92 protein-coding genes and 1 tRNA gene (1 of these 93 running past the window's edge) are annotated in these 101193 nt (G+C 59.8%); 59 read left to right on the top strand and 34 right to left on the bottom strand.

Annotated elements, in window-relative coordinates:
* Window positions 1-238: 238 nt before the first annotated feature.
* Both FHS49_RS08600 and FHS49_RS08595 read right to left on the bottom strand, forming a co-directional pair.
* The gene (locus tag FHS49_RS08600) at window positions 239-1789 is read right to left on the bottom strand and encodes a cryptochrome/photolyase family protein (protein ID WP_184017290.1); all 1551 of its coding nucleotides are present in this window, start codon (window positions 1787-1789) and stop codon (window positions 239-241) included.
* A 63-nt stretch (window positions 1790-1852) separates the two neighbouring features.
* Entirely contained in the window at window positions 1853-2479 is a 627-nt protein-coding gene (locus FHS49_RS08595; protein ID WP_184017288.1) for a TetR/AcrR family transcriptional regulator, read from the bottom strand.
* Window positions 2480-2550: 71 nt separating this feature from the next.
* Here FHS49_RS08595 and FHS49_RS08590 point away from each other — a divergent pair, with 71 nt between their 5' ends.
* From FHS49_RS08590 to FHS49_RS08555, 8 genes are all read left to right on the top strand, one after another.
* Window positions 2551-3309 carry an SDR family oxidoreductase gene (locus FHS49_RS08590; protein ID WP_184017286.1) on the top strand — a complete coding sequence of 253 codons (759 nt, stop codon included), beginning with the start codon at window positions 2551-2553 and terminating at the stop codon, window positions 3307-3309.
* A 113-nt stretch (window positions 3310-3422) separates the two neighbouring features.
* Window positions 3423-4430: an MBL fold metallo-hydrolase gene (locus FHS49_RS08585; protein WP_184017284.1), complete on the top strand. Its 1008-nt coding sequence runs from the start codon at window positions 3423-3425 to the stop codon at window positions 4428-4430.
* 321 nt (window positions 4431-4751) lie between these two features.
* Entirely contained in the window at window positions 4752-5312 is a 561-nt protein-coding gene (locus FHS49_RS08580) for a DUF4394 domain-containing protein (RefSeq protein WP_184017282.1), read from the top strand.
* 93 nt (window positions 5313-5405) lie between these two features.
* On the top strand, window positions 5406-6314 hold the full coding sequence (locus tag FHS49_RS08575) for a LysR family transcriptional regulator (protein ID WP_184017280.1): 909 nt from the start codon (window positions 5406-5408) through the stop codon (window positions 6312-6314).
* 228 nt (window positions 6315-6542) lie between these two features.
* Window positions 6543-8147, top strand: a complete 1605-nt coding sequence (locus FHS49_RS08570) for a tannase/feruloyl esterase family alpha/beta hydrolase (protein WP_184017278.1) — start codon at window positions 6543-6545, stop codon at window positions 8145-8147.
* A gap of 132 nt (window positions 8148-8279) precedes the next feature.
* Window positions 8280-9131, top strand: a complete 852-nt coding sequence (locus FHS49_RS08565) for an aromatic ring-hydroxylating oxygenase subunit alpha (protein WP_184017276.1) — start codon at window positions 8280-8282, stop codon at window positions 9129-9131.
* A complete protein-coding gene (locus FHS49_RS08560; protein WP_184017266.1) occupies window positions 9128-9733 on the top strand; it encodes a Rieske (2Fe-2S) protein in 606 nt (201 codons plus the stop codon). The genes FHS49_RS08565 and FHS49_RS08560 overlap by 4 nt, the downstream gene beginning before the upstream one ends.
* A complete protein-coding gene (locus tag FHS49_RS08555) occupies window positions 9720-10421 on the top strand; it encodes a glutathione S-transferase N-terminal domain-containing protein (protein ID WP_221240422.1) in 702 nt (233 codons plus the stop codon). Before FHS49_RS08560 ends, FHS49_RS08555 begins: the two co-directional genes overlap by 14 nt.
* A 154-nt stretch (window positions 10422-10575) precedes the next feature.
* Here FHS49_RS08555 and FHS49_RS08550 read toward each other — a convergent pair whose 3' ends face one another.
* Window positions 10576-11571, bottom strand: coding sequence for an isopenicillin N synthase family dioxygenase (locus FHS49_RS08550; RefSeq protein ID WP_184017264.1), 996 nt, complete (start codon window positions 11569-11571; stop codon window positions 10576-10578).
* Window positions 11572-11875: 304 nt separating this feature from the next.
* Between FHS49_RS08550 and FHS49_RS08545 the strand changes: the two genes are divergently transcribed.
* From FHS49_RS08545 to FHS49_RS08475, 15 genes are all read left to right on the top strand, one after another.
* A complete protein-coding gene (locus FHS49_RS08545) occupies window positions 11876-12952 on the top strand; it encodes an adenosine deaminase family protein (RefSeq protein ID WP_184017262.1) in 1077 nt (358 codons plus the stop codon).
* A gap of 146 nt (window positions 12953-13098) precedes the next feature.
* On the top strand, window positions 13099-14532 hold the full coding sequence (xdhA, locus tag FHS49_RS08540; RefSeq protein WP_184017260.1) for a xanthine dehydrogenase small subunit: 1434 nt from the start codon (window positions 13099-13101) through the stop codon (window positions 14530-14532).
* Window positions 14525-16831 carry a xanthine dehydrogenase molybdopterin binding subunit gene (gene xdhB, locus FHS49_RS08535; RefSeq protein ID WP_184017258.1) on the top strand — a complete coding sequence of 769 codons (2307 nt, stop codon included), beginning with the start codon at window positions 14525-14527 and terminating at the stop codon, window positions 16829-16831. The genes xdhA and xdhB overlap by 8 nt, the downstream gene beginning before the upstream one ends.
* Entirely contained in the window at window positions 16831-17760 is a 930-nt protein-coding gene (xdhC, locus tag FHS49_RS08530; protein ID WP_184017257.1) for a xanthine dehydrogenase accessory protein XdhC, read from the top strand. Before xdhB ends, xdhC begins: the two co-directional genes overlap by 1 nt.
* Before the next feature lie 256 nt (window positions 17761-18016).
* Entirely contained in the window at window positions 18017-19597 is a 1581-nt protein-coding gene (locus tag FHS49_RS08525; protein WP_184017256.1) for a gamma-glutamyltransferase family protein, read from the top strand.
* On the top strand, window positions 19591-20847 hold the full coding sequence (locus FHS49_RS08520; RefSeq protein ID WP_184017254.1) for an allantoate amidohydrolase: 1257 nt from the start codon (window positions 19591-19593) through the stop codon (window positions 20845-20847). The genes FHS49_RS08525 and FHS49_RS08520 overlap by 7 nt, the downstream gene beginning before the upstream one ends.
* 34 nt (window positions 20848-20881) lie before the next feature.
* Complete coding sequence (locus FHS49_RS08515) at window positions 20882-22066, top strand: pyridoxal-phosphate-dependent aminotransferase family protein (RefSeq protein WP_221240451.1); 1185 nt, start codon at window positions 20882-20884, stop codon at window positions 22064-22066.
* Window positions 22063-22953, top strand: a complete 891-nt coding sequence (puuE, locus tag FHS49_RS08510) for an allantoinase PuuE (protein WP_184017250.1) — start codon at window positions 22063-22065, stop codon at window positions 22951-22953. Before FHS49_RS08515 ends, puuE begins: the two co-directional genes overlap by 4 nt.
* A complete protein-coding gene (gene uraD / locus FHS49_RS08505) occupies window positions 22946-23419 on the top strand; it encodes a 2-oxo-4-hydroxy-4-carboxy-5-ureidoimidazoline decarboxylase (RefSeq protein ID WP_343052935.1) in 474 nt (157 codons plus the stop codon). The genes puuE and uraD overlap by 8 nt, the downstream gene beginning before the upstream one ends.
* Window positions 23416-24831, top strand: coding sequence for an FAD/NAD(P)-binding protein (locus tag FHS49_RS08500; protein WP_184017245.1), 1416 nt, complete (start codon window positions 23416-23418; stop codon window positions 24829-24831). The genes uraD and FHS49_RS08500 overlap by 4 nt, the downstream gene beginning before the upstream one ends.
* The gene (gene uraH, locus FHS49_RS08495; RefSeq protein ID WP_184017243.1) at window positions 24828-25160 is read left to right on the top strand and encodes a hydroxyisourate hydrolase; all 333 of its coding nucleotides are present in this window, start codon (window positions 24828-24830) and stop codon (window positions 25158-25160) included. Before FHS49_RS08500 ends, uraH begins: the two co-directional genes overlap by 4 nt.
* A gap of 174 nt (window positions 25161-25334) precedes the next feature.
* Window positions 25335-25508, top strand: coding sequence for a hypothetical protein (locus tag FHS49_RS08490; protein WP_184017241.1), 174 nt, complete (start codon window positions 25335-25337; stop codon window positions 25506-25508).
* Window positions 25472-26860, top strand: a complete 1389-nt coding sequence (locus tag FHS49_RS08485; protein WP_184017239.1) for an AtzE family amidohydrolase — start codon at window positions 25472-25474, stop codon at window positions 26858-26860. Before FHS49_RS08490 ends, FHS49_RS08485 begins: the two co-directional genes overlap by 37 nt.
* On the top strand, window positions 26857-27237 hold the full coding sequence (hpxZ, locus tag FHS49_RS08480) for an oxalurate catabolism protein HpxZ (RefSeq protein WP_184017237.1): 381 nt from the start codon (window positions 26857-26859) through the stop codon (window positions 27235-27237). Before FHS49_RS08485 ends, hpxZ begins: the two co-directional genes overlap by 4 nt.
* A complete protein-coding gene (locus tag FHS49_RS08475; RefSeq protein ID WP_184017235.1) occupies window positions 27234-28220 on the top strand; it encodes a bile acid:sodium symporter family protein in 987 nt (328 codons plus the stop codon). The genes hpxZ and FHS49_RS08475 overlap by 4 nt, the downstream gene beginning before the upstream one ends.
* A gap of 30 nt (window positions 28221-28250) precedes the next feature.
* On the opposite strand, the gene FHS49_RS08470 is transcribed toward FHS49_RS08475, so the two are convergent.
* A complete protein-coding gene (locus FHS49_RS08470) occupies window positions 28251-29504 on the bottom strand; it encodes a D-arabinono-1,4-lactone oxidase (protein ID WP_184017233.1) in 1254 nt (417 codons plus the stop codon).
* 446 nt (window positions 29505-29950) lie between these two features.
* On the opposite strand from FHS49_RS08470, the gene FHS49_RS08465 reads away from it, so the two are divergent.
* Together FHS49_RS08465 and FHS49_RS08460 are read left to right on the top strand one after the other, a co-directional pair.
* Complete coding sequence (locus tag FHS49_RS08465; RefSeq protein ID WP_184017231.1) at window positions 29951-32140, top strand: TonB-dependent receptor; 2190 nt, start codon at window positions 29951-29953, stop codon at window positions 32138-32140.
* 33 nt (window positions 32141-32173) lie between these two features.
* Window positions 32174-33628 (top strand): APC family permease, encoded by a 1455-nt coding sequence (locus FHS49_RS08460; protein ID WP_184017229.1) that lies wholly within the window; start codon window positions 32174-32176, stop codon window positions 33626-33628.
* Window positions 33629-33650: 22 nt separating this feature from the next.
* Here FHS49_RS08460 and FHS49_RS08455 read toward each other — a convergent pair whose 3' ends face one another.
* Window positions 33651-34121 carry an Lrp/AsnC family transcriptional regulator gene (locus FHS49_RS08455; protein WP_246350448.1) on the bottom strand — a complete coding sequence of 157 codons (471 nt, stop codon included), beginning with the start codon at window positions 34119-34121 and terminating at the stop codon, window positions 33651-33653.
* A gap of 133 nt (window positions 34122-34254) precedes the next feature.
* Here FHS49_RS08455 and FHS49_RS08450 point away from each other — a divergent pair, with 133 nt between their 5' ends.
* On the top strand, window positions 34255-36594 hold the full coding sequence (locus tag FHS49_RS08450) for a transketolase (protein WP_184017225.1): 2340 nt from the start codon (window positions 34255-34257) through the stop codon (window positions 36592-36594).
* A gap of 1 nt (window position 36595) precedes the next feature.
* On the top strand, window positions 36596-37825 hold the full coding sequence (locus FHS49_RS08445; protein ID WP_184017223.1) for a dihydrolipoamide acetyltransferase family protein: 1230 nt from the start codon (window positions 36596-36598) through the stop codon (window positions 37823-37825).
* A gap of 123 nt (window positions 37826-37948) precedes the next feature.
* Here FHS49_RS08445 and FHS49_RS08440 read toward each other — a convergent pair whose 3' ends face one another.
* The 8 genes from FHS49_RS08440 to FHS49_RS08405 all read right to left on the bottom strand — a co-directional run bounded on the left by FHS49_RS08440 (window position 37949) and on the right by FHS49_RS08405 (window position 46959).
* Window positions 37949-38644, bottom strand: coding sequence for an RraA family protein (locus tag FHS49_RS08440; RefSeq protein WP_184017221.1), 696 nt, complete (start codon window positions 38642-38644; stop codon window positions 37949-37951).
* A gap of 57 nt (window positions 38645-38701) precedes the next feature.
* Window positions 38702-39466 carry an SDR family NAD(P)-dependent oxidoreductase gene (locus FHS49_RS08435; RefSeq protein WP_184017219.1) on the bottom strand — a complete coding sequence of 255 codons (765 nt, stop codon included), beginning with the start codon at window positions 39464-39466 and terminating at the stop codon, window positions 38702-38704.
* Window positions 39467-39544: 78 nt separating this feature from the next.
* On the bottom strand, window positions 39545-40933 hold the full coding sequence (locus FHS49_RS08430) for an NtaA/DmoA family FMN-dependent monooxygenase (protein WP_184017217.1): 1389 nt from the start codon (window positions 40931-40933) through the stop codon (window positions 39545-39547).
* The gene (locus tag FHS49_RS08425) at window positions 40930-42519 is read right to left on the bottom strand and encodes a fatty acyl-CoA synthetase (RefSeq protein WP_184017215.1); all 1590 of its coding nucleotides are present in this window, start codon (window positions 42517-42519) and stop codon (window positions 40930-40932) included. Before FHS49_RS08425 ends, FHS49_RS08430 begins: the two co-directional genes overlap by 4 nt.
* Window positions 42520-42646: 127 nt before the next feature.
* Window positions 42647-43597, bottom strand: coding sequence for an SMP-30/gluconolactonase/LRE family protein (locus FHS49_RS08420; RefSeq protein ID WP_184017213.1), 951 nt, complete (start codon window positions 43595-43597; stop codon window positions 42647-42649).
* 139 nt (window positions 43598-43736) lie between these two features.
* Entirely contained in the window at window positions 43737-44333 is a 597-nt protein-coding gene (locus FHS49_RS08415; protein WP_184017211.1) for a helix-turn-helix domain-containing protein, read from the bottom strand.
* A gap of 83 nt (window positions 44334-44416) precedes the next feature.
* Window positions 44417-45820, bottom strand: a complete 1404-nt coding sequence (locus FHS49_RS08410; RefSeq protein ID WP_184017209.1) for an aldehyde dehydrogenase family protein — start codon at window positions 45818-45820, stop codon at window positions 44417-44419.
* Window positions 45821-45822: 2 nt separating this feature from the next.
* Window positions 45823-46959: a YkvI family membrane protein gene (locus FHS49_RS08405; RefSeq protein ID WP_184017207.1), complete on the bottom strand. Its 1137-nt coding sequence runs from the start codon at window positions 46957-46959 to the stop codon at window positions 45823-45825.
* Window positions 46960-47082: 123 nt separating this feature from the next.
* Between FHS49_RS08405 and FHS49_RS08400 the strand changes: the two genes are divergently transcribed.
* Window positions 47083-47457 carry a RidA family protein gene (locus FHS49_RS08400; RefSeq protein ID WP_184017205.1) on the top strand — a complete coding sequence of 125 codons (375 nt, stop codon included), beginning with the start codon at window positions 47083-47085 and terminating at the stop codon, window positions 47455-47457.
* A gap of 32 nt (window positions 47458-47489) precedes the next feature.
* On the opposite strand, the gene FHS49_RS08395 is transcribed toward FHS49_RS08400, so the two are convergent.
* The 5 genes from FHS49_RS08395 to FHS49_RS08375 all read right to left on the bottom strand — a co-directional run bounded on the left by FHS49_RS08395 (window position 47490) and on the right by FHS49_RS08375 (window position 52927).
* Window positions 47490-48728, bottom strand: a complete 1239-nt coding sequence (locus FHS49_RS08395) for an NAD(P)/FAD-dependent oxidoreductase (RefSeq protein ID WP_184017203.1) — start codon at window positions 48726-48728, stop codon at window positions 47490-47492.
* Window positions 48729-48957: 229 nt separating this feature from the next.
* Complete coding sequence (locus FHS49_RS08390) at window positions 48958-49371, bottom strand: nuclear transport factor 2 family protein (RefSeq protein ID WP_184017201.1); 414 nt, start codon at window positions 49369-49371, stop codon at window positions 48958-48960.
* A gap of 161 nt (window positions 49372-49532) precedes the next feature.
* Entirely contained in the window at window positions 49533-51245 is a 1713-nt protein-coding gene (locus FHS49_RS08385) for a GMC oxidoreductase (RefSeq protein WP_184017199.1), read from the bottom strand.
* Window positions 51246-51257: 12 nt separating this feature from the next.
* Entirely contained in the window at window positions 51258-51818 is a 561-nt protein-coding gene (locus tag FHS49_RS08380) for a gluconate 2-dehydrogenase subunit 3 family protein (RefSeq protein WP_184017197.1), read from the bottom strand.
* 125 nt (window positions 51819-51943) lie between these two features.
* Window positions 51944-52927: a ThuA domain-containing protein gene (locus tag FHS49_RS08375; protein WP_246350446.1), complete on the bottom strand. Its 984-nt coding sequence runs from the start codon at window positions 52925-52927 to the stop codon at window positions 51944-51946.
* A 296-nt stretch (window positions 52928-53223) separates the two neighbouring features.
* On the opposite strand from FHS49_RS08375, the gene FHS49_RS08370 reads away from it, so the two are divergent.
* From FHS49_RS08370 to FHS49_RS08355, 4 genes are all read left to right on the top strand, one after another.
* On the top strand, window positions 53224-54852 hold the full coding sequence (locus tag FHS49_RS08370) for a carboxylesterase/lipase family protein (protein WP_184017195.1): 1629 nt from the start codon (window positions 53224-53226) through the stop codon (window positions 54850-54852).
* A 194-nt stretch (window positions 54853-55046) separates the two neighbouring features.
* A complete protein-coding gene (locus FHS49_RS08365; RefSeq protein ID WP_184017193.1) occupies window positions 55047-56126 on the top strand; it encodes an adenosine deaminase family protein in 1080 nt (359 codons plus the stop codon).
* A gap of 31 nt (window positions 56127-56157) precedes the next feature.
* Window positions 56158-57399, top strand: a complete 1242-nt coding sequence (locus tag FHS49_RS08360) for an MFS transporter (RefSeq protein ID WP_184017191.1) — start codon at window positions 56158-56160, stop codon at window positions 57397-57399.
* A gap of 95 nt (window positions 57400-57494) precedes the next feature.
* Entirely contained in the window at window positions 57495-58457 is a 963-nt protein-coding gene (locus tag FHS49_RS08355) for a zinc-binding dehydrogenase (protein ID WP_184017189.1), read from the top strand.
* Between the two features lie 77 nt (window positions 58458-58534).
* On the opposite strand, the gene FHS49_RS08350 is transcribed toward FHS49_RS08355, so the two are convergent.
* Both FHS49_RS08350 and FHS49_RS08345 read right to left on the bottom strand, forming a co-directional pair.
* The gene (locus tag FHS49_RS08350; RefSeq protein WP_184017187.1) at window positions 58535-59485 is read right to left on the bottom strand and encodes an isopenicillin N synthase family dioxygenase; all 951 of its coding nucleotides are present in this window, start codon (window positions 59483-59485) and stop codon (window positions 58535-58537) included.
* A 95-nt stretch (window positions 59486-59580) separates the two neighbouring features.
* Complete coding sequence (locus tag FHS49_RS08345) at window positions 59581-61881, bottom strand: TonB-dependent receptor (protein WP_184017185.1); 2301 nt, start codon at window positions 61879-61881, stop codon at window positions 59581-59583.
* A gap of 97 nt (window positions 61882-61978) precedes the next feature.
* Here FHS49_RS08345 and FHS49_RS08340 point away from each other — a divergent pair, with 97 nt between their 5' ends.
* From FHS49_RS08340 to FHS49_RS08325, 4 genes are all read left to right on the top strand, one after another.
* Window positions 61979-62623 (top strand): site-specific integrase, encoded by a 645-nt coding sequence (locus FHS49_RS08340; protein ID WP_343052940.1) that lies wholly within the window; start codon window positions 61979-61981, stop codon window positions 62621-62623.
* Between the two features lie 347 nt (window positions 62624-62970).
* A complete protein-coding gene (locus FHS49_RS19625) occupies window positions 62971-63477 on the top strand; it encodes a helix-turn-helix domain-containing protein (protein WP_246350444.1) in 507 nt (168 codons plus the stop codon).
* Window positions 63474-64805: a HipA domain-containing protein gene (locus tag FHS49_RS08330; RefSeq protein WP_184017181.1), complete on the top strand. Its 1332-nt coding sequence runs from the start codon at window positions 63474-63476 to the stop codon at window positions 64803-64805. Before FHS49_RS19625 ends, FHS49_RS08330 begins: the two co-directional genes overlap by 4 nt.
* A 303-nt stretch (window positions 64806-65108) precedes the next feature.
* The gene (locus FHS49_RS08325; protein ID WP_184017179.1) at window positions 65109-65756 is read left to right on the top strand and encodes a TetR/AcrR family transcriptional regulator; all 648 of its coding nucleotides are present in this window, start codon (window positions 65109-65111) and stop codon (window positions 65754-65756) included.
* A gap of 36 nt (window positions 65757-65792) precedes the next feature.
* Here the strand turns inward: FHS49_RS08325 and FHS49_RS08320 are convergent, their stop codons facing one another.
* On the bottom strand, window positions 65793-68111 hold the full coding sequence (locus FHS49_RS08320) for a TonB-dependent receptor (RefSeq protein ID WP_246350442.1): 2319 nt from the start codon (window positions 68109-68111) through the stop codon (window positions 65793-65795).
* Between the two features lie 317 nt (window positions 68112-68428).
* Here FHS49_RS08320 and FHS49_RS08315 point away from each other — a divergent pair, with 317 nt between their 5' ends.
* From FHS49_RS08315 to FHS49_RS08215, 22 genes are all read left to right on the top strand, one after another.
* Entirely contained in the window at window positions 68429-69601 is a 1173-nt protein-coding gene (locus FHS49_RS08315; RefSeq protein ID WP_184017177.1) for an acyl-CoA dehydrogenase family protein, read from the top strand.
* Window positions 69602-69676: 75 nt separating this feature from the next.
* A complete protein-coding gene (locus FHS49_RS08310; protein WP_184017175.1) occupies window positions 69677-71485 on the top strand; it encodes an AMP-binding protein in 1809 nt (602 codons plus the stop codon).
* A 10-nt stretch (window positions 71486-71495) separates the two neighbouring features.
* Entirely contained in the window at window positions 71496-72485 is a 990-nt protein-coding gene (locus FHS49_RS08305; protein ID WP_184017173.1) for a nitronate monooxygenase, read from the top strand.
* 931 nt (window positions 72486-73416) lie between these two features.
* Window positions 73417-75681, top strand: coding sequence for a TonB-dependent receptor (locus FHS49_RS08300; RefSeq protein WP_184017171.1), 2265 nt, complete (start codon window positions 73417-73419; stop codon window positions 75679-75681).
* 69 nt (window positions 75682-75750) lie between these two features.
* The gene (locus FHS49_RS08295; protein WP_184017169.1) at window positions 75751-76719 is read left to right on the top strand and encodes a sugar phosphate isomerase/epimerase family protein; all 969 of its coding nucleotides are present in this window, start codon (window positions 75751-75753) and stop codon (window positions 76717-76719) included.
* Window positions 76720-76731: 12 nt separating this feature from the next.
* The gene (locus FHS49_RS08290) at window positions 76732-77283 is read left to right on the top strand and encodes a gluconate 2-dehydrogenase subunit 3 family protein (RefSeq protein ID WP_184017167.1); all 552 of its coding nucleotides are present in this window, start codon (window positions 76732-76734) and stop codon (window positions 77281-77283) included.
* Between the two features lie 23 nt (window positions 77284-77306).
* A complete protein-coding gene (locus FHS49_RS08285; protein WP_184017165.1) occupies window positions 77307-79022 on the top strand; it encodes a GMC family oxidoreductase in 1716 nt (571 codons plus the stop codon).
* A 53-nt stretch (window positions 79023-79075) separates the two neighbouring features.
* Window positions 79076-80143, top strand: a complete 1068-nt coding sequence (locus FHS49_RS08280; protein ID WP_184017163.1) for an adenosine deaminase family protein — start codon at window positions 79076-79078, stop codon at window positions 80141-80143.
* Between the two features lie 232 nt (window positions 80144-80375).
* Entirely contained in the window at window positions 80376-81323 is a 948-nt protein-coding gene (locus FHS49_RS08275; RefSeq protein ID WP_184017161.1) for an isopenicillin N synthase family dioxygenase, read from the top strand.
* Between the two features lie 6 nt (window positions 81324-81329).
* On the top strand, window positions 81330-81752 hold the full coding sequence (locus FHS49_RS08270; protein WP_184017159.1) for a VOC family protein: 423 nt from the start codon (window positions 81330-81332) through the stop codon (window positions 81750-81752).
* Between the two features lie 531 nt (window positions 81753-82283).
* Entirely contained in the window at window positions 82284-83567 is a 1284-nt protein-coding gene (locus tag FHS49_RS08265; protein WP_184017157.1) for a tyrosine-type recombinase/integrase, read from the top strand.
* Between the two features lie 123 nt (window positions 83568-83690).
* On the top strand, window positions 83691-83891 hold the full coding sequence (locus tag FHS49_RS08260; protein ID WP_184017155.1) for a helix-turn-helix transcriptional regulator: 201 nt from the start codon (window positions 83691-83693) through the stop codon (window positions 83889-83891).
* A gap of 126 nt (window positions 83892-84017) precedes the next feature.
* Window positions 84018-84293, top strand: a complete 276-nt coding sequence (locus FHS49_RS08255; RefSeq protein ID WP_184017153.1) for a hypothetical protein — start codon at window positions 84018-84020, stop codon at window positions 84291-84293.
* Between the two features lie 35 nt (window positions 84294-84328).
* Complete coding sequence (locus tag FHS49_RS08250; protein WP_184017151.1) at window positions 84329-84493, top strand: hypothetical protein; 165 nt, start codon at window positions 84329-84331, stop codon at window positions 84491-84493.
* Complete coding sequence (locus tag FHS49_RS08245) at window positions 84490-84759, top strand: hypothetical protein (protein WP_184017149.1); 270 nt, start codon at window positions 84490-84492, stop codon at window positions 84757-84759. The genes FHS49_RS08250 and FHS49_RS08245 overlap by 4 nt, the downstream gene beginning before the upstream one ends.
* The gene (locus FHS49_RS08240) at window positions 84756-84956 is read left to right on the top strand and encodes a hypothetical protein (RefSeq protein ID WP_184017147.1); all 201 of its coding nucleotides are present in this window, start codon (window positions 84756-84758) and stop codon (window positions 84954-84956) included. The genes FHS49_RS08245 and FHS49_RS08240 overlap by 4 nt, the downstream gene beginning before the upstream one ends.
* Window positions 84953-85204, top strand: coding sequence for a hypothetical protein (locus tag FHS49_RS08235; protein ID WP_184017145.1), 252 nt, complete (start codon window positions 84953-84955; stop codon window positions 85202-85204). Before FHS49_RS08240 ends, FHS49_RS08235 begins: the two co-directional genes overlap by 4 nt.
* Window positions 85201-87234, top strand: coding sequence for an AAA family ATPase (locus tag FHS49_RS08230; RefSeq protein WP_184017143.1), 2034 nt, complete (start codon window positions 85201-85203; stop codon window positions 87232-87234). Before FHS49_RS08235 ends, FHS49_RS08230 begins: the two co-directional genes overlap by 4 nt.
* Before the next feature lie 12 nt (window positions 87235-87246).
* Window positions 87247-87525 carry an HGGxSTG domain-containing protein gene (locus tag FHS49_RS20005; RefSeq protein WP_425502677.1) on the top strand — a complete coding sequence of 93 codons (279 nt, stop codon included), beginning with the start codon at window positions 87247-87249 and terminating at the stop codon, window positions 87523-87525.
* Window positions 87526-87896: 371 nt separating this feature from the next.
* Window positions 87897-88271 carry a hypothetical protein gene (locus FHS49_RS08225; RefSeq protein WP_184017141.1) on the top strand — a complete coding sequence of 125 codons (375 nt, stop codon included), beginning with the start codon at window positions 87897-87899 and terminating at the stop codon, window positions 88269-88271.
* 167 nt (window positions 88272-88438) lie between these two features.
* Window positions 88439-88993 carry a virion core protein, T7 gp14 family gene (locus tag FHS49_RS08220; RefSeq protein ID WP_425502676.1) on the top strand — a complete coding sequence of 185 codons (555 nt, stop codon included), beginning with the start codon at window positions 88439-88441 and terminating at the stop codon, window positions 88991-88993.
* Window positions 88994-89070: 77 nt separating this feature from the next.
* Window positions 89071-91089, top strand: coding sequence for a transglycosylase SLT domain-containing protein (locus tag FHS49_RS08215; protein WP_184017137.1), 2019 nt, complete (start codon window positions 89071-89073; stop codon window positions 91087-91089).
* A 127-nt stretch (window positions 91090-91216) separates the two neighbouring features.
* Here the strand turns inward: FHS49_RS08215 and FHS49_RS08210 are convergent, their stop codons facing one another.
* From FHS49_RS08210 to FHS49_RS08195, 4 genes are all read right to left on the bottom strand, one after another.
* Entirely contained in the window at window positions 91217-92131 is a 915-nt protein-coding gene (locus FHS49_RS08210) for a hypothetical protein (protein ID WP_184017129.1), read from the bottom strand.
* A 131-nt stretch (window positions 92132-92262) separates the two neighbouring features.
* A complete protein-coding gene (locus FHS49_RS08205) occupies window positions 92263-92631 on the bottom strand; it encodes a hypothetical protein (RefSeq protein WP_184017127.1) in 369 nt (122 codons plus the stop codon).
* Window positions 92631-93191 carry a hypothetical protein gene (locus FHS49_RS19620; protein ID WP_246350440.1) on the bottom strand — a complete coding sequence of 187 codons (561 nt, stop codon included), beginning with the start codon at window positions 93189-93191 and terminating at the stop codon, window positions 92631-92633. The genes FHS49_RS08205 and FHS49_RS19620 overlap by 1 nt, the downstream gene beginning before the upstream one ends.
* Window positions 93192-93203: 12 nt before the next feature.
* On the bottom strand, window positions 93204-93752 hold the full coding sequence (locus FHS49_RS08195) for a hypothetical protein (RefSeq protein ID WP_184017125.1): 549 nt from the start codon (window positions 93750-93752) through the stop codon (window positions 93204-93206).
* A 459-nt stretch (window positions 93753-94211) separates the two neighbouring features.
* Between FHS49_RS08195 and FHS49_RS08190 the strand changes: the two genes are divergently transcribed.
* On the top strand, window positions 94212-94496 hold the full coding sequence (locus FHS49_RS08190; protein WP_184017123.1) for a hypothetical protein: 285 nt from the start codon (window positions 94212-94214) through the stop codon (window positions 94494-94496).
* Window positions 94497-94503: 7 nt separating this feature from the next.
* Here FHS49_RS08190 and FHS49_RS08185 read toward each other — a convergent pair whose 3' ends face one another.
* From FHS49_RS08185 to FHS49_RS08145, 9 genes are all read right to left on the bottom strand, one after another.
* Window positions 94504-94830, bottom strand: a complete 327-nt coding sequence (locus tag FHS49_RS08185; RefSeq protein ID WP_184017121.1) for a hypothetical protein — start codon at window positions 94828-94830, stop codon at window positions 94504-94506.
* Between the two features lie 340 nt (window positions 94831-95170).
* A complete protein-coding gene (locus FHS49_RS08180; protein ID WP_246350438.1) occupies window positions 95171-95416 on the bottom strand; it encodes an excalibur calcium-binding domain-containing protein in 246 nt (81 codons plus the stop codon).
* 461 nt (window positions 95417-95877) lie between these two features.
* A complete protein-coding gene (locus FHS49_RS08175; RefSeq protein WP_184017119.1) occupies window positions 95878-96519 on the bottom strand; it encodes a hypothetical protein in 642 nt (213 codons plus the stop codon).
* A 71-nt stretch (window positions 96520-96590) separates the two neighbouring features.
* Window positions 96591-96797 (bottom strand): hypothetical protein, encoded by a 207-nt coding sequence (locus FHS49_RS08170; protein ID WP_184017117.1) that lies wholly within the window; start codon window positions 96795-96797, stop codon window positions 96591-96593.
* 607 nt (window positions 96798-97404) lie between these two features.
* Window positions 97405-97480, bottom strand: a tRNA-Thr gene (locus tag FHS49_RS08165).
* Window positions 97481-97529: 49 nt separating this feature from the next.
* A complete protein-coding gene (locus FHS49_RS08160) occupies window positions 97530-97910 on the bottom strand; it encodes a MerC domain-containing protein (protein WP_184017115.1) in 381 nt (126 codons plus the stop codon).
* Window positions 97911-97952: 42 nt separating this feature from the next.
* Window positions 97953-98807: a hypothetical protein gene (locus FHS49_RS08155; RefSeq protein ID WP_184017113.1), complete on the bottom strand. Its 855-nt coding sequence runs from the start codon at window positions 98805-98807 to the stop codon at window positions 97953-97955.
* A complete protein-coding gene (locus FHS49_RS08150; RefSeq protein WP_246350436.1) occupies window positions 98804-100231 on the bottom strand; it encodes a serine hydrolase domain-containing protein in 1428 nt (475 codons plus the stop codon). The genes FHS49_RS08155 and FHS49_RS08150 overlap by 4 nt, the downstream gene beginning before the upstream one ends.
* A gap of 275 nt (window positions 100232-100506) precedes the next feature.
* On the bottom strand, window positions 100507-101193 hold the 3' portion of the coding sequence (locus tag FHS49_RS08145) for a replication-associated recombination protein A (RefSeq protein WP_184017111.1). Its footprint extends 627 nt past the window's final position; 687 of the gene's 1314 nt are visible here — the last part of the coding sequence; its start codon lies off the right edge, out of view; its stop codon occupies window positions 100507-100509.

Here is a 101193-nt window from a genome sequence, read left to right as displayed (position 1 = left end):
GCTGCGACCACCGCGCTGCGCAATACCCTGCGCACAGACCGCGGCACGATCGACGTGTTCGACTTCGGCCCCACCATGGAAAACCTCCGCGCCAATTGCGCCGAAGAAACCGGTCTCCCAGCCCCCATCCAGCCAAAATGGGCACACAATCTGAACGGGTGATGCGGGAGATGGCTTTCGCGGTCAGCCATCCCGGCCAAAGGGTGTGTCATCAGCGCATGACGTGTTTTCCGACACGTCAGCGCGCCCACCCTTTGGCAGCCGGCTTGAGCGTGGCCAGAAATGCGGCGGCGCTCGCGCGATAGGCTGCGCGCATTTCCGGGGCCATCCTGTCCCAGTTGGCGTACATCTGTACCATGCGGCGATTGCGGCGAAAGCGGCGCTCGTGGCGCGCCAGAAAATCCCAGTAAAGCGCGTTGAACGGGCAGGCGTCCGGCCCGGTCTTCTGTTTGACGTCATAGCGGCACCGGCCACAGTGATCCGACATGCGATTGATATAGGCTCCACCACCGGCATAGGGCTTGGTGGCAAGGCGGCCGCCATCGGCGTGCTGGCTCATGCCGATCACATTGGGCAATTCCACCCATTCATAGGCATCGGCATAGACGACCAGAAACCAGTCCGCCACGTCCCCGGGATCCACCCCGGCCAGCATCGCGAAATTGCCCAAGATCATGAGCCGCTGGATGTGATGCGCATAGGCATTATCTCGCGTGTTGCGCACGGCTTCCGCCATGCACAGCATATCGGTGTGTCCGGTCCAGTAGAATTCCGGCAGGGCGCGCGTCGCTTCCAGCACATTGGCGGTGGCGACTTCGGGCATTTCCATCCAATAATAGCCGCGCACATATTCGCGCCAGCCGATGATCTGCCGGATAAAGCCCTCGGCGGCGTTTAGCGGGATGTCGCCCGCCGCATAGGCATCCGCCGCCGCCTGCGCGACCGCCAGCGGGGTCAGCAGCCCGAGGTTGATGGCCGGGCTGAGCCAACTGTGATAAAGCCAGTCCTGACCCGTCACCATCGCATCCTGATAGGTGCCGAAGGCAGGCAGCGCCGTGCGGATGAAATGATGGAGCGCGCGCCGGGCCTCTGTCGCAGTCACGGGTAGGGCGAACCCGTCCAGCCGCCCGAAATGGCCGGGGAAGCGATCCGCGACAAGCGCCATGACATCGCGCGTCATGGCGTCGGGAACGATCGGCAGCGGTGCGGGATAATCAAGGCCGCGCCTGGGCGGGGCACGGTTGTCCTTGTCCAGATTCCATTGATCGCTCTCCGGCTTGCCATCGGCAGTCATCAGCAGGCCGGTCTTGCGCCGCATGTCGCGATAGAAGAATTCCATCACCAGATCGCCCCGCGCCTGCGCCCAGGTCTGAAATTCAAGGATGCTGCAGATGAACCGGTCATCGGGCAGGACATCGACCGGCAGACCGAAATGCTTCGCCCAATCCTTGATCATCTTCGCGACGCGCCACTCGCCAGGCTCGACGATGCGGATTGACTTTGGTTGATGGCGTTTGATCGCGCGGGCAATCTCTCCGGTAAAGCTCCCGCTGTTTTCGGGATCGTCGAGACGGATATAGTCGACCACCCAGCCATCGGCGCGCAGTTCATCGGCGAAGTGCCGCATGGCCGACAGGATCAACGCGATCTTGCGCTTGTGATGCCGCACATAAGTGGTTTCCTCGGCAACCTCCACCATCACAATGACCGCATCAGCCCGCGCGATATCGTGCAGGGAGGCCAGGCCGTGTGAAAGCTGGTCGCCCAGAATGGGGATGAGAATGGTCATGCGATCGCTATAACGTCCAAAATCATCCATAGGTGCCTGATTGCAGGCGATGACTTCCCCGCCTCAAGTGGCTGCCGCAAGATATGCCTGACAGACGCGGGGCAATTCTCTGCGCAGGCATGAAAGATGCTCTTGCGAGGCTTCAAGCTCCATCACCACGCGCACCGAACCGCCCAGCAATGTCGCCAGCATGAAGGCAATAGATCCGATATCGGTGAACCGCGCGTCGGGGGCGGCAGCCAGTAATCGGCCGATGACCTCGATCATCTGTTTCATGGCATTGCCCATCACCTCGCCCAGATCGAACTCGGCGGCAATGCCATAGATCGCGCGCGATGCGACCATGTCGGCGGTCTTGGCGTCGAGCCACGCGATTGCCAGACCCTCCGCAAGCGTTGCCAGGTCACTGCCCTCAAGACCCTCGGCTGCCGTCAGCATGGACGCAATAATCGCCTCAAGCTGCCGCTCGACGACCGCGAAGAGAAGCGCCTGCTTGTGCGGATAATATTGATACATCGTGCCGACCGAAACGCCCGCCCGTTCGGCGACCCGCGTCGTCGTAAGGCGTCCAACCCCGTCAGCCAGCAAAACCTGAATGGTCGCGGTGTAGATCGCCTCGATCGTCGCAGCCGAGCGGGCCTGTTGCGGCATTTTCCGCGGTTGAAGCAGCGATGGTGCGGGGCGGTTCATATGCGAATTCCAAACCTGAATGATCCTTCATATATTGGACCCATACCCAGACCGTTGCAAGGAACAATGCTATGAATACCGTTCTCATCACAGGCTGCTCGACCGGCTTTGGCCGTGAAACCGCACGCTATTTTCTCGATCAAGGCTGGTCGGTCATCGCGACGATGCGTGATCCTGCGGCCAGCGTCTTGCCGGTTTCCGACAGGTTGCGCGTTTTGCCGCTCGACGTCACCGATGCGGCCAGCATCGCAGCGGCGGTCGCCCAGGCCGGGCCGATCGATGTGCTGGTCAACAATGCGGGCATTGGTTGGCTCAATGCGGTCGAGGGCACGTCGATGCAAACGGTGCGCGACATATTCGAGACCAATCTGTTCGGCACGGTGGCGATGATGCAGGCGGTGCTCCCGGACATGCGCGAAAGGCGCTCGGGCGTGATCGTCAATGTCAGTTCGAGTTCGACGCTCAAGCCGCTGCCGCTGCTTTCGGTCTACCGTGCCAGCAAGGCGGCGATGACGGCGCTGACCGAGTCCGCCGCATTGGAGCTTGCCGACTTCGGTATCCGCGCCAGAGTGGTCTTGCCGGGCATGGCACCGTCGACCGATTTTGCGGTGTCCGCGCGGGCGCGCATCGCCGAAGGCGGCTGGTTCCCCTTGGCCTATGAGGGGTTTGCCAGCCAAACCATGGCGATGATGGAAACCGCGGCATCGGGCGATCTGACGACCGCGCAGGATGTGGCCGAGGCGGTGTTCCGCGCCGCGACCGATCCGGGCTGTCCGATGGTGCTGCCCGCCGGTGCCGATGCCATCGCCTGGTCGAAGGCCGCGGCCTGACGAAAATCCAGCGTGGCGGTGCTGATCCTCACAGTGTCGCTTGACGCCGGGAGACGCGCCGCCATCTTGGCCTTTGAGCCCACCTCCCGCTCCATCGACCGAGGCCATCCTGAATGTCTGCCCGCAACCGCTATTATGACGGCCCCATCTCCGCGCATTTCGACGGCCTCCGCTTCCTGAACCCGGCAGGCGAGCCGGAGACAGACCGTTCCTTGGGCGATGTGCTGCGCTGGCATCGCACCGCGCCGAAAACGGCGTGGCCGGTATCGGTTCCTGTGGCCCCCGTCGTCCCTGCCGCCAAGGTGAAAGGATTGCGCGTCACGATGATCGGGCACGCCACCCTGCTGATCCAGGTCGGCGGTCTGAATGTGCTCACTGATCCGGTCTGGTCCGGTCGCGCCAGTCCGCTGGCCTTTGCCGGGCCACGCCGGGTGACGCTGCCCGGCATCGCCATGGACGATCTTCCGCCCATCGATGCGATCCTGTTATCGCACAATCATTACGACCATCTCGACATCGCCACATTACGCGCTTTGCACGCCCGCCATGATCCGTTGATCGTCACGCCGCTCGGCAATGATCGCATCATTCATCGTCATATACCCAAAGCGCGGGTCGCGACGGGCGACTGGTTCGACCGGTTCGACATCGCACCCGGCGTCGAAGCGCATATCGTGCCGGCGCTCCATTGGTCCTCGCGCGGCATGCGGGACCGGCGCATGGCCCTGTGGGGCGGGTTCATGCTGCGGACGCAGGGTCAGCTCATCTATTTCGCCGGTGATACCGGCTATGGCACGGGCGCGATCTTTCGCGATCTGCGCGCACGCTTCGGCCCCACCGATCTCGCGCTCATCCCCATCGGTGCCTATGATCCGCGCTGGTTCATGGCCGCCCAGCATACCGATCCGGAAGAGGCCATTCAGATCATGCTGGATCTTGATGCCCGGGCCGCCATCGGCATTCATTGGGGCACATTCAAACTGACGGACGAACCCAGAGATGAACCTGCCTTGAGGTTGAGGGCGGGCCTTGCGGCGCGCGCCATCGCGCCGGATCGCTTCGTGGCCTTGCGCCCGGCGGAGACGGTGGCTTTCGACGCGGCACCGGATGAGGTCCAGTAAAAATCCAGGCCATGCCGATGCTCCGACTGCCATCACCCGGTGACTGGCTCGCCCTGTGGATCGGCACTCCTCGGCGGCGACATTATGAGTGGGCCGTGTGGTGTCGGTGAAAACGGGTGATCGTCCGTCCTTTTTACCGGCAGCGCGGCACCGAGATTGAACCGCTGTGGAACAAGGCGAAGACAGATGCCGCCTGCGCCAAAGGACATATCAAAACAAAATTTCGCCAATCCCAAATTTCTCGATGCCAAGCCGCGTCCAAAGACGTGTCGTCTGCGTATCTTTCGTCGGCTGGTTTTCGGCCGAACAGGGAGATGCCTCATGTCGAAGCCGTGGAAATTGCTCTTCGCCGCCGCGATTGTGCTCGCGCCAATATCGGTGGCGCGGGCCGAACAATTGATCGGGGTGACGCTCGATCAGCGGATTGTGACCTTCGACTCCGCCAGCCCAACACTGATCGGCAGTTCAGCGCTGATCAGCGGACTGGCTGCAGGCGATGTGCTGGGTGGGATCGATATGAGATCCTCAAATGGCGTCATTTACGGAATCGCCGCCAATAGTGGTCGCATCTATTCGCTGACGACCGCGGGAATCGCAACATTCGTGAGCGCCAGTTCCGTTGTCCCCACCAGCGGGATCTTGGGTGTTGATTTCAATCCCGTCCCCGATCGGCTGCGCGTCATCGGCGGCGATGATCAGAATCTACGCATCAATGTGGATAATGGAGCCGCGACTGTCGATACGGCCATTAGCAGAGCAGACGGGGGTGCGATTGATGTGATCGGATCGGCCTATACCGGCGGTTTCGCAGGCGGACAGTGCGAACAGGTCGATGTCATAGGCCACACCGGCCTCCGTAACGATGCCGACAGGCCAGCTTGACGTTGTCCCCCCCAATGAAGTGCCAGCTTGTAGTTGCTCTATATTTTGCTAGGTGTTATCCCTTAAAAATAGAAAAATAAGGTCGGCTCCTGTATGCTTCATTCTAGAGCGCTCATGTATTTCGACGAGGTGGCGCGGAGGGGTTCCATTCGTCGTGCATCGGATCATCTGAATATCGCGGCCTCCGCGGTCGATCGGCAGATATTGCAGCTCGAGCAATATATCGGCGCGCCTTTGTTCGAACGGACCACCAAAGGCCTCATCCTGACCGCGGCGGGCGAGATATTGGTCGAAACCGTGCGGCGCACCAAGCGGGAGCTTTCGAAAGCAAAGTCTCATATCGATGATTTGCAGGGACTCCGCCGCGGTGAAGTCTCCATCGTTACGGTTGAGGGCGCGCTCGCATTCATCGGCAAGGCGCTTGCGGCATTTCATCGGAATTACCCTGCCATCAGCCATCGCGTCCAGGTTGCGCCGGCCGCGACGGTCGCCGATCTGGTGCTGGCGAACCAATTCGATGTCGGTCTCACTTTCAATCCGCCCAACACCCACGCACTCCGGTTGGAAAAGACGGTGTTGTACAAGCTGGGCGTAGCCGTGATCCCGGGGCATCCGCTCACCCAAGTCGATGTGACGATCGATGAATGCAGCAAATATCCGCTCATCATCCCTGACGGCAGTCTTTCGCTTCGCGCCGGGATCGACGCTTTTTGGCAGCGGGGGATCGGCACCGTGCCGCTCGCGGCGTTCGAGACCAGCAGCTTCACCTTGGCCAAGCAACTCGCTTATCTGGGATGCGGTGCAGCGCTGGTCACGGCGATAGACGTGTTCGACGAGGTTGAATCGGGAGGGCTCATATTCCTGCCATTCGTCGAGGAAAAAGCGCCGCTATCCAATCTTTCTCTCATCGCGGCGAGCGGACGATCGTTGTCCATTCCATCGTCACTTTTTATCAAACATTTGTCCGAGGTCATGATGAACCAGAACGAACCCTCGGTTTAAGCGGCACGTTTGACGACGGTTTGAACGTGAATCTGGAATGCGTTCGGCCGGGTGCCGCAAATTTGCGATGCCACGCCCTAATAAAGTTGATGGAGAGGCGTCCGCCCCAACGCTATGTGAACGACCATATGATGGACGGTCCGGCGGCGTGAGGGAATATGGGAAATCTTGATTTCGGCTTTTTCACGCAAGACATCTATTGAAACCGGCACGAAAAGAGGTGTGTTCGTGATCAAAATCCTGTTGTCCGCCTTCTCGCTTATGCTGGCGTCGATGACGCTCCTGATCGGCCCTTCGGCCGCGGCTCAGACCGCGAGCGTGCCGCATAAGGCGCGTTGCGAAGCGCTCATGGGGACGGATTTCGGCCGGATCCAGGATGCGCCTGCGCAAATCATCACGGCGAAGGTGGTGAGCGGCGACGGCGAGCAGCCCGATTACTGTCTGGTCGAAGGCTATGTCACTTCGACCGTCGGTTTCGAGCTGCGACTGCCGGAAACATGGAACAGCCGCTTTCTCCAGGTGGGATGCGGCGGTTTTTGCGGGGGCACCCGCTTTTCTACGGAGACGGCGCAATGTGATGATGCCGTGCGTCGGGGCTATACCTGTGTCATTTCCGATCAGGGCCATAAGTCGCAGATGGATGATGGCACATGGGCGCTCGATAATCTGAAGGGAGAGGTGGATTATGGCTTTCGGGCGATCCACGTCACCGCGCTCGCGGCCAAGGGCATTGCCACGCGCTATTATGGCGCGGCACCGAAATGGTCCTATTTCACTGGCTGCTCCGGCGGCGGGCGACAGGCGCTGGCCGCCGCGCAGAAATTTCCGGAAGACTATGACGGGATCATGGCAAATGATCCGGCGTCGCGTCTGTGCGATTCCTTTGCGATTTTTCACTGGAATATGCTGGCCACACGCGGACAGGATGGTCAGTCGCTATTCGGTCCGACCGATATCGAGGCGCTGAAACAGGCTGTGATCGCGAAATGTGACATGAATGACAATGTTCGTGACGGTGTGATCGGTGATCCGCGCCAGTGCAATTTCGATCCGGTTGAGATTGCGTGCACGGCCAGCCGCACCAAGGCGTGCCTGTCGCCGCTGCAGGTGGAGGCCGCGCGCAAAATCTATTCCGGCCCGGTCGATTCAAAAGGACGCAAAATCTATCTTTCGCATTCCGTTCTGGGGTCGGAAGACGGCTATTTCTCTTTCACTTCGCCGGAGCGTTTCTCCTCCGACTTCATGAAATACATGGCCTTCGGGCAGGATCCCGGCCCGGATTGGGACGCGTCCACATTCGATTGGGATAAGGATCCCCAGCGGATGCGCCTGATGAGCGCCATTTACGAAGCCAGCAATCCCGATCTTCGGGCCTATCGCGATCGCGGCGGCAAGCTGCTGATCATGCAAGGCTGGCACGATGACGGCACGCCGTTTTCCCTCAACACGATCGACTATTACGAGATGGTGCAGAAGGCCATGGGCGGAGAGGCTGCGACCAAGGCCTTCGCCCGGCTGTTCATGATCCCTGGTCGTGCGCATTGCGGCGGCGGGCCTGGCGCAAATGCGATCGACCAGCTTTCCTATCTCGAAGCCTGGGTGGAAAGGGGTCAGGCGCCCGATGTGCTGATGGCGCGCCATGTGCCCTCCACCGATTGGGCCACGCAGGACGTCACGCAATATTTCCGCAATCCCACGCAGAAAACGACCTTCTCCCGGCCGATCTACGCCTATCCCCTGCAATATCGGTATAGCGGGCGCGGGGATCCGAATGACCCTTCGAGCTTCGTGTCCGTAAATCCCCTAAGAGCGTCCGCGAAGCCCAAGCCGTAAAGGGCCATAGGCGCAATGGTGCAGCCGATGGGCTAAGCCCATCAATAATCGAACGGTCAGCCCTAAAATCTGCTCTTTATTGTAGCGGCGCCGAGGCGGTATCATGCTTGGACAAGCCAAGAGGAAAAAGCGTTGGATCCGATACTCTGGAACGATTGGCATGTCGTTGGCGACACCGCCGCCTTGTTGCATGGCGAGACGTTCGCCACAGCCCTGCTCGGCGTCGCGCTTCAGATTGCGCGTGCGGAAGATGGCAGCGTTGGAATCGTGCAGTCCGATGGCGTGCCCGTTCTGTGCGACGTGCGCTACGGGTTCATATGGGCCTGCCTTGGGACACCGATGCAGCCGATCATCGACGTTCCGGAACTCGCAGTCGAGGATATGACGGCTGTCATCGGCGGCGCGGTCTCCGTCCATGCGTCCGCCGGCCGCGCGATCGAGAATTTTCTCGATCTCGGGCATCTGGGTTATGTCCACGCCGGATATCTCGGCGCAGAACCCGAAACGGCGGTGGCCAGCTATAACGTCGAAACTCTGCCGGGCGGGGGGGTGCTCGTGACGGGATGCGAAGTCTTTCAGCCCAATGCGCTGATGGACAATCAGGGCGTGATGATCGGATATAGCTATAAAGTGGAACGGCCGTTGACGGCCTGGTTCCAAAAAATACTTTTGGACAGCGGCACGCTTGTGACAACCGCATATCTGTTCGCGCAGCCCGTCGACGAGGATCATTGCGTCGCCCACACGCTTTTGCTGGTCCCCGGCAGCGCCTACAGCGCGGCGGACATACGCGGATATCAGCAACTCATATTTCTTCAGGACAAGCCGATCCTCGAAAATCAAAATCCCAAACGTCTGCCCATCGGCCCGCGCATGGAGATTCCGATCCTGGCCGACAAGACATCAATCGCCTATCGGCGCTGGCTCGCGCAATTGGGGGTGACCTATGGCGTGGTGCGTGAAGCAGCGGGCGTGCCGGCATGATTGCGTCAATCGGATGGCATCCCGTGGCCGCGTCCTCCGATTTGCCGACGGGGCATGTCTATCAAACCCAATTGGAAGGCCAGGCGCTCGCCGTCTGGCGATCTGCCGAAGGGGAGGTCAATGTGTGGGAGGATCGCTGCCCCCATCGCGGCGTGCGCTTCTCGATAGGCGTGGCTGTCGGCAATGAATTGCAGTGCCAGTATCACGCCTGGCGCTTCGCCAGTGGCAGCGGTGCCTGTACCCATATCCCTGCACATCCTACCCAAAAGCCGGCTGCGGTCATTCGCGCGACGATCTTTCCCGTGATCGAACGCGGCGGATTGGTGTGGACAAGAGTGGCCGAGGACCACAGCGAAGGCACTGTCCCCTTGGTGCGCGATGGTGTCGTGATGCGCGCGTTGCCCGTAAACCGGCCCGCCGCAACCGTGGAAGCGGCGCTCTTGGCGGCCGAATTGACGGGGGCCACCTTCTTTGTTCAGCCGCTGGCGGAGGGGCAAAGCGTTATCCGGGGGATTGCGCGCGATGAGGCTTCCCTGCGCACGCTTGACTCTGCGCTGGAACGACTGCGCCGCCAATTGGAGGCCGATCATGCTGTTATATGACAATGCCATGCTTCCCGAATGCTATGCCGTCCGATTGTTGAGCGGGTTGCTGGGGGTCGAACTGGATCTCAAGACGGTTGATTGCTATCCTGGCCGGCAACATCGGGAAGAGGCGTTTCTGGCGATCAACCCATTGGGAACATTGCCCGTGCTCGATACGGGCGACGCGTTTCTACGCGATTGGCTGGCGGCGCTCGTCTATCTTGCCGCGCGGTATGACAGCAGCGCGCGCTGGTTGCCGACCGCGGATGCCGGGCGTCTTGCCGCGGTTCAGGAATGGCTTTCGATCGCCCGTCTGCTTCAGTCCAGCGCGGGTGCCGCTCGCCTCCATGATTCCATCGGGATGGCTACCGATATCGAGCGCCGTCGCCGGGAGGCCCATGATCTTTTACGCATGACGGAAAAGCATCTCTGGTTCGGCGAACGCGGCGGCGATGACTGGCTGGTCGCCGGCGCGGAGCCCACGATCGCGGACATCGCATTGTTCGTCCATGTCATCCTCAGCGAGGAGGGCGGGATCGCGCGTATGCCCTATCCCGCCGTGCGCCGGTGGACGGAACGGCTCCGCCGCCTGCCAAATTTTGCGCTCATGGGAGGCGTATTTCCGATGCCTGCGCTTGATGCGAGCCGCACCCTGTTGTCCGAGACTGAATGTCAGGCCGCGTCAGCGCAGAGCGCAACACATTAGAGCGTCATGACATTACATGGCTCCGTCATTGCGAGGAGTGCAGCGACGCCGCAGTCCAAGGTGGCATAAACTGCTCTGGATTGCTTCGCTACGTTCGCAATGACAGGTTGGATCGACCTAAAGTCATCGCGCTCTAAGGGCGCAGCGCGATGACTTAAATGGCCAATTTGCGATGGCCGCCGACGCCTTCATATTCATCCGAGACCTTGTCGCTTTCGCGGCTCAGTCGTTGAGTCAGATATTCGCCTCCCTGCAAGGGAGCGAATTTCGGTTTCTCGCCCGGTGCCAGGCAGCTCGGAATACATTCGACCAAAGTGTCGAAGGACGGGCTGAAGAATGCGGGGATGGAGTAACGATCCTGGCCGGTGAGGCCGATCACGCGATGCGGCGTGGAGACGTAGAGATTGTTGGTCCAAAGTTCGAGCATATCGCCGACGTTGATCACGAATGTGTCTTCGACATAAGGCGCTTTCACCCATTCGCCGTCGCGTGTTTGAACCTCCAAACCCCCGTTCGGATCCTGCATAAGGATCGTCAACATACCGAAGTCGGTATGCTCGCCGACAGCCATGTGGTCTTTCTTCTCTTCTTCGGTCTGCGGCATATTGTGCATCAGGCGCAGATGAAAAGTTGGTTTTCTGCAAAGCTCCACGAAATAGTTTTCGTCGAGATCGAGGCTCAGAGCAAAAAGCCTTTCCAGCCTTTCGCCCAAAGCAAGCACCGCTTGGCGGTAAGGCTCAACCGCCTCATGCAACCAAGGCTTGTCCGCAGGCCATCGGTTGGGACCATGCAGGAAATGACCTGCCATCACGTCCGGATCATCCAGAGGCAGATCAAGCGAAAGCTCAAAACTCTCGAGCACTTCGCGCTGTCCATCGGACGACGGCATGAAGCCCCTGCGGAATCGCGGGTCGATCAGGTCTTTTATTCGTTCTTCTTCGGGCAGCGCGAAATACCGCCTCGATGCGGCGGCGGCGGCATCGCAGATTTCTTTGGGAACGCCATGGCCTTTGATGAGGAAGAAGCCAACTGACAAGCAAGCTGCGCGAATATTAGCGCTGATCGCGATGCGCGCGGTGGCGTCGTTGAAATCAGACAGATCGATTAACGGAATTACCTCAGCTTTCAGACCTTGCTCCGCATGATACATAAACCATCCTTCCAGCCGATTGAGTTATCCTAATTTTACTGGCCTGCTCCGCTCCAAACGCCGTTCTGCGCGATGAAGCAGCATCCCAAGTGGTCGGGCATCGCGCCAGCATAGAGTTTCGGTCGACCTGTGCTGAAAAATCGATCCGCCCCAAGCGGAACCGCTACGGTCGGTCAAAGCGCGGCGATCGTAGAATTTTGCGAACATCGCGCTCGAATCATACAGATGGCATCGAAAGGCGAGCGCCCTATGATGTTGTCTTCAAGGCGATCTTCGAAGATCGGCCCTCGAAGGCAAGGATTGCATGAGCTTGGAACTGACACGGGAATGGACGCAGGAAGAGGCTGAACGCGGATCGATCGCTGATTCTCTGGCGCTGAAGATGCTGGCGCGCAGGCTTCCCAAGGCCGAGTTGCACATGCACTTCCTCGGCTCGATCCGCAATTCCTTCCCTTTTACCGCACAGGCCTGGGACGGGGCCGCGAAGGACTATGTGAACGCCGACGGTTTCTTTTCGGGGCTGCGGGCGATGGCGGCGGCGCTGACCAGCGAAGACATGTACGAGGCGGCGACGCTGCACGTTCTGCAGGATGCGATAAAGTGCGGTTGTCGGCACATCGAAATGTTCGCCACGCCGGGCGAGCTTCGGTGCGGCCCGGTTCCGGTATCGGACGCCCTCAAGGCCATGGGGCGGGCATTCGATCAGATCAGGCGGTATCACGGCGTGACTGGCGGCCTCATTCTGGCGACAGACCGCGCGGACGATCCAGCGGCTGGCATGGGCGTCGTGGTCGACGCGATGACGGCGAGAGACGCCGGGGTGCCGGTGTTGGGCATTGGAAACGATGGTGATTTCGTCCATCCCGTGCGCCTGTTCGCCCCTGCTTTCGAATATGCAAAGCGCGAGGGGTTTCGCACCACCTGCCATCTCTGCACCCCGCAGGACGTGATCGAGGGGCTGGATCTGCCGCTGGACCGTGCCGACCACGCTTATGATCTCAAGGGAAGGCCGGATCTGATCGCGAAATATCGCGAGGCGGGGATCGGTGTGACGTCGTGCATATCCTGTCTATGCTTGATGGGGCCGGGTATTTTTCCGACACCCGCGGATCACCCGGTGAACGAGTTCCGGCTTGCCGGTCTGCAGACATGTCTGGGGACCGATGATGCGGCCTTCTTCTACACCGATCTTGCCCAGGAATATGTCATCGCGCAGCAGGCTTATAGCTGGAGCCGGGAAGAGCTGCTGGAGATGGCGATGGCGTCGCTGGAGATGTCGTGGATCGACGGACCGGATCGCGATGTTCGTCTGGTGCAGTGGCGGGCGGAGGCCGAGCGGAGCTTGGCTGATCCAAGGACGAGTAAAGTGCCTGGATCTTGACCCCCATCGCGCGGGCAGCGGGCGCAATGCTTTGGCCTTGCTGATATTGCAGGTCCGCCGTGTGATGCGATGTTCGCGCCGGGTCTGCCGGACTTTGGGCGTCGGAACGCCGCGCCGCATCCCCAGTACAAGCGGAAAATGTTAAAATGAGTGTTCGTTTCCTTCTTGATGGCGAGATCGTCGAAATTACGGATGTGGATCCGACTTCGACCATCCTGAACTATCTGAGATACCGCCTGAGGCGCACCGGCACGAAGGAGGGATGCGCCGAGGGCGATTGCGGTGCCTGCACGGTGCTTCTGGGCGAGCTGGATGAAGGCGCGGAGACCATGCGATGGCGCTCGGTCAACGCCTGCATCCTGTTTCTGCCCATGCTGGACGGCAAGGCCTTGCTGACGGTGGAGAGCCTTGCTGTGGACGGCAAGCTCAATCCGCTTCAAGCCTGCATGGCGGAGAATGGCAGTTCGCAATGCGGATTTTGCACGCCCGGTTTCGTCATGTCTCTTTATGGCCGCACGATCGGCGCCAGCGGCCATGACCTGCCCGTTGCGGACGTCGTTGCCGGCAACCTTTGCCGTTGCACGGGCTATGGCCCCATCCTTGCCGCGGGCGATGGCATCGGCAAGTTGAGCCGTGACGATCAACCGACGATGGTGGCGTTGCGCGAAATGGCCGAAACCGCTTGCGCCGGGGGCGTGTTTGAAGATCGCCGCTGGTTTGCGCCGCGCACACCCGAAGCGCTTGCCGGTCTTCTGGCTGCTCATCCCGATGCGCGCATCATCGCGGGGGCTACGGATGTCGGGCTTTGGGTGACCAAGGGCTTGAAGACCATCGAGACGATGGTGTTCATCGGAAATGTCGCGGGAATGAAGGCGATCGTGGAGGACGAGGCCGGCGTGACGCTGGGCGCCGGTGTCCCCTATGCGGACGCCCATGCGGCTTTCTCACGCCTGCACCCGGATCTGGGTGAGTTGGTGAGGCGGATCGGCGGATTGCAAGTGCGCAATGCCGGGACGATCGGAGGCAACATCGCCAACGGATCGCCGATCGGCGACGGGCCGCCGGCCCTGATTGCGCTGGGTGCCGAACTCACCCTTTGCAGCACGGCGGGTCGACGGACCATGCCGCTCGAAAATTTCTTCCTCGACTATGGCCGGCAGGATCGTCAGCCGGGCGAATATGTCGAAAGCCTATGGATACCAAGGCCTGCCCCTCAGGACATCATCCATATTTCCAAGCTCTCGCGTCGCTTCGACAGCGATATCTCTGCGGTATGCGGCGCGTTTGCGCTGACCGTGGAAAACGGGCTGATCGTTCGCGCGCGGATCGCATTTGGCGGGATGGCGGCGACGCCGTGCCGCGCGAGCGGATGCGAGGCGGCTCTGGTCGGAAAGCCGTTCGCCGCTGAGACGATCGCATCAGGAACCATCGCTTTGGCCGGCGATTTCTCTCCGATCACCGATGTGCGTGGGACGGCGACCTATCGTGCCGAGGTCGCCGCCAATCTTCTCTGGCGGCTCTGGTATCGGGCGCAGGGAGAAGACATCTCCGTATTGGCGCTGGAGAGCAGTCATGGCTGAGTGTGATCCTGCTTTGCGCATTGCTGCAAAACCCTCGAATGCGCATGACAGCGCGCGACTTCATGTCAGCGGTGCCGCGGGCTATGTCGATGACGGCGCCGAGCCGATCGACATGCTCCATCTAGCCTTCGGACAGAGCGAGGAGGCCCATGCCCGCATCGCGCACATGGATTTGTCCGCCGTGCGCGCTGCGCAAGGCGTGGTTGCGGTCTTTACGGCGGCGGATATTCCGGGTGCGAACGATGTCAGCCCGGTCGCAAAGGATGATCGTCTGCTGGCCGATGGCGAGGTAATGTGCGTCGGCCAGGCGCTCTTTCTCGTGGTTGCGACAAGCCAGCGCGCCGCGCGCCAGGCGGCCCGGCTCGCGCGGATCTCTTATGAGCCACGCGCTGCCTGCCTGACGATCGCTGAGGCCCGCGCGTCATCGTCCTTTATCGAACCCACCCAGCGCATGGCGCGGGGCGATGCGCGAGCCGCTCTGTCTGCAGCCGCGCACCGTGTCTCAGGGGGCTTCGATATCGGCGGACAGGATCATTTCTACCTGGAGGGCCAGATCGCCATCGCCACCCCCGGCGAGGATGGCCAGGTTCACATATTGAGTTCGACCCAACACCCGAGCGAGATCCAGCATCTTGTTGCGGCCATGCTCAATCTCAGTTCCGCCGACGTCACCGTCGAGGTGAGGCGGATGGGCGGTGCCTTCGGTGGCAAGGAGACGCAGGCGGCGCTTTTCGCCGCAGCGGCGGCACTGGCGGCTCATCTGACGGGCAGGCCTACCAAATTCCGCTGTGATCGCGATGATGACATGATCATCACCGGAAAGCGCCACGATTTCCGGATCGACTATGATGTCGGCTTCGATGATCAAGGCCATATCCTTGGCCTTCAATTGCGGCTGGCATCCCGCTGTGGTGCCACCGTGGACCTTTCGCCGGCGATCAATGATCGCGCGATGTTTCATGTCGACAATTGCTACTGGCTGCCTGACATCGAGATCGTTTCTGAGCGCTTGAAGACGCACACCGTATCCAACACCGCCTTTCGCGGTTTTGGCGGGCCGCAGGGCATGTTGGCGATCGAACGCATCATGGATGAGGTGGCTGCGTTTCTGGGACGGGATCCTCTGGATGTCCGTATATCCAATCTCTACGGACCCGGCCGCAACGTCACGCCTTATGATATGGTGGTTGCTGATAACATCGCGCCCGAAATCATTGCCCGTCTCCGGCGGGAGGGACGTTATGATGAGCGGGCCGCCAGCATCGAAGCCTTCAATGCCGGCAGCGCCATTCTCAAAAAAGCGATTGCGCTGACGCCGGTGAAATTCGGGATCAGCTTCACCACGACCCATTTGAACCAGGCGGGCGCGCTCGTGCATGTCTATGCAGATGGAAGCATCCAGATCAATCATGGCGGCACCGAGATGGGGCAGGGGCTCTATATCAAGGTGGCGCAGGTGGTTGCGGATGTTTTCGCGGTGCCGGTCTCTCAGGTGCGCATCACGGCGACCCGGACAGACAAGGTGCCGAACACGTCGGCAACGGCGGCATCATCTGGCGCGGATCTCAATGGCATGGCCGCGCATAACGCCGCGATGACCATCCGCGACCGGCTGACCGCATTTCTGGCGCAAACCTTTGCCTGTGCTGAAAGCGAAGTCGCTTTTGCGGCGGACGGCGTGGTTGCGGGCAAGGAAAAGCTTTCCTTCGCAGATCTGGCGCGCAGAGCGCATATGGGCCGGATATCGCTTTCGGCCACGGGCTATTATGCGACACCCGGCATCGCCTACGATCGATCCACGCATAAGGGGCGGCCGTTTTATTATTTCGCATATGGCGCCGCCCTGGCGGAAGTCGCGGTCGATATTTTGACGGGCGAGCACCGGGTGCTTGCGGTCGATATCGTCCACGATGTCGGGCGTTCGCTCAATCCGGCGATCGATCTCGGGCAGATCGAAGGGGCGTTCATCCAGGGGCAGGGATGGCTGACGACCGAAGAATTGATGTTCGACGCAAAGGGCCGGCTGCTCACACATTCGCCTGCGACGTATAAAATTCCAACAGCATCGGATCGCCCGCGTCATTTCCGCATCTCGCTATGGCAGGATGAGAATTTGGAGCCGACGATCCATCGTTCAAAGGCGGTCGGCGAGCCGCCATTCTCGCTCGCAAATTGCGTCTTTTCAGCGATCGGCCGCGCGATCGCTGCAATCTCGCCTGAAAAGCGGTCCCTGCCACCGCTCAACGCGCCCGCGACACCCGAGAATATTCTCCGCGCCGTCCGGGGCTATCGCGACTGATGTACGACTGGGTGACTTCGCTGCGCGACAGCGTCGATCGTGAACCGGCGGCGATGATCAGCATTCTTGCGAGCGAAGGGTCTGCCCCAAGGGGGGCGGGCACCCGAATGGTCGTAACCGCTGGCGGGACGCAGGGCACGATTGGCGGCGGTCAGCTCGAATTTCGTGCGGTGGAGCAGGCCTTGGCCATCCTGCGCCTTGCGCCGGGGAGCTGGCGGATTCAGGATTATCCTTTGGGGCCGTTGCTGGGCCAGTGCTGCGGCGGGCGGGTCCGGCTGTTGGTGGAGCATATCGATCCGGCAGGTCTCGCCTGGCTCACGGACGCGACTGACGGGCAACGAGTGGTCTCCAAGCTCATGGTGGACCGGGTGGAGCGGCGCATTTGCGCCGAGACATTGCCGACACTTCTCCCTGCGCGCGGCGACCTCCCGCAGGAGGGGGATAGCTTTTGCGAAACGATCGGACCGCGCCGCCGTCCGCTCTATCTGTTTGGGGCCGGTCATGTGGGACAGGCCATCGCGCGTCACGCGCAAGGCCTGCCGTTCCAACTGGCGTGGTTCGATACGCGGCCCGACTTCGAAGCGGTCGAAGGTGCGGTTATTGTGCCGGAATCGGAGATCGAACATTGCGTGTCGCAAGCCCCGGAAGAAGCGGCGATCATCATTCTCACGCATGATCACGGTCTGGACTTCAGGCTGACCTATGCGTCCCTGACGCGCGAGCCCGTTGCCTTTGTGGGCCTGATCGGCTCGGCGACCAAGAAAGCGCGATTTTTGTCCCGGCTCGAGCGCGAGGGGGTTGCGTCCGAGGCGCGGGCGCGCCTGACGTCGCCGATCGGAATCGGTGGCATATCGGGGAAGGAGCCAGACATCATCGCCATTGCGACGCTTGCCCAATTGCTCCAACTGGGCTTGCCTCATCAATTCTGAACGTCGATTGGTTCACGCGAAGATCGCGCCTGCATAATTGCGCCGCTGCGACCCTTCGCGCGCACTTTTTTCGGTTGGTTGCATCGAAATTCGCTTGTTGAGCCGCAACGGGGCGGGCTTCATGGTCGGACTCAAGAAGGTTTATGAAAAATGCCGCGGATCAAATCGAACATAGCAGCGGGCACGGCGATTCCGTGCGTGCGTGCGCCCGCGATGTTTCGAACCTTTGCGATGCACGCCATATTCGGACGCTGACATGATGCACTCTCTGCGCAGCTACAAAGGCGTGACCACGGCGCCGCATCATCTCGCCAGTCGCGCCGGTCTTGACGTGCTCAAAGATGGCGGGACCGCGGTCGAGGCCTGTGTCGCCATGGCGGCGGCGCTGGCGGCGGTCTATCCGCACATGACCGGCATTGGCGGCGACGGGTTCTGGCTCATTCATGAACCCGATGGGCGGGTTCATGCCATTGACGCCTGCGGTGCCGCGGCTGAGCGGGCGGATCTGGAATTATATGAGGGGCTGAGCGACATCCCGTGGCGCGGGCCGCTCGCGGCCAACACGGTGGCGGGTACGGTCTCGGGCTGGGCGCGCGCGCTGGCGGGCGACACGGGCAAATTGGGGCTTGGACGCCTGTTGCGCGATGCTATCGAGATGGCCGGTGATGGTGTTGCGGTCACCCGCGGTGCCGCCGAGATCGCAACTGCCAAACATGCCGAACTGACCGCCCAGCCGGGCGACTATCGCGCCGTCTTTACCGCGGACGGACGGCCGCTGGCGGAAAATGATCGTCTGCGGCAGCCCGCATTGGCCGCTACGCTGAGGGCGCTCGCGGACAATGGGCTTCGGGATTTTTACGACGGCAAACTGGCGCGCGCGATCGCCTCCGATCTCGCTACTCTGGGCAGTCCCGTTGCCGCGCGGGATCTGGCTGCTCATGATGCGACCGAACCAGCGCCCTTGTCGATCTCCGTGCGCAACGCGCGCCTGTTCAACACCGCGCCGCCGACGCAGGGGCTTGCCTCGCTGCTGATCCTGGCGCTTTTCGATGAATTGCGTGTTTCCCAAGGGGAGGGGTTCGCTCACCTCCATGGGCTGATCGAGGCGACCAAGCAGGCATTTCTGGTGCGGGATCGTCATGTCGGCGATCCCGCCTATATGGCAGTGAAGGCGCAGGAAATACTGGACGATCGCAGCATGTTGGCCGACATGGTCGGGCGGATCGATCCGGATAGGGCGCTCGCCTGGCCGCATCGCTCCGCTCTGGGGGATACGACCTGGTTTGGCGCGGCGGACGCGCGCGGCCAGGTGGTCAGTTGCATCCAATCCACCTATTTCGAATTTGGCTCTGGACTCGTTTTGCCCGAAACCGGGATCGTCTGGCAAAATCGCGGTGCGAGTTTCCGCCTTGCGCCGGATGGCTGGAATGCGCTCAAGCCGGGGCGCAAGCCTTTCCACACGCTCAATCCCGCGCTCGCGATATTCGATGACGGACGGGCGATGGCCTATGGCACGATGGGGGGCGAGGGGCAGCCCCAGACCCAAGCCGCGATCTTCAGCCGCTACGCCTGGTTCGATGTTCCGCTCCAGGACGCGATTTCCCGGCCGCGTTGGCTGCTGGGCCGGACATGGGGCGAAACCAGCACCACGCTGAAGCTGGAAGACAGGATCGATCCGGAGACGGTGGCCGCTTTGAAGGCCGCTGGGCATGACGTCGAAATGCTTGGACCGATGACGTCTGTGATGGGACATGCGGGCGCGGTGGTCCGGCATCCGACGGGTATGCTCGAAGGCGCGACCGATCCACGGTCAGACGGAGCGGTCGGCACATGGTGAACGGTAAGCGCGCGGTCAACCGCTGCGATCATCTGGGCGTCGCGCCTTACAGCGATACGCCGGGCGGCCTTTATCGCGCCTATCTGACGCCTGCCTATATCGCCGCGCAACGGACGGTCGCGCAGTGGATGGTCGAAGTGGGCATGACCACGCGGACGGACGCAGCGGGCAATTTGATCGGGCGTTATCCGGGGACGACGGATGGCCCGCCGCTGATTATCGGTAGCCATCTCGATAGCGTTCGCGATGCGGGGCGCTATGATGGGCCACTGGGAATCATGCTCGGGATCGAGTGTGTGGCGTCGCTGCACGCGGCGGGCGAGCGCATGAGTTTTCCCATCGAAGTCTATGCCTTTGGCGACGAGGAAGGATCCCGCTTTCCGCTCGCGATGTTGACAAGCCGCGCCGTCGCCGGTGTGCTCGATGTCGATGAGACCGAACCCGTGGACGCCATGGGGATCGGTTTGAACGCGGCGCTGGCCCGTTATGGCGCAGAGGCGGGCGCGCCGGTGGCGGACGATCTTTCTGGCTTCGCTGCGGCACGGCATCCCGGGGCGATCGCCTATCTGGAAGCGCATATTGAGCAGGGGCCGTTGCTGGAGGCGGAAGGGCTGGCACTTGGCACCGTCACCGCCATCGCGGCGCAAAAGCGTTTCCAGATTTCGTTGGCAGGGCGGGCAGGGCACGCCGGAACGACGTCCATGGCGCTCCGCCGCGACGCCCTGGCTACGGCTGCAGCGATGATCCTGGCGGTCGAGGAGATCGCGCGTGCCGCAGGCGGGCAGAATGTCGCGACGGTCGGCGTGCTGCACGCTGCGCCGGGCGCTGCCAATGTGATTCCCGGCAGCGCGCGCTTCACGCTCGATGTCAGGGCGGCCACGGATCTGGAATGCGCCAAATTGGCTGAAACGATAGTGACGCGCTTCGACGTCATCGCGGCGGAGCGGCAGATCGCATCGACCGTCGAACTCTTGCACGAATTGCCGGCAAGCCCCTGCCATCCCGCACTTATGGAAGCGCTGGACCAGGCGATCGCAGCCGAAGGCGTGCCTGTTCGTCGGCTGATGTCCGGCGCTGGCCATGATGCGATGATATTGTCGTCTTTATGTCCCACAGCGATGCTGTTCATCCGGTGTCGTGGAGGCGTCAGCCACAACCCCGCCGAAAGCGTCACGACCGATGACGCTGGCCTTGCGGGCAATGTCATGCTTCGCTTCATCAAACGTCTGGAGGATATGCAAGGTGCGTAATGTGGGTGAAATCGATCCGCCCCAGCGGCTTTTGATGGGGCCGGGTCCCATCAATGCGCATCCGCGTGTGTTGCGCGCGATGTCGGCCGATCTGCTCGGGCAGTTCGATCCCGAGATGACGACCTATATGAACGAAGTCATGGGCCTGTATCGGCCGATTTTCGGCACGGAAAACCCCTGGACCTTTCTTGTCGATGGCACGGCGCGCGCCGGGATCGAGGCTGCCCTCATCAGTCTCGCGTCGCCGGGCGACACCGTGTTGGTCGTGAATTTCGGACGCTTCGGACTGTTGTTGAGCGAGATATTCAAGCGGATCGGCGCGCACGTCGAAACGGTCGACGCGCCTTGGGGCGAAGTCGTGCCGCTCGACGCCATTGCCGCGGCGATCGAACGCGTCGGGCCGAAGGTCGTTGCAACGCCCCATGGTGACACGTCGACGACCATGGCGCAGCCGCTTGAAGGACTTGGCGTGCTGTGTCGGGAGGCGGGTGCCCTGCTTTATGTCGATACGACGGCGACGCTGGGCGGCATGGAAGTGGCGGCTGACCGTTGGGGGGCGGACATCGTGACGGCGGGCTTGCAGAAATGCCTCGCCGGCCCATCCGGTTCGGCACCCATCACCGTGTCGGCGCGCGCGGCGGATCATATCCAGCGGCGCAAGCATGTGGAGCAGGGTCTGAGAACCGGCGACCATGACGATGGGGACGGCATCATCATCGGGTCGAACTATTTCGATCTGGGCATGATCATGGACTATTGGTCCGACAAGCGCCTCAACCATCATACGGAGGCGACGACGATGCTTTACGGTGCGCGGGAGTGTGCGCGTATCGTTCTTGAAGAGGGACTTGCTACCCGTTTCGCGCGTCACACCGCTTCAGGACGGGCCATGTCGGCGGGGCTGCGTGCCATGGGGCTGCGGCTCTTTGGCGACGATCGCTATCGCATGACCAATGTGACGGCCGCTTATATTCCCGAAGGGGTGGATGGCGAAGCGGTGCGGCGCCGGATGCGCGAAGATTTCGAGATCGAGATCGGCACGGCCTTCGGTCCGCTTGCGGGCAAGGTCTGGCGGTTCGGCGCGATGGGTTACAATGCCCGCAAGCATAAGATTCTCATTACGCTGGGCGCGCTCGAGGCGGTTCTGCGCGCCGAAGGCCATCGCTCAAGCGCAGGCTGTGCGGTCGATGCCGCGCTTGACGCCTGGAATGGCATATGAGCACCACGCGCGATCTCGTCGGTTATGGCATGACGCCGCCGGACCCGCAGTGGCCGGATGGTGCCCGCATCGCCGTGCAATTCGTCATCAATTATGAAGAGGGTGCGGAGAGCAGCGTCCTCCATGGCGACAAGGGATCAGAGGCTTTTCTTTCCGAAATGGTGGGTGCCGCGGGGCACCCGATGCGCGCCATGGCGATGGAAAGCTTGTATGAATATGGCAGTCGCGCCGGTTTCTGGCGGCTGCACCGGCTTTTCGCCGCCCGGCAGGTGCCGGTCACCGTCTTCGGCGTCGCAACGGCGATGGAGATGAACCCGACAGTGGTCGAGGCGATGTTGAAAGCCGATTGGGAAATCGCGAGCCACGGCTATCGCTGGATCGACTATCAACATGTCGCAGAAGAGATGGAGCGCGAACATATTGCGCGCGCCATCGAAATCCACACACGGCTGACCGGCGCGCGGCCGCTTGGCTGGTATCAGGGGCGGACCTCGCCCAATACGGCCCGGCTCGTGGTGGAGGAGGGGGGCTTTACCTATGACGCGGACTCCTACGCCGACGACCTGCCTTATTACGACCGGCGGCACGGTCGCGCGCAACTCATCATGCCCTATTCGCTCGATGCCAACGACATGAAGATGGTCGCATTGAACGGGTTTACAGAAGGGGAGCAATTCTTCCGCTATCTGCGGGACACGTTCGATTACCTGCGCGCTGAGGGCGGACGCATGATGTCGATTGGCCTGCATGGCCGCATCGCGGGTCGGCCCGCCCGCGCTGCTGCGGTGGCGCGCTTCGTTGATCACATATTGGAAAGCGGTGATGCCTGGATCGCCACCCGGCTCGACATTGCGCGGCACTGGCAGGACACCCATCCCTGTGACTGACAATGACGCTGCTTTCGTGTCGCGCTATGCGGAATTGTTCGAACACTCGCCATGGGTGATCGAGCGCGCAGCCGCCCGCCGGCCCTTTGCCGATCTTCATGCGGGCCTGATGCAAGTGGTACATGACGCCACGCGCGACGAACAACTGGCCTTGATCCGGGCCCATCCGGAGTTGGCCGGAAAGGCGGCGCTGGACCGGAATTTGACCCGTGACTCCGCTGCCGAACAGGCATCCGCCGGCCTCGATCGACTGACCGCCGATGAATTCGCGCGCTTTCACGATCTGAACGGGCGCTATGCCGATAAGTTCGGTTTCCCTTTCATCATCTGCGTCCGCTTGACCGATAAGGCGGGCATATTGGCGGCGATGAGCGCCCGCCTGGACAATGATCGTTCGGCCGAAATCGACACGGCCATTGCGCAAATCGGCGAGATCGTAAGATTGCGACTGGAGGATTTGACATGACGCTGGCGCAGCACGCGGCGCGGGTCGCCCACGACCTCGAATGTCTGGGCTATGGCGCGCCATCCTGGACCCGTAGCCGGCCTTTGGGCGGCGATCACGTTCACGATGTCGTTATCGTCGGCGGAGGGCAAAGTGGTCTGGGCGCAGCCTTCGGATTGTTGCGCGAGCGGATTTCGAACATCCTCGTGCTGGACGAAAATCCAGAAGGCATGGAAGGGCCGTGGAAAACCTACGCCCGGATGATCACCCTTCGCACGCCAAAGCATCTGACCTCGATCGACTATGGCATCCCGTCGCTCACCTTTCGTGCCTATTGGGAGGCGATGCACGGGGCGGAGGGCTGGGCCGCGCTCGACAAAATTCCGCGTGGGGAATGGTTCGATTATCTTCGCTGGTATCGACGCGTGCTGGATATCCCCGTCAGGAACAACGCCAAGGTCATATCGATCGCGCCGGTGCACCCCGGTCTTTTTCGCTTGATGCTGGCGGATCGTTCCACCATTCTCGCGCGCAAGGTCGTGCTGGCGACGGGGATTCAGGGCGGGGGGCAATGGCATGTCCCGGCGATGATCTCGGCGAAGCTCCCGCGCTTGCGTTATGCTCACACATCCGAAGCGATCGACTTCGCCGCGCTGAAAGGCAAAAGGATCGCGATCCTCGGTGGCGGCGCTTCCGCGTTCGACAATGCGCAACATGCGTTGTCGGAGGCGGCAGGCGAGGTTCATGTCTTCGTGCGCCGCAAGGCGCTGCCCACGGTCAATCCGATCCGCTTCATGGAAGGTGCCGGATTGATCTCTCGTTTTCCGGCGCTGGACGACACCGTGAAATACCGGATGATGAAGAGCTTTTTCGCGCGCAATCAGCCCCCGACCAATGACACCTTCGCCCGCGCCGCCAGCTATCCCGGCTTTCGTCTGCATCTCGGGACGCCGTGGCTCGATGTCGAGGATGGTCCGACGGGGGCGATCGTCACCACACCAAAAGGCCGAGAAACATTTGATTTCCTCATTCTTTCGACCGGTCTGGTGACGGACCCCGCGCTGCGGCCTGAGTTGTCCCTGTTTGCGGAACGCATCGCATTGTGGCGAGACCGTCACAATGCGTCTGATGATGAAAGGGATTTGGTCGTCGATGCCCATCCCTATCTTGGCGCTGGATTCGAGTTCCTGCCCAAGACTCCCGCGGACGCCGAGGCGCTCTATGGGCTGTTCGCGTTCAACTATTCCGGCCTCATCAATTTCGGTCTCTCGGCGTCGGCCATCTCGGGTTTGAAACAGGCTTTGCCGCGCCTGGTGAGCGGCGTGGCGGATCAACTTTTCGTTGATGATCATGCCGAAATCGTGGCCGATTATCTCGCTTATGCAGAACCGGAATTCACGGGAATTTCAGCGAATGAGGCGGCTGCCGCATGAGTCTTTCCACCCACGTTCTGGATGTCGTCCATGGCCGGCCTGCCGATGGCATGAAGGTCACGCTGCTGCGTGACGGCGCGATTCTGTATGAGGGCGTCACGGATTCCGATGGCCGCTGCCCCCCCCTTCGGGAACTGGCTTTGCCACCCGGTTCGTATCGGCTCATTTTCGGCGTGGCCGATTATTTTCGGTCGAAGGGCGTGGCACTCTCCGATCCGCCCTTTCTCGACGCGGTTCCCATAGATTTCGCAATGGCTGCGGACGGCGGCCATTATCATGTGCCGCTGCTGACATCGCCCTTTTCCTACTCCACCTATCGCGGAAGCTGAGATGGGAAAGGATATCCGGGTCATGAATGCCGCCAAATTTGCTCGCGGACGGGGATCGTGAAAGCGCTGCGTCTAAGCCGATATGGCTGAGCATGGCGCAGTGCCGGCCGAAAGCGGGACAGCGGTGCTTTCGCTGAAACCAGCATCCTGAACACTCCATCGAGAAGCAAGACCATGGATAGAGAACACCCGATCTTCGTCGAATTGCGATCGACCGACGCGCAACTGGCCGCAGAAGTGGCCGATCGTCTTGGCGTCGTTTTGCCGCCGGCGTGCATTGCCGGGGTAGCGGCGAATGCTCGTCTGCTCCAATGGCATGTCGACGTTCTCCGGGGGCTGCCGCGGTGACGGGCAAGACGGTGATCTTGGGGGTGCTCGAAAGCGCCGCCGCCGTGAAATCCGGCCGCATTTCGGCCGTCGAACTGGTCAGCGCCGCGCTTGGGCGGATCGCTGAGCATAACCCGGCCATCAACGCTGTGACACGCACGCTGGATGAACGCGCCTTGCGGGATGCCGCGGCGGTAGACGCCGAGGTGGCAGCAGGCCGGGATCCCGGCCCTCTGGCGGGCGTGCCCTTTGGTGTGAAGGATCTGTTTGATGTGGAGGGGCTTTCGACCACGGCGGGTGCGGCCCGCTTGAAAGATGCGCCGCCGGCTTCGTCCGATGCGGAGGCCATCCAGCGCCTGCAGGCTTCTGGCGCAGTCCTGGTTGCGACTTTGAACATGGATGAATTCGCTTATGGCTTCGTCACGGACAATGCCCATTGGGGCATCACGCTAAATCCCCACGACGTCGATCGCTTTGCGGGCGGATCATCGGGTGGATCGGCGGCGGCGGTGGCCGCGGGCCTGGTGCCTTTCGCGCTGGGATCCGATACGAATGGATCGATCCGGATACCGGCATCGCTTTGCGGGATTTACGGGATCAAGCCGACCCATGCGTCGCTGCCGATGGAGGGCGTCTATCCGTTCGTGCACACGCTGGACGATATGGGCGCATTCGCCCGCTCGGCCAGCGACCTTGCCGCTGTGGACGAAGTGCTGCGGGGCAATGCCGCGTCGTCGTCCGTCCCCTTCCAGCGGCCGGCGCTGTTGGGAGGCTGGTTCCATGACAACCTCGCTTCGCAAATGACAGCGGCGCTTGAAGCGCTGTCCATCGGGCTTGGAGGTCTGCCGACCGTGCAACTCGCCGAGGTCGATCGTGCGCGCTCGGCTGCCTTTCTCATCACCGCATTTGAAGGCGGCGCATATCATCGTGACGCCCTTGGCACCGATCCCCTTTCCTATGATCCCATGACGCGCGATCGCCTTATCGCCGGGGCAGCGATCCCCGAAGCCATCTATCACGAGGCCATGCGATATCGGGACATTTTCGGGGCCGTCATGGCAGCGGCGCTGGAGACTCATGATGTGCTGATCGCGCCCGCCACGTTCGGGCCGGCCCCCTTGATCGCGGATCCTTTCATCGCGGTCGATGGAAAGCCGCAATCGGCGCGCGCCAATCTGGGCCTGTACACCCAGCCGATCAGCTATCTCGGCCTGCCCGTCATTGCTGCGCCGCTCCCGGTGGAAGGGCTGCCGATGGGCGTGCAATTGATCGCCGCGAAAGGGCGGGACACCGATTTGCTGCACTTCGCCAGAACCCTTGAAGCGCGCGGGCTCGCCGCCGCACATGCCGTCCCGCAGGAGGCCCACGCATGAAGATCAACGACCCTCACGTGATCGCAGAGGTCGAATTTCAGTTCGCACGGTATGAGCGCGCGCTTATGGCCGATGATCTCGCAGAGCTTGACGCCCTGTTCCACGACGCGCCGACCACGGTGCGGTTCGGGGTAGGGGAGGTGTTGTACGGCATCGATGAAATCCGCGGGTTTCGCAAAGGGCGCGGCGGTTCGCCCCAGCGGCGTCTGGGCCGCGTCGCCATCGCATCATTTGGCAACGATCTGGCGACGGCGAACGCCGAATTTTTTCGGGAAGGGAATGGCCCCCGCGGTCGGCAGAGCCAGACATGGGTGCGTTTCCCGGACGGATGGAAGATCGTGGCCGCCCATGTGTCCATCGAGGGGCAGGCATCATGAAGCGCCTGCTGACCCGCCTCAATATTGACACCTATATTATTCTGCTGGCCTCGATGGTGCTGCTTGCCTCGATCCTTCCGGCGCGGGGGATCGGCGCGACCGTTGCAGGGATTTGCGCGGACGCAGGCATTTTCGCGCTGTTTTTTCTGCATGGCGCGCGCCTTTCCCGGCAGGCCGTCGTCGATGGCGCGCGCCATTGGCGTCTGCACCTGACGGTCGCCGCCATGACGTTCGTGATATTTCCACTATGCGGCATCGCGATCCGCGCCATCCCGCATCTCGATCCGGCCATCGGAACGGGCATGTTGTTTCTCACGCTTCTGCCGTCAACGGTTCAGTCTTCCATCGCCTTCACGGCGATGGCGAGAGGTAATGTCGCCGCCGCCGTCTGTAGCGCGTCCTTCTCGAACCTTGCCGGAATCTTCATCACGCCGCTACTCGTTGCCCTCCTGATCACGGGAAAGCAGGGCGGTTTTTCCGTGGACGCGGTGATGACGATCGTCTTCCAACTTCTTTTGCCCTTCCTCGCAGGGCATTTTCTGCGCCCGTGGATTGCGGAATGGATCGCTCGCCGCAAGACGATGCTGATGGTCGTCGATCGCGGGTCCATCCTGCTGGTGGTCTATACCGCATTCAGCGCCGCGGTCGTCGAGGGCCTGTGGGCTCGGATATCGCTCGCTTATTTCGGAACCGTCGCGCTGCTGTCGGCGATCCTCCTTACGATCGTCTTGCTGTTGAGCCGGGAGGTCGGTCGCTGGTTCGGTTTCAGCCGCGAAGACAGCATCGTGCTGCAATTTTGCGGATCGAAGAAGAGCCTCGCTTCCGGCGTCCCGATGGCGGGGGTGTTATTCACGGCCCCGCAGATCGGCGTCGTGATCCTGCCGCTGATGTTTTTCCACCAGTTTCAGCTCATGATTTGCGCCGTGCTGGCGCGCCGCTACGCCGCCGCCATCGAGCGCGAGGAGATCGCGACTGCCGGATAAGTGGCCGATGTTAAGGGAAGTAGGAAATGGCTAACCGAAAATCTGCCTCAAATGCTCGTTCATGAACATGCGATCCGGATCGAGCCGCTCGCGAATGTCCATGAACTTGTTCCACTCGGGATAAAGCGCGCTGAGTTCGTTCGCCCGATGCGAATGCAGTTTCCCCCAATGCGGCCGCCCACGATGGTTTCGAAAGACGGCTTCGGCATCGGCGAACAGATCTTCCCATGGCAGCGCGATATCCTGATGCACTGAAATCGTTACGCTATCCCTGCCATAGGCCTGGCTTAAGGGAATATCATCCTGGGCAAGGGTGCGATATTCGACCGGCCATCCCAGCGCGGGATATTTGCTTCTTATCATCCGACAGATCTCGTCGAAGCAAGCGGGGCCGTTCACCGCCTCCACGGCAAATTCCATTTCACGCATCCTCGCTGTTCTGACCGAGGGAAAGATGCGCCAACTCCAGTCCACGCGTTCCGGCGCTTCGAAGAATGAGGCGATGGTGGGATCCTGGGGCGCATTGAGCGTGTCTTCGTCTAGATCCAATGCGCTGGCGAACGCTTCATTGCCATAGGGCATGGCCGATGTCGGATTGAGTGTCTTGAGCGCGCAAAGATCGTGCAGCGGCAACCAGAAGAATTCGAAGTGCCGATTGTTCGAGATGCGTTCGTCCAATCGCGCCATGCAGGTTTCCGTGGGCTCGATCCAATGGCGCTCGTGCAGGCGATAAGACGGTATGACACGGAGCACTATCCTTGTGATCACGCCAAGAGCGCCGACGCCGATTCGCGCGGCATGGAAGATTTCGGGCTCGCGCTCCGGCGAACAGTCGAGAACCGTCCCATTCCCAAGCACCAAGCGCAGACCAGCGACGCGCGAAGACAAATTCCCCAATGTCGGCCCTGTCCCGTGCGTTCCCGTCGAGATCGCGCCGGCCAGCGACTGAACGTCGATATCGCCCTGATTGGCGAGCGCCAGTCCGGCTGCGGCGAGCGGCGCGCCCAGATCGCTGATCCTGCTGCCGGCATAGACAGTCGCCGATGCGGTCTGAGGATCGGCATCCAGTACGCCCTGCAATCCGTCCAGGGACATCAGCACGCCATCAGTGGCGCAGACGGGGGAGAAAGAATGTGCCGCACCGACCATGCGGACACCACGCCCCTCGCTCCGGGCCTCGAAGAGGGTGTCGATCACCGCCGGCTCACTATCAGGTTTGCTGAACCGGGCTGGATGGGCGCTGACATTCCCGGCCCAATTCGTCCATTCTGCCGTCTTTTGCATGGCTGATGTCCTGTTCTGAGGTCGGCAGTCTTTTCACGGCTTTTTGGCACGTCCGAACATGAACTTTCTGCCTCGTGTCGAGAGTTATCCGAATGGATATCCATTGTGTCAACGGAAAATTGACGCCGAAATTCCGCATTTCCGCAAGGGCGTGGATTTGCCCAATGCCGGTCCTGATATAGGATTGGCATAATCAGGTGTTTTCAAAATCTGTCAAAAGGGCGCGCTTTATACGAGCAATGAAAAGGCAAGAGATACCTTGATTTCTCGCCTCATGCCTTGTGTCGAAACGCCCGCGGAGGCGCGATTGTGGGCGCTCAAAATGAAATATCCAAGCGGCAAATAAATTGCTTTACGATGCAACTAATATCCATATTTCGCACTATTGTCATATCCGATATTCAATGTTACCCATCTGTCATATTCGGCTGAAACGGGGGTGACAGATGATATCCAATCGCATTCGGGCATCGATTTTTCTTCTTCTTGCAGGGGCCGCTTCGCCGGCCTTCGCTCAGGAAGACAGCGGCGAAATCGTGGTGACGGCGCAACGGCGCGCCGAACGATTGCAGGATATCGGTGTATCGGTGACCGCATTGAGCGGCGACCAGCTTAAACAGCTTGGCGTGATGTCCAGCACTGATCTGGGGGCGCAGACATCCGGACTGCAGGTGGTGCCAGCCAATGGCGGCTCGACCATATATTTTTCCCTGCGCGGGGTTTCGCAGAGCGACTTTGGCGATCAGCAAGAGAGCCCGGTCGCGACCTATGTCGACGACGTCTATCTGGGCCAGCCGGCGGGTGCCGGCTTCCTGTTGTTCGACATGGAACGGGTCGAAGTATTGCGCGGTCCGCAGGGCACGCTGTTCGGCCGCAACGCCACGGGCGGGCTGGTCCATTTCATCTCCAAAAAGCCGACGTTCGAACCCGATGGTTATCTGACGGCGGGTGTCGGCTCTTATGGCGAATATCGCGGAGAGGGCGCGTTCGGCGCCGGGATTGGCGAGCAGGTGGCCTTTCGGCTCTCGCTCGCGGGCAAGCATCACGATGGCTATATCGAAAACCGGCTTGGCAAGGATCTCGGCAATGACAATGAACTCGGCGGTCGATTGCAATTGCTGATCAAGCCGTCGCCGGATCTCGACGTGCTTTTGAATGTCCGCGGCACGCGGCTCGAAGCGCGGGGCGGGGGATATGAGCATGTCACCTCGACGCTGGGCGCTGACGGCCTGGGCCGTTTCATCGGATTGGATGAAAACCCCTTCGGCACATGCAATGGCTGCGATCCCGTCGGTTATGTCGATACCGATGACGATCTCTATGCGGGTGATTATGACTATCTCGGCTACACGCGTGTCGATACCCGGGCTGCCACCGGCAAGTTGGAATGGTCCCTCGGTGATGTCACGCTGCATTCGATCACCGATTACAGTCATCTGACCAAGCGCTATTCGGAGGATTCGGACTCAGGCCCGGTCGATTACATCACGAGCACTACGCGCTCCAAAGTCCGTCAGTTCAGCCAGGAGTTCCGCTTGGATGGCACTGCGGGCCAGTTCCGCTGGAACGGCGGTCTCTACTATCTTTCGCTGGTAGGCGATTATGGGAGCCTGGCCAGGCTCGCGCCGTTCGACAGCCAGTTCTTGAGCGACTTCAAGCAGAAAACACGGTCTTTCGCCGCTTATGGTCAGGTCGAATATTCGTTCAATGATCAATTGACTGCGATTGGCGGCTTTCGCTGGACGGAAGAGAGGAAGTCGCTGGATTATGTGACCACTCTGTTCAACAATGCGGGCGATGATCTGGGGGAGCTTCTGGCTTTCAATCCCGATCTTTATCCCGAGGCACGCAACAATAAGGGGGATTGGTCGGCGCGCGCGCAGCTTAACTACAAGCCGAGTTCAGACTTGCTGCTCTATGCAAGTTGGAACAGGGGCTTGAAAAGCGGCGGGTTCAACGCGCCTCAGGTCTATTCCGGCATTGATGACATTTCCCAGCTTCGCTTCGACAGCGAGGTGCTGAATGCTTACGAAGGCGGGTCGAAATGGACACTGCCGAACCGTCTGGGCCATTTGAACGGTGCCCTATTCTATTACGATTACCAGAACTATCAGGCGTTTGATTTTCAGGGGCTCACGCAATTCCTGTTCAATGCGGATGCCTCCATAAAGGGCGGCGAAGCGGAGTTGTTTCTGACTCCCGTGGACGGCCTGACGGCTTCGGGCGGGGTGACCTTCCTTCAGGCGCGAGCGAAGAACATACCGTTGCCCAACGGCAGTTTCAGGACGCGGAAACTTCCCTTCGCGCCGCAATGGTCGTTTTCGGCGATGCTGCGCTATGAATGGAAACTCGGCGGAGCCACGGCTTCGGCGCAGGTCGACGCCAAATATATGTCCGGGCATTATTTCAGCATTGCGAACGCATCGACCACCTATCAGGGTAAATACGTCGTGCCGAATGCACGGATTGGTCTGGATTTTGCCGACGGAAGCTACAGCATCGCAGCCTTTGTGAAGAATTTTACCGGCACGAAATACTCAACGATCAATTATGATCTGTCCTCGCTGGGGCTGACCGAGCGGTTCATGGGGCGTCCGCGCTGGTTCGGCGTCGAGGTCAATTACAAGATCAAGTAACATCGGCTGCTCCTTTTCACGAAAGCACGATCAATGAGCGACAACGGTGAAAAGGGCATTGAGGCCGCAATTCAGGGCGACGGTCCCGAAGCGGGAAAGCTCTCCGGCGCGATCGGCGTGCGGACGCTGACCTTCATGGTCGTCGCCTTCGCCGCGCCGCTCACCGTGGCGGCGGCGAATGTGCCCCTTGGGGCGCTGGTGGGCAATGGCGCAGGGCTTCCTGCGATGTTCCTGGCGGGAATGGTCCTGCTGTCGTTGTTCACGGTCGGCTTCGTGGCGATGACGCCGCATGTGAAGCATCCCGGCGCATTTTATTCCTATATCAGGGAAGCGCTGGGACGGCCGATGGGCGTCGGGAGCGGTATGCTGGCTTTGACGGCCTATGCCGTCAACCTTGTCGGGGTGGTAGCTTTCGTCGGCGCATCGGTCGCCAATCTTCTGATTCAGTTCGGCGCGCCCGGTGGCCAATGGTGGATCTGGGCGCTTGTGGCGATCTCCCTGATCGGCATTCTGGGATATAAGCGCATCGACTTGTCCGGCCAGGTGCTTGGCGGCCTCCTGATCGCGGAAACCGCGATCATTCTGGTCATAGACGGTGCCGCGATCATCAATGTCGGCCCCGAAGGCTATTCGACCGGGATCATCGATCCAGCCGCCATCTTTTCCGGCTCGCCGGCGCTTGGTCTCATGTTCGCCATGCTGGCATTCGTCGGCATGGAAAGCACCGCCATCTTCCGCGACGAAGTGAAAGATCCGGCGCGGACGATACCGCGCGCAACCTATTGGGCGCTGGGGCTCATCGGCTTTCTCTACGCACTCACCTCCTGGTCGATGGTCACGGCCTGGGGGGACAGCCACTTCCTGAACCGCGTCACGGCGGACCCGGGGACGATGCTCGTGGACACCGCCTTCATCGTGGCTGGAAAGGTCGCAGCGGATATCACCAGCATCCTGATCGTCACCAGCGCCTTTGCCGCCTGCCTCAGTCTGCATAATGTGGTGGCGCGCTATCAATTCAGCCTGGCGAACAGCGGCGTGCTGCCGCGCGGCCTGGGACGCGTGCATCCCACGCATGGCTCACCCGCCATCGCATCCTATGTGACGACTCTATGGACCCTGGCCGGGATCCTCGCCGCGGTCGTGTTAGGTCTCGACCCGATCGTCGAGGTTGCAACTTGGTCCGGCGGGATCGCCGGCGTGGGCGTGGTGATCCTGATGATGCTCACATGCGTCGCCGTTGTGGTCTTTTTTCGCAAAAATCCGGTCGACACCCGGCCCTGGCATACGCTCGTGGCGCCGAGCCTGGGCGTGATCGGCCTCGCCATGGTGGTGTGCCTGGAGTTCAAGAACCTCCCGCTTCTGATGGGGGGATCGGTGCCGCTTGGCATCGTTGCCGGTGCCCTGATCGCGCTCGCCTTTTTCGGTGGGGCCGGATGGGCGCTTGCCCGTCCGAGCGCGGGCCTGTCGATCGCGCCGGTTGTGGGCTGAAATCGGGACTCAAAGCCCCCCGCTACGAGGCGCGCGCCGGCAGTTCGGTCCGGTAGACGATCGGGCGCAGTCCGAAACTGGTCGTCACCTGCGAAACACCTTTGATCCTGGTGAGTTTGTGCCGCAGGAAGTCTTCGAAATCGCCAAGTGATCCGACCACCACGCGCAGATGATAATCGGCGTCGCCCGTCATCAGATAACATTCCATGACTTCCGGAAAGCCGGCCACGGCCTGCTCGAAAATCGCGAGGTGCTTGTCGTCCTGACTGCCTAGTCGCACACGCACGAACGCCGTCACCGCCAGCCCCACGGCATCTGGATCGACCAGCGCGACATAACGCGAGATAACGCCTCGCTCTTCGAGTTGGCGCAGTCGACGTAAGCACGGGGAGGGCGAAAGACCGACTCTTTCAGATAATTCCTGATTGGACATGCGACCGTCGGCCTGAAGCTCCGCGAGGATTCTGCAGTCCATTGCATCCAACTTATTCATCGGCATAATCCACCTTATAATTGATTGATATAAGCATAATCTGCCAATTATGTTTGGCAAGTCGATAGACTTCGCAAGGACATGCCAGGCTATCCGTCGTAATGCGCATCTATCTCCAAAAAGAAAGCGGCTCATGGATTTGGTCAACTCTCGTTCCCGGCAGGATTTGGTGAGCGCGCTCGAGCATTTGGAAACGCGGCTGCTGTGGCTGTCATCCTGGATGATCCATAATGCCAACCACATCCGTCCCAAGCGCGATGGGCTCAAGGTCGGCGGGCATCAGGCGAGTTGCGCTTCGATGACCGCGATCATGGCAGCGCTCTATTTTTATGGGCTGCGACCGCAGGACAAGGTGGCGGTCAAGCCTCATGCCGGTCCCTTGCTGCACGCCATCCACTATCTGCTGGGTAACCAGACTCTCGATCACATGCAGCGCTTTCGCGGCCTTGGTGGGGTGCAATCCTATCCCAGCCGCACGAAGGATACGATCCCGGTCGACTTCTCGACCGGCTCGGTGGGGCTGGGCGTCGCCGTCACGGCATTTTCCAGTCTGGTTCAGGATTACCTGATCGCCCACGGCCGTGTGCGCGAGGAGGACGCCGGACGGATGATCGCGCTGATGGGTGATGCCGAACTGGACGAGGGCAATATATATGAGTGCCTGATCGAGGGCTATAAGCACGATCTGAGGAACTGCTGGTGGGTGGTCGATTATAACCGCCAGTCGCTGGACGCCACCACGGCCGATCGCATGTTCCGCCGCTTTGACGACATTTTCGAGACGTGCGGCTGGCGCGTCGTGACCTTGAAATATGGCAAGCGTCAGCGTGAGGCCTTCAAGCGCCCTGGCGGCAAGACCCTGGAGGCCTGGATCGACAATTGCCCGAATGCCGAATTCGCGGTGCTTACCTACCAGGGCGGGGCGGCCTGGCGTGCGCGGCTGTTGGCCGACATCGGGGACGATCGGGCCGCTGTTGAGTTGATCGACAGCTTCGACGACGAGGGCCTCGCACGGCTGATGACGAACCTTGGCGGCCATTGCATCGAGACTCTGATCGACGCGTTTGATGCGGCGCAGGACGACAAGCCGACATTGTTTATTGCCTATACCGTGAAGGGCCATAGCCTGCCACTCGCTGGCCATAAGGACAATCATTCCGGCATGATGAATCCGGCCCAGATGGACCAGTTTCGGACCGGACTGCGCATTGCCGAGGGTGAGGAATGGACCCCATGGGGTGGCCTGACCGACAACATCGCCGCTGATCTCAAGGCCTTTGTGGAGACCAGTCCGATCGCGCGGGGCAGGGTGGAGCCACACGTTCCCGCCGGTGCGATTCCGCGATTGCCCGCACCGGCAGGCGCCGAGCAATCGACTCAGGCGGCATTCGGACGAATCCTGCTCGATCTCGCGAAATCGGGCGAGGAACTTGCCGACCGGATCGTCACCACCGCGCCGGACGTGACCCAGACGACCAATCTCGGGGCTTTCGTGAACCAGCGTGGATTGTTCCGGCGCAGCGAACTGGCCGACGTCTTCCAGGCAGCGAGCATCCCGTCGACCCAAAAATGGTCCCAGCACGCGGCTGGACAACATATCGAGCTGGGTATCGCGGAGAACAATTTCTTCCTCTTGCTGACGTCGCTGGGCCTTGCCGCGCCGCATTTCGGTACGCGGTTGCTGCCGGTGGGCACGGTCTATGATCCGTTCATCGCGCGCGGGCTGGATGCCCTGAACTACGGCTGTTATTCGGATGCGCGCTTTTTGCTGGTGGGCACGCCGTCCGGCCTGACGCTGGCGGCCGAAGGCGGAGCGCACCAATCGATCAACACACCTCTGATCGGCATGGGCCAGCCCAATCTCACCTATTTCGAGCCGGCCTATGCCGATGAGGTGGCGGCCATGATGCGCTGGGCGTTCGAGCATATGCAGTCACCGAATGGCGGCTCTGCCTATTTGCGGCTGACCACCCGATCGATCCCGCAGGTCGAAAGGGCGGACGACGCCTGGGAGGCGGATGCGCTGAAGGGTGGATATTGGTTGCGCAAACCGACGCAAGGGGCCGAGGCGGCGATCGTCTTCACCGGCGCGGTTGCACCCGAGGCGCTGTTGGCCTGGGAACAATTGGCCGACGATCTGCCGGGCCTCGGCCTGCTCAATGTCACCTCTCCCGATCTGCTCCACCGCGGCTGGTCTGCGCAGCGCGCGGCGCGCTGGAACGGCTCCGAGCCAATGCCGTGTCATGCCCAGATGCTGCTGTCTCACCTTGCGCCGGGGGCCGGGCTGGTCACTGTACTCGATGGATCGCCTGGTGCCTTGTCATGGCTGGGCGGCGTCGCCGGCATGAGGGTGAGCCCGCTCGGCACCGACCGCTTTGGCCAGACCGGCGATTTGCCGGACCTTCACCGCGCCTATCGACTCGATAGCGAGGCGATCATCGACGCCGCCGCCGAACTTTTTCTGGGCCACTGACATGACCGTCGAATTGAAGATGCCCGCTTTGTCGCCAACCATGGAAAAGGGCTCCCTGGTCAAGTGGCTGGTTGCGGAGGGCGACATCATCCGCACCGGTGATCTCTTGGCAGAGATAGAGACTGACAAGGCGACCATGGAATTGGAGTCGATCGACAACGGCACAATCTTGCAAATCGTTGTCGGTGAGGGGCCGCAGGATGTTGCGGTGGGCACGGTCATAGCTTTGCTTGCGCAGGCGGGCGACATGGATGCCCAGCCGACGCGGGAGGCTGCCGTCCCTTTGACTTCCTCGTCGGCCAAGCCCGCGCCGGATGTGCCGGTCATCGCGCCTGAGCCGATCCTCGACGGCATCAAGGCCGGTCCCCTGGTTCAGCGGATCGCCAGGATCCAGGGAATTGATCTTTCGACCGTCACCGGAACCGGACCCAACGGCCGCATCGTGCGGGTCGATCTTGGCCTCGCGCAGCCCGATGCTGGCGCGCGGGCGGTTGGTCCGACGTGCGCGCCGCGGGCCGAAATCGCGCCGCCACCCGCCGACCTTCCTGTCCAAACCACGCCATTATCGAGCATGAGACGCACGATCGCACGGCGACTGTCGGAAGCGAAGCAAACCGTGCCGCACTTCTACCTGACGGCGCGCTGCAATCTCGATGCGCTGCTGGCGCTGCGGGGCGCGCTTAACGGCAGCCTGACAGATGGCACGGACCGGATCAGTGTCAACGACATGTTGATCAAGGCCATGGCCGCGGCGTTGATCGCGGTGCCGGACGCGAATGTGCAGTTCGGCGGCGATACCCTGCATCATTTCGGCCGGGCGGACATCGCAATGGCGGTCGCGATCGAGGGTGGATTGGTGACGCCGGTCATTCGCGCCGCCGACAGCCTCTCGCTCAAGGCGATAGCGCGGAACAGCAAGGCGCTGGCACAAAAGGCGCGAGACGGAAAGCTGGCACCTGAGGACTATAGCGGAGGCACCGCTTCGCTTTCGAACCTGGGGATGTTCGGCATTGACGAGATGATACCGGTCATCAATCCGCCTCAGGCAATGATCCTGGGCGTCGCCGCGGGCGTTGAGCAACCATGGAAGGTGGAAGGCGCTATCGGATTGGCAACGATCATGTCGGCGACAGGCAGCTTCGATCACCGCGCCATCGACGGCGCGACCGCGGCGCAGTTCATGCAGGCATTTCGGGAACTGGTCGAAAATCCGATGCTGCTATGTGTATGACGTTTCAGCCGCCACGAAACGATCCGGCACCTTGATGGTGCGAACGGAGCATCGGGCTATCCAGCCCGCTGCTCCGTTCGCACAAATCTATCCAGCGTGATGGGCATTCAGCAGCACGCAACGTCAAACATATTTGATGCGGTCCGACTTGAGTATGGGCAGCAGATCGCTCGGCGCGGTCAGGCCTTCGCGCACCATCTTCTCGACGCCTTTTTCCGCCGCCTCGACGTCCAGCAGCTTCTGGGCCAGCGCCGCCAACTCCACCCGGGGGACGATGACGACACCGTCGCAATCGGCGATCACGACGTCGCCGGACTGGGCCTGCACGCCTCCGATAACGATCGGCAATCCGACCGTGCCGGGGCCGTTATTGTGCGGTGAATTAGGGCTGATCCCCCGGCAATAGACCGGGATTCGGGTTGCCAGGATACCCTTGACGTCGCGCACGACGCCATCGGTGATGAAGCCGGCCACCCCGCGATTCCGGGCGAGACCCAACACCGTATCACCGGCGACACAGGTGCCAGTGAATGCGTCGGTAGCGCAAAGCAGCACATCGCCGGGCAGCGCGATCTCGATCGCGGCGAGCAGCGCCAATGTGTCGGCCGGCCCTGCGTGGCATGTCAGCACCGTGCCGACGATGCGAATGCCGATCGGATCGATGCCCGTCATCGGCCTGATGCTGTGATCCAGCGCGCCGCGGCCACCCATGGCATCCACGACATTGCTCGAGAATGCTGTTCTGAATGGCGCGATGGCCTGCTCATCAGGCCTGGGAAAGTTTCGCTGAATGGTGACGAGAGGAGCTTCATCGATCATTGCGTTGCCCTTTCAAACAAGAGGGGATGCGAAGCGGACGCCCTTGTGCCGCATGGATCAGCAAGCGGTGAAACCACCGTCGATGACGACTTCGGAGCCCGTCATGAAAGATGACTGATCGGATGCAAGGAAGGCCACCAGATTGGCGACTTCTTCGGGCTCGCCGGGCCGTTTCATGGGGGTGCGGCCAAGCACGATGGGCAGCGATTCGGGATCGTCGATAAAGGGCTTGGCGATCGGGGTTGCGATAAGCCCGGGATGCACGGAGTTTACCCGGATGTTGAACGGCACATAATCTATCGCCACGCCCTTGGTCATCGCCCGCGTCGCGCCCTTGGAGGCGGAATAGGCCGCGCAGCCGGGCATGTCGGAGACCATGGCGGAGTTGGACGAGATGTTGACGATCGCTCCGCCGCCGGCCGCCTGCATGGCGGGCAGGATATATTTGCAGCCCAGGAATGTGCCGCGCACGTTCACGCGCATCATCCGGTCGAACGACTCCAGTTCCATGTCCTGGATGAGTTCGAATTCCAGCTTGCCGGCATTGTTGACCAGGATATCGACCTTGCCGAAGGTTTCCATCGCCTTGGCGACCACAGCCTGCCAGGCGATCTCGTCGCCAACGTCGAGCGAGACCGCGATCGCCTTGCCGCCCTGCGCGCAGATATCGGCAGCGACACCTGCGGCACCCGCTTCATTCACGTCGGTGCAGATCAGGCTGGCACCGAGCGAGGCCAGGCGCCGGGCGCTATGTTCGCCGATGCCCTGGGCCGCGCCGGTGACCAGCGCGACCTTGCCGTAGAGGTTATAAGAATCTGCCATTGTTCGTCTCCTTAATCGTAAAAATGCCGACATGCCTGCCGATGTCGAGCGCCGTTTCGAACACGGCAAAGCGGCTCGTCAGCGCCGGAATGATGCTGCGATATGGTCGTTCCCCAGTCGCGCGTGCCCTTCGCCGAAGAGGTGCTCGCGTAGCGTGGATCCCGCATAGCCGCTCTTGGCCAAGCCGCGCTTGCGCAGCGCGGGCATGATGCCATCCACGAAATCGTCATAGGTCGAAGGCGTCAAGAACGGCTCGATCAGGAACCCATCGACACCGGTCTGGTCGACGAATGCTTCGACTTCATCAGCGATCTGCTCGGGCGTTCCGGTGAAGCCAAGCCCTGTCGGACCATTGCGGCGCAGATGCTCAAGCATCTCGCCGATGGTCTGCGGCTGCTGCTGCTCGCCCTTGCCAGCGGCATATTTTTCGACGAGCGATTTCGCATCCACCGCATTCGTCTGTCCGGGAATGGGCTTGTCGAGATCGGCTTCGGTCAGCTCCATGCCGGTGTGGTAGGACCATTCCAGCATGGCCGATTCCATCGTTGAATAGGATGCCGCTTCTTCGCGCCGGCGACGCGCTTCCGCTTCGGTGTCCCCGGTGATGAACAACGCGCCAGCCATGAATTTGATCGACCCGGGATCGCGGCCGAACTCTTCTTGCGCCAGCGTGCGTATGGCTGTGATGTCGGCGATCGCCTTGCTTGGATTGCTTCCGGAAATGAAGACCGCTTCGGCGAACTTTGCTGCGAACCTGCGCCCGGCGCTCGACGTGCCGGCCTGAAAGAGAACGGGAGTGCGCTGCGGTGAAGGCGGCACCATCATCGCGCCCTCGGCGCTGAAATACGGGCCTTGATGCTTGATCTCATGCACCTTGGCGGGATCCGCATAGACGCGGCCCGCCTTGTCGTTCAGGACGGCACCATCTTCCCAGCTTCCCTCCCAGAATTTGAGCACCAGTTCCAGGAAGTCGTCGGCGATGGCATAGCGCTCGCCGTGTTCGCGCAGGGCGGTCCCGAAGATCCGGGTGGTGGACTGCTGGTTTGCGCCGGTCACGACATTCCATCCGATCCGGCCACCGGAAAGGCTGTCCAGCGTGGACAGGCGACGCGCGATATGGGGCGGGGCCTCGGTCATGGTCGACATCGTCGTCACGAGCCCGAGGTGCGTCGTGGCGGCTGCAAGCGCCGAGAGCAGCACCACAGGATCGCCCATGGGAAACGACACGGCATCCTGAACAGTGCGTGGCGCCAGAGTGCCGTTCTTCAACGGATAGGCGAATTGATCGGCGAAGAAGAGGAAGTCGATGCCGCCGGACTCGAGCTTGCGCGCCAGATCAATCCAGTGATTCAAGGCAAGGAAGTTGTGCGAATTGTTATCGGGATGCGCCCAGATGCCGGTAACCATGCCGGACATTGCCAGACCCTGGATCACGCCGAAGGACAGGGGCTTTTTCGTTTTATTCATGATGTGTGATCTCCAGACAATTCTTGGACATTTGGGATGATCGATAGGCCGCGATCATTGGATGGATCGCGCGTCGCGCCGAAATGTTCGCGAAGCTCGCGCTTCAGGATCTTGCCCGCTGCGTTGCGCGGCAGATCATCGACGAAATAGACACGCTTCGGCACCTTATAGGCGGCGAGCGAGCGGCGCGCATGATCGATCAATTCACCCTCGCTGGCCGCGGCGTCAGCGCGAAGGATCACCACAGCGGTTACGCCCTCGATCCATTTGTCATCCGGCAAGCCGATGACCGAAACCTCCGAAACTGCGGGATGGGTAAACAGCACATCCTCGACCTCGCGGCTGGCGACCAAGACGCCTCCGGTGTTGATCACGTCGCGGACACGATCGACGATGTGGAGATAGCCTTGCTCGTCCATGATCCCGACATCGCCGGAATGAAACCATCCCCCTTTGAAGGCCGCCTCGGTCTCGTCGTCACGCTGCCAATAGCCGGCCAAGAGCTGAGGCGATCTATGGACGATCTCGCCGCGCGCACCCGCCGGCACTTCGTTCATCTGTTCGTCGACGATTCGCGTTTCGACATTCAATACCGGACGCCCCGCTGACGTGGGACGTGCGGCGTGTTCGCCCGGCTTCAGAACCGTGGCAACCGGCCCGATCTCGCTCTGGCCATAGACGTTGAAAAGGCCGCCATTGGGCAGGCGTCGCGCGATCTCGTCAAGCACGGGCCGGGGCATGATCGACGCGCCATAATAAAGCTTGGTCAGGGACGTCAGATCGTGGTCGTCAAACGCGGGGTGACGCAGCAGGCTGATCCATACCGTCGGAGGCGCGAAGAATGAAACGATCCTATGCCGCCGCACCCTTTCGAACACGAGCATGGGATCGGGCCGGTCCAATATCCATATCGTTCCCCCGGCCAGCAATTGCGGCATGGAGAATGCGTGCATCTGCGCGGTATGATAAAGCGGCAGAGCGGCCAGACACGCATCGCCTTCCGCATATTCGAGATCGTGAATACAGGACATATATTCGGCAAGAATCGCTGCGTGCGTCATCATCGCGCCCTTGGGGGCAGACGTGGTTCCGGACGTGTATTGGATCTGTGCCAGGTCATGGCCTTCGACCGCGACATCGGGCGGTGAGCCGTCGCCTTGACCAGCCAGGCGAAGCACATCCAACCCGGCATCCGCAGCCAGTGTGCCGAAGATCGAGAGCGAAGGCAGGTCGGGTAGGGCGGCCACTTCCGCCAGGCGGTCGGCATCGCAGAACATCGCGCGGGATCCGGATTGCCCGACAATATAGGCCAATTCGCCGCTGGACAGTTTGTTGTTGATTGGCACATGGACCAGCCCGGCTCGGGCGCATCCGAGCCAGCACAGCAGGTAAGCGTCTGAATTCGCCCCGAAGACCGCGACTCTGTCTCCCTTTTGCAGCCCCGTTGCGAGGAGTCCGCGGGCCACATTTCCGGCCGCCCGATCCAGATCGCGAAAGCTCCAGCTCCGGTCTCCGAAGCTGATTGCCGTGCGATCGCGGAATTTGCGTGCCGCCCGGTGGAGCGCTGCACCGATAGTATCGTTCATCGTGGCCTCCCTATCCAACAGCGGTCCCACATCTTGCCAATGGGGCATCGGACCAAAACACCGCGCGCCGCCTGGAATCGAATGGCCCGAACCTGGCTCGTCTTGCGCACAGATGGCGCACTGGTCTTTAAGGCGCAGTCAGGTTCGGCATACGGATGAGCGATCCCGTCGCCTTGGGATCCGACGGATCACGAACAGTAGTAACATAAAGCGCGCGCTCATCCGGGCTGAGCGCGACATTTGTCACGCCGTCGCCGGCAGCGATCTCAAACACATGAATCAGTTTGCCGGTCGGCGAAATCTTGATCACCTTGCCGCCGTTGAATTGGGCGACGTAGAGGTTTCCTGCGCGGTCCACCTTGATGCCGTCGGGGCCGATGAATGCCGATTGGATCTTGTCGCGCACCAGCACGTTCAGCAGCGCAAAATTGGCACGATCTGAAAGGGTGCCATTCGCCTGGATCGTGAATTTCGTGATCGAGTTCCCGATCGACTCGGCGACGTAGAGCGTGCGTCCATCAGGCGAAACTGCGAGGCCGTTGGCGTAGTTGAGCGCATCCGCCATTTCGACCCAATCGTGCGCGCCCGGGGCCAGATATAGCACCTTGCCGGCAATCAGCCCGGGCGGATCCGACAGCGGCCCCGAGATGGTCGCATAGATGCCGCCATTAGGCGTGACCGCGAAATCATTGACGCCGCCTTTGAGCGGCCTGCCGGCTACGTCGGTTTTCCAGCGCTGGATTTCCTTGCCGTCGCGGGTCAATTTCACGATCGCTCCGGCGTCCGCCAGGCAAGCGAGAAGCAGGTGGCCATCCGCGGTGGCGGCCAGTCCATTATGTTCGCAGGTGGCATCGTGGTGCAACACCTTGGCCTGGTGTCCATCCCATTTGGCGAGGATGTTATCGGTCCAGCCTACGTAATAGACATCGCGTCCGATGAGGACCGGCGCTTCCGGGCCGCCGATGCCCGAGACGATCATTGTCTCCGCTGCTGCCGGTGTTTGCGCCAGCGCGTGGGAGCCGAACGGCATGAGGCACGTCGCTGCGAGCAAGCACTGAAGCTTGGTGATATTCGGCATCCTGCTGGTGGGCTTCAATATCACAACCGGCATCCTCAATCGAGCATGGCGTCTAAACGCCATACGGACAATTTATGAGAATCCAATTTATCCGATCAGACAAATTGGGTCAATCGGAAAACTTGTTGTGACCCGATTGTCAAACCTGCGCGCGATCGCTCATGCCGACGCTCAGGATGCTTGCGGTTTCGAACCCCGGCGCAATGAGATAGGCGTGAGCCATGCTTGAATCGAAATACATGCACTCCCCCTGATTGAGGATGAAATCGCTATAGAATTCAGTCACCACGTTGACGCTGCCTTCGAGCACATAGACGAACTCTTCGCCGCGGTGATGAGATAATGGTCCGAACTCATCCAGGTTGCGGGCTTTGACCTGGCAGACGAGCGGGACCATCTGCTTCTGGCGAAGCTCGGTGCAAAGATAGAAGATATCGCCATTGTTGGTATTGACGCGGAGCGCCTTTTCCAAAGTGTCGATGGCGCGGCGCCCAGTCACCGGCGCATCCGCCGCAACCCAATTCCGGTTGGGCGCAAACAGGTCCGACAAGCTGATGCCCAGACTGTCGCTGACCTGCTGCAATTTGTCGTAAGACAGCGTTAATTGCCCACGCTCGATCTTCGAAAGGGTCGACATGGTGATGTCCACCGCTTCGCTCATCTGCTTCAGCGTCCAGCCGCGTTCGGAACGCAAGTTGCGGATAATCGAGCCCAGTTGCGGTTTGTCTTTGTTCATGGCGACCTCTTAAGAGGTGTCCGTGCCAAGCGCAACGCGGTGGTTAGTGGACGCGGACCGCCACCTTCGATCTTTCGTCCGGCCTATCGCGCTTCGTTCAAAACCTGGATCTGCGTATATTCGTCAAGCCCGTCTTGGGCGACTTCCACGCCGATGCCCGATTGCTTAGCGCCGGCGAACGGGATGTCGGGGCCGAAATCGAGATGCTTGTTGATCCAGACCGTGCCCGCTTCCATGCGCAGCGCGAGATCACGCGCCGTAGCGCGGTCTTTCGACCAGATCGAGCCTCCGAGGCCATATTCCGACGCGTTTGCAGACCGCAAGGCGTCTTCCACGTCTTCATAGCGAACGATGGGCAGGATCGGTCCGAATTGCTCCTCGTCCACCAGGCGGCTGCCATCGGTAATGTCCCGAATGATTGTCGGCCGGACAAAATAGCCCGGACGGTCTTCGACCACGCCACCGGCGACGATGGCTCCATCGCCGCGTGCTTCTTCCAGCAGCGCCTTGACCTTGTCGAACTGCGCCTTGTTTTGCAGCGGTCCCATCTGCACGCCCTGCTTCAGGCCGTCATCGACGATCGCCGCATCGGCGAGGCGCGCGAGCTCGTCGCAAAGCGCGTCGTAAATGTCGGCATGAGCGTAAACGCGTTTGATCGCGATGCACACTTGGCCAGCGTTCATGAACGCACTGCCATAGATGTCCTTCGCGACGGCGACGGGATCGACATCACCCAGCACGATCGCTGCGTCGTTGCCGCCGAGTTCAAGGGTCATCCTTTTCAGGGTTGAGGCTGCGGACGCCATCACCTTGCGCCCGGTCGCGGTGGAGCCGGTGAAGGATATCTTGGCGATGGAGGGGTGTTCCGCCAGCTTCTGACCAAGGTCATTCTGGTCGGCTATGACGTTGAAAACGCCCGGCGGCAGAATGTCGGCCACCAATGATGCGATGCGCAACATGGTGAGCGGCGTTGTCGGCGCTGGCTTCAGGACGACTGTATTGCCGGCCAGAAGCGCGAAGGGGAATTTGTAGGTCGCGATCAGCACCGGGAAGTTCCACGGAACGATCGCCGCGACGACGCCCAAGGGTCGCCGATGAACCTCGACGAGGCGACCTTCGCTGTCTTCGATCGTCTTGGGCTCCAGCGAAAAGGTTGCAAACCTCCGGATAAACAACGCGGAATACAGTATCTCCGCTTCTGCCTCGGGGAGCGGCTTGCCTTGCTCTTGCGTCAAAAGACGCGCCAGATTCGGCGCGTCGGCGTCGATCGCATCCGCAATCTTCACCAGAAGCGCGCTGCGCTGGGCGATCGGCGTGGAAGCCCAAGCGGGGAAAGCGGATTTGGCGGCGGCCACGGCTTCGTTCAATTGCTCTTCGGACGCCCAGGGGCACCGCGCCAGCACGCTTTCGTTGGCGGGATCGATGACGTCAAAGCTCTTGGCCCCGGGGACGAGCTGGCCGTTGATAAGCATAAAATAGTCTTGCATTTTCACTCTCCCACTACGCTGGCGCCATTGCCCTCAGCGGATTTGAATTTGAGACGCCGCAACTTGGGCAATGCGATCGCAAACAGCGGAATCAGATAGACCAGCACGATCGCATAGCCGAATAGGCGATAGCCCTTGGCGATCAGCGTTATCAAGCCGATGCCCTCAGCGATGAAGATGGATCCGATCGTGATTACGAGAGGAAAAATCCACCGGACTTGGCCCAGCATCCTGCTTTCCGATCGCTCGGCCAGGGCAGAAATACGGGCCTGAAACGCTTGAACGCTGCCGACGCTGCTCTCCAGCAGGGCGAAGAAGATCATCGTCTGGAACGCGAAGCGCAGCATCGGGCTGCCCAGTGCCTGCAACACATAATCAGACGGAAGCGGTTGCGAGAGCACCGTCGGATAGAAGGGCAGCAGGCAGATGAAGAACAATATGGCCGGTATCATGGCGAGCGGCCCGCTCAGGAGGCCGGACACGACCGCGTCGCGCGCGCGGGTCTGATGACGCAGCACCGGCAGGATCAGCACTGCAGCCAGCACGTTATAGGCCGAGAAGGTGAGTCCGTCGAACAGCCAATTCGAAGGGGGAGCTGGCAGGGCGAACGCGCCTGCGACTTCACCGCCGAAGCGCGACAGCGTGACCACCAGAAAGATCGCGTAAACCAGGTAAAGGAGGATCGAAACATATTTGAACAGTTCCTCCACACCCTTCTGGCCCGAATAGGTCACGGCGAGAATGGCTGCCACCATTGCCATCGTGCCGGCCAGCCTGGGAGCACCGAACAACGAAAACCCGATCTCGCCCGCGGCTGCGCCGAATACGGCGAGCAGCAGCACGATGGAAGCCAAGTATAGGATTTCGAACACGATGGCGAAGCGGCCCAGGATGTGACGAAAGAAGTCCTGATAATTGTAGGATTTCATCACAAAGGCGAATAGGAATGTCAGGGCGCAGACCACGCTCCATACGATCGTCACAACGATCATTGCGAGAAGGCCGTTGGCCGGGCCGTTCTTCAGAAAATACTCGACCAACTCGCGACCCGTGGCATAACCACCGCCGATGACGCACGCCTTGAACGCCAGCCCGGGCAGCAGAATTCTGTCGACGAATGAACTGCCTTGTCGCGCCATCTGCAATCCTTTGTTGAGAGACAGGTATTTTCCATCCGGAAATGAGATTGTCAATCGGATAAGAGGTAGTAGGGGAGGCGCGGGCGCATGTTCGGCGTCCGATCTCTTGAAGAAGGACAACCCATGAAGATCGTTAAGTCCCCTGCCGTGAATGTTCCTATTTCCGCCGCGATAGAAACAGGGGATCTGGTATTTCTCTCCGGCCAGATCGCGTTTCGAGAAGGCAAGATCGCCGGCGAAACCGTGGCGGAGCAGACCGAGGTGGTGATCGACGCTCTCGAAGGCGTGCTGGCCGAGCTGGGCCTGACCCTCGACAATGTCGTCAAGACCAGCGTGTGGCTTACCGATGCAAGCCTGTTCGGTGAATTCAACGGGGTTTATGCTGAGCGTTTCAAGGCTCCTTGCCCGGCGCGATCGACGGTCATTTCCGGCCTCGCGCTGCCCGGCGCGCTCGTGGAGATCGATGCCATCGCCAGCCGGACGTCCCAGCGCGGCTAAAGCCGTCGGACGGACAGGGGACGGCTAAGCGGTCAAAACCTGTCCGGTCGGTACGGTTTGGGATCGGTAAACGGCTCCTCGCCGGTGATCAATTGGGCGAGGAGCACGCCAGTGGTCGGCCCCATGGTGAAGCCTTGATGAGCGTGTCCGAAAGCATACCATAGGCCGCGCTCCGAACCGGCTCCGATCACGGGCAACATGTCGGGCATACACGGGCGCGCGCCCAGCCACGGGGTCGAATCGGCCGCCATGCCGAGCGCCGGCAGCGCAGCACGGGCAAGTGGTTCGGCGCGCCCGATCTGCACGGGGGTTGAAGGTGCGCTGACCGGCGCAAATTCGGCACCCGTGAGCAGGCGAATCCCATGCCGCATGGGCGCAAGGACATAGCCATGGTCCGAATCCGCAAACGGCCGGTTCAGCGCACCAGGCGCGGCGGCGTAATTCAAATGATAGCCGCGCTTGTGGAACATCGGCGGCCGATAGCCGAACTTTGCAACGACTGGCGGGGCCCAAGGGCCAAGGCAGATGACAACCTCACGCGCCACGATCGGGCCTTCGGAGGATGGCATGGTCCATCCCTCGGCATGGCGCTCTAGAGACTGCGCATCGCCCCGCGCGATCACCCCACCGCCATTGCGGATGGCTTGCGCATAATACGCGACGAGATCGCCTGGATCGCGCACGGTATAGGGTGCGGTCCAATGGACGCCGCCGATGAAGTCCCGAGATATATTCGGCTCCTGCGCATGGAGCAGATCCGCGTCCATAACGTCGAACGGGACCGAAAACTGTTCGCAGATGGGCCGGATGGATTCGATCAGAGCGGCCAAGGGCTCTTCGCGGCGAAATCCCTGGACGAAACCGGTCTGGTGATACAGATCTTGTGCACCCACTTCCGCTGCCAGTTCGAGGTGGTCGGCGGTCGAACGCGAAATGAGCGGTGCCCGGGCCTTGGCGATCTGCATCGCCCGATCGGGAGCCGAATTGCGCCAATATTGAAAGAAGGGCTTCAGCATACCGCCGAGTGCTGTCGCGTGATAATGCACGTCGATCGATTTATTGCGCGCGTACCGGACCAGGGTCGCCAGTTGGCGCGGAAACAAGGGCGGCATGAACGCTTCGCTCTGGACGAAGCCGGCATTGCCGAACGATGTTTCGGCACCGGGTTCGCGCAGATCGACGACCGCCACCGAACGTCCTCGCCGCTGAAGTTCGAGTGCAGATGCCGTGCCGACGATGCCAGCGCCAAGAACCAACACATCCGTCTTCATAACTTGCAGGCTCCAACATTCGCAAATTGGTCCTATCACGAGTTATCCGTTTGGCAATAATTTTCCTATTGGCAATCAATCTTCCCTATGGCCGCTTTACGCTGTGGGTGTGGCTCTGGTCGAACGTCACAATCGCTGGATGTCGTAATTTGCCACTCAACATCTGACTGTCAATGGAGCGGCGATCATCAGATGGCGCGCGCCGTCCGCGACCGCCGGTGCAACGCATTCACCCGCCGGAATCGCAATATTCGTCGATGCGGGCGATCCGCCCCTCCTTCAATCGAACGATCAGGCAAACATGCTGGTCCTTCGCGCTTTCATCGCGCTCGACAAAACCCTGGACGACATATTGCAGCAGGAACCCGTCGCTCAACGGCTCGAACCGCACCGGCGTGGCATCCAGGGATTCAAATTGCCCGACGTGTTGATTGAACTCCGTCATGATGGTGTCGACGGTTTTTTCGACAACGCTCACATTGTCCCAGAAAACGAAATCGTCGGCCGCCATTTTGGCCAGAAATCCTGCGTCTCTCGAACGATACATTTGCAGAATGCCGTCGCTAATTTCTTGGGCTTTGGCGTCGCGCATCGAATGTCTCCACAGAATTGATTGATCACAAGAAAAGCCCAGGCGAGGCATCAGATGGATGACCTTGATCCTGTCAAAGTCCGCGATCCTGTCAAAGTCCACGTCGATCGCACGATGCGTGCCGGGACGGGGGCCACCATGTGAAGCCGCTCGTGCAGAGGCCCGTTTTGCTTGAAGCGACGCGATCGCGCCATTTAGTCAGGCGGCCTGGATCAGACCTGTCCCGCCTTGAGGAATTCGGTCGCATGATAGGCCGCGCGGGCGGACAGCGCCATATAGGTCAGCGAGGGGTTCTGGGTTCCGGTCGAGGCCATAGCCGATCCGTCCGTGATGAACAGGTTTGGCACATCATGCGCCTGGTTGAATCCGTTGAGAACGGACGTTCGCGGATCCTTGCCCATGCACGCCGTCCCCATTTCGTGGACGCCGCTTCCCGCGGCAGCGATGCTGACCGGTTGTGCATCAGCCTCGCCCGAGGGTGGCGTCGCTTTGATGATCGTGGCACCCGCTGCAATCAGCATCGTTTCCGCATCGAGATCCATCTGTTTGGCGACACGCCGATCGTTGTCGCCGTGGCTGATCTCGATATGCGGGATCGGGATGCCCCATTGGTCGATCCGGTTGGGATGCAGCGTGACCCGATTGTCAGGATTGGGCAGCATCTCTCCATAACCGCTCAGAAAGATGGTCCATGGGCCGGGCTTGCGGATCGCCGCTTTATATTCGGCACCGACCCCGGGTGTTGCGAATGCGGCCTCGTGCCAGCCGGCGCGCGAAATGCCGCCCTGGAAGCCATAGCCCCGCATGAATTCGGCGGCCTCGGTCACATGGCGATATCGGGGAATATAGAAGCCGGTAGGGCGACGGCCGAAATAGGTGCGATCGAGAAGTCCGGGATAGACGCCCAGCGCGCCCGCGGTGTTGACATGATCCATGAGATTGCGTCCCACCATATCGGACGAATTGGCGAGACCGGTCTGATTTTCGGCTGATTTCGAATTGAGCAGGATCTGTGCCGTCCCGATCGTCGAGGCGCACAGGAAGACGATCTTTGCTTCATATATCCGCCCCTCCTTGGTGTGAGCATCGATCACGCGCACGCCGGTAACCTTCTTGGTCTTCGGATCCTGGATCAGGCTGTGGACGATCGCATCGGTGATCGTGGTCAGATTGCCGGTCCGCTCAGCCGCGGGCAGGGATGAACTGAGGCTGGAATGATATGCGCCGAAGGAGCATCCGCGTTCGCACAAGGATCGGTATTGGCAGGGATTCCGTCCTAGTTCGAGATGATGCTCCTTGGCTTCCGACAAGTGTGCGCAGCGACCGGGGATGACGCGCCGGCCCGGAAAACTTCTCTCGATCTTGCTCTGGAAATCGACTTCAGCGTCGTTGAGCGCCATTGCCGGCAGGAACTCGCCGTCGGGCAGTTGCTCCAGACCTTCCTTCGATCCGGAGACGCCGATGAACTTTTCGACATGATCGTACCAGGGCGCAATGTCGGCATAACGGATCGGCCAGTCCGAACCGTGACCATCTTTGCCATTGGCAGCAAAATCCGATTCACTCAGCCGGTAGCTCTGACGCGCCCACATGAGCGACCGGCCGCCGAGATGATAGCCGCGGATCCACACAAACGGCTTGTCGTCGGGCGTGGAATAAGGGTGCTCCCGGTCATTCACCCAAAAGCTCTTGTTCGCTGCCGTCATCGCATAGCATTGGCTCTGCACCGGATAATCAGCAAGCTCGTCCTCGGGGATCTTGTTGGCGTGGGGCAATTCCCACGGCATCAGTGAATCGGTATAATCCTCGCCATGCGTCAGCTTGCGGCCGCGCTCGAGGATGAGCGTTTTCAATCCACGCTCACACAGTTCTTTCGCGGCTATGCCGCCGCTCATGCCCGAACCGATTACGATAGCATCAAACATGATATACTTTCATCAAAACAGCGTTGCCCCGCCTTCGGTGCGGCTTTCTGGCGTCACGGGCAGCGATGGATCCCACCGACCTGGGACTTGTTCGTAACGCAGCTCGATCGTCGAGCCTGGCTCGGAGAGATAATAGAGGATCGTCATCAGATCCTTCAAACGCGCGTAGCCCGGGATCATGGCCGGGATCGATCCGTCGATTTCGGTCAGGATCAAATGACGTTGCCTTGGGTCCAACGCCGCGAACGTCATTCCGGCGCGTGCACGGGCAGCGCTGTCGATCCCCTGCAACGCGCCCAGCAATTCGCTGCGCGTTGCGGCGGACGCCCATCCCTTCAGCATGTCTCCGAGCAAAGACGGAACGTCGGCATCCACAGCGCCTGGCGTGTCAGTTCGCGGGATCAGAGTGTCCGCCACGGCCGTAACCAGATTGAAACTCGCTTTGTCGAGCAGCGGCGCAGCGCTTTCCGGCACGGCAGCGAGAATTTCGCTCGGGATGGCTGCCAGGCCGGCAAGCAGCATCGCCCGCTGCAGCAATTGCCGTCTGTGAAGCGTGGCTGCGTCGTTCATCATATGCCCCTTGGTGTTGTCCGCACCGTCATGGTTTCAGTCTAGCGAATGCAGTGCGGGGGACAAACGCATTGATTAGGGCGGGCCATGCTGGAAATTGCGATGGCCTGAAAGCCGCGCTCAAACCATCATTTGGCCGGGCAAGTGCCTTTGCCCGATGTCGCCGCCCACGCGATCGCCGATTGCAGCATTGTGACATATTCGGGCTGTGAATAGGTCTCAGGCCGGTGTCCGATCGCTGAATAAAAGGATCGACCCTTGCCTATGCAATTGGTCCAGGCGATCGGGTGATCGCCCATTCGGATGCTCTCCCCATAAAATCCGGCGGGGGTATAAGTGCTCTCATCCAGTGTGGCGATGATCTTGGCACCCGAGGCGCGCGGATTGGCTTTGAAGGAATACCATTCGTCGCTCATCATCCAGTCGCGAGGCAGCCCCTTGGCGATCGGATGATTGACGTCATCCACCACAACCCGGGCATCCTGATAGTGCGGATCCATGATATGCGCCAGAAACCGCGCGCCGATCAGCGTGTCGGGATACCAGTCCCAAAGATAGAAGGTTTCGCCGCCCGAACCGTGGACGCCGACAAATCCGCCACCATTTTCCATCCATGTCCGAAATGCATCGCGCTGCGACAGGGTCAGGACGTCACCGCTGATGTTGTTCCAGATCACTGCATCGAACTGACTCAATGTTTTGGGATTGAACGCGCCGGCGCTTTCGGTGAGCGCGATGGCCCAGCCGTTGCGCTCCGCCATCGCCAGGAAAGCGTCGCGCGCGGCATCGACCGAAGGGCCATCGCGAAAGCCGGTGATCTTCTCGAACAGCAGCAGGCGGGGCTTGCCGGCGGGCAGGTTGAAGTGGGGAACGTCATTATCGTAGCGCGCGCAGCGGGAGACGCGATCGGCAGCAGTGACAGGGATTTTCCTGAGTTCGGCGTCGATTGCCGGGATCGCCTCGTCCTTGATGCCCGTCATCCAGCCGGCGTCGCGAAGGGGGGTGATCGCGCCGAATGTCGGGGTCTTCGTGCTTAACAGGTCGGGTGGAAGCTGGCTGATGGGTTTCGGCAGAGCCTTTTCGAAAACCGCATTGGCCGCCGGGCTCAGCATGATATCCAGCACCGGCAAATCAGCCGAAAACGGGGCGTCGCGTAGCGCGCAGTCTGTGACAGCGCGCGCGGCTGCAGGACTGGAGACGGCCGCGGCTAATAGCGCCGCCAGTACAAGACTCTTGATGTTCTTAATCCTTCAGAAAGCGAACAAGCCGAGAGCTTAGGGGGTGCGTTAGGGCAAGATCAATTGCCGATTTTAGGACGTCGCAACGCCTCGATTCGAGAGACTTGCGTTGACGGCACTTCTCGCCACATTGCGCGCAGCGGCATGGCCGGAACGACGGAGACGAATCGATGGACATCCTCGCACGGAAATTTTCAAATATAGCCAGGCGTCTTTCGACGTCCGGAAAGAAGACGCCAGTCGCCGCCCTGGCGGCGATAGCGCTTCTCGGATCGCCCAATTTGGTGGTGGCGGCTTCCGAAACGCCCGTATCGACCGAACAGGGTAAACTTGCTGGCAACACACGCGACGGTATCGATTCCTATCTCGGCATCCCTTACGCCGCGCCTCCCGTCGGCGCGAACCGATGGCGCTCACCGCAACCGGCGACGGCTTGGCAGGGCGTGAAGGCCGCGAAAACCTTTGGCGCAAGCTGCGTTCAGGCACCCGGCGCGCCGGGCGGCGCTTACACCGAAGAATTCGTGACGCCGGGACCCTTTGCCGAGGACTGTCTGTTCCTCAACATCTGGACAAAAAAGGCTGCGGCGGCGCGGCGCCCGGTCCTAGTCTGGATCCATGGCGGCGGATTCTCGATCGGGTCGGGTGCCATGCCGATGTTCGATGGGGCCGCGCTGGCGGCGAAAGGCGTCGTGGTCGTCACGCTCAACTATCGGCTGGGGCCATTTGGCTATCTCGCCCATCCAGGACTGTCCGCGGAAGATCCGCATCATTCCTCTGGCACCTATGGCCTTCAAGATCAGGCTGCGGCGCTGCGCTGGGTCCATCGCAACATCACCGCCTTTGGCGGTGATCCGGGGAACGTGACCGTCATGGGCGAATCCGCCGGCGCGATCTCGACCAATGGGCTTATCCTCTCGCCGCTGGCGGCAGGGCTGTTTCATCGGGCCGTGGTGTTAAGCGGCAGCGGAATGGGCTTTCCAGCACCGAATCTGCGGGATGCCGAGACCTTTGGCGCATCCTTTGCTGAAAAGCTCGGAGCGCCCGATGTTGCGGCTCTGCGCGCGCTTCCGGCCGAGAAGATCCTCGCCGCTGTCCCATGGAACCAGGAACTGCCGCCCGCGGCGATCACCTTCCCGTTCTGGCCCGTGGTCGATCAATGGGCGCTTCCCGCCGATCCCGATCTCGGCTCCAGCCGGCCCCGCTCACCGGTGCCGATGATGACCGGCTTCAATCAGGATGAGAACTTCCTCATCATGGTCAGGACGGTCGCGGATTTCGAGTCTTTGGTGAAGGGGTGGTTCGGCTCCCGCGCAGATCGCATCCTGGCGCTCTATCCTCATGCAACCGACGCTGAGGCCGCCGTCTCGGCCAAGGTGCTGGCGCGGGATCGCTATATGACCTCGCTGTCGCGGTGGACGAGCGCGCGTGCGTCCAGCAGCGACCAGATCATATACCAATATGTGTATGATCATCCTTCGCCGACCCGTGCCGGGCCAAATTTCGGATCGTTTCACTCGGCCGGAATCTCCTATTTTTTCGGAAACCTCGATCCCGCCACCCGTCCCTTCGCCGCGGGCGACCGAACCGTCTCAAGCCAGGTGCAGGATGATCTGATCGCCTTCATCAAGACCGGCAATCCTAACCGCGCCGGGCGCCCCCAATGGCCGCGCGTGAACGAATCGAAGCAGGTTATGGCGTTCGGTCTGAAACCCGGACTGCGGGATGCCGTTTCCAGCCCCGCCCGTCTGGAGGCGTTGCGCGACCACGCCAGGAACGGAGGACGACTGAGTTTGTTCTGAGCAGTCGGTTGACCCGAGTTGCGGTGGCATTTTCCTTCCGGGTGAGGAGATGTCGCCACCTCATTCTTAGGTCGGCTGGGCCTAAAGATGCTTATGGTCTCGGCCGGCCATCGCGCTAGTTGTAGCGCAGTAGCCGGTCGCATTTTGATTCGAACTGGGTCGACATGAACGGGTCTCGTCAAGGAGGGTCTTGCTTGCATTCCGAATCCTATGGGGACTGGACCCCTGAACAGGCCGAAGCCGGGGTGCTGTCCGACGCGCAGGCCATGCGGGTTCTGGCTCGCCGCCTGCCCAAAGCCGAGTTGCATGTGCATTTCCTCGGTGCCGTCCGCCGCTCCTTTCCTTTTGCGGATAATTCCCAGCGACTGCTTCCCGACGAATATGCCGGCGCGACCGACTTTTTTGCCCGCCTTCGCCAGGTCGCGCCGTCGCTGACTAGTGCGCACATGTTCGAACAGGCGACGCTGCGGCTGCTCGAAGAGCATATCAACTGCGGCTGCGTTCATGTGGAGGTGATGGCGACGCCGGGCGAGATCGGGTTCAGCCCCGTTCCGCCGATCGATGCGCTCCTCGCTATGGGCCGGGCGTTCGAAGAGATCAGGCGTTATACCGGAGTAACGGGCGGAATAATCCTCGGGACCGATCGCGCCGATGATCCGAAGCGCGGTTTCGACGTGGTCGAATTGGCTATGAAGGCGCGCGACGCGGGTGCTCCCGTTCTGGGCATCGGCAATGATGGGGATCTTATCAATCCCGTCATCGATTTCGCGCCTGCACTGGAATTTGCGCGGAAGCAGGGTTTCCACACCACCTGCCATCTCGATACGCCACAGGACGTGATCGAAGGACTCGCACTGCCACTCGATCGGGCCGATCACGCTTACGATCTCAAGGGCAGACCGGAACTCATGGCGCAGTATAAGGCTCGGAATATCCCGATCACTTCGGCGCCAGGTGCTGTGGCTTACATGATGCCCGGTGTGGTCAAGTCTCCCGCCGACCATCCCGCTGATGAATTCCGCCGATTCGGCATCAAGACGTCGATCGGCACCGATGACCCGTCATTCTTTCATACCGACATCGCCCAGGAGTATCTTCAGGCGCAACAGGTTTACGGTTGGGACCGCTATGACATGGTCGAAGTGGCGATGACCTCGCTTGAAATGGCGTGGATCGATCCGCGGGATCGTGACGAGCGGCTGGCTGCCTGGCGCATGGCGGCCGAAGGCTTGATCGAGGATCCACGTTCGACCCGCGCTCCGGTTGCGGCGTGATCGCTGGGGTTTCCATGAAAAGGACTTTGATGTGAGTAGCCAAGCCCCAGCCGAAGTCATCAATGGAAAAAAGCTGCCACGTTTCGAGAGCCTTCGTGCCGCCGCGCCGATCATGCTCGCCATGGCCGCGACGTTGCAAGCCATCGGCTTCGGCTCGCAAAATCTCAGCCCCGTGCTGATCGAGGGGCTGCGGCAGGGCAGGGGACTGACCGAAGGCATGGCCGGCTTGGTGCAGACGGTCGAACTGGTGACGACGGCCATCTCGGCGTTTCTGCTGGCATCCCTCGCGTCTCGTATGTCGCCGCGACGCCTTGCCTTGTCCGGGGCGGTGATCGCTGCGATCGCGCATTTCGCGTCCAGCCTTGCAGAGCCACTGTATCTGCTTCTTTTTCTTCGCGTTGTCGCAGGCGTGGGCGCAGCCATGTGCGTATGCGCTGCCAATGTCGTCCTGTCCGCCCAGCGGGAACCGGATCGAATCTATGCCGGCAGCTATGCAGCCAGCGCGCTTGCAGGCATCGTCGTGTTGCCATTCATGGTCTATATCGGTGCCCTGACGGATGGATGGGGCGTCTATGCGATTGATGGCGCGTGGGTCGTCGTTTTGCTTCCGCTGGTCGCCTTGCTGCCTGCGCGTTTGCCTGACCGAACCGCTACTGAGGACCATGAAGCGATTGTCCGGTCACGGGGCGTGATGCTCCTTCCGCTGGCGGCCATTGGCCTTTTCTCGACATTCAGCGTCGGCCTTTGGGCTTTCTCCGGCGTGGTGGCCGAAGCTGCCCATGTCACGGCCGAATTTTTCGGCATGACCTTGTCGGTCGGCACGGCGCTTTGTTTCGGGGGGGCGTGGCTGGCTTCGACAATCGGCACCCGTTATGGCCGGTTGCCGCCGCTTCTCGGCGGGATCGTCGCCACGCTGATCGCTTCGACCATCTTTTTTTCCGCCACAACGCCAATCGTTTTCGGGCTCTCCTTCGTGGTGGCGCAGACCATCTACGCGTTCATCATGCCCTTCATGTTCGGCTTTTGCAGTTCGCTGGACCGAACCGGAAAGCTGGCGATTGCGGCGTCCAGCGCGATTCTGATCTCCGCATCGGTTGCTCCGGCACTGATCGGTTGGCTGATCCAGGCCATGGGTCTGGCAGGGTTGATTGCGGTGATGACCATTGGTTATCTGTTGTCCGCTCTTGCGTTTTACGCTTCGACCCGTCTGATCCGCGACGATGCGGAGCCGGTGTCCGGTCATCTTGAGTCGACAGACCGCAGCCCTGCATAGCAGCGATGGCGTTTGCCGAGGCTTGAGGGCGCGGCACCCGCTGATGGGCATGAAGGGGCAGCCCGCCATGCCATGGCATCGTGAGGAGAATCTGAGTGAAAGCCGCCTATCTGACGCAAACCGGCGGCCCCGATGTGCTGCGATATGGCGACATCCCGGATCCTGTCGTCGGCCCCGGCGATGTCCTGATCCGGAACCACGCGATCGCGATCGAAGCCGGAGATCTGTTTCACCGTCGCGCGGGTGTGGTGGCCGGCCCGTTTCACGTTATCGGTTATCAGGCGGCGGGCGTCGTCGAGGCCGTTGGCTCTGCAGTCACGCGCTTCGTTGCCGGAGACCGGGTGACCGCATTCCACTGGCTGGGCAGTCACGCCGAATTGATGGCCGTTCCCGAAGAGACGGTCTACGCCGTGCCAGCCGCGCTCGACCTCGTCCAGGCGGCGACGGTGCCCGTGGCTTTTGGAACGGCCAACGAGGCGCTGTTCGCCATTGGCGGACTGAGCAGGGGGGAGACGGTGTTGCTCCACGGCGCTTCGTCGGGCGTCGGCATCGTTGCCGTGCAACTGGCCGCGGCGGCGGGCGCGCACGTTATCGGCACCGCCTCTTCGGAAGAGCGGCTGGACAGGTTGCGCGGGCTTGGCATGACTGCGGGCGTCGATCGTCGTGGCGCTGGCATCGCGGGCCGGATCGCCGAAGCGGCGCAAGGCCAGCCGATCAATCTCTATCTGGAGATGGCCGGCGACGAAAGCTGTAGCGATCTGCTGAGGTTGCTTCCCTATCGCGGCCGCATGGTTCTGGTCGGCCTCGCACCAGGCCATCAGGTTGCGCTCGATATGATGGATGTCGTGATGGGAGGCGTGACGGTGCATGGCATGTTGTTTGGCAAGGAACTTGGCACGCCGCGTGTGAGAGCGACGCTCGCGGGGCTGATGGACAGGATGGTGACGGGCGAAATCGCGATGCCGATCGACCGCATCTTTCCTTTGGCCGATGCGGCGGCAGCACACCATCACGCCGAGACGGGTTCTCCTTTTGGCCGCATTATTCTGCAGCCGTAAGCGAGGTCGCGAGTTTCTGGGCGGCGCTGCGCCGCCAAGCGTAACCCAGTTGAAAAGCGGAAAGGGGGAAATCCGGCTTAGCCGTAGGTTTCACGCACCTTTTGCGCCATATGCTCGCCGACCGTAAAGGGTGCACGATCCGTTTGATCGTGCTGCGCCGCCGCCAGGCCCGCGATCGGCTCTATCAGCGCTTCGAAATCCAGATCCGTGAAGAAGACGACTGACTGCCGATGCCGCGCTTCCGCATTCTTGTTGATCACCCGATGCAGGTTCGAACGATAGCGGCCGTGGGTCAGGCGGGGGATCATGTCGCCGAGATTGATGACGAAGGTTCCGTGGATGGGATCCGCAGGTGCCCAGCGCCCATCCTGCATCTGCACTTCAAGGCCGCCGTTCGCGTCCTGGGCCAGGATGGTCAACGCCCCCCAATCCGTATGGGCACCGGCACCGAAGGTGCGAGCATCGGAGCGGGCCGGATGCGGCGGGTACCACAGCAGACGCAGGGTGTCGGAAGGGCAAGCGTTCAGCCGGCCAAAATAATCCTCGGGCAGGTCGAGCGAGCGTGCGAGCAACTGCATCAGCGTGCCAGACAGTCTCGTCATGGCATCGAAGTAACATTCGCACGCTTTCTGGAATTCGGGGATGTCGCTGGGCCAGACATTCGCGCCGTAGGAGGAATATCCCTTCAGCACATAAGGGTGATCCGCGGCATATTCGCGGCCGCACTGGAAACTTTCCTTCAGATCGGCATGGGCGGCGGAATCCAGGGTCTGGCTGCCAATGGCCTCATAGCCGCGCATTGGGCCATGGGATTGAAGCGCCACCGCCTGCTTGGCCTCCTTGGGGCGTTTGAAGAACCGTTCCGCCTCTTCGAACTGCCGGTCGATCAACGCCTGCGGAACGCCGTGATTGCTGATGTAGAAGAAACCACAGGTCTCGGCGGCCACCCGGATTTGATCGGCAACCTGCTCCCGCCCGGAAGCATCGGCCGTCAGGGCGTCGGTGAGGTCGATCAGGGGGATCGTCAAGCAATTCGCTCCACTCGGTTCAGGCAGCACGGCCTTAAAACAAGAAGAGCCCGCAGGATGCCGTAGGCAACCCGCGGGCCACAACTCTATGCAGTTTAGAAGTTCAGGCGGACGGAGCCACCGAACGTGCGCGGCGCGCCGGGCATAAGGAAATTCACGCCATAAGCGGCCAGGCTATATCCGCCCGACCAATAGAATTTATCGGTCACGTTCTTGATCCAGCCCGAGATGCTCACATTCTTGTTGATGTTGAGCGACGCATTCAGATCGACCAGCGTGTAGGCCGGCTGCGATACGATGGGATCATTGTCCGACGTGAAATAGGCCATCGACCGGTAAGCGACGTTGACTCCCGTATCGAGCGACATCTCACCACCAAGCGGCAAGGTGTGCGATATCCGGCCGTTAAGCTGCCATTTTGCAGCAAAAGGCGTCACATTGCCGCTATAGTCGATCGTGCCGTCGGACGATTGATAGCTCGTGTAGCTGGAGTTCAAATAAGCGTAGTTGAAATCGACCGTCAAGTTCCTGGTCGGCGTCAGGCTAAGATTGCCGTCAATGCCGTAGATCTTGACCTTGCCTGCGTTCGAAAGCGTGCTTCGGTAGATGACGTCATCATTGGGGTCATCGTCGAGAAGCTGGATATAGACCTGCGCGTCCCGATAATCATAGTAGAATCCGCTGGTCTCGGTCGTCAGCAGCCCGGGAATGATATCGCCCTTGATACCGGCTTCATAGGCCGTGAGATGTTCCGGGCCTGTGATGTAGAAATCAACGGGCTTTGCTGCGCCGCTGTTTGCATCGCCGCCCTTGAACCCGCGGGAAAAGCTGGCGAAGGCCATGAAGCGATCCGTAAAGTGATAATCGGCCACGATGCGACCGCTCAGATTGTCGTCGGAACGTGACGTGCCGGGCGAGAAATCGATACGCGGCCCCAGATTGTTCGCCAACACGGTTTCCTGATCATAGATCCCATCAGGGACGGCGGCATAGTTGATCAACCGGCCATTGAATTGACGCTGATCGCGGGTGTAACGGGCGCCAACGGTGACGTTCAATTTCTCGGTCACATGATAAGTGGCGTCGGCAAACGCGCCATAGGATTGTGATTTGTTGGTGTAAAATCCAGCGATCTGCGTGGCCGCGAAAGCCGGGCTGCTGCTCGTATTGTAGGACACGGCCTTGTCGTTATAGCCATAGAGCCCCAGCATCCAGCTCAGCTTGCCGGTCGTCGGAGACGACAGGCGCAGTTCCTGGCTTCCCGATTCGAAATCATCGTTGAAGAAGTTCCACTGATAGGGCGAAGGGCTGAAGTCGGCGTCCTGCTGGAAGCGACGCTTGCTGCGGCTATAGGATGTGAGGGAGTTAAGCGTGTAGTCGCCCAGGCCGATCTCGATCTTCAGGATAGGCGCGAAGGTCGTGACCCGTTCGGTGGAATCCATTGTTCCGGATGTTTCGTAGGGATCAGCCGAACTGGAGTATCCGAAGGCATCAACGCAGCTCGTGCCCAACTGCCCGCTATCGGCGGCGGTGCACGGCGCAAAATTGAAGAAGGTGGCGGGATCGAATGTCCCCAACAACTTCATCGGCGGCGCCTCGCCGTCGAGATTGCTGTAATTGAGTTCGCCGACGATGCTGACGTTGGCGCTGGGCTCATAGGCGATGGAACCGCGCACGCCATACCATGTGCTCTTGCCATGCTCATCCGCCGAACCAGCAACTGGTGTGTAATAACCCGTCGTGCGTTCGCGCCCAAAGGCAACACGAACCGCGAGCGTGTCGGTGAGCGGGATACCGGCTGCCAACTTCGTCGTGAGCCCGCCATATTTGCCGACGCCCAATTCTGCCGACATGTTGGCGTCTTCGCCGACCTCAGCGAGCCGGGGAATATAGTTGATCACGCCGCCGGTCGTGTTCTTGCCCCACAATGTTCCTTGGGGGCCGCGCAAGACTTCGATGCGGTCAAGGTCGAGGACGAGCTGGCCATAGCCGAAGCTGTTGCCCATGTAGACGCCATCGGAATAGGTGCCGACCGGGCTGTTTGAGGTCGAATGATAGTCGTCCACGCCGACGCCGCGCAGGAAGATGGCGGGCTTCGACTTTCCGGTCGCGCCGCCCCAGGCGAGGCCGGGGGTGACCGCGACGAGCTGGTCGCTCTGGGTGATCCTCAGCTTTTCGAGCGTTGCGCCGCTCAGTGCGGTGATCGAGATGGGAATGTCAGCAACGCGCTGGGAGCGCTTCTGCGCGGTGACGATGATCTCGCCCTGCGGTGTCGCGCTATCGACCTCTTCGTTTTCGGGCGCGCTCGCTTCAGTCTGCGCATGAGCCAATTGTGGCACCGCGATGGCGATCATCACCGCCATGTGCGCCACGGTCGCGTATAATTTAGTTCTCATGAGATGAACCCCCCGGCTGCGTGGCTTAGCCACTTTTTTGTAACAATTGAGATTCAAGAATAACCCTGAAACTTCCGATGAAAGGCCTATTGAGCGCGTGCAACCTAATCAATCGCCAAATTTAGGGTTGATCGTTCGCATAAAGCGCCCAAGCGGCTTTCGGTGGAACTGCCCGGTCATCAGAAGGAGCTTGGCTGTTCGCGCTCGCGACGGGCTTGAGGCAGGAAATATTCGGGACCTAAGTTGGGACCGCGTGGATATGGACCGCCGCATTGCCACGATCGGGCATGGGGATACGAAGAATGGTGATGCCTTGGGTGTCCCTCTCAACGATCTCGCACTGGCGGTGCTTACGCGCCAACAGGGCAAGCATAAGACTCGCGTGTTCACTTATGCTGGCAGACCAATCTGCCAAGTGAACACTCAGGCATGGAAAAAGGCATTGATACGCTGCGGGATCAAAAATTTCCGCTGGCATGATTTGTGCCATAGCTGGGCGACGTGGCTCCGGCAGAAGGACGTGCCCACATGGGTGCTTCAGGAACTGGGTGGCTGGAAGTCCGAATCGATGGTGCGGCGTTATGCGCATTCGTCTGTGAAGCATCTCCAGCCTTATGCCGAACAACTGATTTTTCAGGCCCAACCGAGGACGCTGAAGATCGGCAGAAAACGGCGGATGGTGAAAATGGGACTGTACCCACTTTTGGACACAGCCCGGGTCGTCCGCGGTTGTTTTTGGTAAAATAAATGCAGGTAAGTCATTGAAAAAAATGGTGCCGCCTGTCAGTCGTCGAACTGACGACCTACTGATTACAAAACATAACAATATCGTGTAAAATCAATTACATAGTTGCGCTCGTGAAATATATATGCCAACGTTTAACAATATCAAAGTGGTTGTTGAACGTTGGCTAAATCATCCTTGGTACGTTTGAACAGATCGTCGAATTCAAAGCTCAACGTCGTCATCGATCCCGAACAGGTGCAAAATGTCAATCAGAGCTTCGGAATTTCTAATTTGATCCCGCTCGGGTCAATATATTGACTTTTGCCCATTCTGCGCCCATCCTGCTCCCGAAAGGGAGCAGGATGTCTTTTCTTAAAGAAACCGACGCTGCCCGCCTCCTGCGCGAAATGCGGGAACGTGATGGCGTGTTCAAAATGCTTGATTCCATTGGCTCGTTAAAGAGGCTGCGCAGCCCCTTGGGTGAGATTCAGTCAGCGGGCGACAGTGTCATGCAGCCGCTGCTTCAAGACCGGATCCGCACTTTTCAAGATGCGCCGACGCAGCGGGCGATCGACCTCGCGCGGCAACTCACCCGCCCTGCATCACCGGCTGCCGGGACCAAAACCGAAACGAAGCTTTCTCCGACGCAGGCACCAATTCGCACCGTTTCAGATCTGGGAGCAATGATCCGAAAAGCGCGCAAGGCCATGAAACTCAATCAGGCCGAGTTCGCTGCACACGCTGGTGTGGGGCGACGGTTCATTTCCGAGCTCGAAAGCGGAGGCAAGGGCTCCTTGGAATTTGACAAGGTGCTTGCTTGTGCCCTGGCTGCAGGGATCGATATCACCGCGCGCAGCCGAAGCGCATGACGCTGATCTTGAACGTATGGCTTGAGGCTTCGGCAGAGCCGATCGGCCACCTTGTCAAAGGCGACGATTCCAGCCTCGCTTTTGCCTACACGCCTGAATGGCTCGGCAATGCTGAACGCCATGCATTGTCGCTGTCGTTACCGCTTGGCGATGAGCCGTTCGGTGATGCGCCGGTCCGAGCCTTTTTCGACAATCTCCTCCAGGAGAACAACCTGCTCCAGACAGTCATCTCGCGCGAAGGCATCGATCGGGGGAATATCGCAGGACTTCTCGCGCTCATGGGATCGGATTGCGCCGGCGCTGTCAGCGTGCTGCCGATCGACCACCCGCCAATCAAGCGCCCAGGCCATATGCTGGAGGACTACGATCCGATTGACGACGCGATATTTGCCGAGCTTGTAGAACGGCTGGCTACGGGACGCCCGCTTCCCGACGAATTGCGCGACCCCTCGCCAGTCGCCGGCGTTAGGCTGAAGATTTCGCTCGCCGCGATACCTGATGGCCGATTTGCGATCCCCAAGCAAAAGAGCGGCGCGCCCACGACCCACATCCTCAAATTGCCGGACCCGAATTATCGCCACGAGGCGAGAGACGAGGCGTTTCTCACGCTTCTTGCCGCACAATGCGGATTGCGGGTCGGCAGTTCGGTGGCTGATACGGTCAATGGCCATGAGGTTCTGCTGATCCAGCGCTTCGACCGGCACGTCGAGGGCAATTTCATCCAGCGCCAGCACCAGGAAGATTTCGCGCAAGCCGCAGGCCTTCCTGCGGACCTCAAATATGAACGCCGGGGCACGCTCCAGCGCCGCTTCGATGCGCAGGTGATTGGAAGAATATTGGCAGTGACCGACCAACCCGCGCGTGCGCGGGAGACGTTCTTGCGCATGACGTTGTTCAATCTTCTGGTTGGCAACAATGACAACCACGCCAAGAACAATGCGCTGCTCTACGGGCCTGGCCAATCGATCACGCTGGCACCGTTCTATGACCTTGTCCCGGTCCAGACGGTCGCGGGGTTCAAGGAGGACTTTGCGTTTCGCCTGGGCGAAGCCAAACTCCCGGCAGAGCTGACCTCTGCCGATTTGCTGCAGTTTTGTGCTGATATCGGTTTGCCCGGCCAAGGCGCAAAGCGCATCTTGTCAAATGCGGCTCGTGAACTCGTGAATGGAATTGAACGTCTCTCCGCCGACTTCCCACCTGAAATGCGCGCGCTTAATCGATTGTTCGGAGAAACCGCGAGCGACCTCGTCTCGCTCCTCGACCTGGGTATCGACCTGCGCGAGCGTGACGCTCACATCGTCAAGGGCGGAGGCTGGGCCCTCAGTTGATGAGAATAAGGGCGCTCCTCGCGGGGAGATGAGTCGGTTGGCCGCATTTTCTTCCTCAACCGCGTTGGTCACTCAATATTGGCCGTGCTTACCTGTGAAGGGGGGCACCCCTCGCCGCTCTCCTAGCGCGGCCGCGGCTAAGTGATTGCCATTGCGGCATCGCAGGGAAATGTTGCGCGATCGGTCGGTCCGCTTATAGCTTCGGGCCATGTGAGGCAGGCTCGCGTTCCGTTTGGCGCGATGTCGTGAGCTTCCAGCACGAGTGAGCAAAACGCTTTGGGCACGCAATCTATCCGTCGAGACTTGGCCAAGACGGGCGACAGGACGGCGGCTTTCGAAGCCCGCCGCATGGAAATTCTTCACAAAGTGGCTCTGGCCTTTGCCGAAGAGGGTTATCATCAGACGTCGGTCAGCAGCTTGGCTGACCGTCTCGGCGTGTCGAAGCCGGTGCTGTATTATTACGCCAAGAACAAGGACGACCTTCTCTTTCAATGCGTCCTGGTGGGACGTAACGCCCTGCAACAGGCGATGGAGAAGACGAAGAAGATTAACGTCACCGGCGCTGGCAAGCTCCGCCATTTCTTCTCCACCTATACGGAAATCATGTGCGGTGATTTCGGCCGGTGCATCGCGCTGGTAGACCCTCAAGCGCTGAACCCAGAGGCTCGAAAAAACGACACTCTGGCACGGCGCGCAATCGAAGACGCCGTATGCCAGATGGTCATGGATGGTCAGGAAGATGGGTCGATCGGGCGCTGCAATCCCATCATTGCGACACGCGCGATGTTCGGCGCTTTTAACGGCATCCCGCGCTGGTTCAGAACCGGCGGGGAATTCAACGCTCGCGACGTCGCCGAAGCTTATCTTGATCTGCTGATGCACGGCCTCACACCGACCGGCACCGCCTTTGGCAAGGCAGTGAAGGCCCGGCCAAAGAAGAAGGACGATTGAAAGGCGCGCTCCTGCTAGGGAGCGCGCCTGCGTGGTTTAGAATTTAGTGCTGAGTTGAACGCCATATGTCCGCGGCTCGCCCGCATAGCGACGGATCGTATCCGTGAGACGGGCGACATTCGTCCAATAATATTTGTCCGTCAGATTGCGGACGAACAGCATCGCCTGCCAGCGACGATCTTCCGTCCTGATCGCTGCCCGCACATCGATGAGCGTATATCCGTCGATGTTCAGCGACGGCAGGTTTCCGAAGCCCGAATTCGTGGTGCTGCGATAGTTCATATTGGATCCGATCATACCTATCAAATTGCCGATGGGCATTTCATATTGGGCGTCGGCCACGAGCTGATATTTCGGCGTGTAGGGAAACGCATTGCCCTTGAAGTTGGTTTGGACCGCCGTGATCGTGTAATTGATGAAATCGCGGGTGACCTTGGAATCGAGGTAGGTGCCGCCAATCATGAGGGACAGCCCGCGCACGGGATTGGAGTTGATCTGAAACTCCGCGCCCTGAATGCGCGACTGCGGCACGTTCACCAGCGCCTGGAGTGCACCCAATTGGGTCGGCTGCGTGAGCACACGGCCGAGCACCTGCTTGTCCGAATAATCATAATAGAACAACGCGCCGGATGCTTCGAGATAGCGGCGCTTGATCGGGAATTTGAAACCCACTTCATAGGCGAGCACCGACTCCTGCGTCGCGGGGACGAAGGCAGCCGTCGCCAGTGCGGGTGGCGTCGATACGCTGCCGGCCTTGTAGCCGCGGCTCACATTCGCGTAGATCAGGCCTTCACCTGCGGGCTTCCAGTCGAGGCCGAGCCGCCAGGAGACATTATCCTGATCGAGATTGTCCATCAGCGGCACTGGCGTAAGCGTCGCGTCGAGCGTGACGCAATCGCCGGTCGCAAGCGGGGCAATGGGCGCGCTCCCGGCGCCCGCCCGCAGGATATTGTAGAAGGCGGTCAATGTGGCGGCGGTCGTCGCACTACCCGCCCTGTTACACGCGGAATATGCGTTCTTCGCATTCGTGTAACGCGCCCCTGCATGGGCTGTCAGCGCTTCGCCGATCTTGATATCGACATTGCCAAAGACGGCGGCAGTCTTGAAATTCTGGTCACTGCTCAGGATGAAGTTCGGCAGATGGCCGGTCGGCAGCGTGCGCGAGATTGTCGAATAGGGAAGATCATAAACATTGTCTTCCCTCGCCTTGTCATGGCTGAGGTATCCGCCCACCACGAACTGCACAGCGCCCATATCACCGGCAAGGCGCAATTCCTGCGAGAAGGACGATAGGTTGGCGCGAACGTCCGACGTCGAGGCTGTGAGCGACGTGCCGTCCTGATCGATCCGCTGATGGACGCTCATGTCGGAATATGCGGTGATCGACGTCACCGTCAGCATGTCGTTCAGGTAATAGTCGCCACGAAGTGAAAGCTGATAATATTTGTTATTGCGCCGAAATGCTTCGCCAGCGTCGAAATCGGCAGCCCGGTTGCTGGCGGGAGCGGTCGGATAAGGGATGAGCAGCGGCACGAAGCTCGCGCGCGCCGGCGTCTGGAGGAGCACTTGCTGCAACTGACCGGCCTGCGTATCGGACCGATCGCGGAAGCCGCTGACGCCCAATTCGACGCTCAACGCGCTCGAAGGCTTCCAGTCGAGCAGGAATCGGCCTTGCAGGAAACGCTTGGCCCCGTGAGTATCATCGCGGGTGTAGCTATATTGATAGTCGTCGCCACGCTGCCCGCGCACCGCGAGGCGGGCGTTCAATGTCGGCCCTAGCGGCCCCGTCAAATAACCCGAGACGTCGACCGTGTTGAATCGCGCATAGCTGACGCTCGCGCCTGCGCCAAAATCCGCGGATGGCTTGGCGGCGATATAGTTGATCGCGCCGCCGGTTGCATTCTGGCCGAACAGGATACCTTGGGGTCCTTTCAGCACTTCGACCCGCTCCAGATCGAAAGATGCCCCTGTCGTCTCGATTGAAAAGGGGATGGGAATCTGGTCCTGATAGACGCTGACGGTAGGGCGCGCACCCGCGGCCGTGTCAAAAAAACCGACACCGCGCAGGGAATATACGGGAACAGCGCTTCCGCTTTCCACAAAGCTGAACCCCGGCGTCACTTTCATCAGACCCTGGACGTCGGTGATCCCTTTGCTTGCAAGCTGGGCACCCGTCAGGGCGGTCACGGACATCGGCACATCCCGAAGCGATTCCTCACGCTTTTGGGCCGTGACGACGATCTCGTTTGTCATTTCGGTATCGTCGGTCTGCGTTTCGACCGGCGTTTGCGCCAGGCTCGATGTTGCGATCGCGCACGCCGAAGCGGCACCGAACAGCATTGCGTATCTCATCATATCAACCCCTCCTAAAAATCCTAATTGTCGATGCTCATCGACAATCGTCCGCCGCTTCACATTCGTTCGCGAGTCTGTGACGGACGATCGTTCATTATATATTCTACCATACGGTAGCAAGGTGGAAACTGGGAAAGGATACCTGTGCCATCTATCGCGCTGCCGAAATCACCAGCGAAAATCGCCACATGTCTCATTTCTCAACCAAATGAGACGATTGGGCATCTCTGGTGCTTGACAAGAAGTGGAGGTTTTCTGCTATTATTCTACTGAACGGTAGATATAGGGGCAGGATGAAACTCGGGGCATCTCCATGGATGGATGACGAACTCAACCTCTTGAGCGATCAGGTGGCGCGGTTCATTGCCAGCGATCTCCTGCCCGATGTGTCGGCATGGGAATCGCAACGCCAGATCACTTCGGAATCATGGAAAAAGGTCGCTGCTGCGGGCCTCTTCTGCGCCAGCATCCCGGAGGAATATGGCGGCGGCGGCGGCACATTGGCGCATGAGGCGGTGATCCTGCAGGAGCTCAGCCGGGCCGGTCTTGGCGGCAATCTGGGCGTGGCACACAGCATCCATTCGGGGATCGTTGCCCATTACATCCTTGCTTACGGCACCGAAGAGCAGCGTGGGCGCTGGTTGCCCGGCATGGCGCAGGGCGATGTGATCGGCGCGATCGCAATGACGGAGCCCGGCGCGGGTTCCGATCTGAAAGGGATTCGCACCTCGCTATCGCCTTGCGAGGGCGGCTGGCGCCTGAACGGGCAGAAAACCTTCATTACCAATGGACAGACGGCGAACCTGATCCTCGTGGCGGCGCGGTTATCCGGCAGTGACGGTGCTCTCTCGCTGGCTGTTGTCGAGACCGAGACGGCCGATGGCTTTCGCCGCGGGCGCAATCTCGATAAATTGGGTATGCACGCGCAGGACACGTCGGAGTTGTTCTTTGATGACGTGTTCATTCCCGCGGATCATTTGCTCGGGGAAACGCCCGGCCAGGGCTTCTATCAGCTCATGCAGCAACTGGCTTGGGAACGCATGACGATCGCTCAGTCAGCGCTGATCAATATGGAGCGCGGGGTCGAACTCGCGACGGACTACGCCTTGCAGCGGGACGCGTTCGGCAAATTGCTGTTCGATTTTCAGTCCGTGCAATTTACCCTGGCCAATGCAAAGACGCAGGCGACCGTGGGCCGCGCATTCTTCGACCAGCTCATGGTTCAACTCTTGAATGATGATCTGGATGACGCATTGGCCGCCATGGCCAAGCTCTGGCTCACCGAAACCGCGTTCACCGTCATCGACGCGTGCCAGCAGCTTTTTGGTGGCTATGGCTATATGATGGAATATCCGATCACCAATCTTTTTGCCGATAGCCGGGTCATGCGCGTGTATGGAGGCACGAGCGAGATTATGAAGGTGATCATCGCGCGTTCGATCAGGCACGGATCGAATGCACCAACGATTGCGGCGTCCACAAGGCCATGAGGCCGGTCGTCAACACTGCTCGGGGACTGGCCATCCGCAATGCCAGCGGCCAGTCGGATTTTCAGGAGACCAGGCATGAAAGCTGAAGATAAAAAGCAGCGCGAGATCGAGGCCCGTCGCCGCATCAGCCAGATGCCGGACCCTGTCGCGATGTTGCAAGATCAGGCGTCGCGTTATCCCGATCGAGAGGCCTTTGTTCATCTTCGTCACGCGGATGACATCGCGCCCCGGATTTACAGATATGCGCAAGCGGCCGATATCGCAGCGCGGTTTGCCGGAGCGTTGGTGTCGGCTGGCATCACCGAGAGTGACACGGTGGCGATCGTCGCGCCGTCCCTGCCCGAAACGCTGCTGGCGCTCGCCGGCACCGCAAGCGTCGCCATTGCCTTCCCGCTCAATCTTCTGCTTTCGGCCGAAGCGCTGGCTGCCCAACTCAGATTTGCTCACGTCAAAGCGATTGTGGCGTTCGGCGCGCATCCCGCAATGAAGCTTGCCGAAACGGTGGCACAGGCCGTGCGTATCGCGGGGGTGGACATCGTCATCGAGATCGATGCCGGCCATGGCGCGTCGGCCGAACTCGCGCAATGCAGCGCACGCCATTTCAGGTGGGACGACTTCCTTGCCACCGGCGACCCGACCGCTATCCCGGCGGTGTCCGGCGCACGACCCGCCTTTCTGTTTCACACGGGCGGCACCACCGGGGCTCCCAAGCTCGCCGAGCTCAGCCTCGATGCGGTGATGGCGTCGATCCATACGTCGTCGGTGGGCATCGGCTGGCGGGATGGTGAGCGCATCCTTCAGCTTTTCCCCTTTTTCCATGTCGGCGGTGCGTTTATCGTCGGCCTCGGTATCTTTTCGGCCGGGGCTACGCTCATGAACTGCAGCATCGCCGGCGCGCGGGATCCCGATACGGTCGCAGCGCTATGGCAGATTGCCGCGCGCATGAAGACGAACATCATCGCCCTTGCGCCCGCATCATGGTCGCAGATCGCGGCGCAGGGCGAACCTTCGGCCCGGTGGCCCGAATTGCGATCGATGTTCACGGGTGCCGCCTCCATCCCCGCCGAGCTGGTCGATCGTCTCGTAAAGCTCGTCGGTGTGCCGATGGTCCAGGGCCTCGGGATGACCGAGATGAGCGGTGCGGGCGCCTATCAGGTCATGGATGGCGTGATGCGCGAACAGGCGGTCGGCTATCCCGCGCCTCTGCTCGAGGCGCGTCTCGTCCCGATCGCGCCGGATGCGCCGCATGAGCTGTACGTGCGCGGGCCGATGCTCTTCAGCGGATATCGCACCGTGGATGGCCTGGTCGATGGCCTCACCGACGGCTGGTATGCGTCGGGCGACCTCGCCGAATTCCTGCCCGACGGCCAACTCAAGCTGCTCGGCCGCGCCAAGGACGTGATCATCCGCGGCGGCCACAATATCGATCCGCTTGCGATCGAGGATGTGGTGGCTCGCCATCCCGACATCGTGATCGCCGCAGCGGTGGCCATGCCGGATGCGTTCGCAGGCGAATTGCCAATCGTCTATGCGGTTCGCAAACCCGGGGCGAAAGTATCCGAAGCCGAACTGCTCGCTTTTGTCGGGGAAGGGATAGACGAGCCCCCAGCCCGCCCGAAGCGCGTGATTTTCGTCGACGACCTCCCGCTCACCCTAGTGGGCAAGATCGCGCGCTATCAACTGCGGCAGAAAGCCTCGGCCATGCGGATGAGCGAGCTCCTGCAGGGGGTCGCTGGCATTGACAGCATCTATTGCGACGATCTCGGCGCGCGCCGGATCACGGTCGCCTGGACCGCCGGAGCCGCGACTTCGGCAGCGCCCGAGGCGGACGCGATCGCGGCCACCCTCGGCCTTACGATCGTGCACAAGCATCATATATCCTGAGGAAATCGCAGTGACTCTTCCCAGCCTGTTCGATCGACTGCGCTTGCCGGTGATCGGCTCACCCATGTTCATCGTCTCTGGTCCCGAACTGGTGATTGCCCAATGCAAGGCAGGAATCGTGGGCTCTTTTCCTGCGCTGAACGCGCGACCCCAGAGTTTGCTCGACGAATGGCTGCACCGCATCACCGAGGAGCTAGCGGCCTGGGATCGGGACAATCCCCAGTCTCTTTCAGCGCCCTTCGCGGTCAACCAGATCGTTCACCGGTCCAATGGTCGCATCGATCAGGATCTGGCCGTGTGCGAGAAATGGAAGGTGCCGATCATCATCACCTCGCTTGGCGCGCGAGAAGATCTGAACGCGGCGGTTCACGATTGGGGCGGGATCACGCTGCACGATATCATCGACGATCCGTTCGCCCGCAAAGCCGTGGAGAAGGGTGCCGATGGCCTGATCGCCGTCGCCACCGGCGCGGGCGGTCATGGCGGCAGGCTATCGCCTTTCGCGCTCATCAGCGAAATCCGCCGCTGGTTCGATGGCCCATTGGCCTTGTCCGGAGCGATCTCGACCGGCGGCGGCATTCTGGCAGCGCAGGCCATGGGGGCCGATTTAGCCTATATCGGCACACCTTTCATTGCCACTACAGAGGCTAATGCCATCCCGGAATATAAGCAGGCTTTGATCGACAGTACGGCCAGGGACATCGTCTATTCGGACTATTTCACCGGCGTGCATGGCAATTATTTGCGCAGCTCGATCGTTTCCAGCGGGCTGGATCCAGACAATCTGCCTGCCGGTGACATAACCACGATGAAGTTTGACGACACGCTGGCCGCAAAGGTTTGGCGCGACATCTGGGCTGCCGGACAAGGCGTAGGCACAATCGAGGCTCTCACCTCCGCGGCCGATCTGATTGTCAGGCTTACAAAAGAATATAGTGTAGCCGGACAGCGGGTCTGCTCCCCACGCAGTCACGCAAGTGTTTCCGCTTTGGATCACTGACAAGGGTTTAGTCCGTTAACTCCGATGAAGCGATTAAAAGCTTCGTTTGGAGGCCGTTAGTCGCTCGCCAAAATCATCTAAGGGCTCATAAGGCTTTGGTGTCGAACTTTAGGAACATGAGCACACGGAACGTATGCGGTAGTACTTGGCTCCACCTACCATGTTTCGGTCTTCGACCCATTCCGGTCTCCCAGCCGCAAATTTATTCTGTCGAAACCTACCCTTCCGTATCGCGCGCTTGGAGCGCGGCGGTTCCCCTTCGTGTGATTTCACCTTCCAGATTTCATCCTTGCAGATCAAGGTGCCGGAATAATTTCTATCTTCGCTAAAGCGCGTCGCGCAAGGATCGAGACAGTTTCTTCGCCGCGCACCGTTCTGGATCGGCGAAAAGCCATGGTTGCCTTCGCGGCGAGCATAGCTGGCTATAACAGGGTAACAGACAGATCGAGATAACGGCCCTTCAGGGGGATCTTGGATGAATGGCGTAGAGAGGAAGGCCGGCGGCTTTTTCGGACTACCTGCAGTGATCCTTCGCGCTCCTCCCCGGTCAGCACGCTTCCAAGCTCGTCAACCGCAATATTATCGCGTCACACAATCTTATGCCGTGCCGGACGCAGTTTACGCAATGCTGACAACCAAGGCGAGATGGTCGCAAGGGGCAAGCATCATGAAAAGACATTTGGGCGAATGACCTGTGCGGATTTTTCGGATGCTATGCACTAAATATAGCACTTAAGTTATGCGCGCACGTATGTATAAAATTCCCATCGACGGCCCAGCTTTCTGCGAGCTGCAATTCTGATAGCCCAGAGCGATCAGTTTCCGCTGTCTACAATCAATGTATCCATTAATATTCATCGGCAACGATCTTCTATGAATTACTCAAATAATATGACTGATGAGTGATTTATATTATTGCTTTGGGGGCAGCATGACCAAGAACAAACTTACTCGTTTGACATCGGTAATTGCGATTTCGATTTTTGCCACACCAGCGGCCGCGCAAGATGTCTCGCCACCACAAGCCTCTCCTGATGAGGGCGCCCCTGACGGTGATATTGTCGTGACGGCAAACCGGGTTCAGACATTCGCGTCCAAAACCCCTCTTTCCCTTACTGCCCTGAGCGGGGACCAGCTCATTGAGCGCGGGGTTACCAATCCCACCCAGCTCAATGGCTTATTGCCGAACACCTCCTTGGTGCGAGGAGACGGACTTCAGATCACCATTCGCGGTGTTACGAGTAACGATGGCAGCGAAAAGGGTGATCCGTCGGCAGCATTTCTGCTGAACGGAATTTATCTGGCACGGCCGCAGTCGCAGGAGGTCAGTTTCTTTGACGTGCAGCGGGTGGAAGTGTTGCGTGGGCCGCAGGGCACGCTGTACGGTCGCAACACCACTGCGGGTGTTGTGAACGTCATCACCCATGATCCCGAATTCAACTTGGGTGCCCGGGCTGATGTGAGCTACGAAAGCTTTAACCATGTCAATGCGACTGGCATGGTGAATATTCCATTGAGCGATACCTTTGCCGTCCGGGCTGCGGTGAACTACGATCGTTCCGATAGCTATGCAATCAACGGGGCCAGCGACGGGTACAGTTATGACCCGTTCAAGGAGAATTTTTCTTCGCGTTTGACCGCGTTGTGGAAGCCGATCGACGCTATCAGCCTGAAAATCATCGGCGACTATTCCACGATGAAGGGCACGACGATCAGTTCTGCGTCGACCGAAAACTTTTTTGATCCGACTGCCCCTCTCTCGGATCCCACCACACTGACTGCGGTCAGGCCGATCTATGTCGGCGGATCTTCCCGCGATCTTCGCGTCAATAACTCGGCTCAGCTTATCCGTCCGTTTCGCGATGACCGGGAATATGGCATTAGTGGTGAACTGAATGTCGGCTTGTCCCGCGGCCTGGCACTCACGTATCTGGGATCGTACCGGGATTCAGATCGGAACAACCAGGCGACAGGTTTTGGCATCGGATTTACGGCCCCCGGTCAAAAATACTGGCAAATGTCGCATGAGGTCCGCCTCGCCTACGATAAGGGGCCGTTGCAGGTTCAGGTCGGTGGTTATTATTTCAAGGAAAAGTCCAGCATTGTCGCAACGTTCCTCAACCCTGTCGCTTTCGGTTTTCCTGACTATGTAACCGGGCTGAGCTTCGTTCAGAACCCGACTATTGCGATCAATAAGTCGGTTTTTGGGCAAGCCAATCTGGAAATTTTTCCGAACGTCCGCCTGACCGCCGGCGCGCGCTATTCCAACGATCGGAAATCTCGCCAGGGCATCACGCTCATCCTGCTGGATCCCAGCCAAGGGGTGCCTGGCAACAGCATTCTGTCCGCGATCAACGACGCGTCGCGTACCTTTTCGCGCACCACCTGGCGGGCCGGATTGGACTATGATTCACCAATTGGGCTGTTCTACGCTAGCGTTGCAACGGGCTATAAGGCGGGCGGGTTCAACGATGGCTGCGCCATCGGATCGGGTGATTTCTGCTCATTCACCGAAGACGAGCTTTATTATAAGCCCGAGACCCTGACCGCTTATGAGGCGGGTGTTAAACTGCGCTTTGCCGACAACGCCGTTCGCTTGAATGCATCGATATTTCACTATGACTACAAGGGATTACAGGTCACGCAGTCTGGCGCTTTCGCAAGCTGCGGCGTCTGTCAGTTGACCCAGAATGCCGCTGCGGCGCAGATCGATGGCATTGAACTGGAATTCATCGCGCAGCCCGTCCGAGGCCTCCGGTTCCGAGCGGGTCTCGACCTTCTGGACGCCCGGTATGAGCGGTTTACGCCTGGTGTCCTTACCAGCGATCTGCCCATATTTGTCAACTTCTCCGGCCATCATCTGCCGCGAAGTCCATCTTCGGTCGTGACGGTGGGTATGGACTACACATATCCGCTGTCCTCAGGTGCTTCCATCGTTGCTCGGGTGAACACTAGAATGAGCGCGAAATATTATCTCACCGATACGGCCAATCTGATTGACTATTATCAGCCTTCCTACACCAAGACTGATTTGTCGATTACTTACAATGCACCCGATAACACATTCTATCTTGGTGCCTACGTTGAGAATCTGGAAGACAATATTGTCATTACAAACGCCAACTTCGGCTTTGACGGTCAATCGCAATTTCTGGATCCTCGGAAGTTTGGTGTGCGCGTCGGCGTCAAGTTCTGATCGAGCGGATGGTAGGGATATGAATGATATAACCGATATGATTGTCGGCTGCCGCGGACGTACAAATCCATGATGCCAATATTGGATCGCCGCACTTTTCTTACGGGCGCTGGCGCGATTTATGCGGGCGGGGCTTTTTCCGAGCGCCTGTTCGCCAAATCTAAAGTGCCATTCTTCCGGCGCGTTCAACGCCCTATCGGCCTGCAACTCTACACCCTCGGAGAAGTCGCGGCTCCAGATCTTGAAGGCACTTTATCCCGCGTCGCCGCAATCGGATACCGGGATATTGAGCTGGCCGGATTGTTCGGCCTCAAGGCGGTTGAAGTCAAAGCCGCTGCTGACCGTGCGGGACTTTCTCTCAGCAGCATGCATTTGTCCGGCTTGGATGGCGCTTCTCCCGGCACCTTATCATTCGATAGCGAGCCGCAACGACTAGCCGACGATTTGGGAACCTTGGGGATAAACCGGCTGATCCTGCCCATGCCGCCCTTTTCGGCAAGCGGCGCGCAGCCTTTTGCGGGCGAGGATTGGGGAGCCGCAGTGCTGCGCATTTTCACCGCCGCTGGAGCCGATCTCTGGAAACGCACGGCTGCGATGTTGAATGAAAAGGCAGCGGCCATGAAGCCGTTCGGAATTTCGGTCGGCTATCACAATCACAACATTGAATTCGCTTCGGTCGGGAGCATGACAGGATGGGACATCCTTTGGCAGCAAACGGATCCCGGCTTGGTCACTTTCGAACTCGATATTGCGTGGCTTGCCGCTGCGGGGCTGGATCCCATAGCATTTCTGCATAAGCACAGAGGCCGGGTTCGTCAGCTCCATGTCAAGGATGTCGGCGCGTCAACCAAGCCCAATTTCGCATTTCTGATGGAAGCGACGGAGGTCGGGTCGGGCACGCTCGACTGGGCCAAGATCCTGCCCGCGGCCTATGCGGCCGGGGTGCGGCATTTCTATGTCGAGCAGGAGGCCTTCACCACGCCGCCGATGGAGTCGATCGCGAAGTCATTCGACTATCTTTCAAAACTTGCGGCCTAGGAGGGCGCAGACATGAAAGACCGCGCGGTGCTTGACCGAAGGCAGTTGATCCAGAGCGCGATGCTGCTCGTGGGAATGGCGATTGTGCCGAGTGCTGTGTCAGCGGCATCTGCAGATACGCCAGGCGTTGCCACCCTCGGCCCTTTAAGCCGCGCTCTGGTGATCGCTCTGTCTGATGCCATCATCCCGAGGACGGACACGCCCGGCGCTGTCGATGCGAAAGTGCCTGCGCTGTTTGAGGAACTGCTGGACAAATGGGCCTCGCCCCAATCCCGCACCCAACTGCTCGATGGGCTCGCGGAGATCAACAGTGCCGCGCGATCGAGCAGGGGTCGGGGCTTTGCTGACCTGGACGATGCGCGACGCCAATCGGTTCTAGCTATGTTCGATGAGGGAGGCGCGAAAAACACCCCCATATTCGCGACCATCAAGATGCTGATCGTCTCGTTATATTACATGTCCGAACCCGGCTCTACCGCAGAGCTGCGCTATGAACATGTTCCGGGCCGATGGGATCCGTCGCTGCCGGTCACTCCTGAAACTCGCACGCAGGGCGGCGCTTGATCGCAGCGCAAAGGGAGCTACAAATGTTCGATGCAATCGTAGTCGGTTCCGGGATGAGCGGCGCAATCGCCGCAAAGGAACTGTGTGAACGCGGCCTTAAAACCTTGGTGATCGAGCGCGGGCGCAAGCTCGAGCACGGCACTGACTATACCGATTCGATGATGCCGTGGGATCTGCCGACGGGCAACATGATCCCGCAAGAGGAACTGGCGCGCGACTATCCCATTCAGAGTCTGTGCTACGCGGTGAACTCGGCGACCAAGCATTATTGGGTCAAGGATTCCGAGCATCCCTATTCCACGCCGGAGAACAAGCCGTTTCTCTGGATCCGCGGTTATCATCTCGGCGGCCGCTCGATTATGTGGGGGCGCCAGACATACCGCATGGGCGAAGTGGACTTCGCGGCCAATGCGAAGGACGGGCATGGATCGGATTGGCCGATCCGCTATGTCGATATTGCGCCATGGTACGATCATATCGAGAACTTTATCGGCGTTTCGGGGTCGAAAGAGGGACTGGATCAACTGCCGGATGGCAATTTTCTACCCCCGATGGCGCTCAACGATGCCGAAAGGGATTTCCAGGCGCAGATGGCCAAGGCATTTCCGGGCCGCCACGTCATCCCCGGACGCTGCGCGCACCTTTCCGAAGCCAAACCGCACCACATCGAATTGGGCCGCAACCCCTGCCAGTATCGTTCGCTGTGCGAGCGGGGCTGCACGTTCGGTGCCTATCACTGCAGTCTCAGTTCCTCGCTACCGGCGGCCGAGCGTACCGGGAATTTGACCATCGTGACCGATGCGATCGTCCACAGCGTCATCTATGATGCCAAGATCGGCAAGGCGACGGGGGTGCGGGTAATCGATGCCCATACCAAGGCGCATCGCAGTTATGACGCGAAGATCGTGTTCCTGTGCGCATCGACGATCCCGACAACTCAGATCCTGCTGAATTCACGGTCAGGCGACAATCCGAACGGCCTTGCGAACTCGTCCGACCAAGTGGGCCGGAACCTTATGGATCATATTGGAACCCAGGGCACCACGGGCATCTATCCCGGCTTTCTGGATAGAACCTATTACGGTCGACGTCCCACCGGCATTTGCATTCCGCGCTACCGTAATATCTCCGAAGACGGGGATTTTTTGCGTGGCTATCTGTATCAAGGCAGCATCACTCGCGGCGGATGGCGCGAAGCCGTTGCCCTCGCAAAAGGGACAGGCGCGGACTTCAAGGAGTCTATTCGCAAGCTCCCGCCCTGGACCATCAATCTCTATTCCTTCGGCGAGATGCTGCCCAATCCCAGCAATCGGGTAACGCTGCACGCCACCCGGACCGACCAGTGGGGCATGCCGATTGCGCATATCGACATTACCCACGGCGAGAATGAACGGAAGATGGCGAAGCAGATCGACGAAGATGCCGAAGCGATGTTGCGGGCTTCCGGGGCGACTATAGTGCCTTCTCAGCTGCTGCCGGGGCAGCCGGCTCCCTCTCCCGGCGAACTCGGCCCCGCGGGCATGGGCATCCACGAGATGGGAACGGCTTGTATGGGCAAGGATCCGCGCAAATCGGTCCTCAATCGCTACAATCAGGCGCACGACGTCCCGAACCTGTTTATCACGGATGGCTCGGCGATGGCCTCAAGCGGATGCCAGAATCCGTCGCTGACCTACATGGCCTTGTCCGCTCGAGCAGCGCACCACGCGGTTGAGTTTCTCAAGGCAGGGCAAATCTAGAGTTCCTGCTCAAGCGAGCAATATCGTGGCCAAAATCTTCAGAAGGAAACAGCATGAACGACATGGTCAAGGAATGGAGCATCGAGCAGGCGGAGACGGGGCCACTGGCTGAGGCCGTTGCCATGCAGATCCTCGCGCGTCGTCTGCCGAAGGCGGAATTGCATATGCATTTTCTCGGCTCCCTACGCCATACCTTTCCCGCCACGCAAAGCGCTTATGACAGGGTTGCGAAGGACTATGTCAATGCGGACGGGTTCTTCTCGGGCTTGCGAGACATTGCTGCTGCATTGGTCACGGAGGACATGTTCGAGGCCGCCACGATCCACGCGTTGCAGGACGCTGTGCGTTGCGGCTGTCGCCATATCGAGATGATGACCACTCCGGGAGAACTGCGGCATAGCCCCGTTCCCGTCGCCAAAGCACTGAGAGCCATGGGCCGCGCCTTCGACGAGATGAAGCGGCATAACGGTCTGAGCGGTGGGATCATTCTGGAAACCGATCGTGCCGATGACCCAGCCGTTGCCATGGATGTGATCGTCGAGGCTATGGCCGCCAGGGATGCGGGAGTGCCCGTTGTCGGCATCGGGAACGATGGCGCGTTCGTTCATCCGGTGCGGCTGTTCGCACCCGCTTTGGAATTTGCGAAGAAGGAAGGTTTTAGCACCACGTGCCACATCTGCACGCCGCAAGATGTCATGGATGGACTGGACTTGCCGCTGGACCGTGCTGATCACGCCTGCGACCTTCAGGGCCAGCCAGGCCTGATCGCTCAATACCGGGAAGCCGGAATAGGTATCACGTCTGCGATCACCGCCAATTGTTTCATGGCTCCCGGCCTTTTTCCTTCTCCATTCCATCATCCGGTCGATGAATTCCGGCGCGCTGGCCTCAACACCTGCCTTGGCACGGACGATCCAGCGTTTTTTCAAACGGATCTGGCCCAGGAATATGTTCTGGGCCAACAAGCCTTTTCATGGACACGGCAGGACATGATGGATCTGGCAATGATGTCGTTGGAAATGGCGTGGATCGAGGGAGCCGATCGAGACAGGCGTTTGGCACAATGGCGAGCGGAGGCAGAGGGCACGCTCGCCGATCCTCGAACGACCAAGGGAATGTGATGATCGCCAGTATCGCGCAAGATCTTGTCGTGTTGGGTGGACCCAAATTCGAGATTTCTACAATTCGGACATGGCACTGATCGACATTCATTCCGGACCAGAAAAATATAGAGTTTGAAAGACCGGAAGCAGAATTTTTCTACGCCGATCAGTTGTCGAAGCATGATTTGCGCGTTGAACGATCACATCGAATGAAGCTGCCCACATACTTAACCTCAACACGAGACAGCCATTGACCATTCCCTTGATTGATCTGACCGATTCCCTCGCACCCGACGAACCACGGAGGCACGTAGTCGCGGAACAGATCCGCGCGGCCGCGGAAACATGCGGTTTCTTCTACGTGAGCGGACATGGAATTTCCGCAGAATTAGTGCGTCGGCAGTTTGCTGTCGCTAAGCAATTCTTCCAGTCACCGACTGACGTCAAGCAAGCCGTCTCGTCACGGCCGGATGGTGCGATGCGGGGCTATGGGACGATCGGCAGCCAAACATTGGATGCCGCCGCGCACGACGATATTAAGGAAAGCTATCAGTGCGGTTGGGAATGTGCAGCCGACCATCCGTATGTCCTAAAAGGATACTCATCTTATGGTCAAAACCTGTGGCCAGAGGGGGTTTCCGACTTCCGGGAAACCTGCGAACTTTATATGGAGAGTGTAAACGACTTGTCCCGAACGTTGCTTCAGCTACTGGCGCTTTCTCTGGAGCTTTCCGAAGATTATTTCCAAAAGCTCAACGTCCATCCTTCCGACACACTCCGTCTTCTGTGGTACCCGCCGCATTCCGCCAAGGCCGACTCCCGCACCTTTGGCGCGGGCAAACACACGGATTGGGGCGCGATTACTATTCTCGCCCAAGATGCGAATGGCGGCCTAGAAATCCAGATGCGGGACGGCAGTTGGGTGTCGGCCGACCCTGTTGATGGAACCTTCGTCGTCAATCTGGGCGATATGATTCCACGGTGGACAAACGGCCTTTACCACTCAAACTTTCATCGCGTCATCAATAAGAGCGCGGGCCGACGCAATCGACAGTCCGTCGTGTTTTTCACAGATCTCGATTTTGAGGCGTTCATCGAACCCATTCCCGGCGCGCAAAGTGCCGATCGCCCGCCGCTCCTCCCACCCTGTACGGTCGGCGAGCATATGGTCGCGATGGTACAGAAGACCTATGGCTGAGCCGCGATGATGAATGTCATATACACAATTCTCTGCCGCGACATTGATGCCCAACTGTCTTTTTATCAGGCTATGTTCGGCTGGCAGGAAGCCACGCGCTATCGCAGTCCGATATTTCGGGCCCTCCAAGCCGACAATTTGTTGTTCGGCTTTCACGCACCCATGGCACGCACGCTTTTGAACTTGGAAGACGCGTCCGTTGGGGTGCCCGGGGATGGTGGGTTTCCGACCATCGAAATGCCTTGTTTTGAAGAGGTTGACGCCACAGCCGCGCGTGTCGGGACGCTCAACGGAACATTGGTAAAAGCGCCTTTCGTGACCTATTATGGTCAATGGCAGGCGGTCCTGCGTGATCCGGAGCAGAATTTGTTCCGCACCGCCTCGCTTCACCTTCCCCCCGGGATCATTGCGTCTCCAATAACGTTTTAACCAAGCGGTAACCGTTGCCTGGATCCCACTGTTCGTCTCAGCAAATCCATCTTTAAATCCGTCGTTGGCGGACCTCAAGAGCTCCGATGTGCGTGAGGCCGTGTACGATGGCAGCAGCGTCCGATCTCTCTATGTCGGCCCCGTGTCTACTCCTTACACACCGCAACCTGCATAGCGGCCAAAAAACGGCAAAAATTATATTCGCTATTTTGGCCGACTATGAGGGATAGAGCGGAAATCTGATACCTGCAAAGGGTGGTACCCTTAACAGCAGTGCGGCGATACCTATTTGCTACCTGGCTTTCCATCGACTAACCCATCCGAAGGCTAAGTCACTGAAAACATGGTGCCGCCTATCCGACTCGAACGGATGACCTACTGATTACAAATTAGACGGTATGCCTAAGCGTTTCTGCCGATGTGTCGGCGATAACTGGCTGAAAGCCTAGATGAGTCGTACCCCCAGTTACCTTGATGTTCCCCCTGATACCCGCTACGGTGATTACTGCGTGATTACTGGAGAGCGGTAAAATGGCAATTGGTAGGATCACAAAACGGTCAGTCGATGCGCTGGCGAAGGGCGCGTCTGAGCAATTTTTGTGGGACGACGAGGTGAAGGGTTTTGGCCTCAAGGTGACCACGGCAGGCGCCAAATCCTATGTGTTCCAGTATCGACTGGGCGGGCGCGGAGCCAGGACCCAGCGCGTCACCATGGGCAAGCACGGCAATCTGACTCCTGACGATGCGCGGAAGGAGGCAAAGCGCCTCGCGGTGCTGGTGGGGCAGGGATTGGATATCGTTCAGGATAAGCGGGATAGGCAGCGCCAGGCGGTCGATCTGGCCTTTCGTGTCTACCTTAGTCGGTTTTCCGAACAGTGCTTGAAGATTAAGTGGCCGGCCTCTCACGCCGATGCGCTCGCGACGTTAACGCGATATGCCAATCCGGTTTTAGGTGACAAGCCGATCAACACCATAACCCGCGCCGATATGCGCGCTGTCCTTGACCAAGAGAAGATCAAAAAGAGAGGCGCAACCCGCCGCAACCTGTTCGCGTTCCTTCGGCGCATGTTTAATTGGGCAATTAGCGAGGGCGACATAAAGGAATCTCCGTTGACCGGGATGGAAGCGCCGCCCCTGCCGCAGTCGCGCGATAGAGTATTGGATGATGGAGAATTGAGACTGGCGTGGATTACATCTGGGAAGATGGATTATCCATTTGGCCCGTTGATCCGGTTGCTTATCTCGACGGGCAAGCGTCTCGAGGAAGTGTCCGGCTTGGACTGGAAGGAACTGGACCGCGCCAGTGCCATGTGGTCGCTGCCTGGAAGCCGCAGCAAGAACAAGGATGGCCATGAATGCCCCTTGAGCGCGCTGGCGATTGCCGAGCTGGATGGGATGGCAAAAGGCGACACATGGCCGCGGCGTGGCTTCGTGTTCACGACAACTGGCGAAACTTCGGTGTCTGGGCATTCACGTGCGAAAACCCGCATCGATAAGGCGATGGCAGAAATAGGAGCGAAAGAGGCTAAGGAGCGCGGCGAGGAAGCCGAGGATGTCCCGCATTGGAAACTACACGATCTGCGCCGCACGGTCGCGACTGGGCTGCAGCGTCTAGGTGTTCGGTTTGAGGTAACCGAGGCTGTGCTAAATCACTTGAGCGGATCGAAGTCGGGGATTGCCGGCGTCTATCAGCGCCATGATTGGAAGGCTGAGAAGCGGGCCGCGCTCGATGCCTGGGCGGTGCATATTGAGCGGTCGCTTGTAGCTGGAGATACGACAAACGTTATCCCGATGCCGGTCCAAGCGAATGCTTAGACTTTCGAGCACATAGGGGGCCGTCAAGGGACTGCAGGGTAGTGGAACTTGGTGGAACGTCGAACAAAGCAAAATTAAACCTGATATCTGGATTGCCGTCGCCAATAATTGCGAGGCAAGAAGATGGACGAAACTGTTGTCGATACAGCGATAGCCGCTAAGCGGCTCGGGCTGTCTAAAAAGACCCTAACCAATCGTCGTATTTATGGTGGGGGGCCGCCTTTTTTGAAAATGGGTAAGGCGGTGCGCTATCGCGTTTCCGACCTCGATGCTTGGGTCGCGGCCCATGTCGTTAACAGCACCTCCCAAACGGTCGCCGCATGAATGTCGGCCCGCCCAAACGAAAACGCCATCCGGCTAGGGATGGCGTCGGACCTTTGCTTGGAGGCACCGGGTCACGCTTCTCATACACTGCCAGCATCGCTCGCGCAAATATTGTGGAGGCCGATCATGGGTGAAGTGTTTTCAATGCACCCAGGCGAGACGGGGCCGGAATTTGCGCCCGACCGGATCACGCTGATGGACAATCCTTACACGCCGGGCGAATTCCGGGTGCAGATCACTCTGGCAAATGAGTCTGTGATTTTCGGCGGCGTCTTCGTGGATTACTCGGAGGCTTTCCGGGTGGCCGCTGCGCGCTCACGGTCGCTCGGCATCCCCATGATCGATAGTTCTTGGGTCGAGCGCCATCTGACAATCCTCGGCGATGATCCGGAGGCTGCGTAATGGAGAGGCAGCGCCACACTATCCACATCGCGCCCATGGCCAATATCCGCGGCTATCATATCCGCGTCGTGCCGCCCTTAGAGGACGTCAATCTGGATGCCGATCGGCCAACGTACCGCCAGGCCCGCCTTTACGCCAACGCGCTGCGGCTGAGCTATCTGTGGGACGTGCGCGATCTGACATCGGGTGAAGACGCATGACCGCCGTGATTCTCAACTTCCGCCCATGGGAGCGGGATGTGCTGCTGCGGGCAAACCTGCGCGTGAAGGTGGACGAACGTAGCGTGTGGCTGTTTTGGGGCGAGCCTGATGGCTTTGCAATCGACGCCAGCAAATACCTGCATCTTCACACCGGCAACTGCGCATTCCTGGCTTGGGAAAATGCGCTTGCCGCTGCTCATCGCTATGGCGCGCCAATTGAGGGAACCGCCCCCGAAGGATTTGATGAGGGGGCGTGGGCGTCGTGAACCAGACATCACAGCACTCAATCGAAATCGCACACGAAGTTTTCGGCGTGGGATTTGATGTCCGTATTAAACCGCCCTTGGCCGATAAGGATTGGGATCGCGAGTTCGCAACTTACCGCGAGGCACGCGGCTGGGCGGGTGGCCTGCGGATGACGCACGGCTGGAAGATAATCGATCGGACTGGCGGTGCATCATGAGCAACGTGATCAAGCTCCCTGTGAAGCTTGCGCGGGCGTGGATCGTGCAGGAACGCGCCGATGGCACTTGGTACGGTCGCGTGGCAGGGCGCACGCCTCATCCCATGACTGAAACCGCCAGCGGGGCAAAGCACGTGGTCCTGTGGCAACTGGTGAACGGCGGGCGTCGGCAAGGTCTACCGATCATCGAGCGCTCTCTGGCGTCCGTAGAGCGGCGCCGTGCAGCGGCGATAGGCGGTGATGCATGAGCCAGTTAGCAAAAATAGCCGCAGCGATGGGCGGGGAGGTCTCCGGCACGCGTGCGATGTTCCCAACGCCGGGACATAGCAAAAAGGATCGTGGAAGCTGGGCGAGCCTCGCACCCACTGCGCCTGACGGCGTGCTGATCCATTCGGAAAACGGTGGCGATCCGCTTGCGATTAAGGACGAGTTGCGGGCCAAGGGCGTGTTGCCGAAATGGGAACCGTCTCGCCCGCGGACCGCGCTCGCTCCAAAGCGGAAACCTCGCGAGCCTGGCCGGACTTATTTCGAGTTTCAGGATGCGGATGGCGTTACGGTGTGCCGAAAGGTTCGGATCGATAAACCCGATGGCAGTAAGACCTTTCAATGGCAGCATCCAGACGGTGTCGGCGGATGGCGGGCGGACCGTGGTTGCGATCCGTTGCCTTATCGCTTGCCTGATATCCTCGCGGCGGCGCTCGATGTGCCGGTCTATATCGCGGAAGGCGAGCAAAAAGCCGACAAGCTGGCATCGTGGGGCTTTGTCGCCACCAGCAGCAAGGATCTTCCGGGCGATCTGAGCGTGTTCGCTGATCGCACGGTAATCATCCTGCCCGATAACGATAAGGCTGGCGCGCGCATCGCAGGATCGCTGCAATCCAAGTTGGACAGTGTCGCTGCTGAATGTCTTATCATTGAGCTACCAGGTCTCGCCGAGGGCGAGGACATCATGGAGTGGGGTGGCACTGCCGACGATCTACAGGCGTTGGCGCATCGCGGACTTACTGAGCCCGTGGAAACGTTCGAGCTGGCCGACCTGAACCTCTGGGCGGCAACGAAGCCGACGCCGAAGACATTTCTCATGGCGCCATTCATCCCGCGCGAGGACGTGGTCATCATCACGGGTGACGGCGGAACCAACAAATCGACCTTGGCATTGCAGATAAGCGCTTGTGCCGCTGCCGGCCGGAAATTCCTCGGTATGGATGTGATTGCGGGGCCTGCGCTCTACATCACTGCCGAGGACGACAATCGCGAAAATCACTGGCGGCTGGCCAAGATCGCCGAAGCGATCGGCACCACCCTTCATGCCCTTGCTGGGCAACTGCATATCGTAAGCCTGCGTGGGCGGATGAATAACGAGCTGGCCACGTTCGAACACGATGGCCGAATGCGCTCCACCCCCGCCTATGCTCTCCTGCGGGCGACGATCGTCCAGACGGGCGCAAAGCTGGTCACCCTGGACAATGTGGCCCACCTCTTCGCGGGGAACGAGAACGACCGCAGCCAGGTCACCGCATTCATCAATTTGCTCTACCAATTGTGTGGCGATCTCGACGTTACGGTGCTGTTGATTGCGCACAGGAATAAGACTGGCGATAGCTACTCCGGCTCCACCGCCTGGCTGAACGCAGTACGCTCGCAGGTTCTGATGGAGCGTTCGGACGATGCTGATCCCGACATCCGTCGCATGTCGCTGGGGAAGGCCAATTACGCCCGCGCTGGCGAGGATATCGCCTTTCGCTGGCATGATTTCGCGCTCGTGCGGGACAAGGATTTGCCAGCCGACACTGCGAAGGAGATTGCTGCGGTCGCGCGCACCAATGCCGACAATGCGATCTTCCTGGCATGCTTGGCTGAGCGGAATGATCAGCGGCGGCAGGTGAGTGAAAAGCCCACCGCGGCAAACTATGCGCCCAAGCAATTCGAAGTCATGCCGCAAGCCAAGGGTCTGAACCGGAAGCGCCTGGCTGACGCAATGGACCGTCTCTATCGAATTGGGGCGATCGAGCGAGGCTTTCTTTATCGCGATACGGGTGAAGGGAAAGACATTCACGGGCTCCGGGAAGCTACCCCTGGGCAACCGGAAACCTCTCCGGAAACCTCCCGGAAACAGCAACCGGAAACCTCCGGAAACCCGCAGAAAACGACCGGAAACACACAGCCTATATATAAATATATACCGGGCGCGTCCCTTGGGGCCGACGCGCCCTCCCATGAAGAAGAGGATGATCCAGATCCTTTCGCGGTTTCATCGATGAGCGGCGGGGCAGGGTGATGGGGAAATTCTATGCTCAGCGGACCAGTACGCGCGGGTGTGCGTGCGTGTGGGATGGAGTTCCGAACAGATCGAAAGGATGGAAAAATGCCAAGAAAGAAAACGATGTGCCGCGCCACAACCAGATCGGGGAAGATGTGCAGGGTGAAAACTATATTCGCCAATGGCCGCTGTCGGTTTCACGGTGGACTGAGCACGGGGCCGAAGACCGAGGCGGGTCGGAAAGCGGCGCTGGCAAACCTTCGATTGCGTTGGGCGCGGTCGGAAAGGTCACAGGTTGCCAAAACGTGATGGACCCTTGGAGAGTTTTCGGAAGCCGCCTTGCGCGCGCGGGATGGGGTCCGGAGTCCATTTTGACGTTCCGTCACCGATACCTTCCGAACCCAGGCAACTCCTGAGCCTGTTTCTTCGGGCCAATTGCGCGCATGTCTGCGCATATGATGGGAGTTCGTATTATCCCGGAAACATCGCGAATGCACGGGCGCACGTCTTGGGGTTCGAACGTTACTTCCGCCATCGCGCGGATGCATAAGCCCGGAAGGATTTCCTAGTTTTGCGAGGCACCTTGCGCACACGGGCGCTCGCATGATGAAGTTCTGAATTTTGTCAGGGCCCGTGCGCGGACGGACACGATCAACGCTCGCAAAGCGGCCCTGAAGGCCATGGACAAGCTGCTCAAGCGCCGGGAGGACGCATCGGTGGAGATCGAGGAGGCTGTCGCCGTATTGGGCAAAGCCTATACGAAATTCAGCGAGGCGACCGATGCCGCGCTTGACGTGATCAAGCCACATTTCTCCGGTTTTCCAACGACCGATGGTTTCGTGAATTTCCGGGATGCGCTTCACCCTTCCCAGCTCAGCGAAGCAACCTTGGTTGGCGGCGCGCTATTCGGCGTCGGGATCGATGTCAGCAACATCCGCGGCCGGGATGCGTGGTTTCAGGTCCAGCGCACGGGGCTGAGTGATTTCGCCAAGTCGGTGAATGCCAACGTGCAGCGTCAAGCGGCGCATATTCTCGACGAATTTGAGGCCAATTAGTACGCCGCCTAATATCTTATCAGTCGCTCGTTTGATGGCTGGCGACTGATTTATAAAGGTTTTTGAACATCTTGTCTGAAAGTCCGATGCAGATGCTCGCGGTCAAAACAATCCAAGTAATCACCAGGCAATCGATTTTGCCTGTCTCCCTCGCGGCGGCGCGCTAGATGTGTGGCCCCGCACTTGCGCTTGTCGCTGCCGGCGTTGCAGCCGCTGGTCAGGGTTATTCTGCCCTCATGGCGAGCGCCCAAGCTAAGGGACAGGCGGCTCAGGCGGCTGTCAATCGCGATGAGGCCAATCGTTCTGCGATGGATGCCATGGAACGCGGCAACATCGAGCAACAGCAGCACTATCGCAAAGTGTCGGCCACCATGGGTTCCCAGCGTGCCGCGATGGCCGCTAACGGGCTGGATATCTCGTTTGGGTCCGCAGCCGATCTTGTTGGCGATACCGCGATGTACGGCCAGGAGGATGCTGCGACGATCGCGCAGAACACCGTGCGCGAGGCGAGGGGATTCGAGATTGAAGCCGCTAATTACAGTGCACAGGGCAAGTCAGCGAAACTCGCCGCTAAAGGCGCGATCGTAAAGGGCGTGTTCGATATGGGATCTTCAATTCTCGGCGGCGCAACCCAGTACGGAAAGCTCAAGGGCAGCGTCGGAGGTTCAGCTCAGAATTTTGGTGACGCGTATGGCGCAATCGGATCGAGAGGGCCGGCCTGATGCCGCAAGTTCCAGTGTCTCCGGGGAATGCTGTTCGCGCTGCCACGAGGCCAGTTGGGGCCGTCCGCGCAGTCGAATTGAGCGATGGCCTTGGTGAAGGCTTGCGCCAGGCAGGCAACACGCTCGCCGATACGGCTGAGATCCAGGATCAGATCAGCCTGCAATTCGAAGATACCATGCGCAAGCGGCTGGCGCTGCAGTATCAGGCCGAGGCCAAACCCTTGGTCGGTGAGTTCACGGCGCTCGAAGGCGTGAACGCATTGGAGACCCGCTTACAGACGGAGAAAAACCTCAAGGAATTACGCAAAAGGATAGCGAAGGACGCCACCTCGCCGCGGATGCGCGCAATGTATGAGGATTCGGTGGCGCCATATGAGGCCACTTACCTCAACGACATCGGTGCTCATGCGCTCGGCCAGCTGAAGATCGAGGGGGAGTTGGTCAGTAAGGCGCGCGCGACAGATTCCGGTGACAGCGCCATCGCGAGTTATGGAGATCCGGAGCTTACCCAAAAACACATCGATACCGGGTTGGCGTCCCTCGATGCACTGGCTCAGTCCAAGGGCTGGTCGGCCGAGGTGTCCGGCATCGAGAAACGGAAGTTCGTTTCGGGGATCCACGCCGCAACGGCTGATCAGCTTCTGGCAGCGGACAACATCGACGCCGCCGCCGACTATGTGCGCACGAACGATTCCAGTCTCGTCTACACCGATCGACTGCGCCTCACCCAAGCGCTCAAGGAGCCCATGGCTGCGCGGGACGCTGCGAGAGAGGTGGATTCACTTAGCGCCGTGCTGACGCCTCCGACGAGCGGCACAGAGGGTAATGGCGCCTTGCTTTCGGTTGATGACATGTTCGAAGCCATTGTCACGCAGGAGAGCCGCGGCAGGCAATTTGGAAAAGGCGGTCGGCCTCTCACGTCTCCGAAGGGCGCAACGGGGATTGCACAGGTCATGCCCGCGACCGGACCTGAAGCGGCAAGGTTGGCAGGGCTGACATGGGATGCAAACAAGTTCAAATCTGATGCCGATTACAATTCCGCGATTGGCAAAGCGTATTTCCGTAAGCAGCTAAAAGATTTTGGCGATCCTTTGATGGCTGCTGCCGCCTACAACGCTGGGCCTGGTGCTATGAGAGCCGCACTCAAGAAGGGCGGGGAGGGCTGGATAAAACACATGCCCGCCGAAACGCGTGATTATGTCGCCAAGTTCATCGAGCGCACCGATCACGCCGGCACACAACAGGCTCCACGGGAGCACGACTTAGCCGAATGGTATGCGCGGGCCGATCTTATCGCGGGGCAGAAAGGCTGGAGCTTTGAAAAGATCGAGCGGGTCAAAGCGGAGATCGATCGTCGCGTGCAGCGCGATGAGAATCTGCTGAAGCGGGAGCAAGCAGCCGCAGCGGACAATGCGTGGGAGGTATCGAACAATCTCGGCGCGGGCTTCACGCGCGTCACGCAACTGCCCGCTGGCATATTGAAGCGTCTGTCGCCGCAGCAGCGCGCGCAGTTCGAAGGAATCGCTGAGCGCAACCGGAAGCCGGCGCCTCGGGAAACCGACATGGCGGCGATGACCGCCCTCTCAGATGCCTATGCTGGCGACCCTGCGGTTTTTCTTATGATGCGACCAGAGGATGTCCGCAACAAGCTCAGCGATGGCGATTTCAAGACGTACCTTACCTGGCGCCGTTCCGCGATGAAGGGCGACGGCGACGCAAAGCAGATCACGCATGCGCGCATCAAGGGCATCCTCACACCGGCACGCATGGCCCTTGGCCTGACCAGCGCGGGCAAAAAGGGCGACGAGGTACAGAAGCAAAGTGCGAGGATCTACGAGCTTGAGCGCGATGTGATGCGCGACGTGGGCGCGTGGCAGGCTGCAAACCCTGGTAAGGTGATCGCCGATAAGACGATCATCGAAATTCAGGATCGCTTGCTGATGAAGTGGGTGCCGAATGATGGCGGGCCGGGTGAGTTCTTCTTCGAGAGCAATGGCCGGTCTGGTCGTGTCAGGGTGCCGGATGCAATGCGCAATGATCCCGACCGCGAGAAGATCATGCAAGCTTACATGAACCAAAATCGCGGAGGCTATTAGGCACCGTCTAACATATGGTTAGATGGCCTGGAGTTCGAAACGCACGGAATTGCCTTCGTCCTGTCGCTATTTGCTAGCGTCCATTGTAAGTAGTAATCACCGGGTAACCATATAAAGCTGGTAGATGCTACTTTGCCTGATTCCAATGGGGCGTGATCGCTGACGGGCCAGTGTGATAATCTTCGCCGGTCAGTGCCCTCTGAAAATTCGTCCAATAGGTATTCCCAAAAGCGTCGGTGTACCGGATCTGGCCTTCCACAAATATGCTTGCGGTGGCGTCGGTCAATTGCTGGTGAGCGCGTTTAATATCCAGTGCTGAGTATCCCCCTTGCCGTCGCACCGCCCCGGACGGAATATCCGCAAAGTTGATCCTCGCGGCGCTCTGCAAATCCACACCGGGCCGATCGCTCCAGTAACCCCCGAGGATGACCTGGGCCACCATGGAAACATCTTTGGCCGGCGACTGCCCATAATTTTTGATCACGATTTCTACAGTCCCACAATCTGCCAGCGCATCGTACGAGAGCAGGTGAGTGATCGAGACGTGCAGATCCTCCAGATAAACATAAGGTCGAAGCTGCTTCTGCATCGCCTCTCTTGCGATTTGGTTGCCCTCGCTCGCGGCCTGCGCTGCACGAGCAGCACCAGCAGCGTTCTCCCGCGCAATCTGCAAAGCATCCTTGGTTTCGTTGGATTCATGCTCGGCCAAGCGCAGGGCACGGAAATTGAACCAAAGTGTAATGCCCAGGCCAACGACGCCGGCAGCGCTAATCCACAGCTGCCACCAAGCCCAGTTCGCAGCTTCACGAGCAGCGTCCGCGCTCTTCCATTGAACCGCTGCAGAGCATCGTGGATCATTAACGCTAACTCGACAAAAGTCAGGCATACCAGGCGGGTTCGCGATGGTCTCAGCAGGTGACAGAAGAGAGCGACCGTAAAGGCCAATGGTAGTGCACAAAATGGCGACGGCGATAATTGCCCCCGTAATGCCGAATTTCTCCCTTGTGTTCATTCGCCCCCCGAAAAACGCCTCGGCAAGCATCGCAGGAAGTCATGCATAAAAAAAGACCCAGCGATGATGCTGGGCCTTAGGCTTGGGATGATTAGACATGGCGGAACTTGGCCGGCGCCGCCCGTCAATTACGTAAAATGCGTAAAATGCGCTGCGGTTCCTTAGGCAGTCAGTTCGCCCCGAAACAGACCGTCGAAAGCGATATCGGCCGCGCCGCCTTCGTAATCCTCGATTTCGCGTTCTTCTACCAGCTCGCGGTCATGACCATCTTCGTCGTCTTCGTGCCATGGCCCTGAGGGGGCGGGCCAGGGCGCGGACCACCGTCCGGCCCCATCGACCCACGGGCTGGCTGTCTCGCTATCCTCTTCGTCGGGATTGGGGTCCATGTCGTCCATGCGGCAAATCATCTGCTCGACGAGCCGATCGAGAATATGGCGAGGCAGGCTGGGGATTGCTGATAGGAGCACGGCAACGGGCAGATGGGCGCCCACGATCTGGCTTTGCCCGGCCAGGGTGATCCGAGAGGCCATTACACCGCCTCCCGGTCGAGCGAGGCAATGAAGACACGGATCCGAGCTGACAGGCGCGCCTTGAACTGACGGCCATTACGCAGATCCTCGACGCAACGCGGATCGTTGATCGCCTCACGGCCAAATCGGGATTCCGCCAAACCGTGACGATCGATCGCGGCCAAAACCTCGGCCAGCAACTTCCCGTCACGTTGCCCTGACGTGGGCCGAGGGCGTGGTGTGGCCTTTACGCGATCGACAATCTCGCGGATGCGCGTGCGGCTTTCCAGATCGGCGAAATAGGATTCTCGTTTGAGCCGCTCTCCTTCGATGCGCTCGATCTGCCCTTGTGTAGCGCGTGCCCGCTCAGCCTGTGTGGCGTTCAACCATGCCCGGTATTGGCTGGGCGTCTGGCAGGTCTGCAACTGGTCGATGATCTCCCGTTCCCGCATGGGCGGCACGGCTTCCCGGTAACCACGCTGCGTGAACCACGCCCGCTCCTGATCGGGCGTAAAGCTGGCGAGACGTGCCGGGAGCGCCGACGCGACGATGCCGCGGGCCGATGCCCGCTCGACTGTCATGTGTTGCATGGCTCAAGCCTCCCCGCCAAGGAAGCGATCGGCGTCGGCCATCACAACCCCAATCCAGGCAGCGCAATATGCCGCAGATGAATGTCCGGCGCTCACCTCGTCCGCGTACAGGTAATTCAATTTCCACATCAGCGCGGCTTTATCCGGGGCTGGCATCTCGATAAGCTTGGAGATGGCCGCGCTATATTCTTCCGTCAGCGCTTCTTGGCGGTCAAACGCCTCGTCCCATCCATGGGCGGCTGCGTTGGCGGCTTTCGCCTCGCGGAACGTCCTGATGCTTTCGATGGCCGCAACCCCACGCGCTTTGCTCCCAGCTCCGCCCCACAGATGCCCATATTCGACAAAGTTGCGCTCATACTCATCGAGATCAGCACTGTGGAGCATGTGCGCCCTGTGAGGCACGTCTAGCGCTTCCCAGTCGATCGCATTCTCATCGGGTGCGCTGGCCTTCATTCTGGCGCAAAGCTCGCTCAGATAATCATCGTAGGCGTCACTGGCGGCTTTCTTACGCTGCATATCGGCAAACGCTGCGTCCCAGGCAGCGCTGCTCATCGTAGCGGATGCGGGCAGAGTCGTCGCTGCGATGGCAGGGGCTAGAGCGATAGCGCCCATAATAGCGCGTCGGCTCGGGAATATCGTGCATTCTAGCACGCGCGGGGAGGGTGTGTTGATGAGGACGGATTCCGCCCGTATTGCGGCATTAGCCATTGAACGTCTCCTAAGGACGATTGGTGGTCAGGGCCGGATCGAGGTTGCACCCTCTTTCCGGCCTGCCTACGTATGATACGGATTTCCTACGGTGTAAACGGGTGCTACGTAGTTTTTTATGAGCAAGGAAAAATCTGGCCGCTTTGAGATGGTCACGCCGCCCGGATGGATGGACAAGGTTGATGAGTGGCGCAGGCGGCAAGCCGACATCCCAACTAGAGCTGAGGCGATCCGTCGATTGGTCGATCGCGGTCTAAAGCAAGACTAGATCGGGAGGGCTAGGCAATGTCACCGAATGAGAGAATGGCAGCGATCGAGAAGGACATTCTGGATTTGCGGAGAAAGCTGGCTGACCAAGCTGCTGCGCCCGTCTACTTGGTCCGGGCGCTGCTAATGGATATGGTCGAGGAGAAGGTCATTGATCCGCATCAACGGTTGCGGATTTGGGAGGCCTTTCAGACGGAAATTACCACGATTCACTGTATGGATCTTCCCGCGATCGATAAGGTGGATCGCGCCCTCTACAGTGCTTCTGAAGGGATTTTACCTGAAGCAAAGCGCCGACTCCATTTACAGCGGAGACGCTAACTGACGTTCAGTATCCTCGCTTGATCTCCGAAGTCAGCTCTTCCATGGCCTCGTCGTAGCCCTCTTTTACTACCTCGGTCGCATAACGAATGTCCGAATTGGCGGCGTCCTCTAGGCACGACACGTAAGTCGATATGCCTCTCTTGTAACTGTCGAACGCGTATTGATCGCTGCTGTATGGCTTCGACGGCTTTGAGCATGCACTCGAAGGGTCATACTCTAAGCGTGAAAGAAACGTTGAGAACTCGCCCTTCGCGCCAAAGATTGAACTGGCTGCAGCCCCGGAAGAAAATGCGCCAATGGTAATGGCTGTCGCGACGATCAGGCTTTTCATAGTATCCCCCTGCCGCATTGTGCCAGGCCGACCGGCGTGGTGCAATCTGAGCATCTAATCCCTGATTAGAAAGTGCAGAAGTGGGCGAGGCCTACTTCTAGGCGTTCCTTTGAGATAATCTCGTGGACGGGTCGTCACCGGTAATCACTGGGTAAGCACCGACCCGCAAGCGGCCACCGGGCAGAGTCGCAATCAGCCCGGTGGCCTACCGTCCGCAGGGTCGGCGACGGCAATCTGCGCTGTGAAGCATGAATGGCGGGTTATTTGATCCGCACGGTAAGGTTCATGGTTGGTGTTGGCCCGCGCTGCTATTTTTCAACACGGTGCCGGGGTGCTAGCTTCAGCGGTAATATGGCTCACATGCCACTCCGTCACCATCGCCGTCCATTCTTTGAGAGAAGCCAGGATCGGAAGCGTGGAGGGGCGCCAACCCGGCAGCTCTAACCTCGTCGCATCCACTGAACTCATAGCCTTGAGGGAGGGCGGCTAGCTTAGCGCGGCGGTCGGTGCCTCGCTCGATATGCACGGCGCCAATACCGATAAACAATCCGCCGGCAACGGCAAAGAGGCCATATTTCAAGGCCATCTCTGCGCCGCTGGTCTTTCGGACTGGCGGGCTCCATCGGCCTGGGTGACGTGATCTATTACGAGGCATAATGTTCGTTTTACGGTATGACACTGAATCATCGGTAAATTGGTGAGGCCGGGAGGGGGTGATTATGCGGATCGCTTTATGTGCGGCGCTGATGATAACGCCGATGGCGGCGCTCGGTCAGGCTGGACCGTGGGAAAAGTATCAGGAGAAGCCGCCGGTCGAAAAGTTGGGGCCTGGGCCTCATACGCTCATGATCTCGGACGGATCGGCGTTCACGCGAACGGAATATAAGACAGGGTTGTCTTGCCAGCGGGCACGGGATGAAGTTAGGCGCCAGGTCGCGCCTCCGCCAAATACGCGGGGGATGATTTACGGGCCGGCGAGGGTGACGGCGTTTTGTGTGCCGCGCTAAAGCACGGCTGCAGATTACGCTTGCCTGCGGTGCGTCCGCGTTACGCCGCTTTACTGCTAACCTCTGCAGCAATCTGCGCGTACACTCTGTCGCGGAGAGGGCGGTTGGTGAAGGCATGCTGGATCAGATAGCCTGGCACCTCGTGCTGGAGTGCAATAGCGGACAGCGTCGTTTGCTGTTGATCTAGCTTCGTTTGATCAGCCGCGTGGTACTCACCCGGATACATAAGTTCCGATGAGGCTAAGATTGCCAACGCTTCAGAGACCAAAGGCGCGGAGGGGTTGGTATGGCCGATCCCATCAGCGGCAAACATCGAGGCGTCCGTTATTACCTCGTTGATCGTGTTGACACCAAGCGGCGACCAATCTTCCTTTTCGTCGATGACTAAATGACAAAGCTCTTTGACAGCAGTTGAGCGCTTTTCGACATCGCTGAGGCTGGCTCTAACCAAGACCCTCGCACTATTGTTAGCGTATCGCTCTACTTTGCCCTTCAAATAGGTACCGGCAAAAGAGACCTCGAACATATCGATCTTCAGGGCGTACATGTCTTGAATAGCCCAACGAAGATCCATGATCCTCAACGTCGGCTCCTGGGGACCAGGACAAGCTGCCATCATATGCTGTTGGAGCAACTGAACCTTGCGATACGTTGAGCACAATTTGTTGTTTTCGACGTTCATATAACCTTACCGACTGCGGGCAAAAAAAAGGCCCTACCGCAGTAAGGCCTCTTCTTCAATATTTAGAAGTTTCAGTGTACGCTGATGTCACCAAAATCCAGCACCTTGGCTTCTTTGCGCTCAAGTGCTTCATACATGGCATTCACCTCGCGGTACACTTCATCAGTCGTCGCCTCTGCGGGGTTAGACAGCAGAAACTTAACGTCTACAAGGCCCTCCTCGGCCTGCATGCGTGCATACCGATCGGCGAGAGCCTTACGCTCGGAACTCATTTCCATACTCGCCTCCTTCTCATTCGTCGTGCAAAACGCAGACGCAATGTTACATACCACCGACTCTATCATGAGTTCCGTTGCCATTAGGTTAACAAAACTGCTGATAGATTCGTGGCCGCTTGAATGGCCTTTAATACCTTCCTTGCTGTAAAAGCAATATGGCCTCAAAAATTAGCCAAACAAGTACACGCATAAAAACTGTAACCAAGCTGGCAGCATCTTACATAATGTAGCACGATCGAGCTACCATCGTGCAACCGGATGCAAAAAATTCATCACTCAAAGCCGACGCTATAACGCCGAAGTTACTTCCAAAAAGCTGGGCTTAATGTGAACACACGGAGCGCGGGCGGGCGGGCGGGCAGAAATTTTAGCCATTATCAAACACTGTGGTGTTGCATCGCAAACGGTCCGAAATCATTTCCGCGAATGATCGGAAAATTCCGATAACGTTGGCGAATTCAAAACGCGGAGTGCCAAAACGAGACGAAGCCAGCGCCGGGCTGGAGCGACTTTGCTAAAAAAATCTCGTGCTTACCGCGTGATTACTTTCGAACTTTAGTTCGCCAAATATTAGGGGGGGAAATCTAAGATTTCCTAATGTTTTCAATGGTGCCGCCTATCCGACTCGAACGGATGACCTACTGATTACAAATCAGTTGCTCTACCAGCTGAGCTAAGGCGGCATCGGGTGTTTCATTGCTTCAAACTCGGACAAAGGTCCAGCCCTCTTGTTCAGGGGCGGGTGGCGTGGCGCAGGTGCCAGTTTGTGATGTGGGCGGTGATCAGGAGGATGCTGCCGGCGGTGGTCAGCAGGGCTTCCTGAACCGGAAAGGCCAGGGCGGCGGACAGCGCTGCGATGCCGCCCAGGCCGATCACCAGCGGCGCGGCGCGGCCATGCTGGCGCCATCCCAGGCTGAGGGCGAAGAGCGCGCTGGGCGCGGCGAAAATGAGGAGTCCGATGTGGAAGGCTTCGGGCAGGGTCAGCATATCGCTGAGCAGTGGCAGCATGGCGATGGCGAGCGGGATCAACAGGCAATGGGCTAGGCATAGCAGGGATGCGGTGACGGCGGCGGATTCGGCGATGTCGATCGCCGGAGTGCGAGCATCGCTCATCGGCGGACTTTGATGTAATAATGTATCATCATGTCTAAATGGTCATTCCACGCCGAAAGTCCAGCCTTCGACCTGAGATATTTCCGGCGTGAGCGGGGCGGGGGTCCATAAGCCGGGGTCGGCCGCCCGCGCGCGGAGCCAGGCCGCGGTCACGATCGCGTCGGTTGCGTGATCGTCATAACGCGGGAGCGGGACATGAGGCGCACTGCCCAGGACCGCAAGCGCGGCGTCCAGCGCCGCGGGATCGCGGATCTTGCTGCGTCCCTTGCGCAGGCCCGCGGCGCGGGCGGCAATGGCGGTGTAGATTTCCACGATCAGCGCGCCGGACAGCGGGCGGGGATCGAACGGCCAGACGGGCAGGGTGCGGTTGAGCCGGTGCAAAGTACGCATCCCGGCAAAGCTGGCTTTGGCCACCTGCGCCGCGCCGATGGCATCATAGACGGTGGAGGGCTTGCCGCCGCCACCCGCATTATAATGCGCCTCGCAGACGCGCAGGTGCATGAAATCCGCCTTGCGGCCATCGGCGGCACCGAAATAGAAATGGCGGCGGTGCGCGCTTTCGAGGAAGCTCGCCGCGCCCAGATCCATGTCGTGGCAGCGGGCCTCGACATAGGCCCAGAAGGCCTTGGCATCGCCCGGCACCTCATCGCCCGGCAGATAGCTGCCGCGTGCGATGCGGGGCGGGGCGAAGCTGAAATCCATGCCGATGATCAGCGGTTCATCAGCCTTGCTTTCAATCCATTGGGCGATCCCTTCGCGTGACCAGGCGCGGCCGGGCGGCGCGATCAGCACGGGCGCAGCATCGCCCGCTTCGCACAGGGCGAGCGCAATACCCTTGTGGCTGGCGCCCTTCGCCCCGGACCAGTCGATCACCGCAAAGCGGGTGAAATGGCTCATTGCAGCGCGGCTAGAACGTCCGCAGTGAATTTCGCGATATCGAAATTGGCACCGGCCGGATCTTCACCGCGACGGACGATGACGATCTTTCGACTCGGCACGATCACGACGAATTGCCCGCGATTGCCGAAGGCGGCATAAGTGTCGGCGGGGACGCCCGGTGATTTGCTCATCAGCCAGAATGTGGCGCCATAGCCGAAGGGGCCATCGGGCTGCGGACCGGAGGGCGTGGTGACATATTTCACCCAGCCTTGGGGCAGGATGCGTTCGCCATTCCAGACGCCGTCGTTCAGATAGAGCAGGCCGAAGCGGGCGAGATCACGCGCCGTGGACCAGACTTGGCTGGAAAGGATGAAATTGCCCTGCCAATCGGTCTCGGCCACGGTGCGGGTCATGCCGATGCTGCCAAACAGATCCTGCGGGAGACCGGCATAGGCTCCGTCGTCGTCAAGCCGCGCGCGGATGGCGCGCATGGCGAGCACGATATCATTATTGGCATAACGGAAGCGCGTTCCCGGAAGCGCATCGAGCGGCCAGGCGACCGTTTCCTGCGTGACGCTGGAGCCGCCGAAATACAGCGCGTCGGTGCGATTGCCCGCAGTGTTGCTATGCAGACCGCTGGCCATGCGCAGCAATTGATCCAGCGTGATCGCAGCACGCGGATCGCTGCCCGTCTGCCATTCGGGGATGCCCGATTGTGCTTCGATGCTGATCACGCCGCGATACGCCAATGCGCCAGCCAGGGTTCCGGTCAGGCTTTTTGCGACAGACCAGGTGCGCTGAGAGGTGTGGATGCCAAAGCCTTCGGCATAGCGTTCCGCGATGATCCTGCCATCGCGCAAGACGATAGTGCCGGTGGTGCGGATTCCGGCCCCATAGGCCGCACTTTCGAAGCTGTTGGACAGCGTGGCCGCCAATTTTGCAGGAGCCTTGATCTTCACGGGCAGACCGGCTTCGCCAAGCGGCCATTTGGCCTGATCCTGGGCGCCCGATCCATCAACCGGAGGCGTCTGAAATTTGATCAGAGCGATGCTGCCGGAACGACCGATCGGCGCGATCGTGCAGCCGCGATTCATCGTCCAATTGGCGGCGCGTGGCGGGAGTTTGTCATCAAACGCGACCGTCACCGCGCCGGTATGACCGCCGCCCGATTTCTCGACCTTTGCCTCAAGCGTCGGCACGATCGCATCATATTCGGGATAGATGCCGGTCAGTTCCAGCGCTTCGATCTGCGCCTGCGTGCGGCCTACGTTGAAGATGCCGCTGCACAGGGTGAGCGCCTTATAGCCCGCGGCAATCGCCCGATCATAGGAGGTCGGGGGCTTTTTCTGCGCGGCTGCGGGTGTTGCCGCCAGAGCCAGGGCGGCGATGACGATCAGCGCACGGCGCGGCGATTGATCGATTGGGTCACTGAATAGGGGCAAAGTTCACACCATCTATCGGGCCTGTTTCCGTTGCCTGCAAAAGGGCTATTGATCGAATGGATCGATGAGTGGCGAGGTTGCAGGACGAGGCGAGGCGGCTGGGCATGACCGAGATATGGCAAAGTTCGGGCGTGTAGGACAGGGATTCTAAATGGCACTTGATCTTCATCCTCGCGAACGTGGGGATCCCGCTTTTTCGTCAAGCATCCGATCGAAGGAAGAAGCGGGATTCCCGCTTTCGCGGGAATGACGGTTTTTTTTTGGGGGGGGGGGAATTACCCCTCTTTCTTCTTGCTCCGCAATTGATCCCAATGGGCCAGCCGCTCGGCGATCCTGGCTTCGAAGCCGCGATTGACCGGGGCGTAATAGGTTTCGGGCTTCATCTCTTCGGGCCAATAATTATCGCCCGAAAAGCCTTCGTCATTATCATGGTCATAGCCATAATCCTTGCCATAGCCGATCTGCTTCATCAACTTGGTCGGCGCGTTCAGGATATTCTTCGGCGGCATCAGCGAACCGGTGTCGCGCGCGGATTTCCACGCGGCTTTCTGCGCCTTGTAGGCCGCATTCGATTTGGGCGCGGTGGCGCAATAGAGGCAGGCTTGGGCAATCGCGAGTTCGCCTTCGGGGCTGCCGAGGAAATCATAGGCGTCCTTGGCGGCAAGGCACTGGATCAGCGCCTGGGGATCGGCCAGGCCGATATCTTCGCTGGCGAAGCGCACGATGCGGCGCAGCACATAAAGCGGTTCCTCGCCCGCGGTCAGCATCCGAGCGAGATAATAGAGGCTGGCCTGCGGATCGCTGCCGCGCATCGCCTTGTGCAGCGCGGAAATCAGATTGTAATGCCCCTCGCGATCCTTGTCATACACAGCCATGCGCCGGTGAAGCAGAGCGGAAAGGGCGGCGGGATCGAGCGGTTCGGGCAGATCGATCGAGAAGAGCGTTTCGGCCTGATTGAGCAG

It is taken from the genome of Sphingobium boeckii, from assembly GCF_014199215.1.
GTDB classification, from domain to species: Bacteria; Pseudomonadota; Alphaproteobacteria; order Sphingomonadales; family Sphingomonadaceae; genus Sphingobium_A; species Sphingobium_A boeckii.
The sequence above is the reverse complement of the archived record's forward strand: the minus strand, read 5'-3'. Positions and strand labels throughout refer to the sequence as shown.

Bases quoted from the DNA above. Each gene is read 5' to 3' on its own strand.
- FHS49_RS08600 (WP_184017290.1), bottom strand. From the start codon at position 1,789: ATGACCATTCTCATCCCCATTCTGGGCGACCAGCTTTCACACGGCCTG.
- FHS49_RS08595 (WP_184017288.1), bottom strand. From the start codon at position 2,479: ATGAACCGCCCCGCACCATCGCTGCTTCAACCGCGGAAAATGCCGCAA.
- FHS49_RS08590 (WP_184017286.1), top strand. From the start codon at position 2,551: ATGAATACCGTTCTCATCACAGGCTGCTCGACCGGCTTTGGCCGTGAA.
- FHS49_RS08585 (WP_184017284.1), top strand. From the start codon at position 3,423: ATGTCTGCCCGCAACCGCTATTATGACGGCCCCATCTCCGCGCATTTC.
- FHS49_RS08580 (WP_184017282.1), top strand. From the start codon at position 4,752: ATGTCGAAGCCGTGGAAATTGCTCTTCGCCGCCGCGATTGTGCTCGCG.
- FHS49_RS08575 (WP_184017280.1), top strand. From the start codon at position 5,406: ATGCTTCATTCTAGAGCGCTCATGTATTTCGACGAGGTGGCGCGGAGG.
- FHS49_RS08560 (WP_184017266.1), top strand. From the start codon at position 9,128: ATGATTGCGTCAATCGGATGGCATCCCGTGGCCGCGTCCTCCGATTTG.
- FHS49_RS08555 (WP_221240422.1), top strand. From the start codon at position 9,720: ATGCTGTTATATGACAATGCCATGCTTCCCGAATGCTATGCCGTCCGA.
- FHS49_RS08550 (WP_184017264.1), bottom strand. From the start codon at position 11,571: ATGTATCATGCGGAGCAAGGTCTGAAAGCTGAGGTAATTCCGTTAATC.
- FHS49_RS08545 (WP_184017262.1), top strand. From the start codon at position 11,876: ATGAGCTTGGAACTGACACGGGAATGGACGCAGGAAGAGGCTGAACGC.
- xdhA (WP_184017260.1), top strand. From the start codon at position 13,099: ATGAGTGTTCGTTTCCTTCTTGATGGCGAGATCGTCGAAATTACGGAT.
- xdhB (WP_184017258.1), top strand. From the start codon at position 14,525: ATGGCTGAGTGTGATCCTGCTTTGCGCATTGCTGCAAAACCCTCGAAT.
- xdhC (WP_184017257.1), top strand. From the start codon at position 16,831: ATGTACGACTGGGTGACTTCGCTGCGCGACAGCGTCGATCGTGAACCG.
- FHS49_RS08525 (WP_184017256.1), top strand. From the start codon at position 18,017: ATGATGCACTCTCTGCGCAGCTACAAAGGCGTGACCACGGCGCCGCAT.
- FHS49_RS08520 (WP_184017254.1), top strand. From the start codon at position 19,591: ATGGTGAACGGTAAGCGCGCGGTCAACCGCTGCGATCATCTGGGCGTC.
- FHS49_RS08515 (WP_221240451.1), top strand. From the start codon at position 20,882: ATGGGGCCGGGTCCCATCAATGCGCATCCGCGTGTGTTGCGCGCGATG.
- puuE (WP_184017250.1), top strand. From the start codon at position 22,063: ATGAGCACCACGCGCGATCTCGTCGGTTATGGCATGACGCCGCCGGAC.
- FHS49_RS08500 (WP_184017245.1), top strand. From the start codon at position 23,416: ATGACGCTGGCGCAGCACGCGGCGCGGGTCGCCCACGACCTCGAATGT.
- uraH (WP_184017243.1), top strand. From the start codon at position 24,828: ATGAGTCTTTCCACCCACGTTCTGGATGTCGTCCATGGCCGGCCTGCC.
- FHS49_RS08490 (WP_184017241.1), top strand. From the start codon at position 25,335: ATGGATAGAGAACACCCGATCTTCGTCGAATTGCGATCGACCGACGCG.
- FHS49_RS08485 (WP_184017239.1), top strand. From the start codon at position 25,472: ATGGCATGTCGACGTTCTCCGGGGGCTGCCGCGGTGACGGGCAAGACG.
- hpxZ (WP_184017237.1), top strand. From the start codon at position 26,857: ATGAAGATCAACGACCCTCACGTGATCGCAGAGGTCGAATTTCAGTTC.
- FHS49_RS08475 (WP_184017235.1), top strand. From the start codon at position 27,234: ATGAAGCGCCTGCTGACCCGCCTCAATATTGACACCTATATTATTCTG.
- FHS49_RS08470 (WP_184017233.1), bottom strand. From the start codon at position 29,504: ATGCAAAAGACGGCAGAATGGACGAATTGGGCCGGGAATGTCAGCGCC.
- FHS49_RS08465 (WP_184017231.1), top strand. From the start codon at position 29,951: ATGATATCCAATCGCATTCGGGCATCGATTTTTCTTCTTCTTGCAGGG.
- FHS49_RS08460 (WP_184017229.1), top strand. From the start codon at position 32,174: ATGAGCGACAACGGTGAAAAGGGCATTGAGGCCGCAATTCAGGGCGAC.
- FHS49_RS08455 (WP_246350448.1), bottom strand. From the start codon at position 34,121: ATGAATAAGTTGGATGCAATGGACTGCAGAATCCTCGCGGAGCTTCAG.
- FHS49_RS08450 (WP_184017225.1), top strand. From the start codon at position 34,255: ATGGATTTGGTCAACTCTCGTTCCCGGCAGGATTTGGTGAGCGCGCTC.
- FHS49_RS08445 (WP_184017223.1), top strand. From the start codon at position 36,596: ATGACCGTCGAATTGAAGATGCCCGCTTTGTCGCCAACCATGGAAAAG.
- FHS49_RS08440 (WP_184017221.1), bottom strand. From the start codon at position 38,644: ATGATCGATGAAGCTCCTCTCGTCACCATTCAGCGAAACTTTCCCAGG.
- FHS49_RS08435 (WP_184017219.1), bottom strand. From the start codon at position 39,466: ATGGCAGATTCTTATAACCTCTACGGCAAGGTCGCGCTGGTCACCGGC.
- FHS49_RS08430 (WP_184017217.1), bottom strand. From the start codon at position 40,933: ATGAATAAAACGAAAAAGCCCCTGTCCTTCGGCGTGATCCAGGGTCTG.
- FHS49_RS08425 (WP_184017215.1), bottom strand. From the start codon at position 42,519: ATGAACGATACTATCGGTGCAGCGCTCCACCGGGCGGCACGCAAATTC.
- FHS49_RS08420 (WP_184017213.1), bottom strand. From the start codon at position 43,597: ATGCCGAATATCACCAAGCTTCAGTGCTTGCTCGCAGCGACGTGCCTC.
- FHS49_RS08415 (WP_184017211.1), bottom strand. From the start codon at position 44,333: ATGAACAAAGACAAACCGCAACTGGGCTCGATTATCCGCAACTTGCGT.
- FHS49_RS08410 (WP_184017209.1), bottom strand. From the start codon at position 45,820: ATGCAAGACTATTTTATGCTTATCAACGGCCAGCTCGTCCCCGGGGCC.
- FHS49_RS08405 (WP_184017207.1), bottom strand. From the start codon at position 46,959: ATGGCGCGACAAGGCAGTTCATTCGTCGACAGAATTCTGCTGCCCGGG.
- FHS49_RS08400 (WP_184017205.1), top strand. From the start codon at position 47,083: ATGAAGATCGTTAAGTCCCCTGCCGTGAATGTTCCTATTTCCGCCGCG.
- FHS49_RS08395 (WP_184017203.1), bottom strand. From the start codon at position 48,728: ATGAAGACGGATGTGTTGGTTCTTGGCGCTGGCATCGTCGGCACGGCA.
- FHS49_RS08390 (WP_184017201.1), bottom strand. From the start codon at position 49,371: ATGCCTCGCCTGGGCTTTTCTTGTGATCAATCAATTCTGTGGAGACAT.
- FHS49_RS08385 (WP_184017199.1), bottom strand. From the start codon at position 51,245: ATGTTTGATGCTATCGTAATCGGTTCGGGCATGAGCGGCGGCATAGCC.
- FHS49_RS08380 (WP_184017197.1), bottom strand. From the start codon at position 51,818: ATGATGAACGACGCAGCCACGCTTCACAGACGGCAATTGCTGCAGCGG.
- FHS49_RS08375 (WP_246350446.1), bottom strand. From the start codon at position 52,927: ATGCTGAGCCCGGCGGCCAATGCGGTTTTCGAAAAGGCTCTGCCGAAA.
- FHS49_RS08370 (WP_184017195.1), top strand. From the start codon at position 53,224: ATGGACATCCTCGCACGGAAATTTTCAAATATAGCCAGGCGTCTTTCG.
- FHS49_RS08345 (WP_184017185.1), bottom strand. From the start codon at position 61,881: ATGAGAACTAAATTATACGCGACCGTGGCGCACATGGCGGTGATGATC.
- FHS49_RS19625 (WP_246350444.1), top strand. From the start codon at position 62,971: ATGTCTTTTCTTAAAGAAACCGACGCTGCCCGCCTCCTGCGCGAAATG.
- FHS49_RS08330 (WP_184017181.1), top strand. From the start codon at position 63,474: ATGACGCTGATCTTGAACGTATGGCTTGAGGCTTCGGCAGAGCCGATC.
- FHS49_RS08320 (WP_246350442.1), bottom strand. From the start codon at position 68,111: ATGATGAGATACGCAATGCTGTTCGGTGCCGCTTCGGCGTGCGCGATC.
- FHS49_RS08315 (WP_184017177.1), top strand. From the start codon at position 68,429: ATGGATGACGAACTCAACCTCTTGAGCGATCAGGTGGCGCGGTTCATT.
- FHS49_RS08310 (WP_184017175.1), top strand. From the start codon at position 69,677: ATGAAAGCTGAAGATAAAAAGCAGCGCGAGATCGAGGCCCGTCGCCGC.
- FHS49_RS08300 (WP_184017171.1), top strand. From the start codon at position 73,417: ATGACCAAGAACAAACTTACTCGTTTGACATCGGTAATTGCGATTTCG.
- FHS49_RS08295 (WP_184017169.1), top strand. From the start codon at position 75,751: ATGATGCCAATATTGGATCGCCGCACTTTTCTTACGGGCGCTGGCGCG.
- FHS49_RS08290 (WP_184017167.1), top strand. From the start codon at position 76,732: ATGAAAGACCGCGCGGTGCTTGACCGAAGGCAGTTGATCCAGAGCGCG.
- FHS49_RS08285 (WP_184017165.1), top strand. From the start codon at position 77,307: ATGTTCGATGCAATCGTAGTCGGTTCCGGGATGAGCGGCGCAATCGCC.
- FHS49_RS08280 (WP_184017163.1), top strand. From the start codon at position 79,076: ATGAACGACATGGTCAAGGAATGGAGCATCGAGCAGGCGGAGACGGGG.
- FHS49_RS08270 (WP_184017159.1), top strand. From the start codon at position 81,330: ATGATGAATGTCATATACACAATTCTCTGCCGCGACATTGATGCCCAA.
- FHS49_RS08265 (WP_184017157.1), top strand. From the start codon at position 82,284: ATGGCAATTGGTAGGATCACAAAACGGTCAGTCGATGCGCTGGCGAAG.
- FHS49_RS08260 (WP_184017155.1), top strand. From the start codon at position 83,691: ATGGACGAAACTGTTGTCGATACAGCGATAGCCGCTAAGCGGCTCGGG.
- FHS49_RS08255 (WP_184017153.1), top strand. From the start codon at position 84,018: ATGGGTGAAGTGTTTTCAATGCACCCAGGCGAGACGGGGCCGGAATTT.
- FHS49_RS08250 (WP_184017151.1), top strand. From the start codon at position 84,329: ATGGCCAATATCCGCGGCTATCATATCCGCGTCGTGCCGCCCTTAGAG.
- FHS49_RS08245 (WP_184017149.1), top strand. From the start codon at position 84,490: ATGACCGCCGTGATTCTCAACTTCCGCCCATGGGAGCGGGATGTGCTG.
- FHS49_RS08235 (WP_184017145.1), top strand. From the start codon at position 84,953: ATGAGCAACGTGATCAAGCTCCCTGTGAAGCTTGCGCGGGCGTGGATC.
- FHS49_RS08230 (WP_184017143.1), top strand. From the start codon at position 85,201: ATGAGCCAGTTAGCAAAAATAGCCGCAGCGATGGGCGGGGAGGTCTCC.
- FHS49_RS20005 (WP_425502677.1), top strand. From the start codon at position 87,247: ATGCTCAGCGGACCAGTACGCGCGGGTGTGCGTGCGTGTGGGATGGAG.
- FHS49_RS08225 (WP_184017141.1), top strand. From the start codon at position 87,897: ATGGACAAGCTGCTCAAGCGCCGGGAGGACGCATCGGTGGAGATCGAG.
- FHS49_RS08220 (WP_425502676.1), top strand. From the start codon at position 88,439: ATGTGTGGCCCCGCACTTGCGCTTGTCGCTGCCGGCGTTGCAGCCGCT.
- FHS49_RS08210 (WP_184017129.1), bottom strand. From the start codon at position 92,131: ATGCTTGCCGAGGCGTTTTTCGGGGGGCGAATGAACACAAGGGAGAAA.
- FHS49_RS08205 (WP_184017127.1), bottom strand. From the start codon at position 92,631: ATGGCCTCTCGGATCACCCTGGCCGGGCAAAGCCAGATCGTGGGCGCC.
- FHS49_RS19620 (WP_246350440.1), bottom strand. From the start codon at position 93,191: ATGACAGTCGAGCGGGCATCGGCCCGCGGCATCGTCGCGTCGGCGCTC.
- FHS49_RS08195 (WP_184017125.1), bottom strand. From the start codon at position 93,752: ATGAGCAGCGCTGCCTGGGACGCAGCGTTTGCCGATATGCAGCGTAAG.
- FHS49_RS08190 (WP_184017123.1), top strand. From the start codon at position 94,212: ATGGCAGCGATCGAGAAGGACATTCTGGATTTGCGGAGAAAGCTGGCT.
- FHS49_RS08185 (WP_184017121.1), bottom strand. From the start codon at position 94,830: ATGAAAAGCCTGATCGTCGCGACAGCCATTACCATTGGCGCATTTTCT.
- FHS49_RS08180 (WP_246350438.1), bottom strand. From the start codon at position 95,416: ATGGCCTTGAAATATGGCCTCTTTGCCGTTGCCGGCGGATTGTTTATC.
- FHS49_RS08175 (WP_184017119.1), bottom strand. From the start codon at position 96,519: ATGAACGTCGAAAACAACAAATTGTGCTCAACGTATCGCAAGGTTCAG.
- FHS49_RS08170 (WP_184017117.1), bottom strand. From the start codon at position 96,797: ATGGAAATGAGTTCCGAGCGTAAGGCTCTCGCCGATCGGTATGCACGC.
- FHS49_RS08160 (WP_184017115.1), bottom strand. From the start codon at position 97,910: ATGAGCGATGCTCGCACTCCGGCGATCGACATCGCCGAATCCGCCGCC.
- FHS49_RS08155 (WP_184017113.1), bottom strand. From the start codon at position 98,807: ATGAGCCATTTCACCCGCTTTGCGGTGATCGACTGGTCCGGGGCGAAG.